General features: G+C 35.1%; 103 protein-coding genes, 1 tRNA gene and 1 riboswitch (2 of these 105 cut by a window edge). Of the genes, 32 read left to right on the top strand and 72 right to left on the bottom strand.

The features are described 5' to 3' along the window. On the bottom strand, positions 1–220 hold the start of the coding sequence (locus tag JMA43_RS03050) for a T9SS type B sorting domain-containing protein (protein ID WP_342154822.1). Its footprint begins 1,970 nt before the window's first position; the window shows 220 of its 2,190 coding nt (coding positions 1–220); the start codon lies at positions 218–220; the stop codon falls past the left edge of the window. Between the two features lie 468 nt (positions 221–688). Between JMA43_RS03050 and JMA43_RS03045 the strand changes: the two genes are divergently transcribed. From JMA43_RS03045 to JMA43_RS03030, 4 genes are all read left to right on the top strand, one after another. Beyond that, a complete protein-coding gene (locus tag JMA43_RS03045; protein WP_342154820.1) occupies positions 689–2,368 on the top strand; it encodes a glutamine--tRNA ligase/YqeY domain fusion protein in 1,680 nt (559 codons plus the stop codon). A 185-nt stretch (positions 2,369–2,553) separates the two neighbouring features. Beyond that, entirely contained in the window at positions 2,554–2,931 is a 378-nt protein-coding gene (locus tag JMA43_RS03040; protein ID WP_342154819.1) for a YtxH domain-containing protein, read from the top strand. 6 nt (positions 2,932–2,937) lie between these two features. Beyond that, a complete protein-coding gene (locus JMA43_RS03035; protein ID WP_342154817.1) occupies positions 2,938–3,291 on the top strand; it encodes a phage holin family protein in 354 nt (117 codons plus the stop codon). Positions 3,292–3,322: 31 nt separating this feature from the next. After that, entirely contained in the window at positions 3,323–3,526 is a 204-nt protein-coding gene (locus tag JMA43_RS03030) for a DUF6327 family protein (RefSeq protein WP_342154815.1), read from the top strand. 363 nt (positions 3,527–3,889) lie between these two features. On the opposite strand, the gene JMA43_RS03025 is transcribed toward JMA43_RS03030, so the two are convergent. From JMA43_RS03025 to JMA43_RS03000, 6 genes are all read right to left on the bottom strand, one after another. Then, complete coding sequence (locus JMA43_RS03025; RefSeq protein ID WP_342154813.1) at positions 3,890–4,606, bottom strand: DUF4328 domain-containing protein; 717 nt, start codon at positions 4,604–4,606, stop codon at positions 3,890–3,892. Further along, the gene (locus JMA43_RS03020) at positions 4,607–4,786 is read right to left on the bottom strand and encodes a hypothetical protein (RefSeq protein ID WP_342154811.1); all 180 of its coding nucleotides are present in this window, start codon (positions 4,784–4,786) and stop codon (positions 4,607–4,609) included. It abuts the gene before it with no gap. Between the two features lie 70 nt (positions 4,787–4,856). Next, positions 4,857–5,786 (bottom strand): SPFH domain-containing protein, encoded by a 930-nt coding sequence (locus JMA43_RS03015; RefSeq protein ID WP_342154809.1) that lies wholly within the window; start codon positions 5,784–5,786, stop codon positions 4,857–4,859. Positions 5,787–6,006: 220 nt separating this feature from the next. Then, positions 6,007–7,536 carry a glutamate--tRNA ligase gene (gltX, locus tag JMA43_RS03010; RefSeq protein WP_342154807.1) on the bottom strand — a complete coding sequence of 510 codons (1,530 nt, stop codon included), beginning with the start codon at positions 7,534–7,536 and terminating at the stop codon, positions 6,007–6,009. A gap of 186 nt (positions 7,537–7,722) precedes the next feature. Further along, complete coding sequence (locus JMA43_RS03005) at positions 7,723–8,895, bottom strand: aminopeptidase C (protein ID WP_342154805.1); 1,173 nt, start codon at positions 8,893–8,895, stop codon at positions 7,723–7,725. A 187-nt stretch (positions 8,896–9,082) separates the two neighbouring features. Continuing rightward, positions 9,083–9,958, bottom strand: coding sequence for a DUF808 domain-containing protein (locus JMA43_RS03000; protein ID WP_342154803.1), 876 nt, complete (start codon positions 9,956–9,958; stop codon positions 9,083–9,085). A gap of 276 nt (positions 9,959–10,234) precedes the next feature. Here JMA43_RS03000 and JMA43_RS02995 point away from each other — a divergent pair, with 276 nt between their 5' ends. The 6 genes from JMA43_RS02995 (at position 10,235) to JMA43_RS02970 (ending at position 19,270) form a co-directional block, all read left to right on the top strand. Beyond that, positions 10,235–13,564, top strand: a complete 3,330-nt coding sequence (locus JMA43_RS02995; RefSeq protein ID WP_342154801.1) for a hypothetical protein — start codon at positions 10,235–10,237, stop codon at positions 13,562–13,564. Further along, a complete protein-coding gene (gene ybeY / locus JMA43_RS02990; protein ID WP_342154799.1) occupies positions 13,557–13,964 on the top strand; it encodes an rRNA maturation RNase YbeY in 408 nt (135 codons plus the stop codon). The genes JMA43_RS02995 and ybeY overlap by 8 nt, the downstream gene beginning before the upstream one ends. A 145-nt stretch (positions 13,965–14,109) precedes the next feature. Continuing rightward, complete coding sequence (mnmG, locus tag JMA43_RS02985; RefSeq protein WP_342154797.1) at positions 14,110–15,981, top strand: tRNA uridine-5-carboxymethylaminomethyl(34) synthesis enzyme MnmG; 1,872 nt, start codon at positions 14,110–14,112, stop codon at positions 15,979–15,981. Positions 15,982–16,097: 116 nt separating this feature from the next. Then, the gene (locus JMA43_RS02980) at positions 16,098–16,949 is read left to right on the top strand and encodes a class I SAM-dependent methyltransferase (RefSeq protein WP_342154795.1); all 852 of its coding nucleotides are present in this window, start codon (positions 16,098–16,100) and stop codon (positions 16,947–16,949) included. A gap of 260 nt (positions 16,950–17,209) precedes the next feature. Continuing rightward, positions 17,210–17,722, top strand: coding sequence for an OmpH family outer membrane protein (locus JMA43_RS02975; RefSeq protein ID WP_342154793.1), 513 nt, complete (start codon positions 17,210–17,212; stop codon positions 17,720–17,722). A 75-nt stretch (positions 17,723–17,797) separates the two neighbouring features. Continuing rightward, a complete protein-coding gene (locus tag JMA43_RS02970) occupies positions 17,798–19,270 on the top strand; it encodes a hypothetical protein (protein ID WP_342154791.1) in 1,473 nt (490 codons plus the stop codon). A 13-nt stretch (positions 19,271–19,283) separates the two neighbouring features. On the opposite strand, the gene JMA43_RS02965 is transcribed toward JMA43_RS02970, so the two are convergent. The 4 genes from JMA43_RS02965 to rnr all read right to left on the bottom strand — a co-directional run bounded on the left by JMA43_RS02965 (position 19,284) and on the right by rnr (position 23,628). Beyond that, positions 19,284–19,679, bottom strand: coding sequence for a DoxX family protein (locus JMA43_RS02965; RefSeq protein ID WP_342154789.1), 396 nt, complete (start codon positions 19,677–19,679; stop codon positions 19,284–19,286). A gap of 2 nt (positions 19,680–19,681) precedes the next feature. Beyond that, positions 19,682–20,365 (bottom strand): LysE family translocator, encoded by a 684-nt coding sequence (locus tag JMA43_RS02960; RefSeq protein ID WP_342154787.1) that lies wholly within the window; start codon positions 20,363–20,365, stop codon positions 19,682–19,684. 203 nt (positions 20,366–20,568) lie between these two features. Next, the gene (locus JMA43_RS02955; protein WP_342154786.1) at positions 20,569–21,243 is read right to left on the bottom strand and encodes a head GIN domain-containing protein; all 675 of its coding nucleotides are present in this window, start codon (positions 21,241–21,243) and stop codon (positions 20,569–20,571) included. A 201-nt stretch (positions 21,244–21,444) separates the two neighbouring features. Then, positions 21,445–23,628 carry a ribonuclease R gene (gene rnr / locus JMA43_RS02950; protein ID WP_342154784.1) on the bottom strand — a complete coding sequence of 728 codons (2,184 nt, stop codon included), beginning with the start codon at positions 23,626–23,628 and terminating at the stop codon, positions 21,445–21,447. Between the two features lie 580 nt (positions 23,629–24,208). Between rnr and JMA43_RS02945 the strand changes: the two genes are divergently transcribed. The 3 genes from JMA43_RS02945 to JMA43_RS02935 all read left to right on the top strand — a co-directional run bounded on the left by JMA43_RS02945 (position 24,209) and on the right by JMA43_RS02935 (position 26,531). Continuing rightward, a complete protein-coding gene (locus JMA43_RS02945; protein WP_342154782.1) occupies positions 24,209–24,451 on the top strand; it encodes a DUF2007 domain-containing protein in 243 nt (80 codons plus the stop codon). 722 nt (positions 24,452–25,173) lie between these two features. Next, positions 25,174–25,608, top strand: coding sequence for a ribose 5-phosphate isomerase B (gene rpiB, locus JMA43_RS02940; RefSeq protein ID WP_342154780.1), 435 nt, complete (start codon positions 25,174–25,176; stop codon positions 25,606–25,608). A gap of 8 nt (positions 25,609–25,616) precedes the next feature. Further along, the gene (locus tag JMA43_RS02935; RefSeq protein WP_342154778.1) at positions 25,617–26,531 is read left to right on the top strand and encodes a cation diffusion facilitator family transporter; all 915 of its coding nucleotides are present in this window, start codon (positions 25,617–25,619) and stop codon (positions 26,529–26,531) included. A 438-nt stretch (positions 26,532–26,969) separates the two neighbouring features. Here the strand turns inward: JMA43_RS02935 and thiH are convergent, their stop codons facing one another. The 19 genes from thiH to JMA43_RS02840 form a co-directional block, all read right to left on the bottom strand. Further along, positions 26,970–28,082: a 2-iminoacetate synthase ThiH gene (gene thiH, locus JMA43_RS02930; RefSeq protein WP_342154776.1), complete on the bottom strand. Its 1,113-nt coding sequence runs from the start codon at positions 28,080–28,082 to the stop codon at positions 26,970–26,972. Continuing rightward, on the bottom strand, positions 28,075–28,854 hold the full coding sequence (locus JMA43_RS02925; RefSeq protein WP_342154774.1) for a thiazole synthase: 780 nt from the start codon (positions 28,852–28,854) through the stop codon (positions 28,075–28,077). Before JMA43_RS02925 ends, thiH begins: the two co-directional genes overlap by 8 nt. Continuing rightward, the gene (locus tag JMA43_RS02920; RefSeq protein ID WP_342154772.1) at positions 28,838–29,494 is read right to left on the bottom strand and encodes a thiamine phosphate synthase; all 657 of its coding nucleotides are present in this window, start codon (positions 29,492–29,494) and stop codon (positions 28,838–28,840) included. The genes JMA43_RS02925 and JMA43_RS02920 overlap by 17 nt, the downstream gene beginning before the upstream one ends. Next, on the bottom strand, positions 29,491–30,249 hold the full coding sequence (locus JMA43_RS02915) for a hydroxymethylpyrimidine/phosphomethylpyrimidine kinase (RefSeq protein WP_342154770.1): 759 nt from the start codon (positions 30,247–30,249) through the stop codon (positions 29,491–29,493). The genes JMA43_RS02920 and JMA43_RS02915 overlap by 4 nt, the downstream gene beginning before the upstream one ends. Continuing rightward, positions 30,239–30,841 (bottom strand): thiamine phosphate synthase, encoded by a 603-nt coding sequence (locus JMA43_RS02910; protein WP_342154768.1) that lies wholly within the window; start codon positions 30,839–30,841, stop codon positions 30,239–30,241. Before JMA43_RS02910 ends, JMA43_RS02915 begins: the two co-directional genes overlap by 11 nt. 486 nt (positions 30,842–31,327) lie before the next feature. After that, positions 31,328–33,184, bottom strand: a complete 1,857-nt coding sequence (gene thiC / locus JMA43_RS02905) for a phosphomethylpyrimidine synthase ThiC (protein WP_342154766.1) — start codon at positions 33,182–33,184, stop codon at positions 31,328–31,330. A gap of 122 nt (positions 33,185–33,306) precedes the next feature. Further along, entirely contained in the window at positions 33,307–33,507 is a 201-nt protein-coding gene (gene thiS, locus JMA43_RS02900) for a sulfur carrier protein ThiS (RefSeq protein WP_342154764.1), read from the bottom strand. 104 nt (positions 33,508–33,611) lie between these two features. Further along, positions 33,612–33,706, bottom strand: a riboswitch (TPP riboswitch). A gap of 52 nt (positions 33,707–33,758) precedes the next feature. Continuing rightward, positions 33,759–34,403, bottom strand: coding sequence for a 2OG-Fe(II) oxygenase (locus tag JMA43_RS02895; protein WP_342154762.1), 645 nt, complete (start codon positions 34,401–34,403; stop codon positions 33,759–33,761). 106 nt (positions 34,404–34,509) lie between these two features. Beyond that, positions 34,510–36,183, bottom strand: a complete 1,674-nt coding sequence (locus JMA43_RS02890; RefSeq protein WP_342154760.1) for an alpha/beta hydrolase fold domain-containing protein — start codon at positions 36,181–36,183, stop codon at positions 34,510–34,512. Positions 36,184–36,554: 371 nt separating this feature from the next. Further along, positions 36,555–39,191 carry a glycoside hydrolase family 3 C-terminal domain-containing protein gene (locus JMA43_RS02885; RefSeq protein WP_342154758.1) on the bottom strand — a complete coding sequence of 879 codons (2,637 nt, stop codon included), beginning with the start codon at positions 39,189–39,191 and terminating at the stop codon, positions 36,555–36,557. A 15-nt stretch (positions 39,192–39,206) separates the two neighbouring features. Further along, positions 39,207–40,901, bottom strand: a complete 1,695-nt coding sequence (locus tag JMA43_RS02880) for a glycoside hydrolase family 28 protein (protein WP_342154756.1) — start codon at positions 40,899–40,901, stop codon at positions 39,207–39,209. Between the two features lie 6 nt (positions 40,902–40,907). After that, complete coding sequence (locus JMA43_RS02875) at positions 40,908–43,364, bottom strand: glycosyl hydrolase family 95 catalytic domain-containing protein (protein WP_342154754.1); 2,457 nt, start codon at positions 43,362–43,364, stop codon at positions 40,908–40,910. 1 nt (position 43,365) lies between these two features. After that, complete coding sequence (locus tag JMA43_RS02870) at positions 43,366–44,997, bottom strand: glycoside hydrolase family 43 protein (protein WP_342154752.1); 1,632 nt, start codon at positions 44,995–44,997, stop codon at positions 43,366–43,368. A 19-nt stretch (positions 44,998–45,016) separates the two neighbouring features. Beyond that, positions 45,017–46,423: a glycoside hydrolase family 28 protein gene (locus JMA43_RS02865; protein WP_342154750.1), complete on the bottom strand. Its 1,407-nt coding sequence runs from the start codon at positions 46,421–46,423 to the stop codon at positions 45,017–45,019. A 42-nt stretch (positions 46,424–46,465) separates the two neighbouring features. Continuing rightward, positions 46,466–48,625 carry a pectinesterase family protein gene (locus tag JMA43_RS02860; RefSeq protein WP_342154748.1) on the bottom strand — a complete coding sequence of 720 codons (2,160 nt, stop codon included), beginning with the start codon at positions 48,623–48,625 and terminating at the stop codon, positions 46,466–46,468. Positions 48,626–48,674: 49 nt separating this feature from the next. Further along, the gene (locus JMA43_RS02855; RefSeq protein WP_342154746.1) at positions 48,675–50,156 is read right to left on the bottom strand and encodes a pectate lyase family protein; all 1,482 of its coding nucleotides are present in this window, start codon (positions 50,154–50,156) and stop codon (positions 48,675–48,677) included. A 129-nt stretch (positions 50,157–50,285) separates the two neighbouring features. Beyond that, positions 50,286–51,965, bottom strand: a complete 1,680-nt coding sequence (locus tag JMA43_RS02850) for a DUF5123 domain-containing protein (protein WP_342154744.1) — start codon at positions 51,963–51,965, stop codon at positions 50,286–50,288. Positions 51,966–51,986: 21 nt separating this feature from the next. Then, positions 51,987–53,813, bottom strand: a complete 1,827-nt coding sequence (locus JMA43_RS02845) for a RagB/SusD family nutrient uptake outer membrane protein (RefSeq protein WP_342154742.1) — start codon at positions 53,811–53,813, stop codon at positions 51,987–51,989. A gap of 12 nt (positions 53,814–53,825) precedes the next feature. Further along, positions 53,826–57,056, bottom strand: coding sequence for a SusC/RagA family TonB-linked outer membrane protein (locus JMA43_RS02840; protein ID WP_342154740.1), 3,231 nt, complete (start codon positions 57,054–57,056; stop codon positions 53,826–53,828). 446 nt (positions 57,057–57,502) lie between these two features. Here JMA43_RS02840 and JMA43_RS02835 point away from each other — a divergent pair, with 446 nt between their 5' ends. After that, positions 57,503–58,132, top strand: coding sequence for a Crp/Fnr family transcriptional regulator (locus JMA43_RS02835; protein ID WP_342154738.1), 630 nt, complete (start codon positions 57,503–57,505; stop codon positions 58,130–58,132). Here JMA43_RS02835 and JMA43_RS02830 read toward each other — a convergent pair. Together JMA43_RS02830 and JMA43_RS02825 are read right to left on the bottom strand one after the other, a co-directional pair. Further along, a complete protein-coding gene (locus tag JMA43_RS02830) occupies positions 58,129–59,466 on the bottom strand; it encodes an alkaline phosphatase family protein (RefSeq protein ID WP_342154736.1) in 1,338 nt (445 codons plus the stop codon). The genes JMA43_RS02835 and JMA43_RS02830 overlap by 4 nt on opposite strands. 12 nt (positions 59,467–59,478) lie before the next feature. Beyond that, the gene (locus JMA43_RS02825; protein ID WP_342154734.1) at positions 59,479–62,625 is read right to left on the bottom strand and encodes a TonB-dependent receptor; all 3,147 of its coding nucleotides are present in this window, start codon (positions 62,623–62,625) and stop codon (positions 59,479–59,481) included. Between the two features lie 173 nt (positions 62,626–62,798). On the opposite strand from JMA43_RS02825, the gene JMA43_RS02820 reads away from it, so the two are divergent. Both JMA43_RS02820 and JMA43_RS02815 read left to right on the top strand, forming a co-directional pair. Beyond that, positions 62,799–63,251, top strand: coding sequence for a 6-pyruvoyl trahydropterin synthase family protein (locus tag JMA43_RS02820; protein ID WP_342154733.1), 453 nt, complete (start codon positions 62,799–62,801; stop codon positions 63,249–63,251). Between the two features lie 115 nt (positions 63,252–63,366). Continuing rightward, positions 63,367–64,119, top strand: a complete 753-nt coding sequence (locus tag JMA43_RS02815; protein ID WP_342154731.1) for a UDP-2,3-diacylglucosamine diphosphatase — start codon at positions 63,367–63,369, stop codon at positions 64,117–64,119. Here JMA43_RS02815 and JMA43_RS02810 read toward each other — a convergent pair whose 3' ends face one another. The 25 genes from JMA43_RS02810 to JMA43_RS02690 form a co-directional block, all read right to left on the bottom strand. Then, positions 64,120–64,818 carry a hypothetical protein gene (locus JMA43_RS02810; protein ID WP_342154729.1) on the bottom strand — a complete coding sequence of 233 codons (699 nt, stop codon included), beginning with the start codon at positions 64,816–64,818 and terminating at the stop codon, positions 64,120–64,122. 19 nt (positions 64,819–64,837) lie between these two features. Further along, on the bottom strand, positions 64,838–65,800 hold the full coding sequence (locus JMA43_RS02805; RefSeq protein WP_342154727.1) for an aldo/keto reductase: 963 nt from the start codon (positions 65,798–65,800) through the stop codon (positions 64,838–64,840). Further along, positions 65,800–66,075, bottom strand: a complete 276-nt coding sequence (locus JMA43_RS02800; RefSeq protein ID WP_342154725.1) for a hypothetical protein — start codon at positions 66,073–66,075, stop codon at positions 65,800–65,802. The genes JMA43_RS02805 and JMA43_RS02800 overlap by 1 nt, the downstream gene beginning before the upstream one ends. Before the next feature lie 16 nt (positions 66,076–66,091). Beyond that, positions 66,092–67,309, bottom strand: coding sequence for a bifunctional alpha/beta hydrolase/OsmC family protein (locus tag JMA43_RS02795; RefSeq protein WP_342154723.1), 1,218 nt, complete (start codon positions 67,307–67,309; stop codon positions 66,092–66,094). Between the two features lie 15 nt (positions 67,310–67,324). After that, positions 67,325–67,822, bottom strand: a complete 498-nt coding sequence (locus JMA43_RS02790) for a peptide-methionine (S)-S-oxide reductase (protein WP_342154721.1) — start codon at positions 67,820–67,822, stop codon at positions 67,325–67,327. Beyond that, on the bottom strand, positions 67,823–68,113 hold the full coding sequence (locus tag JMA43_RS02785) for a DUF427 domain-containing protein (protein ID WP_342154719.1): 291 nt from the start codon (positions 68,111–68,113) through the stop codon (positions 67,823–67,825). It abuts the gene before it with no gap. Position 68,114: 1 nt separating this feature from the next. Next, complete coding sequence (locus JMA43_RS02780; RefSeq protein WP_342154717.1) at positions 68,115–68,570, bottom strand: peroxiredoxin family protein; 456 nt, start codon at positions 68,568–68,570, stop codon at positions 68,115–68,117. Next, positions 68,567–68,959, bottom strand: a complete 393-nt coding sequence (locus JMA43_RS02775) for a hypothetical protein (RefSeq protein WP_342154715.1) — start codon at positions 68,957–68,959, stop codon at positions 68,567–68,569. Before JMA43_RS02775 ends, JMA43_RS02780 begins: the two co-directional genes overlap by 4 nt. 2 nt (positions 68,960–68,961) lie before the next feature. Beyond that, entirely contained in the window at positions 68,962–69,426 is a 465-nt protein-coding gene (locus JMA43_RS02770; protein ID WP_342154713.1) for a carboxymuconolactone decarboxylase family protein, read from the bottom strand. A 3-nt stretch (positions 69,427–69,429) separates the two neighbouring features. After that, complete coding sequence (locus tag JMA43_RS02765; protein ID WP_342154711.1) at positions 69,430–69,678, bottom strand: peptide methionine sulfoxide reductase; 249 nt, start codon at positions 69,676–69,678, stop codon at positions 69,430–69,432. Then, positions 69,675–70,076, bottom strand: coding sequence for a DM13 domain-containing protein (locus tag JMA43_RS02760; protein WP_342154709.1), 402 nt, complete (start codon positions 70,074–70,076; stop codon positions 69,675–69,677). Before JMA43_RS02760 ends, JMA43_RS02765 begins: the two co-directional genes overlap by 4 nt. A 9-nt stretch (positions 70,077–70,085) precedes the next feature. After that, positions 70,086–71,660 carry a protein adenylyltransferase SelO gene (locus JMA43_RS02755; protein WP_446719395.1) on the bottom strand — a complete coding sequence of 525 codons (1,575 nt, stop codon included), beginning with the start codon at positions 71,658–71,660 and terminating at the stop codon, positions 70,086–70,088. Between the two features lies 1 nt (position 71,661). Then, positions 71,662–72,198, bottom strand: a complete 537-nt coding sequence (locus JMA43_RS02750) for an N-acetyltransferase (RefSeq protein WP_342154706.1) — start codon at positions 72,196–72,198, stop codon at positions 71,662–71,664. Next, positions 72,199–72,690 (bottom strand): peroxiredoxin family protein, encoded by a 492-nt coding sequence (locus tag JMA43_RS02745; RefSeq protein WP_342154704.1) that lies wholly within the window; start codon positions 72,688–72,690, stop codon positions 72,199–72,201. An 88-nt stretch (positions 72,691–72,778) separates the two neighbouring features. Then, a complete protein-coding gene (msrA, locus tag JMA43_RS02740) occupies positions 72,779–73,330 on the bottom strand; it encodes a peptide-methionine (S)-S-oxide reductase MsrA (protein WP_342154702.1) in 552 nt (183 codons plus the stop codon). Continuing rightward, on the bottom strand, positions 73,320–73,778 hold the full coding sequence (gene msrB, locus JMA43_RS02735) for a peptide-methionine (R)-S-oxide reductase MsrB (RefSeq protein WP_342154700.1): 459 nt from the start codon (positions 73,776–73,778) through the stop codon (positions 73,320–73,322). Before msrB ends, msrA begins: the two co-directional genes overlap by 11 nt. Positions 73,779–73,989: 211 nt before the next feature. Beyond that, positions 73,990–75,681 carry a single-stranded-DNA-specific exonuclease RecJ gene (recJ, locus tag JMA43_RS02730; RefSeq protein WP_342154698.1) on the bottom strand — a complete coding sequence of 564 codons (1,692 nt, stop codon included), beginning with the start codon at positions 75,679–75,681 and terminating at the stop codon, positions 73,990–73,992. 49 nt (positions 75,682–75,730) lie between these two features. Then, positions 75,731–76,156 carry an OsmC family protein gene (locus JMA43_RS02725; RefSeq protein WP_342154696.1) on the bottom strand — a complete coding sequence of 142 codons (426 nt, stop codon included), beginning with the start codon at positions 76,154–76,156 and terminating at the stop codon, positions 75,731–75,733. A gap of 148 nt (positions 76,157–76,304) precedes the next feature. After that, a complete protein-coding gene (locus JMA43_RS02720) occupies positions 76,305–76,883 on the bottom strand; it encodes a uracil-DNA glycosylase family protein (protein WP_342154694.1) in 579 nt (192 codons plus the stop codon). Positions 76,884–77,216: 333 nt separating this feature from the next. Further along, the gene (locus JMA43_RS02715; RefSeq protein WP_342154692.1) at positions 77,217–77,570 is read right to left on the bottom strand and encodes a hypothetical protein; all 354 of its coding nucleotides are present in this window, start codon (positions 77,568–77,570) and stop codon (positions 77,217–77,219) included. Next, positions 77,567–78,124, bottom strand: a complete 558-nt coding sequence (ruvC, locus tag JMA43_RS02710; RefSeq protein ID WP_342154690.1) for a crossover junction endodeoxyribonuclease RuvC — start codon at positions 78,122–78,124, stop codon at positions 77,567–77,569. The genes JMA43_RS02715 and ruvC overlap by 4 nt, the downstream gene beginning before the upstream one ends. Positions 78,125–78,200: 76 nt before the next feature. After that, on the bottom strand, positions 78,201–78,677 hold the full coding sequence (locus JMA43_RS02705; RefSeq protein WP_342154688.1) for a hypothetical protein: 477 nt from the start codon (positions 78,675–78,677) through the stop codon (positions 78,201–78,203). A gap of 73 nt (positions 78,678–78,750) precedes the next feature. Further along, entirely contained in the window at positions 78,751–79,896 is a 1,146-nt protein-coding gene (locus JMA43_RS02700) for a tetratricopeptide repeat protein (RefSeq protein WP_342154686.1), read from the bottom strand. 6 nt (positions 79,897–79,902) lie between these two features. Continuing rightward, positions 79,903–81,516, bottom strand: a complete 1,614-nt coding sequence (locus JMA43_RS02695) for a M56 family metallopeptidase (protein ID WP_342154684.1) — start codon at positions 81,514–81,516, stop codon at positions 79,903–79,905. A gap of 2 nt (positions 81,517–81,518) precedes the next feature. After that, the gene (locus tag JMA43_RS02690) at positions 81,519–81,881 is read right to left on the bottom strand and encodes a BlaI/MecI/CopY family transcriptional regulator (protein WP_342154682.1); all 363 of its coding nucleotides are present in this window, start codon (positions 81,879–81,881) and stop codon (positions 81,519–81,521) included. 215 nt (positions 81,882–82,096) lie between these two features. Here JMA43_RS02690 and JMA43_RS02685 point away from each other — a divergent pair, with 215 nt between their 5' ends. The 4 genes from JMA43_RS02685 (at position 82,097) to JMA43_RS02670 (ending at position 85,321) form a co-directional block, all read left to right on the top strand. Beyond that, entirely contained in the window at positions 82,097–82,606 is a 510-nt protein-coding gene (locus JMA43_RS02685; protein ID WP_342154680.1) for a DUF456 domain-containing protein, read from the top strand. 392 nt (positions 82,607–82,998) lie between these two features. After that, a complete protein-coding gene (locus tag JMA43_RS02680) occupies positions 82,999–84,108 on the top strand; it encodes a hemolysin family protein (protein ID WP_342154678.1) in 1,110 nt (369 codons plus the stop codon). After that, positions 84,089–84,562, top strand: a complete 474-nt coding sequence (locus tag JMA43_RS02675) for a methylated-DNA--[protein]-cysteine S-methyltransferase (RefSeq protein ID WP_342154676.1) — start codon at positions 84,089–84,091, stop codon at positions 84,560–84,562. Before JMA43_RS02680 ends, JMA43_RS02675 begins: the two co-directional genes overlap by 20 nt. A 45-nt stretch (positions 84,563–84,607) precedes the next feature. Next, the gene (locus JMA43_RS02670) at positions 84,608–85,321 is read left to right on the top strand and encodes a 3'-5' exonuclease (RefSeq protein ID WP_342154674.1); all 714 of its coding nucleotides are present in this window, start codon (positions 84,608–84,610) and stop codon (positions 85,319–85,321) included. 318 nt (positions 85,322–85,639) lie between these two features. Here JMA43_RS02670 and JMA43_RS02665 read toward each other — a convergent pair whose 3' ends face one another. The 6 genes from JMA43_RS02665 to hemW form a co-directional block, all read right to left on the bottom strand. Continuing rightward, on the bottom strand, positions 85,640–86,152 hold the full coding sequence (locus JMA43_RS02665) for a DUF6155 family protein (protein ID WP_342154672.1): 513 nt from the start codon (positions 86,150–86,152) through the stop codon (positions 85,640–85,642). A gap of 469 nt (positions 86,153–86,621) precedes the next feature. Continuing rightward, complete coding sequence (feoB, locus tag JMA43_RS02660; protein WP_342154670.1) at positions 86,622–88,721, bottom strand: ferrous iron transport protein B; 2,100 nt, start codon at positions 88,719–88,721, stop codon at positions 86,622–86,624. Next, positions 88,718–88,960, bottom strand: coding sequence for a FeoA family protein (locus JMA43_RS02655; RefSeq protein ID WP_342154668.1), 243 nt, complete (start codon positions 88,958–88,960; stop codon positions 88,718–88,720). Before JMA43_RS02655 ends, feoB begins: the two co-directional genes overlap by 4 nt. A 270-nt stretch (positions 88,961–89,230) precedes the next feature. Then, positions 89,231–89,863, bottom strand: coding sequence for a DUF4230 domain-containing protein (locus JMA43_RS02650; RefSeq protein WP_342154666.1), 633 nt, complete (start codon positions 89,861–89,863; stop codon positions 89,231–89,233). Beyond that, entirely contained in the window at positions 89,863–90,612 is a 750-nt protein-coding gene (locus JMA43_RS02645; RefSeq protein WP_342154664.1) for a cyclase family protein, read from the bottom strand. The genes JMA43_RS02650 and JMA43_RS02645 overlap by 1 nt, the downstream gene beginning before the upstream one ends. A gap of 5 nt (positions 90,613–90,617) precedes the next feature. Beyond that, positions 90,618–91,754 carry a radical SAM family heme chaperone HemW gene (gene hemW / locus JMA43_RS02640; RefSeq protein WP_342154662.1) on the bottom strand — a complete coding sequence of 379 codons (1,137 nt, stop codon included), beginning with the start codon at positions 91,752–91,754 and terminating at the stop codon, positions 90,618–90,620. A gap of 448 nt (positions 91,755–92,202) precedes the next feature. On the opposite strand from hemW, the gene JMA43_RS02635 reads away from it, so the two are divergent. The 7 genes from JMA43_RS02635 to JMA43_RS02605 all read left to right on the top strand — a co-directional run bounded on the left by JMA43_RS02635 (position 92,203) and on the right by JMA43_RS02605 (position 98,433). Next, positions 92,203–92,754: a 30S ribosomal protein S16 gene (locus tag JMA43_RS02635; RefSeq protein ID WP_342154660.1), complete on the top strand. Its 552-nt coding sequence runs from the start codon at positions 92,203–92,205 to the stop codon at positions 92,752–92,754. Between the two features lie 12 nt (positions 92,755–92,766). Continuing rightward, entirely contained in the window at positions 92,767–93,291 is a 525-nt protein-coding gene (gene rimM / locus JMA43_RS02630; RefSeq protein ID WP_342154658.1) for a ribosome maturation factor RimM, read from the top strand. 10 nt (positions 93,292–93,301) lie between these two features. Beyond that, complete coding sequence (locus tag JMA43_RS02625; RefSeq protein WP_342154656.1) at positions 93,302–94,018, top strand: tRNA1(Val) (adenine(37)-N6)-methyltransferase; 717 nt, start codon at positions 93,302–93,304, stop codon at positions 94,016–94,018. A gap of 86 nt (positions 94,019–94,104) precedes the next feature. After that, positions 94,105–95,835, top strand: a complete 1,731-nt coding sequence (locus JMA43_RS02620; protein WP_342154654.1) for a GMC family oxidoreductase — start codon at positions 94,105–94,107, stop codon at positions 95,833–95,835. 10 nt (positions 95,836–95,845) lie between these two features. Next, positions 95,846–96,562: a gluconate 2-dehydrogenase subunit 3 family protein gene (locus tag JMA43_RS02615; RefSeq protein WP_342154652.1), complete on the top strand. Its 717-nt coding sequence runs from the start codon at positions 95,846–95,848 to the stop codon at positions 96,560–96,562. A 227-nt stretch (positions 96,563–96,789) separates the two neighbouring features. Further along, positions 96,790–97,968, top strand: coding sequence for an acyl-CoA dehydrogenase family protein (locus JMA43_RS02610; RefSeq protein WP_342154651.1), 1,179 nt, complete (start codon positions 96,790–96,792; stop codon positions 97,966–97,968). 117 nt (positions 97,969–98,085) lie between these two features. Continuing rightward, the gene (locus JMA43_RS02605) at positions 98,086–98,433 is read left to right on the top strand and encodes a hypothetical protein (RefSeq protein ID WP_342154649.1); all 348 of its coding nucleotides are present in this window, start codon (positions 98,086–98,088) and stop codon (positions 98,431–98,433) included. Here the strand turns inward: JMA43_RS02605 and JMA43_RS02600 are convergent. Beyond that, positions 98,423–99,190, bottom strand: a complete 768-nt coding sequence (locus tag JMA43_RS02600; protein ID WP_342154647.1) for an enoyl-CoA hydratase/isomerase family protein — start codon at positions 99,188–99,190, stop codon at positions 98,423–98,425. The genes JMA43_RS02605 and JMA43_RS02600 overlap by 11 nt on opposite strands. Before the next feature lie 262 nt (positions 99,191–99,452). Continuing rightward, entirely contained in the window at positions 99,453–100,778 is a 1,326-nt protein-coding gene (locus JMA43_RS02595; RefSeq protein WP_342154645.1) for an MATE family efflux transporter, read from the bottom strand. 150 nt (positions 100,779–100,928) lie between these two features. Between JMA43_RS02595 and JMA43_RS02590 the strand changes: the two genes are divergently transcribed. Together JMA43_RS02590 and JMA43_RS02585 are read left to right on the top strand one after the other, a co-directional pair. Beyond that, a tRNA-Ala gene (locus JMA43_RS02590) sits at positions 100,929–101,002 on the top strand. Positions 101,003–101,118: 116 nt separating this feature from the next. Beyond that, positions 101,119–101,832: an SDR family oxidoreductase gene (locus JMA43_RS02585; RefSeq protein WP_342154643.1), complete on the top strand. Its 714-nt coding sequence runs from the start codon at positions 101,119–101,121 to the stop codon at positions 101,830–101,832. 26 nt (positions 101,833–101,858) lie between these two features. Here JMA43_RS02585 and JMA43_RS02580 read toward each other — a convergent pair whose 3' ends face one another. The 5 genes from JMA43_RS02580 to JMA43_RS02560 form a co-directional block, all read right to left on the bottom strand. Next, positions 101,859–102,695, bottom strand: coding sequence for an alpha/beta hydrolase family protein (locus tag JMA43_RS02580; protein WP_342154641.1), 837 nt, complete (start codon positions 102,693–102,695; stop codon positions 101,859–101,861). Next, positions 102,682–105,438 carry a PD-(D/E)XK nuclease family protein gene (locus tag JMA43_RS02575; RefSeq protein WP_342154639.1) on the bottom strand — a complete coding sequence of 919 codons (2,757 nt, stop codon included), beginning with the start codon at positions 105,436–105,438 and terminating at the stop codon, positions 102,682–102,684. The genes JMA43_RS02580 and JMA43_RS02575 overlap by 14 nt, the downstream gene beginning before the upstream one ends. A 202-nt stretch (positions 105,439–105,640) precedes the next feature. Next, positions 105,641–106,990 carry an OmpA family protein gene (locus JMA43_RS02570; protein WP_342154637.1) on the bottom strand — a complete coding sequence of 450 codons (1,350 nt, stop codon included), beginning with the start codon at positions 106,988–106,990 and terminating at the stop codon, positions 105,641–105,643. Between the two features lie 106 nt (positions 106,991–107,096). Continuing rightward, entirely contained in the window at positions 107,097–108,293 is a 1,197-nt protein-coding gene (kbl, locus tag JMA43_RS02565) for a glycine C-acetyltransferase (RefSeq protein WP_342154635.1), read from the bottom strand. Positions 108,294–108,331: 38 nt separating this feature from the next. Further along, positions 108,332–111,466 carry a UvrD-helicase domain-containing protein gene (locus JMA43_RS02560; protein ID WP_342154633.1) on the bottom strand — a complete coding sequence of 1,045 codons (3,135 nt, stop codon included), beginning with the start codon at positions 111,464–111,466 and terminating at the stop codon, positions 108,332–108,334. Between the two features lie 117 nt (positions 111,467–111,583). Between JMA43_RS02560 and JMA43_RS02555 the strand changes: the two genes are divergently transcribed. The 3 genes from JMA43_RS02555 to JMA43_RS02545 all read left to right on the top strand — a co-directional run bounded on the left by JMA43_RS02555 (position 111,584) and on the right by JMA43_RS02545 (position 114,146). Continuing rightward, complete coding sequence (locus tag JMA43_RS02555; protein WP_342154631.1) at positions 111,584–112,192, top strand: superoxide dismutase; 609 nt, start codon at positions 111,584–111,586, stop codon at positions 112,190–112,192. A gap of 220 nt (positions 112,193–112,412) precedes the next feature. After that, complete coding sequence (locus JMA43_RS02550) at positions 112,413–113,423, top strand: LLM class flavin-dependent oxidoreductase (protein WP_342154629.1); 1,011 nt, start codon at positions 112,413–112,415, stop codon at positions 113,421–113,423. A gap of 252 nt (positions 113,424–113,675) precedes the next feature. After that, the gene (locus JMA43_RS02545) at positions 113,676–114,146 is read left to right on the top strand and encodes an Lrp/AsnC ligand binding domain-containing protein (protein ID WP_342154627.1); all 471 of its coding nucleotides are present in this window, start codon (positions 113,676–113,678) and stop codon (positions 114,144–114,146) included. A 2-nt stretch (positions 114,147–114,148) separates the two neighbouring features. Here JMA43_RS02545 and dusB read toward each other — a convergent pair whose 3' ends face one another. Both dusB and JMA43_RS02535 read right to left on the bottom strand, forming a co-directional pair. Beyond that, on the bottom strand, positions 114,149–115,141 hold the full coding sequence (gene dusB, locus JMA43_RS02540; RefSeq protein ID WP_342154625.1) for a tRNA dihydrouridine synthase DusB: 993 nt from the start codon (positions 115,139–115,141) through the stop codon (positions 114,149–114,151). 90 nt (positions 115,142–115,231) lie between these two features. Continuing rightward, positions 115,232–115,343, bottom strand: partial view of a C40 family peptidase gene (locus JMA43_RS02535; RefSeq protein WP_342154624.1) — the final stretch only. The gene runs 1,082 nt beyond the window's last position; 112 of the gene's 1,194 nt are visible here — the last part of the coding sequence; its start codon lies beyond the right edge, outside the window; the stop codon is at positions 115,232–115,234.

Genomic DNA, 115,343 nt, shown 5'->3' with positions numbered 1-115,343 from the left:
GAGCATCAGAAAGTTCAAGAACGAACTGGTTGTCGGATGCTACGATTGGCGTAGGATCCCACTTGAATTGTACGGAAAAACTATTGAAGTCTTTTGAAGCACAAGCATCTGAAAACCCTAAGACAGGTTTTTTTAAATCTTGCGCATGCATACTGGTAGCTCCAAGTAGAAGCGACAATAGGCAAAGACGAATAGATTTTTTGGGTAAAGTTCTATTCATACGTTCATGTTTTAATTTGGGCAATCACAAAGTAACAACTTTATACAATACAAAACCAAAGTTATTAGAATTTTTAAACTATGAATAGCTTTTGTGGTGAAATGGAGATTTTTATATGTGTAGACTGAAATTAAGTAAGTTATTCACAATTTAGATTTTAAATATACCAATTGGTTTCATATAAAATACTTTATTTACAAGGAATTATAAGACATGTAGAATTCAATTTCAGTAAAAGAAAAATTGTTAATAAGTTGAATTTACGGATTACTTTCAGTAGAAAATATAGAGTGAAAAAGTAAAAAAATTCAGAAGAAAAATTGTAAGAAAATTACGTTTTGCAAATTAAAAGAGAACACAGTAAGAATTAATTAGAAATTATAAGCAGATTACAACACATTATTCGTGCTAACATTAAAAAACACTATAAAAAATACGTAATTTTGCAGGTATAAGTTAATATATAACATGGCAGAAGAAGAAAAATCATTAAATTTTATTGAGCATATCATTGAAGACGATTTAAAAGAAGGCTTTGATAAAGAAAAGCTACGTTTTCGTTTTCCACCAGAACCAAACGGTTATTTACACATAGGACACGCAAGTTCTATCTGTTTAAACTTTGGCTTGGGTGAAAAATATAATGCTCCTGTGAATCTTAGGTTTGACGATACCAACCCAGCAAAAGAAGAGCAAGAATACGTTGATGCCATTAAGCGTGATGTTGAATGGTTAGGCTATAAATGGGAAGAAGAACGTTACGCATCTGATTATTTTCAGCAGTTATACGACTGGGCAGTAGAATTTATAAAAAACGGAAAAGCCTATGTTGATAGTCAAACTTCCGAAGAAATAGCTACACAAAAAGGTACACCAACTACACCAGGAACCGATAGTCCATACAGAAACCGAAGTGTTGAAGAGAATTTAGCGCTTTTTGAACGTATGAAAAATGGTGAATTTGAAGCTGGTGCACATGTACTTCGTGCTAAAATCGATATGAGTTCATCAAATATGTTAATGCGCGACCCAATTATGTATCGTATTTTACACAAAGCACATCACCGAACAAATACCGATTGGTGTATTTATCCAATGTACGATTGGACACATGGTGAAAGCGATTATATCGAACAAGTTTCGCACTCTTTCTGTACGTTAGAGTTTGCTATGCACAGAGAGTTATACAATTGGTTTTTAGAACAAGTGTTAGACCCAAATAAAGTACAGCCTAAACAACGTGAGTTTGCGCGTAGAAATTTGAGTCATACCGTAGTGAGTAAAAGAAAATTGTTACGCCTTGTTGAAGAAGGAATTGTAAATGGTTGGGATGACCCACGTATGCCAACAATTTCTGGTTTGAGAAGAAGAGGGTATACTCCAGATTCCATAAAGAATTTTGCTAAAACTATTGGAATTGCTAAAAGAGACAACTTGATTGATGTTTCTTTATTAGAGTTTCATGTGAGAGAAGATCTTAATAAAAAAGCACCGCGCGTAATGGCGGTACTCAATCCGTTAAAGGTAGTAATTACAAACTATCCAGAAAATACCGATGAGTATGTAGATGCAGAGAATAATCCTGAAGAAGAAACACTTACATTTAGAAAAGTTCCTTTTTCAAGAGAAATATACATCGAGCAAGAAGATTTTAGAGAGGAAGCAAATCGTAAGTTTTTCCGATTAAAATTGGGTGGCGAAGTACGTTTAAAAAATGCTTACATCATTAAAGCTGAAAGCGTTGTTAAAGACGAGCAAGGAAATATTACCGAAGTACACTGTACATACGACCCATTAAGTAAAAGTGGTAGCGGTACTGAAGAAAGTAAGCGTAAAGTTAAAGGAACATTACATTGGGTTTCTATACCGCATGCTAAAGAAGTAGAAGTACGCGAATACGATCGTTTGTTTACAGAAGCTGAGCCAGACCGCCAAGAAGGAAAAGACTTTTTAGAGTTCATCAATCCAGATTCATTAAAAGTAACTACAGGATATGTAGAGCCTAGCCTCGCAGAAGCAAACGTAGGAGACCACTTTCAGTTCCAACGTATTGGATATTTTAATGTCGACCCCGACACAACTTCAGAAAAATTAGTTTTTAATAAAACTGTTGGTCTTAGAGATAGTTGGGCAAAAATTGATAAGTAAGAAAAACGAATCATAATTTTTATTTAAAAGCACTCATTTTCTATGGGTGCTTTTTTTATTTCTTTAACATACTGTGTTAATAATAGGCTAATTACACAATTTTATTCGTAAAATTCTTTCATTTTGCCTATCTTAGATACTACAAATTAACACACAATTAATTTATTCATTTAAAAAATAAAACTATGTCAAGCAACACAGGAAATACATTACTAGCATTATTAACTGGAGCTGCTATTGGAGCAGGAATCGGAATTTTATACGCACCAGAAAAAGGAGATGTAACGCGTAAAAAAATTAAAAAGAATGCTGAAAAAACTCAGAAAGAGTTAGAAAAACAATTAAAGAAAACAACTTCTCAGTTGAGTTCTAAAGCTGATAAAGCTAAAGCAGAATTTGAAACGAAACTAGAAGACACACTTTCTTCAATGAGCTATAAAGCAGATGATATTTTGGTGGCGCTAGAAGCAAAACTAGAAGAATTAAGAGAAAAGAATGCGAAGCTTCAAAAAGAAGGAATTGTAAATAAAATCGAGGCTAAAGTAGCCAAAGCAACTAAATAATAATTTATGGCTTTAAACCATATTTCTGAAAACGCCGATAACTTACAAAAAAGTACGCAAGATTTTATTGAACACAATTTTGAATACTATAAGTTAAGCGTTTTTAAAAAGTTAACAAAAGGAACTACTTCAATGATACTGTTTATAATCATTGGAGCAGTTCTATTTGGAGCAATGTTATTACTAACATTTTCCATCGCACTGTTTATTGGAGCTTGGCTCGATAATATCGCCCTCGGATTTTTAATTCTTGGTGTATCGTATATTATTTTAGCAATAATTGCCTATTACGGATTCCGTAAAACTATAGAGCGCAATGTGCTAAGAAGAGCTTCTGAAGTTTTCTTTGACGGCGATTAAATAGCAACATCTAAAACAAAAACTTAAAAACGTGAAAATTTATACTTCATTTGAAGAAATAGACAAAGACCTAAGAGTATTGCGGTTGCAAAAAGATATTTCTAAAGAAGAAATAAAACTTAACTACCACGGTATAAAAGAAGATTTAGGCTTTTTAAATGTTATAGGAAAAACTACAGGTTTTATCTTGAAAAGAGCATTTGCGCTTAAACTTGTAAAAAAATTGGTAGGATAATATATAACTGAATTCTCATCAGTTAAAAATATAAACAACCCTTAACTTTTATTAAGGGTTGTTTTTTTATTTAATGTTGTAAAAATCTAGTTATTATCAGCAATCTGTAATAATGCACTGTCACCTCGAGCGTAGTCGAGAGGTTATTTGGCTAAACAACTATATGATGGGCTTTTTTCTAAAATAATTAATTATTATTATAGTAAGTAAAATAAATAATATAATAAGTAATTATAAATCTATTTTACTTGTGGTGTAGCTCTTGTATATAGCTAAATCCATGATGAAAACCATACATCCAAAAAGCAAAATGTGTATTATTGAGAATTTGGATTTTATAATCATTTACTGTAAATATTAATCCTACTTCTTATCAAGAACGCGACCACCGCCTTTTTTTATTTCTTCGGCTAACATTGTTTCCATACGAGAAACTTTAGAAACAATTAATATCACTAATAACGCTTCTGGAATTTGTATTAAATCAGAATAAAGAATAGCCTGAGAACCATTTATTAAATCTTCGATGGTATCTTGCTTAAAAGCTGTTTTTAGCACATACTTACCAACAAAATTCGATATTAAAAATAGTGCCCACCAAGCGCCAATTATTAATTTTCCAGATGTTTTGGCATAAAAAGGATTAAACTTTTTAATTACAGCTTGGGTTTTAGACCATATCTCGTTCATTATTTGAACAGGTCTAAACAAAACGATAAACGGTATAAACCATGTCCAAACCGCCATTGACTCTTTATGATCTAATGGAACTTTTAAACGGTGTAAATTTCCATAAGCTCGACGAAACCAATTTAAAAATACAACTACAGAAACAATGTAAATAACAAATTGTAACATCCCGATTACTCCTTGAATTGCATCGCTTGTATTTACTTCGGATTCCGAAATAAAATCGCCTAATTGGGCTCTTTTCAGTAGTTGTATTTCTAAATATCCTGGTACCAATCCAATTACAGCTAGTACCATTAAACTCCAAAAAACTGTTTTTAATAGTTTGGCTCTTTTAGAATTATCAATTATTTCAAGTTCAACAGTGGAGACTATTTGTTGCTCACTCATTTACTCTTTATTTACTTTTTTGGGAAACCATTTTATCGCTATTACATACAATCCTATGGCACAAATTAAACCGCCAAAAAAGCTAAAATTTAAAGTTCCATCTGCTTTATATTGACTTAAAAACACACCAAAACCTATAATTACAACTCCTAAAATTGCATAATAATATTTCTTTTCCATGTAAAAACATTGGTTTTAAAACATTTAATTACTGAAGGGATTTCAGTAATTAAATGTTAAGCAATAATTTCTATTCCTTATCCCCTTCTTTTTCTTTACGCTGACGTTTCATAGCTTCTCCAATTTGGTTACTAGCCGTAAATGAAGCTACCATATTATTGAGCATATCGCTCCCTGCTTGTGGCGAATTTGGTAACAAAATTAAATTGCTATTGGTTTCCTCCCCGATAGACTGTAACGTATCGTAATGTTGCGTAACAACAATAAGCGCAGAAGCTTCTTGAGAGTTGATACCAACTTTGTTTAATACTTCAACCGACTCTTCCAATCCGCGCGCAATTTCTCTACGCTGGTCGGCAATACCTTGTCCTTGAAGGCGTTTACTTTCAGCTTCGGCTTTTGCTTTTTCAACAATTAAAATTCTAGCAGCATCTCCTTCAAACTGCGCAGCTATTTTCTCGCGTTCTGAGGCGTTAATTCTGTTCATAGCAGCTTTCACTTGCGCATCAGGGTCAATGTCTGTCACAAGCGTTTTAATGATGTCAAAACCGTATTCTAACATTGCTTCTTGTAATTCAGCCTTTACAGCAATCGCAATATCATCTTTTTTAACAAAAACGTCGTCTAATTTCATCTTAGGAACTTCGGCACGCACCACATCGAAAACATACGATGTAATTTGCTCATGCGGATATTCCAACTTATAAAATGCTTCGTATACTTTTTCTCTAATTACAACGTATTGCACAGAAATTTTAAGTTTTACAAAAACGTCGTCCAGAGTTTTGGTTTCTACAATTACATCTAATTGCTGAATTTTTAAACTCAAGCGCCCTGCAATTCTATCGATAAGTGGAATTTTTAATTGTAATCCTGAATTTCGAATACTATGAAATTTACCGAAACGCTCTATAGCTACGGCTGTTTGCTGTTTTACAACGAAAAAGGAACTAAAAAGAATAATAATTCCGAAGAAAATAATAGGAATCAAAAATATCATAACTCTAAATTTTTAAATTGATTGATGTTGGTAAAATACAAATTATTTAGAGTATTTGTAGAAGTTATTAGAAAATAATTTATTTGAGGACTTAGGCTGGTTTTCTGAAGTTTTATTTAATCTGAAAATGAAACGAAAACCAATAAAAAAAGCTGTATAAAAGTATCGTTGCCCAAAGGCTTATACTTTTACACAGCTTTAAAATATTTTTAATTGAAGTTTAACCTAAAACCTGAGTTGCTTTTTGGAGTCGGTTTACGGTTTCTTCTTTTCCGATAAGTGCTATAATATCAAACACATGTGGTCCTTTCATCTCACCCACCAAAGCCAAACGTAAAGGTGGCATTACTTGTCCGAAACCAAGTTCCTTACTAGCAATCCAATCTTTAACAACAGCTTCTATAGTTGTCGATTCGAACGTATCGATACTATTAATTACCTGTGCAACTTCATTCATATACTCATTGGTATTTTCTTTCCATTGCTTTTTGCTAGCCTTCGCATCGTATTCCGTAGGTGCAACAAAAAAGAAACTTCCAAGATCCCAAAAATCAGCTACAAAATTGGCGCGTTCTTTTATGAGTGTAACTACATTTTCAACGTAATCAATAGCTGTTTCAATTCCGTTTTCCTTTAAAAAAGGCAGAAAACGCGTTGCTAAATCGGTGTCTTCTTTTTGTTGTAAATACTTATGATTATACCATTTGGTTTTATCTGGATCGAAACGAGCGCCCGACTTATGTACACGGTCTAATTCGAATGCGTTTACTAATTCTTCTAAACTGAAAATTTCTTGTTCGGTTCCTGGATTCCATCCTAAAAATGCTAAGAAATTTATCACAGCATCGTTAAAATAACCATCTTCTTTGTATCCACGTGAAACATCGCCCGTAGCAGGATCTTTCCACTCCAACGGAAACACAGGAAAACCTAACTTATCGCCATCACGTTTACTCAATTTTCCTTTTCCTGTAGGTTTTAAAATAAGTGGTAAATGTGCAAATTCTGGCGCTTGCCAATCGAAGGCACGGTACAATAATACGTGTAATGCCATAGATGGTAACCACTCTTCTCCACGAATAACATGTGTGATATCCATTAAATGATCATCGACAATATTTGCCAAATGATAGGTTGGCATCCCGTCGCTTTTAAACAAAACTTTATCGTCTAAAATATTGGTGTCGATTTCAATATCCCCACGAATAATATCGTTTAACTGAAGTTTTTCATCTTGTGGCGATTTAAAACGAATTACATAAGCCTCTCCGCTATTTATTTTTTCTTGAACTTCTTCCGCAGAAAGTTTTAGCGAATTGTTCAATTTTAAGCGATTGTGCCAATTGTAAATAAACGTCTTTCCTTTTTCTTCGTGGTCTTTACGGTGCGCATCTAATTCTTCTGGAGTATCAAAAGCGTAATAAGCCCAACCAGACTCAATTAATTGGTCGGCGTATTGTTTGTACAAATCTTTTCGTTCACTTTGACGAAAAGGACCGTATTTTTGTTGAATTTCCACAGAAGAATTTGGACCTTCATCATACGGAATTTGTAACCAATTTAAAGCATCTACAATGTATTGCTCGGCTCCTTCAACATATCTAGTTTGGTCGGTGTCTTCAATACGTAACAGAAAATCACCTCCATTTTTTTTAGCAAATAAATAATTGTATAAGGCAGTTCTAACACCACCAATATGTAGCGGTCCCGTAGGACTTGGTGCAAAACGCACGCGCACTTTATTACTCATCGTTTTAATTTTTGGCAAAGATACCTTTTTTGATTTGAGTAATGAAAAAAGAAACTGCCTGAAAAGTTCATTTTTATCATATAAAGCTTCACTCCGTATCTTATTAAACCTTGTGTTAGTAAGGTAAGATTCCGAAATAAATTCAGAATGACATCCGTAGACTTTTCAGGCAGTTACAAAGAAATTCTATCCTTTATAAATATTTTTTGGAATACCAGCTTTGTTAAGTAAAAGCGCAGTAGTTTTATACATTACATAGTTTTTAGTAACGTATAAATAACCTTCGTAGTCATTTTTTGTTCCCCAAGAATTTTTAACAATGTAATATTCTTTATTGTTTTGATCTTTTGCTTTTCCAACAATTTGCATCGCATGATCGTCGGTAGTGCTATAATTATCAAAAGCTTGCTGTCTTAATTCAGCAGTAATTGTAAGTTCGTCTTTCGGACCGCTAAAAAGCGATTCTTTTTCTTCAGCAGACATTTTTGCGTATTCGGTTTCAGGTACATACGCAACGCCGTTTTTCCAACTAAAATATTTTTCACTCACATCGGCAGCCCAACCTACTGTATATCCTTTGTCTAAAGCATTATCGATTGTAGAAATCAAATCGGTTGTACTGATATTGTACGCATAATCAAAACTCCAATTGTCTGGAACCGCTAAAAATACATCTTGGTATAATGGCTCGTCTGGAATTGAAGTTAGCTCAACATAATCGTTGGCATTAATCCCAATTACTTCTTGAGCAAAACTTTGTGGCGTGTATGTTTTTCCGTTGTAAGTAAACGATTCTGGAACTTGACCAAGGTAGCTATCTAACACAGCGGTAAAAGCTGTAATCCAATTTGGAGTTAAATTTCCGTTTTTATTCTGAATAATTCCATCGAGCATCCCTTTCAATATTGCTTGCATTTCGCCAAACCTATTGATATCGGTACCGTAATTTAAACCTGTATAAACCTCTTGCGGAAGCGCCCCGTACTTTTTGTAAATATTCATCACATCGTGCAATTCTCCACCGTCACCCCAACTTACATTTCCGTGCATACGCACATAATTTTTAGCTTTTTCGATGTACACACATCTAGCTGTATAAATTTCAGAAATATCAACAGGAGTTTTGCCTTCTCTCAACATTTCAGATTCAATGAAAGAATTCCCAGAATAGCTCCAACACGTTCCGCTACTTCCTTGATTTTTTACTGAAGTTCTTTCAAGGTTAATAAGTGGTTTAAACATAAAACCTTCTTTTGCGCTTAAACTCGTATTTCCGTCGAGCGATTTAATCAATTCGTCTTGTGCCTGTGCTGTTACAGAAATAACAACGGCTGTAGCTGTTATGAATAGCTTTTTCATCTGTAAATAAATTATTTTTAGATTAGAGGGAACGCCTATAAAAGTATGTAGACCTTCTTGGGTTAATTTTTAAACGTAGCAAGTTACCGAATAATTGGCAACCAAATTCTTAATTTTATGGTAATACTGATACTTTTCAGCAACAGTTGTAAACTATCGCTTCTTTACTTATAATTTATGCTGAAAATTAATGCTTTGCTTTTTTAAATAATTTACTGAAGATTTGAAAAACAAACAGCACAATAAATCCAATAATCAAACCTAAAAGAAACTCTTTAAGCATGGTTGGCATCCACGGAAAAAGATGATGAAAAAAATCAATGTTATGATTAAAAATTCCACCAGAAACCAACAATAAAGCAAGCGTACCTATAATGCTAAGTGCCTTAATTACCTTTGGAAGCGCACTTACTAAGAGTTCGCCAATTTTGTGTAAAATGCTGTTTTTACTTTTGCTTTTATCAATTAATTTATAACCTGCTTCGTCCATTCTAACAATAAGCGCAACAATACCATACACCCCAACAGTAGCAAGTAATGCAATAGCACTTACCACCAAAATTTGTTCGAGAATTGGTTCTCCAACAACAGTCCCTAGAGCGATAATTACAATTTCAACCGATAAAATAAAATCGGTTATAATAGCGGCTTTGATACGCTCTTTTTCTACCGCCAAAATTTCTTCTTTTGTTTGCACCACTTTTAATTCTTCCGCTTTGGAGTTGTGGTGAGGCACAAAATAATGGTAAATTTTTTCGGCTCCTTCGAATGCCAAATACAAACCTCCAAGAATTAAAATAAGCGTAATGGCCCACGGCAAAAAGGCACTCAATAAAAAGGCAATTGGTAAAATTATAATTTTATTTAGCAACGAACCTTTGGTTATTGCCCACAGCACAGGAATTTCTCTTGAAGATGCAAACCCAGACGCTTTTTCGGCATTAACCGCCAAATCGTCTCCTAAAATTCCCGCCGTTTTTTTGGCTGCTATTTTACTCATTGCCGCCACATCGTCCATAAGGGTAGCGATATCGTCGAGAATTGCAAAAATTCCTGATGCCATATTTTATAAATTAAATTCAGCATAAAAATAACAGAATATTTCGAAAAATTACAGAAGCTGTTTTAACACATTAAAAAAACGCTACAAAACACTGAAATCAACCTATTTTCTAAGTCAGTTAAAATTCATAATTTACAAACGGTTTATTTCAAGTAAACTACCTTGAGTCAAGCTCACGATACGATAAAAAAATTCAAGGCTGATTTTGGCACAAACGTAGGAACATTTAAATCTCGATTATCGAGTAAACTAGCGCTATTTTTAGAAAAAATTACAATGAATTCAATTCAAAACATACAACAAAAACTCGAAAAGTTTTTAAGAAAATACTACACCAACGAACTGATTAAAGGGGTGTTACTATTTGTAGGAATTGGTTTAGTTTATTTTATTTTAACTGCTTTACTCGAATATTTTTTGTGGTTTGGCACCACTGGCCGACTCATTTTGTTTTGGCTTTTTGTACTTGTTGAAATGTTTTTGTTTGTAAAATTTATTGTGAATCCGTTGTTGTACCTCTTCAAAATTCGAAAAGGAATAGATTATAAAACAGCTTCAAGCATTATTGGAAACCATTTTCCCGAAGTAGACGATAAATTGCTTAACATTTTACAACTTTCCGATAATACACAACAATCGGAACTACTCTTGGCAAGTATTCAACAAAAAAGCGAACGTCTGTCGCCTATTCCCTTTCAATCGGCTATAAATTTTAAAAGCAACTTAAAATATTTGTGGTACGCACTAGCACCAATATTTTTTATACTGATAGTTATATTTTTAGGTAAAAGTAATTTATTTACAGATAGTTACAAACGTGTAGTAGATTATAAAACTGCATATACACCACCTGCGCCTTTTGAATTTTTTATACTGAATGATTCGCTTACAACACTAGAAGGAAAAAATTACACTTTACGCGTTCGTGTTGCAGGAAAGCTCATTCCTGATAATATTCAAATTGCAATCGACAACAATTTGTATTATCTACAAGAACAATCGTTGGGAGAATTTGAATATCAATTTGCTCCAACTTCTGAAGCTGTAGATTTCAAATTAACGGCCAATTCGGTAACATCTCAAAAATATACGCTACGTGTTATTCCGACGCCAACGTTGGTGAATTTTGAAATGAAGTTGAACTATCCATCCTACACCGAGAAAAAATCAGAAATTATAAAAAGTACGGGGAATGCAATTATTCCTGAAGGCACCGAAATTACGTGGCAACTTCAAACTGCAAAGACAAAGGAAGTTTCGCTTCAGTTAGCAGATACCACTTTATTCTTTCAGCAAAAAGAAAACAATTTTCAATTTTCAAAAAACATATACAACAATACCAATTACACCATTGCAACAAGTAATGAAAATTTAAAGAATTACGAAAAGTTAGGGTTTTCAATATCGGTTGTTAAAGACCAATTTCCAGAAATAAAAGTTGAAGAAAAAACAGACAGTTTAAACTTAGATTCTAAAGTGCTTCTGGCACAAGTTTCGGACGATTATAAGGTTGATAAAGTAGAAATAGTGTACGCTCCGCAGGGCACTGATAGCATACAAAAAGTTGAAATTCCTATTAAAAAATCCAGTTACGACCGTTTTGTCTATGCTTTTCCAAACAACTTAAATTTAAAAGAAGGAACCAATTACGAATATTATTTTGAAGTAACAGACAACGATAAAATTAACGGTGGAAAAACTACAAAAAGTAACGTTTTTAATTACCGAAAACTAACCAAAAGTGAAAAGCAAAATAACCAACTAGCACAACAAAAAGAAGGAATAAAAAAACTAGAAAATTCGCTTGAAAAAGCTGTAGAAAATGAAAAAGAATTACAAGAAATCAATAATATAAATAAGCAAAAAGAACAGCTAAATTTTAACGATCAGAAAAAAATAGAAAACTTTTTAGAGCGACAAAAGCAACAGGATGAATTGATGAAACGCTACCATAAAGACTTGGCTAAAAATTTGGAGGAATTTCGAGAAGAAAACAAAGAAAAGTCTGAAATGAATAAGCTTTTACAAGAGCGAATTGAACGGCAACAAAAAGAGTTGGAAAAGAATGAAAAGTTGATGGAAGAATTGCAAGAAGTTGCCGATAAAATTAATAAAGAAGAGCTTACCAAAAAATTGGACGAATTGGGCAAGCAACAAAAAAAGGATAGTAGAAATCTAGAGCAAATTTTAGAACTCACCAAACGATATTACACCAGTGCAAAAGCAGAAAAAATTAAAAACGATTTAAAAGATTTAGCAGAAAAGCAAAAAGCACAATCGGAAAAATCTAGTAAAGAAAATACAGCTGAAAATCAAGAAAAATTAAACGAAGAATTCAATAAAATTAAAGAAGAAATCGATGCTTTAGAAAAACAAAATGATGCTTTACAACAACCAATGGATTTAGGAACGGATGCTAAAAAAGAAGAAGATGTTAGTAAAGAGCAACAAGAAGCAACCGATAAATTAGAAGAACAAGAGCAAAACCAAAGTAAGTCTGAAGGCAACCAAGGAGAAAGTCCTGCAGGAGAGCAAGCAAAGCAAAAGCAACAAAATGCTGCTAAAAAAATGGAGGAAATGTCGGTAACAATGCAAGGAGCCATGCAAGGTGGCGAACAAGAAAACACTGCTGAAGACGCTGCGATGTTACGACAAATTTTAGACAATTTATTAGTGTTTTCTTTTGATCAAGAAGACATCATGAAGCGTTTAGAAAACTATGAAGGTGAAAATTTAAACCTATCGGTATATTTAAAGAAGCAAAAAGATTTACGTACCCTATTTGAACATGTTGATGACAGCTTGTTTACACTGTCGTTACGACAACCAATGCTGTCGGAAACTATCAACAAAAACATTACCGACATTTATTATAACATCGATAAAACACTTGAAGAGTTTGCAGAGAACAGATTTTATCAAGGTATTTCGCATCAACAATATACCCTTACTTCAACCAATGAATTAGCAGATTTTTTAAGTGAATCTTTAGACCAAATGCAACAAAACATGTCGATGTCTGCAAGTGGAAGCGGAGGTGGTTTTCAGCTTCCAGATATTATTCAGTCGCAAAAGCAGTTAAATGAGCAAATGGAAAAAGGGATGAAAAAAGGCGAAGATGGAGAAAATTCAGAAGAAAAAAATGGAAATAAACAAGGGGAACAAAATAAGCAACTGGGCAACGAAAAAATGTCTGGTGAACTCTTTGAAATTTACAAACAGCAACAGCAATTACGAAATCAATTAGAGCAACAATTAAACAATTTAAACGGTGAAGGCAGCAAGCAAAGTGCTAAAAAATTAGCACAGCAAATGGAGCAAATTGAAAACGATTTATTAGAAAAAGGATTTAATAGAACAACACAGCAAAAAATGCTTCAGTTACAGCACCAACTTTTAAAATTGGAAGATGCAACTTTAAAGCAAGGACAAGATCAGCAAAGAGAAAGTCAAACAAACACGCAAACATTTCAAAACGAGGCAAAAGATAATTTACCAGAACTACAACAATATTTTAATGAAGTTGAAATATTAAACAGACAAGCCTTACCTTTGCGGCAAAATTACAAGCAAAAAGTAAACGCATATTTTAAAGGAGATGATTAGTTTTAATTACGAGTGCGAGTTTAATATTGAAAATGAGCAAAATTTTTCGGATTGGGTGCTTAAAGTTCTTACATCTGAAAACAAGCAAGCGGGAGAAATAAACTACATATTTTGTGATGATAATTACTTACACGAAATTAATGTAACGTATTTAAACCATGATACACTAACGGATATTATCAGTTTTGATTATTCGGATGCGCATACCATTGCTGGAGATATTTTTATTTCAGTTGAAAGGGTCAAAGAAAATGCCGACGAATACAATGTTCCGTTCGATACTGAATTGAAAAGAGTAATGGCACATGGACTTCTTCATTACTGCGGATATAAAGATAAAACCGAAGAAGATACTAAAATAATGCGTGCGAAAGAAGAGGAAAAGATCGCTTTATTTTAATTTTTAAAAAGCGTACAAAATAAAATCAGCAAGGAAAAGCTGATTAGTCTTCTCGAAGAAACACAGAAATAATAAGGCTTAACAAAGCTGTTTCACGTGGAACGAAACAATTGTTAACCAAGATAACTTTAGAAATTCATTTTTTATGTTTGATAAAGAATACGATGTTATTGTAGTTGGTGGTGGACATGCAGGATCGGAAGCTGCTGCTGCTGCCGCAAATATGGGTGCTTCTACCCTACTTATAACTATGAATTTACAGAATATCGCACAGATGTCGTGTAATCCTGCCATGGGCGGAATTGCAAAAGGGCAAATTGTACGAGAGATAGATGCCATGGGTGGATATTCTGGAATTGTAAGTGATAAAACTGCCATACAATTTAAAATGCTCAACAAATCAAAAGGTCCAGCAATGTGGTCGCCACGTGTTCAAAGTGACCGTATGCGTTTTGCTGAAGAATGGCGATTAATGTTAGAGCGTACTCCAAATTTAGACTTTTATCAAGAAATGGTTTCTGGTTTAATCATAGAAAACGGAAAAATACGTGGGGTAAAAACATCGTTGGGAGTTGAAGTAAAATGTAAATCTGTTGTACTCACCAACGGAACTTTTCTAAACGGATTAATTCATATTGGAGAGAAACAATTTGGTGGTGGTCGCGCAGGTGAAAGAGCAGCAACAGGAATCACAGAAGATTTAATAAACTGTGGTTTTGAAGCAGGACGAATGAAAACAGGAACGCCTCCAAGAGTTGATGGAAGATCGTTAGATTTTAGTAAAATGACCGTACAACCAGGAGATGAAATTCCTGAAAAGTTTTCATATTCTGATGAAACAAAACCGTTGACTAAACAACGCGATTGTCATATGTCTTATACAAGTGAACAAGTACACGATTTGCTTAGAGAAGGCTTTGATAGATCACCAATGTTTAACGGTAGAATTAAAAGTATTGGTCCGAGATACTGCCCTTCAATTGAAGATAAAATCAACCGATTTGCAGACAAAGACAGACATCAACTTTTTGTAGAACCAGAAGGTTGGGATACGGTAGAATATTACATAAATGGATTCTCAACTTCACTTCCAGAAGATGTACAATTTAAAGCGTTACGATCGGTAGCTGGGTTTGAAAATGTAAAGTTTTTCCGTCCAGGATATGCTATAGAATACGACTACTTCCCTCCTACACAACTTAAGCATACTTTAGAAACTAAATTGGTAGAAGGTTTATATTTTGCAGGACAAATTAACGGTACTACAGGTTATGAAGAAGCAGCTTCGCAAGGACTCATGGCAGGTATAAATGCAAGTCTTAAAGTACAAGAAAGAGATCCTTTTATATTAAATAGAGACGAAGCATATATTGGAGTTTTAATAGATGATTTGATTACAAAAGGTACAGAAGAACCTTATCGAATGTTTACTTCTAGAGCTGAATATCGAACTTTACTCAGACAAGATAATGCCGATTTACGATTAACACCTAAGAGTTTTGAGATTGGATTAGCATCAGAAAAAAGAATGAAACGCATGGAAGAAAAGCAAAAACTTTCTGATGCGTTTGTAGATTTCTTTAAAGAGACTAGTGTAAAACCAGAAGTTATAAATCCTATTTTAGATGAAGTTTCTTCTGCTCCAATGAAGCAATCAGATAAGATGTTTAAGATTTTTGCGCGTCCAAATGTAACTTTAGATTTGATGCGAAAAGTTGAAGAAGTAGATACTTATATAACCGAAAACAATTTAGATCAAGAAGTTTTAGATCAAGCTGAAATACAAGTAAAGTATTCTGGATATATTGAAAAGGAAAAGAACAATGCTGATAAATTAAGCAGACTAGAAGAAATTAAAATTCCTGAAAATTTCGATTACAACAAACTTAAATCGTTGTCTTTTGAAGCAAGAGAAAAACTTAAAAAAATTAAACCAAGAACACTATCGCAAGCATCAAGAATTAGCGGAGTTTCTCCAAGCGACATAAGTGTAATGTTGGTTCATATGGGGAGATAATTGCTTTCAAACGAATAAAAATTAAAAGAGGGTTCCACGTGGAACTCTCTTTTTTTATATTAGAATTAATAAAAGAAAATTAAGTCATAAATACTATCTTGCAGCTTTTAAATTCAATGGAAGAAAAAGTAATTATAACTGCAAAAGATCATTTAGTAACCAACGAACAATTTAATATTGTTACTACAAATATTGATGGATTACTAAAAACTTCTCCTACTCCAACTAAAGAAAAAATTGGTAACTATTATCAAAGTGAAAACTATATTTCACATACAGATGCTAAAAAAACATTAGTGGATAATATTTATCAAATTGTGAAAAGTTATAGCCTAAATAAAAAATATAAATTACTGAAGAAATTAAATCCAGAGGCAAAAACTTTATTAGATATTGGAAGCGGAACTGGAGACTTTATATCGTATTGTAAAAAAGGTTTTGATTGCTACGGAACAGAACCAAGTGAGGTAGCAAGAGAAAAATCAATTTCTAAAGGAAACAAAGTAGTAGTATCTACAGAAGAATTAGAAATTAAAAAATTTGATATCATTACCATGTGGCATGTATTAGAACATGTACACGATTTAGAATTACAAATAAAAAAGTTAAACGAATTACTAAACAAAAATGGAGCTATAATAATAGCGGTTCCAAATTACAAATCGGAAGATGCTAAACACTACAAAGAACATTGGGCTGCTTATGATGTACCTCGACACATTTGGCATTTTGATAAACATTCCTTTAAAGAACTATTTAAAAAAGAAAATTTATTTGTAGTAAAAATCTTACCAATGATTTTTGATTCATTTTATGTGAGTTTACTTTCAGAAAAAATTAAAACTGGGAGGAACAATTTTGTAAAAGCTTTTAAAAATGGACTACAATCAAACTTAAAAGCAAAATCTACGGGAGAATACTCTTCGCTCATCTATATCATAGAAAAAAGAGATAAAGACTCATTTTAAAGCGATTTAAGCGGTATTTAAGAATAAACTGGTATGAGTGTATCAAATAAATTAAATCAGCTTATAAATTCAAAATAAAAAGGGTTATAAAAATAAATAAAAATTATATTTATAATAAAATATATAAAAAACATTTATAATTAGAAATAAAATTAGAAAAAGCTAAAAATCCATTTACTTTTCTATTTTTGTTCGAAACAAAATTTAAATCAACTAACACATTTGTTTTTTTGATTTTTTAGAATTGAAAAACTAACAACATGAAAAAAATTCTTTTAGTAGCTGCGATTTCTTTAGCAGCAATTTCTTGTCAGCAAAATAAAATTGCATTTGTAGACAACACAAAATTGATTAACGAATATCAAGAGAAAATTGATATAGAAGCAAAATACAAATCTACTATTGAGAATTTTGACAAAAGAGCCGATAGTATAGCTAAAGTATTTCAAGCTGAAGCGCAAGCTTTTGAAGCAGAAGCAAAAAGTATGTCACAGTCGAGTGCTCAACAAAAATATAACACTTTGTTACAAAAGAGACAGGCAATGGGACAGCAACTTCAAATGGAAGAACAACGTATCTCTCAAGAAAGTCAGCAAGAAATTGATAGCTTGATTAAAAAAGTAAGATCGTTTGTTAAAGACTACGGAAAAGACAACGGGTATACTTTTGTTTTAGGATCTAACGATGCAGGAAGCGTAATGTATGGAGAACCTTCTAACGATATTACAGATGCTGTTTTAAAAGCAATTAACGATGCTTACAAAGCAGAGTAAATTAAAAATTACAACAAAAAGTTAAGGCGCTCAAATTGAGCGCCTTTTTTTGTATCTTCATATAAAACAAATTTGTTGAAAAAGAAACACTTCATAATTGTTGGTGGGCTCCTTGTATGTCTATGTCTCATTGTTATTTCGGCAAATACTATTATTTCGAATATTCTTCAGAAAAAAATAACAACACTCAACAACTACAAAATTGAGGTAGAAAATATAAATACAAATGTTTTAACTCGAACTGTTACAGCAACAAATATTAAAGCTGTAAATGATAACAAAGACAGTTTACAGTTGAATGAAATAACTATCGAAGGAATTGATTTTGCAATAATATGGAATCAGAAAGAGATAAAAATTGATAAGGTAATTGCTGAAAAAGGATTGCTGAATCTTCATCAAAAAAAAGAAAAAAATAAATCAAATTCAGATGAAGATTTTAAGTTGAATGTGAAACGAATAGCTTTCAAAAACATTGATGTAAACTATTCTTCTGAAAAAAATAATAGACCACTTCAAACAAAAAATATTGAGATTGAAATTGATAGTTTTCAACTCGATTTAAATTCAGAAAAAGAAAAGATAATTTATAAAGATTTCAATATAAAAACTGAAAATACTGTAGTTCCTATCAATGATCATTTAGATTTTAAAATCGGTAAAATAGCAATCAATAAAAAATATATAAAAACTGAAAAGCTAACGATAAAAACACTCTATTCAAAAGAAGAATTACAGAAGCACATACAGGTTCAAACAGATTGGGTGGACTTAGAAATTGATAGTATTTTAATAAACAATTACACAAAGAAAATAGCAAACGATACCACTTTGTTTGATGCCAAAACAATGGCAATTTATAAAGCCGATTTAGAAATTTACAAAAATAAGCTCCTCCCCGAGCCCAACAAATACAAACCTTTGTACAGTAAAGCAATTCGAAATTTACCTTTTAAAATAAACATTGCAGAAACGGTAATTGAAAATAGTAAAATACAATACAGTGAACGTGTTAAAAATTACGATGAACCTGGCACAATTGTATTTACCCATGTAAATAGTAAAATTGAAAATCTAAGTAATCTTCAAAATGTACCAGAAACTTTTATAGACATACACTCTAAATTTATGGGTGATGCACATTTTAATTTGAAATGGAAGTTTGATGTTAATAACAAAGCAGATTTTTTTACACTTCACGGAAATATGCAAAACTTAAATGCTGAAGAAATAAATGCTTTTGTAATGCCAAATATGAATGTGAAAACATCTGGAGCGATAAGAAGCGTAATTTTTGATGTTTTTGCAAATGAAAATGAAGCCAACGGAACTTTTCGATTAAAATATGAAGATTTTAAAATTACTATTCACAAGAAAAATACAACGGTTATAAATAAATTCTTCACCAATCTTGCTAATTTGTTTTTGAAGAATACTAAAAAAGACAACAAAGATGTGAGTATAAAAGTTGAACGCGATAAACAAAAATCGTTTTTTAACTATTTATGGTTGTGTGTGCAAGAAGGAACTTTACAAACGGTGTTGTAATAAAAACGTCGAACTAAATTAAAAAATACAAACAAAGTACAACTGCGATAATGTAAATGGTAATCTTCATAGCGCCATCAAAGTCTTTTGCTATACGCTGACCAATTAAAAAGATAAAAAGTACAATTAAAGAAATTATACAACTTACAATAGCAATAAAAGCATTATTGGAAGCAAATAAATACACAATCCCAATAATGGCTAAAACGCCAGCAATAAGCTCTAAAATAGTTATTAAAAAGAGTGTAAAAGGTAATAGCGGAACTACAAAAGTATCTTTGAAATGAGTTTGTAAAAAACTGAGGTTACCATTCCAATCGGTTACTTTATCGATAAAACTAAACAGAAAAGTAATGGCTATGAACACAAGCAAACAAACAGCAGGTAGAATTTGTAAATATTGTTGCATGTTTATGGAGTTCTAATATCTTCAATTACATTTTCAAGTCGTTGTTTCTCCTCTGGAAAAAATCCTTGTAAAACTAAAACAAATCCAAAAATAGCAATGATAATGCTTATAATTCGCTTAATTTTAAAAATACGTCTCGGTGTAAGTTTACTACGTAATTGTTTAGCCAACAACATTTTAATACAATCTACAATTAAATAAGTAATTAAAATAGTACTGATAAAAACAAAAATACGCTCATCATTCATTTCGAGTTTCGGACCAAAAATAATAATGATACCTAACCAAAAACCTAAAACGCCAATATTTATAAAATTCAGTAGAAAACCTTTTAAAAACAATTTAAAATAATTACGTTTTACAACCACTTGATTGATAGCATTCCGTATATCTTTTTTATAATCGCTTTTACATTTTATAAATGAAATAACCCCGTAAACAATAAGTAAAACACCACCAAAAATAAACAACGAAGGATCGTCTTTTATTTTAAAAAGTAATTTATTGGTACTAAAATAAGCTATTAAAATAAAGGAAATATCGCCAAGTACAACGCCAAGATCAAAACTTAAAGCAGCTCTAAAACCTTTAATAGCACTGGTTTCGAGTAATACAAAAAAAACCGGACCAATGGTAAAAGCTAAGAGAATACCGAGCGGAATTGCTTTAAAAACATCTTCTATCATTCAAATAATTTTATAGCAACTTCAATTTAAAAAACTGAAGTCAATGAAAATTGCTGGTTAAGCTTAAAAAAATTGGTCGATTTATAAATTGCTTAGGTATGTCAAAAATAAAAAATCATCATAACATATTATAAATTATGATGATTTAATACGGTTTTGAGGAATTAAACCCTCAAAAAATAGGTTCTAAATATTTTAGATTTCTATAATTCGTTAATTGTACCACCTACAAAAGTTTGTTTATCTAACACACGCGGACTCCCATAAACATTGATGGTCCCTCCTACTTTAACTTTTGCACTTACATATTCGGTTGCATTTACATCGGCAACGCCACCAGCTTTTACGTCCACATCGGTTTGTTCAGATTTTAAATCGCCTCCTTCAAAACGTCCGCCAGTATTTACACTTACATCTTGATTTTTTGCAGTACCAGAAACAGTTACAACACCAGCAGTAATTGCTTTTGTGTTGAGTCTTTCTACTTTTACATCTGCTTCAATTTTAGCACCTTCTTGCGCACGTAATTCAAGATCTACTTGTTCCATAGTTTCTTTTACAGCAATCATAGCGTTTTCATTGGCATCCAAAATAGAAACCATATCAGCAGTATAAAGAACAACAAAAGTGGTATAACCGTTAAAAACTTCGTTGATATTCATTCTAATTTTTAATTTTCCTCCTTTGTTAACAAACACAACATCCGAAGGATTTTTACCAGAAACTACTGCTTTATTTTTTGGTCCTTGAACTATTTTAACTGAAAGTCCGTCGTAAGCTTTAACTTCATGAAACTCCCCTAATTCTTTGGTTACATTGTCTTGAGCAATGGTTAAAGTTGAAATAAATAAAAATGCTATTAAAAATATATTTTTCATTGGTCTTGATTTTTACTCGATTACCGAAATTTAAATATTCCGAAGCTTCCTTCGAAATAAAATTTGTTCCTTTTAAAATACCTCGAATACTTGCACCGAGATAGATTACTAAAGGTAAGTAACAAAACAACTGAAAATAAAATTTAAAATATTAAAGTTTGTTAAAGTGAATTTATGCTGAATGAAATCAGATACTAAAAACTAAATTTTCTTCCCAGTTAATTCAAAATCTAAATGACGTTTTACCAAATCGGTACTTTTTAGTTTTACAAAAACTTCATCCCCCAACTGATAAGTATTCTTGGTAGATTCTCCAACAAGGGCGTATTGCTTTTCATCAAATACGTAATAATCGTCTTTAATATCTCGTGTACGAATCATTCCTTCACACTTATTATCGATAATTTCAACATAAATTCCCCATTCGGTAACTCCAGAAATAACACCCAAAAATTCTTCGTCATAACGACCTTCCATGAATTTAATTTGCATGTATTTAATAGAATCTCTTTCTGCGGAAGTTGCTAAATGTTCCATTTGTGAAGAGTGTTTACACTTTTCTTCATACTGCTCTGCATTTGCAGAAGCACCACCGTCGAGATAATGTTGCAACAAACGATGCACCATTACATCTGGATAACGACGTATTGGAGAGGTAAAATGTGAATAATAATCGAACGCCAAACCGTAATGCCCAATATTATCGGTAGTATAAACAGCTTTACTCATAGTACGGATAGTAAGCGTATCTACTAAGTTTTGCTCTTTGGTACCTTGTACTTCTTCGAGTAAAGCATTTAAAGAGCTTGTAACCGATTTTTTGCTCTTCATATTAATGCTGTATCCAAACTTAGAGATAACACCTTGTAACAGCATTAATTTCTCGTCGTCTGGCTCGTCGTGAACACGATACACAAAAGTTTTCTTCTGCTTTCCAATATATTCAGCAACCTTTCTATTTGCCAACAACATAAATTCTTCAATTAATTTATTGGCATCTTTAGAGGTTTTGAAATAAACACCAACGGGTTCGCTTTTATCGTTTAATTCAAATTTAACTTCTACTTTATCAAAAGAAATAGCTCCTGAATTTAAACGACGATTACGCATTTTCTTAGCCATACCATCTAGCGTAGTAATAGCATCTGCAATATGCGGTTCAACTTCATAACTCTCGCCGGTTAGAGAAACATCCGCAGGAACAATATTGTTTTGATTTTCAATCATGGCTTGTGCTTCTTCATAAGCAAAACGTCTATCGGAATAGGTTACAGTTTTTCCAAACCACTGCTCTAACACTTGCGCATCTTTATTCATTTTAAAAACTGCAGAAAACGTATATTTTTCTTCATTTGGACGTAATGAACACGCGCCATTTGAAAGAATTTCTGGAAGCATTGGCACTACTCTATCTACCAAATACACTGAAGTAGCACGATTGTAAGCTTCTTCTTCTAAAACAGAATTTGGAGTAACATAATGCGAAACATCGGCAATATGAATACCAACTTCATAGTTGCCATCTTCTAAAATTTGAAACGAAAGTGCATCGTCAAAATCTTTAGCATCTTTCGGGTCGATGGTAAAAGTTGGTACCGAACGCATATCTCTACGTTTAGAAATTTCTTCTTCGGTAATTGAAGTATCTAACTGATTTGCGTAAAATTCTACTTCTGCAGGAAACTCATAAGGCAATCCATATTCTGCTAAAATTGCATGAATTTCGGTATTGTGTTCGCCTGGTTTACCAAGCACTTGAATAATTTTTCCGTTAGGAGAATCGGCATCTTTTGGCCAATCGATAATTTCAACAATTACTTTGTCGCCATCTTCGGCATCGCCAACTTTATTTTTAGCAACAAAAATATCGCTATACATTTTAAAATCGGTCGGATTTACAAAGGCAAAATTCTTTTGTAACTGAACGATTCCTACAAATGTTGTTTTTTTACGTTCTATAATTTTTGTGATTTCGCCTTCCATCTTTTTCCCTTTTCTTCTTCTAGGAAAAACATACACTTCCACCACATCACCATGCAAAGCTTTGTTGAGTAAATTAAAAGGCACAAACACATCAGAGTCTAAATCATCACAAATAACATAAGCGTTATTTCTTCCTGTCATATCCACAACTCCTTGGTAATAATTTTGCGACGGAATTGCTTTGTATTTACCACGCTCCACCTCTTCTATGCGTTTTTTTTCTTTTAATTGCCCTAAGCGTTTTATCAGTAAATTTCGACTACTTGTATCGGTAAGATTAAGTTTTGCAGCTATTTGTTTGTAGTTAAAACTTTGGTCTTTATTACTTTCTAAAACTGTAAAAATGCCTTTTGTAAGCTCATTTTTCTTTTGCTTTTGGGCTCTTTTTTTTCTTTTTGTCATAAACTTTATTTCTTTTAGAAATGTACGAATTATTATACGAGATAGCTAAAAAACTTTAAAAGTTAATTCAACATAATAATTACTAAAAGTAGTTTAGTATTTACGTAATATAAACTTAACATCTAGTAAGATAATTCATTTCTAATACTTTGTATTACAATTATTTAAATATTGGTAAGGTTGGTTTGATACATGAGTAAATAGGAGAAACTAAAAAGTTTTAAAAAAATGTTAAATTCTATGTAACAATTAGCAATTTTAATCGTCTATTACATAGAATTAGTTTTTTAAAAATTGAAAAAATTATATAAAATAATTATCTTTTTTGTCATCCTATTTATAGTAGGTATTATATCTTTTGCTAGTTATATTAACTATTCTTTGGAAAAGAAAGAACTTACCGAGACGGAAAAAATTCAGTCTAAAAATACCACTACTTACGTTTTATAAAGATATCAACTTCTTTTTAAATATTATTTTCCTTATTTTTAATCAATTACACTAATTTTTAAAATGTAGAATGCGAATAAATTTCGTTTTACAAAGTTTTAAAAAAGCATTAGTGATTTAATTTTTCTAGATGAAAAACTTCGTTTTAATTACTACATATACCTATCCGCATGAATATGTGGTACTTAAGTTTTTACTAACGGAAGAAGAAATACCTTTTTATTTTGAAAACGAAACCATGATAGGTATTTCTCCTTTTTATTCCAACGCACTCGGCGGAATTAAACTCTTTGTACACCGCGATTACGCAAATTACGTACGCGAACTCATAAAAGATTTAGAAGCTCCAGACAGCCATCTAAAAATAGTTTAACACTAACTTCTACAAACTATTTTTTTTTAAAAAAGACTAGAAATAATAAAATCTAGACAATAACTAAATTTTAAAAATTCAAAACACTTTTAAGTTATTAACTATATAAACATATATATCTTTTTTCTTTTTTAAAATTTAAAATAAAATGATGGTTATTATAGTCTGTTTATATGTGGCAAAACTTTTTTAAAGTTTGTTTGTTGTATAAAGTTATACGGACTTATAAAAAGCTATTAACAACTTATAATTTTATAAAGACTTGAAATTGAATAAATTTTAAGATTTTCTTCACAGTTGTCAACAACCAAACTAACATCTTTTTTTTAATAATTAATACTGTTGATAGCTGTTAATAACTGCTGAAAACTGGTTGATGAATTGTAAATTAAAAAACAAACTTTCTAGTTGTGTAATTGAAATATTTTTACAAATTGACATCAATACTTATAAATGCAAATTTATTTAATAGATTTCACTAAATAATTATCAACAATTCGTGTGTTTTTGTAAAATACTGATAATTAATAAATTGTAAAATTAAATTAACACGGCTGTTTATAAGCCTAAAAAATACTATTTCTTACCTTTGTTATAAACAACGTAAAACACTTTAAATTAACTTAATCTCAAGCAAACCAAATAACTATCTTAAACACTGTTTTTCGAATTGTAAAATTATAAATTGAATAGTGTAAAAAAGGTATTTTAATTAACAGCATATGAAAATAGCCATCGGAAACGACCACGCAGGAACAGCTTATAAATTTGCAGTAGCTGAATTTTTAAAAGAAAAAAATATTGAAGTTGAAAATTTTGGAACCGATGATGCTTCAAGTGTAGATTATCCAGATTTTGTACATCCCGTTGCTAAAGCTGTCGATACAAAACAAGTTGATTTTGGAATTCTTATCTGCGGAAGCGGAAATGGCGTTGCAATGACAGCAAATAAATACCAAAATGTACGTGCTGGTTTATGTTGGACCAAAGAAATTGTAGCACTTACCAGAGCACACAATAATGCAAATATACTTTGTATTCCTGCACGTTTTACAGCTATTCAACAAGTTTTAGAAATGGTAGAAACCTTTTTAAACACAGAATTTGAAGGTGGCCGTCACCAAAACCGAATCGATAAAATTACGCTTCATTGTTAAAATAACTTATGCATACGCATTCTCACAACCATTCGCACTCGCATACACCATTAAAAGGAAAAAACTTATTACTTTCCATTTTATTAAATGTGCTTATAACTGCTTCGCAGGTTGTGGGTGGTTTGGTTTCTGGTAGTTTAGCACTACTTTCGGATGCTTTGCACAATTTAACCGATGTTATTTCATTGGTAATAAGTTATATAGCCAATAGATTAAGCGGAAAAAAAGCTTCTACAAATAAAACTTTTGGCTATAAAAGAGCCGAAATAATTGCCGCTTTTGTAAATGCATCTACGCTTATTATTATTGCAATTTTGTTAATAATAGAAGCTGTAAAGCGTTTTTTAAATCCGCAAACAATCGAATCAGATTTAGTTATTTGGCTTTCACTTTTAGGAATTGTAGCCAACGGTATAAGTGTACTTCTACTTAAAAAAGACGCCAGTAGAAACATCAATATGAAATCGGCTTATCTACACTTATTAACAGATATGTTAGCAAGTGTTGCTGTGCTTATTGGAGGCCTTCTTATGAAGTATTTTCAGCTGTTTTGGGTAGACAGTGTGCTTACTTTTATCATTGCAGTGTATTTGGTTTTTGTAGGTTTTGATTTATTAAAAACATCTACCAAAATGTTGATGTTATTTACTCCAGAAAATATTGATATAAAAGATATTATCCGCGAAGTACATAAAGTTTCTAAGGTGAATAAACTACATCATATACATGTTTGGTGTTTAAATGATGATGAATTACACTTAGAAGCGCATTTAGATTTTAAAGAAGATGTTACACTCTCACAATTCAATAAAGTTTTAGCTGAAATTGAAGCAGTTTTACATGAAAAATTTGGAATAAACCATGTAAATATCCAACCAGAATTCAATAAAGAAGATCCAAAAGATTATATTGTTCAAGATTGATGTTTTTACTTTACTCTTATTTTATTTAGAATAATGTGAAACCTCGACTCCGCTCGGTTTGACGGTTAAGTTACTAAGTAACTTAAACTCAATATATGAATGATGAATATTTGATAAAATTGACCTATTTAAAAAGTATTGAAAATCAAGGAAGCAGTATTGGTAAAAGATAAAAAGCTGTTTGAGCCTAGCGAGTTCTTTTTATCTGTGGCGGTTGTTTCCGTAGATTTTTTCATGCTTTTTAAATCAGTCTTGACTTTTTTGTTTCGTTTTTGTGTCAAGACAAAAATGAAATAATTATTAAATGATTTTAAGATTGATGATTTGTGACTTGACGGTAATGTTGAAAATACTATATAAAAACAGCTAAGGTTTCTAAAACCTTAGCTGTTTCTTTTTAACTCATTAACTTTCTTCAACAATTAAACACCTCACATTTCATTCCCAATTATTTTCCCAATCTTTCCAAACAACTTCTAAGTTTTGTTTTTTAAGCATTTCTGTAATTTTTTCCGTAGAACGTTCATCGGAAATTTCAAATTGATCTAACGACTGTTTATCGACTACATAACCTCCTGGATTGGTTTTCGATTCGGCACTCATAGAAGTAATTCCAAGATGTACAATATTGTTTCTGAATACTTCTCGTTCGCGCGTAGAAATTGTCAACTCTACATCTTCTTCCAACATTCTATAAGCACAAATAAGTTGTACCAAATCGGTATCGGTCATTTCAACTTTTGGGTCTAAACCTCCAGAAAAAGGACGAAGACGAGGAAAAGAAATAGAAAACTTTGTTTGCCAATAGGTCTTCTTTAAATATTGTAAATGCAAAGCAGTAAAAAAACTATCGACTCGCCAAACTTCTAAACCAAATAGTGCTCCTAACCCTATTTTATGCACGCCAGCACGGCCAAGTCTGTCAGGAGTTTCTAGTCGGTAAAAAAAGTTTGATTTTTTTCCTTTTGGGTGATGTTTTTTATATTCTTCTTGATGATATGTTTCTTGATACACCAATACCGCATACAATCCGTTTTCTTTCAGCAAAACATATTCGTCTTCATCTAAAGGTTGTACTTCAATACTAATATTAGAAAAATGTTGCCGAATCAACTGAATTGCATTTTTTAAATAGGCTACGCCAACCGTTGTATTAGCTTCGCCTGTTACCAACAAAATATGGTCAAAGCCTTTACTTTTTATATATTCAACTTCTTTTAAAATTTCGTTATCGGTTAATGTTCTTCTGGGAATTTTATTCGTAAAACTAAATCCGCAATACGTACAGATATTTTGGCACTCGTTACTTAAATACATAGGCGCAAACATTTGCATAGTGTTTCCAAACCTCCTACGCGTTATTTGTTTACTCATTTGTGCCATTTCCTCTAAAAATGGTTTTGCCACAGGCGATATCAAAGCTTTAAAATCTTCTAAATCGCGATGTGGTTTTTCAATTGCTCGAATAACATCATTCTTCGATTTATCATGAATACTCGAAAGCACATCATCCCAAGAATATTGCAAAAAAGTATCTTTAAAACTATTCATATAAAAAACTGGTTAACGGACTACTGGCTTCGGCATTTTTCTTTATCGGTGCTAAAGATGCCAAATAAGCTTCGCGTCCTGCTTCTACACTTTTTTTAAAGGCTGCAGCCATTTTTGTTGGGTTGTTGGAAACCGCAATAGCTGTATTTACCAAAACGGCATCGGCACCAATTTCCATAGCTGCCGCAGCGTGTGAGGGTGTTCCTATCCCAGCATCTACAATAACAGGTACCGTACTTTGTTCAATAATAATTTCTAAAAAATCGAGTGTTTTTAAACCTTTATTAGTGCCAATTGGAGCTCCCAAAGGCATTACACATTGCACCCCAACATCTTCCAATCGTTTGCATAAAACAGGATCGGCATGGATGTATGGCATCACAACAAACCCCTTTTTTACTAAAGTTTCTGCTGCTGAAAGTGTTTCAATCGGGTCGGGGAGTAAGTAGTTTGGATCGGGGTGAATCTCTAATTTTATCCAATTTGTTTGCAAAGCTTCTCTAGCTAATTCCGCAGCAAAAATGGCTTCTTTCGCATTTCGAACTCCTGAAGTATTTGGCAATAAATTGATGTTTGGATGCTTTAATCCGCTTAATAAATCGTCATTTTCATTGGTTGCATCCACGCGTTTTAAAGCAACGGTTACTAACTCGCTTCCGCTTGCCAAAACTGCTTCTGACATACTTTTTGTGTTGCTGAATTTTCCCGTACCAACAAACAAGCGGGAGCTAAATACTTTGTCGGCTATTTGTAATTTATCTTGTAGGTTCATATCTTTTTTTCTTCTGATTAAAAATTGTTGAAATAGCTGTTAACTTTTCGTTTATTCGATCTTCTGAGGTTAAATACTTGGACATGGCAACTCCGTAAATTCCTACTGAATTTAACGCCTCAACATCGTTTAAAACAATCCCGCCAATAGCAATAATGGGCGTTTTTCTTTCTTGTTCATTTAATTGAGAAATGATTGTTTTATAGCCTTCAATACCTAAAATCGGACTCAAATTTGCTTTGGTTGAAGTGTGTCTAAACGGTCCCAAACCTATATAATCAACGCCTTTTTCGATTAAAGTTTTAACATCGTGAATTGTGTTGGCTGTACCTCCAATAATTTTTTCATTACCTAAAATTTTTTGCGCTTCAGTAGGACACATATCTTCTTTTCCCAAATGAACGCCATCGGCATTTACCATTTTAGCAATTTTTGGATGGTCGTTTATAATGAGTTTTGCATTGAATTGCTTACAGATTTCTTTTGCTTGAACAGCTGCTTTTAAAATTTCTTCTGATGTTTCGTTTTTTATTCTAAGCTGAATCCATTGTCCTCCATTTTCACAAACTTTTTGTATGTTTTGAAGGTGTTGCTGAGGAGTCAATCCTTGCGAAATATATTGTATTCTTGATATTTTCATGAGTGATAGGCTAATTTTGTGGTGTTTGATTGTAATGTTTTTTCAATGTACATTTTTGCATTTTCACAAGCTTCTTCCAACGTTTTTCCTTGCGCCAAATAACTTGCAATAGCAGCCGATAAAATGCATCCGCTGCCGTGTTTTTCATATATTTTTACTTCAGAAGGAGAAAAAATACAAACAGACGTATCTTTCATAAACAGGATGTCTGTTCCTTTTTTTGACGGATGATGTCCGCCTTTTAGTAATACATGCGTATGTTTTTGCAAACTTGTAATTGTTTCTGCTATAGATTTTCCGTTTGCAAACGAGTTAATTTCTTCATAATTAGGTGTAATTACAGAAATTTCAGTTAAAATATCTTCTGAAAAAATGGAGGTTTCGCCATGAAAATCAAATCCACTTGATGCTTTTAAAACAGGATCTAAAACAATAGGTAGCTTGTTATTATACTGTTTTAATACTTGTAGAATTTGTTTTAAAATGTGTTTGTTTTTAACAATTCCTATTTTCACAGCCGCTATTTGATACGATTCTAATAGTGTTTTTAATTGCAACAGCATAAGCTCGATTTCTATCCAATGGCATTCCAAAAAATTTGTGTCGGTTTGCACGGTATTTGCAGTACAAACTGCCATAGCGTAGCATCCAGTATTTTCAATGGTTTTTATATCGGCAATAAAACCAGCGCCAGCCGTAGGATCAAAACCAGCGATACTTAAAACAATGGGCTTGTTGAAATTTTTATTCGTCATAAAACACACTTTTATACTCGGTTTGTAATTCGATAAACGATATAATTGGAGTTGCTGATTTCCAAACACTTCCCAAAATAGCAACCCCATGATACCCCATTTTTTTTACTTCGGAAATTGTTGCTGAAGTAATTCCGCCAAGAGCAATTGTTTTTGTTTTTAAGTCGGTTACTATAAATTGTTTACCGTGATAATTTTCTTTTGAAACAGAAGTAAAAACAGGACTTAAAAAAACATAATCGTAAACTGATGCTTCTGCTTTTAATGCTGAAACTGAATGAAAACTTGCACTAACAATTTTTTTCATTTTTTGATAATTTTTCACGTATTCTGAGATATTTTCGACTTTTTTTCTGTGTTTTTCTGTCAAATGAACCCCTTTTACGTTAAAATCGGTTGCCAATTCATGATGTTGATGTAGCATAAGTTTATCATGGTATTTTTCGTTTAATAATTGCAACCAATTTTTAAGTTCCACTTTAGAAAAAGTAGGTTTCCGTACATGCAATGTTTGCAGTCCGTTTTGAAATAGATTTTCTATTGTTTCTATTTCATTGGCTATTTTTTCTTCGTTGGTGATTACAATTAGCATGGTTTGGTTTTTACATCCCCCTAACCCCCTTGAAAGGGGGAATTAACTTTTAATTCAAGAGTTTAATAGTATGTGATGTCTCGACTCCGCCTGTCTGCCGACTAAGGCAGGCTCGACATGACAGTCTTATTATTTTTTACATCTCTCTAATCTCCTTCAAAGGGGAATTAACTCTTTACTTGTTTACTTATTAACTCTCAATTAAACAATTAACCGATTCAACAGTTAAACAGTATGTGATGTCTCGACTCCGCTCGACATGACAGTCTTATCATTTTTACATTTCTCTATCCTCCTTCAAAGGGGAATTAACTCTTTAACTTGTTTACTTATTAACTCTCAATTAAATATTTCAACAATTAACCGATTCAACAGTTAAACAGTATGTGATGTCTCGACTCCGCTCGACATGACAGTCTTATCATTTTTACATTTCTCTAATCTCTTTCAAAGGGGAATTAACTTCTTACCTTATTAACTCAATAATTACAAATAAACTTCGCTTCCTTTGTCTTTAAACTCTGCTGCTTTTTTCTTCATTCCCTCTTCAATTGCTTTTTCGGTTTCTAGTCCGTTTTCTTTGGCGTAATTCCGTACATCTTGGGTAATTTTCATCGAACAAAAATTAGGACCGCACATTGAACAAAAATGAGCCACTTTAGCATTTTCCGAAGGAAGGGTTTCATCGTGATAAGCTTTTGCCGTATCGGGATCGAGCGCCAAATTAAATTGGTCTTCCCAACGGAATTCAAACCGTGCTTTACTCATGGCATCATCGCGATGTTGCGCTCCAGGATGTCCCTTTGCCAAATCGGCCGCATGAGCTGCAATTTTATAGGTGATAACTCCTGTTTTTACATCTTCTTTATTTGGCAATCCTAAGTGTTCTTTTGGCGTTACGTAACACAACATCGCACAACCGTACCAACCAATCATGGCTGCGCCAATTCCGCTTGTGATATGGTCGTAACCAGGAGCAATATCGGTAGTTAATGGACCTAACGTATAAAATGGAGCTTCGCCACATTCTCGTAATTGTTTGTCCATATTTTCTTTTATCATGTGCATTGGAATATGCCCTGGACCTTCGATAATGGTTTGCACGTCGTGTTTCCAAGCTATTTTAGTAAGCTCCCCAAGAGTTTCCAATTCTGCAAATTGTGCGTAATCGTTGGCATCTGCAATACTCCCAGGACGAAGTCCGTCGCCAAGAGAAAACGACACATCGTAGGCTTTCATAATTTCGCAGATTTCCTCAAAATGCGTGTATAAAAAGTTCTCTTTATGGTGTGCTAAGCACCATTTCGCCATGATGGAACCTCCTCTAGAAACAATTCCTGTAACGCGCTTTGCTGTATGCGGAACGTATTGTAAACGCACTCCTGCATGAATGGTAAAATAGTCAACTCCCTGCTCAGCTTGTTCGATTAACGTATCTCTAAAAATTTCCCAAGTGAGATTTTCGGCTTTTCCATTTACTTTCTCTAAGGCTTGATAAATAGGAACTGTCCCTATAGGTACTGGCGAATTTCTTAAAATCCACTCTCGAGTTTCATGAATGTTTTTTCCGGTGGATAAATCCATAATAGTATCGGCACCCCAACGGCAAGCCCAAACAGCTTTTTCTACCTCTTCTTCGATGGATGAAGTTACTGCCGAGTTCCCGATATTGGCGTTTATTTTTACTAAGAAATTTCGACCGATTATCATAGGTTCGCTTTCGGGATGGTTGATGTTACACGGAATGACTGCACGCCCACTGGCAACTTCTTGCCGAACAAACTCGGGTGTAATTTCCTTTGGTATGGAAGCACCAAAACTTTCGCCTGCATGTTGCTCGGCAATTTGTTTTGCTTGGTGTAATTTTTGATTCTCTCGAATGGCAATAAACTCCATTTCTGGTGTAATAATCCCTTTTTTGGCATAATGCATTTGCGTTACATTTTGTCCTTTTTTGGCACGTAATGGCTTTTTTAAATGCTGAAAACGGAGGGTATCGAGTTTTGAATTTTGTAAGCGTTCGTTTCCATAGTCGGAAGTAAGTGCGTCGAGTTCTTCTACATCACCACGAGTTTTTATCCATTGCTCACGGATGGGATTGAGTCCTTTTTTTACATCTATTTCGATGTTTGGATCGGTATATGGACCGCTGGTATCGTACACCAAAACGGGTTCGTTTTTTTCGGTAGTGCCATTAAACTTATCGACCGTATCGCTAAGGTTGATTTGTCGCATAGGGACTTTTATGTTTTTATGAATGTTTCCGTACACATATATTTTAGATGAATTTGGAAATGGCTCTCTACTGATTTGTGTTTGAGGTGTTGATTGTTGGGTTTTCATGAGTGTTTGTATTTTATTGCTTTTGATGTTGTTTTTGCGTGAAGGATAGTAGCGACATCCTTTTTGTTTTTCACAAAAAGATATAGCGAATAGCCTGACCGAAACGGAGTGGAGGGCACGCCCTAACCGCCTTGAGTGGCTTTAATAATTAAAATATTGGATTGATTTGCCAGAGGCTCGTTCCATTTGGATTGCGGTAACACGGTGTTGTTAAGTGCCACAGCAATGCCATTGGCGGTGATGTTGAGGTGTGCCAACAATTGTTTGGTGGAAATGGGTGTTGTAAATTGGTGCGCGGTGTTGTTTACGTTTACAGTGATCATATCTTAAATATTTTGCTGTAAACTTTAGGAGGGACTCCTAAAAAAGTAGATTACCCAAATTACTACATGTTTGGATGCAGTAAATGTATCGTTAAAAAACGGTATGTAGTGTACTAACTTTTCCCTTCGCACGTCCTAACGCGATCAGGTTCTAAGGGTTTTATCTCAGCCGGCTTTCACGGCACCCCTAAAGTTTACGTATTTCAAAGGTAGGAATTAAATTACAAGACAAACAAAAATTTTGAAGAAATTTATCTCGTTTTCAGCCAACCTGTAATGCTGTATCTCTCGGATGCGAGTACGGGTTTTACTTCGTGTTCGAGAAGTTGACTTTCAAAAATTACAACACGCCCAGGGAGCGGGTATAAACTTTTGGCAGTTTCGGTTCCGTTTTCGTCTTTATAAATTACGAGTTCGCCTCCGTTTTCGTTTTTCCAATCTTGGTCGTTTAAATAACACACAAAAGAAAGTTTACGGCGGTCGTCGTTTTGGAAAGTGTCTAAATGGCGTTTGTAAAAAGTTCCTTCGGGATAAACCGCGTAGTGAAACTCTTTGTGTAAAATTCCTAAAAAGCAGGTTTTATTGAGATAGTTTACTAGCTGATTTATCTTTTTAAAGAACAAAGCTTCGGCAGGATTTTGCTTTTGCTCGTCGATCCAAAGCACAAAATCGCCACGAATAGATTTGATAATTTGCTCTTCGAATTTGTTCCCGATGGCTGCTTTTTTAAATTTATCTTCTTCGTATTTTTCGAGTAAAGATGTGCGTAAAATGGTTACTTCTTCTTCAGAAAAAAAAGTATCTATTACACTGTATTGCTGTTCTAAAAGATCATCAATTATAGATTCAAATAACGGATTTTCAACAAAATCCAATTGGTCGAACAACTCTTCCATTGCGCACTATTTTTAAAAAAGTGCGCAAATATAGTTTTTAATTCAATTGATGGATTTATTTTTTTTTCTGAAATACAATACTTTTTAAATAGGTCAAATTTTCACGTTATTTTAGTGTTTTCTTTAAAAAATCTACTGTGTAAGTTACCGTTGGTTGAAACCAAGGATGCAACAACCAAAATGAATGTGGTGAATTTGGAAACGTATGAACTTCAGCATAAATATGATGGCTATTTAGTTTTGAAATCATATCGTCTCGTCCAGCGTGAAATCTCGGTTGGTCGCTATTGATAAATAAGGTAGGGGGGGTGTTAGCATCGACGTATTCTAAAGGTGATGCGGCTTTCCAGTTTGCAGGATTTTCATCTTTTAAGCCTCCGAGCCATTTTCCAGCTATTTCGCTTTCTTCAGCCTCGGGATGCACAAACGAAGTGATTCCATCTACATTTACAATAGCTTGTACTTCGTCTGTAATCGTATTGGCGGTTTTAAAAGTGGTATTGTTTGGCGTTACTCCAACCAATGTTGCCAATTGTGCTCCTGCAGATGTTCCGAGAATTGCTATTTGTTGCGGATTTATTTTGAAATTGTTTGCGTTTGTACGCATCCACTGTAATGCTTCTTTGATGTCGATTACAGCTTGCGGAAAAGGAGCTTCGGTACTTAGAGTGTAATTTATGGCAACAGCTACAAATCCGTTTTCTGCCAATTGCTGTGCCATTACTTGTTGGTTTTCTTTGCTTCCAGAAATCCATCCGCCGCCGTGAATTAGCAATACTGTTGGGTAGTTGTTTTTCTTTTTATTCGGAATAAAAACATCTGCTTTAAGGGCTTGAGAATTGGTAGTTTTATACACAACATTCTGCACACATATCACTTCCGAAGTATTGTTTAAAGAAATTGGCTGTACCTCAGGATAGTACTTTTTTAACTTCTGGTAAGTAGTTTCAATTGTATAAGGTTTTGGTTTGATGGTTTCCGTAGCAATTCTTTTCAAATCATCATAAACCAATTGCGCTACAGCTTGGGCTCCTGCTGGCTGAAAATGAGTGTTGTCGCTTTGTCCTTCTGGATATGCTTTGTACTTTCCTGCAGGTAAATTCATGAAGTAAGTTTGCGTTACAAAATCTTTTCCTTTAGTTGTAAAATATTCTCGAGACAACTTGTTTAAATCTATGAGGTGGACATCCATTTCTTGAGCTACTTCTTTTGGAGCCTTATCGTAATCGCCATGAACATCATTTAAAACACCATCTTCCCAAGGGTAATTTCTGGCAACAGGGGTGAGGATAATTGGCATTGCTCCTTTCTCTCTAGATTGGGAAACAAACAAGCGCAAAAACTCTTTGTAACCTTCGATGTCAACATAACGTTCAGGTTTATTTTCGGCCGCGTCATTATGTCCAAATTGCATGATTACAATATCGTGTGGCTTTAAATTTTTATAAACCGAACTCCAACGACCTTCTTGAAAGAAAGTTCGTGTGCTTCGTCCGCCACGCGCTCTATCGTCGACAATTACATCAGTTCCGTAAATAATATTTTCAACTTGTTTTAAACTATCTTTTACAAAAAACGGCTGAAAAACTTGTCCCCAACCAGCCACAGGATAACGTGTTTCCATATAATCCTTATCGGGGTCGTAATCTCCTGTATAATCGGCCATAGTAGAATCGCCAATTAAATAAATTGTAGTAGTGGTTTCCGTTTGCGCACATACTGCAAATTGCATTAAAAGTGCAGTTATTAGTAGGTAGGAAGTTCTGTTTTTAAAAGTCATTTTTTTATTTTTTAACCTCAGTTCGATATAAATGTCAATAGAGAGGAGTTTCAACTATCTGTGTTATATTTATTTAATTATACTTTCATTTTTAACTCACAAAAAAAACATTTTTTATTGGTGTTCGTTGATGTGCTTCGCAGTTGTCTTGACACAAAAACGAAACAAACCTGCCTGCCGGCATGCAGGAAAGTCAAGACTGATTAAAAAAGCATCAGAAAATCTACGGAAACACCCGCCACAGATAAAAAGAACTCGCTACGCTCAAACAGCTTTTTATCTATCAGCCCACACAGCTTCCTTGATTTTCAACACTTTTTTAATAGGTCCTTTTATCTTATATCTATCTTTCTTATGTCGAATTCACTTTTTTAATACGGAAGAGCAACAGTTTTTCCGTTTACTGAAATTCGTTTTGAAAGTGTTGTGGTCGATTTTGCATCTTGCAGTCCTTTAAACCCGGGTTGTTTTCCTCCAACGCTTATGTTGAACCAACCAGGCTCGATAACCAATTGGTTGTTACTATCAATCATTCCTAATTGTCTAGGCTGAATAGTTAGACTTACTTTTTTAGTTTCTCCTTTTTTTAGATGAATTCTTTTAAACCCAACCAATTGTCTGATAGGTCGAGTTGTTGAAGCCTCCTCGTCGGTAAGATATACTTGTACCACTTCATCACCATCAAAATCACCAATATTTTTAACTTCCACAGAAACAGTAATTGGTTTATTTATTTCTATTGCTGAAGGAATTTCGAGCTGAGAATATTCAAAAGAAGCATAACTTAACCCATGACCAAAAGGATAAAGAGGTTCTTTTTTGAAGTATTTATAAGTACGTCCATCCATATTATAATCTTCAAAAGCAGGCAAATCGTTAACCGATTTATAATAGGTTACAGGTAATCTTCCCGCCGGATTGTAATCGCCAAACAACACATCTGCAACCGCATTTCCACCTTCTTGCCCAGGATATCCTGCCGATAAAATTGCCGGAATATTCTCTGAAGCCCAATTAATCGACAATGCACTTCCATTAAGTAAAACCAACACAATAGGTTTTCCGGTAGTTACCACTGCTTTCATTAATTCAATTTGACTTTTTGGTAAATCTAATTTGGTTCTATCGCCATCTGCAAAGCCTTCAACTTCGACTTTCATTTCTTCGCCTTCCAAGCGTTCATTCAATCCTAAAGCTAAGACAACAACATCCGAATTTTTGGCTGCCAATACAGCATTTTTCAATTGGTTTTCCTTCGGAATACTCCACAACATTTTAGCTGTGGCATCGCCGTAATAATTGTTATATTTTATTTCGATTTTATACTTTTTCCCTTTTTCAAGATACATTTCTTTTGGGTCGATTACCGCATGATGTTCATGAACGCGTCCGCCTTTTAACGTTTCGGCAATGGTAAATTCCATAAAAGGTTTTGCCCAATCGCTAAAATAATAAGTTCCAGATTCTGGAGCTGTGAGGTAACCTGACCAACGTATACTGTAATTTCCCATTTTCAAGCGAGGGTCTGGAGTTTCAATATCCCACTGAAAATCTACTGCTTTGTCGGTTTGTGTGTAAAGGGGAGTCCCTTTCCATTCGGTACTAGCGTAGTATGAGGCTGTAAGGCCTTGCGCTCCTTCTTCCGTAGAAAAATATTTTGCAGGAATTACTTCCATCGTAGGGATTCCATTTGCAAGTGGCGCTCCCTCTTCATAAACAACGTTTGCTGTGTTGCCTACTTTATTTTTTATTCCTTCTAAAACAGTAACCGGATTTTTAGGCATCCCGTTATAATTTCCCCAAAGCGACTGTATATTTGCGGCATTCGGACCAATAACGGCAATGTTTTTAAGTTTTTTAGACAGTGGTAAAGTTGCGTTTTCGTTTTTCAATAACACGATACTTTCTTGGGCTGCTTTTAGTGCCAATGCATTGTTTTGAGAACTGTTATTTACTGAAAATGGAATTTGCGCATAAGGTACATTTTCTGGCGCGTCGAACATACCGAGTTTAAACCTTGCACGCAACAACCGTCGTAAGGCTACATCTAAATCTGCTTCAGTAATAATTCCTTGTTGCATTGCATTTGTAAGCTTTTCATACGAGCTTCCGCAATTTAAATCACAACCACTTTTTACCGCCATAGCAGATGCTTCTGCAGCGTCTTTTGCTACGTAATGCGTTTTCCACATATCGGCAATAGCACCACAATCGGAAACTACATAACCATCAAACCCCCAAGTTTTTCTTAAGATGTTATAAAGTGAATCGCTAGCGCTGGCAGCTTCTCCATACACTCGGTTATAGGCCGTCATAACGGAATACACTTTGCCTTCTTTAACCAATGTGCGGAATGCCGGTAAATAGGTTTCCCATAAGTCGCGTTGCGATGGAGCAACATCAAACTCGTGTCGAAGTGGTTCTGGCCCTGAATGCACTGCAAAGTGTTTGGCGGTAGCCACAACTTTTAAATATTTAGAATCGTTGCCTTGCAAGCCTTTTACAAATTGAGTTCCTAAAACGCCTGTTAAATAGGGGTCTTCCCCGTAAGTTTCGTGTCCTCGTCCCCATCTTGGGTCTCTAAAAATATTGATGTTGGGCGACCAAAAAGTAAGACCTTGATAAATATCTCTTTGTCCACGGCGTAAGTATTCGTGATGTTTTGCTCTGGCTTCGTCTGAAATTACATTGGCAACTGAGGCAACTAACTCGTCGTTCCATGATGCAGCAATTGTTATCGACTGCGGAAATACCGTTGCATATCCTGCACGCGCAACACCGTGTAACGACTCGTTCCACCAATTGTACGAGGGTATTCCTAAGCGCTCGATTGCTGGTGAACGATATAATAATTGTGCTATTTTTTCATCCGTAGAAAGGCGATTTAACAAATCTGTTATGCGTTCTTCTTCTGGTAATGCTGCGTTTTGAAACGGATATATTTCCGCTTGCGAAAAACAAAAATGAAGTCCTATAAAAAATGCTAAGTATGTAGTTATTTTTTTCATGGCTTGTTAGTTAGTTTATTCCTGAAAAGATACGGTTTCTTTTGCCAGCAATTTGGCTATAACTACTTGTTTTTCTGAATTTTTAAAATCGGATTTCTTAAGATTAATGTTTGCAGATTGTGTTCCTAAGACCTTAACAACCGCCTTTTCATTTTCAGAAAAAGTAAAGGCATCAACAGTAATATCTTGAGAATTATAAATTGTAAGGGCCTCGGTTTTTTTACTAATTACTTTTACATTTTTTAGTTTAAGTCCACGGGTATCGATAACTGTTATTCCTTCTTCGGCTTCTAAAATTGCATTTTCAAGACTTACATTTTCTAAACTTTTTTCTGGAAGTCCCATAAAAAATGCTGCTTTCCCAGAATTGGTAGCGATAATATTTTTCATGTAAATATTTCTAAAAGCAGGAGTTTCTTCGGTTACTGCAACTTTATTTTCGTCTCTTGCTTCGTCTTCTGCACTTTGGTTTTCTTCTAAAATTGGCGAGTTTCCGCTGTAAAACATATTAAAACGGATGGCATCAGTAGGGATATTTATCATGTTAATATTCGAGATGTAAATATTTTCCACAACGCCACCTCTTCCGCGGGTACTTTTAAACCGAAGTCCAACATCGGTTCCTATAAAATTACAGTTAGAAACATGAACATTTTTCACTCCTCCCGACATTTCACTTCCTATAACAAAACCTCCGTGTGCATGGTAAACAGTGTTGTTTTTAACGATTACATTTTCTGTGGAAATACCTCTATTGCGACCATCTTTATCTTTTCCAGATTTGAAGCAAATTGCATCGTCTCCAACATCAAACGTATTATTATAAATGAGCACATTATGGCAAGACTCTAAGTCGAGTCCGTCGCCATTTTGACTGTACCAAGGGTTTCTAATGTTGAGGTTTCTTATGATGATATTACTGCTCATTAATGGATGAATATTCCAGGCTGGAGAATTTTGAAAAGTAGGTCCGTCGAGTAAAACTTTGTCACATTTAACCAAACTCACCATTACCGGACGAAGAAAATCTTTAACCGCCTCCAAACCTTTTTTAGATGAAATATTTGGCACGTTAAAATAGTCTCGACTTTCGAAACCTTTTTTTGAGCTTTCCGAAGGAAACCAAATCTTTCCATCTTCTGAAAGCACCCCACCAGAAGCTACCAATTTACTCCATTGGCTGGCAGTCATTTTTCCTTTCTTTACAGGGCGCCATGCATCTCCGTTTCCGTCGATCACTCCTTTTCCTGTAATGGCAATATTTACGGCACTTAACGCATTAATAGGGGAGGTGCAACGTGTAGTATTTAAACCCTCAAAACTAGTATCGACCAACGGATAATCGTTAAAATCTTTACTGAAAAGCAATAAAGCTCCATCTTCGAGATGAAGGTTAATATTACTTCGTAATGTAATTGGCCCTGTTAACCAAATTCCTCTTGGGATTTTAACTGTTCCACCACCTTTTTTTGAGACTTCGTAAATGGCTTTTTCTATAGCTTTGGTATTTTTTTCAAACCCTCCTTCTACAGCGCCATAATCCTTAATACTTACCACCAAAGATGGAAACGAAACCAAAGAAACCTTTGGCATTTCAATTTCTATATTTTCATAAATAGATGCTGGAACGGGTGTTATTTCTTGAGCACTTCCTGTAAAGAAGCTCAAAAACATCAAGACATAAACGTATTTTTGAAACTTGTTTTTCATTGTAAATTATTTGTAGGTTTTAAATACATAGCTTGCTCCTTTTTCAGTTTGAATATCATACACATAAAAACTACCGTTTTCTAGGTTTTCAAATTGAGCTTTTTCTGAAACAAGCACCTCTTTAATTGGTGGATTTTGATAAAAAATATTTTTGTTTTCTCCCACTGCTTTTGGAAGCACATTTCCTGAAGAATCGTATAAAATTTCTTTTGAACGGATTCTTAAATTTCCGCCCAATTTAGACTCAACACTTACGGTTTGAAGTTTGTTTTGTTGCCAATTTAAATCAACTTCAAAACCTCCTCTTGCCATCAAACCTTCAATTTTACCCTCACTCCAATCGGTTGGTAGGGCAGGAAGGAGGAAGAGTGCTTCATCGTGTGATTGTAATAACATTTCGGCAATTCCGGCTGTACAACCAAAGTTTCCATCGATTTGAAAAGGTGGATGCGCATCGAATAAATTTGGATACGTTCCGCCAGAAGTTGTTCCATCATTAACCATAGTAAGTTGCTCTTTGATTAATTGGTAAGCCCGATTTCCGTCCAACATTCTAGCCCAAAAGTTTACTTTCCACCCCATAGACCAACCTGTGGATTTATCTCCGCGTTGATTTAAAGTGTTTTTTGCAGCTTGAAATAACTTTGGGTTTTTAAATGGCGAAATTTGAGCCGATGGGTATAAACCGTACAAATGCGATATGTGTCGGTGTTTATTATTTGGGTTGTCCCAATCTTCAATCCACTCTTGCAATTGCGAGTGTTTTCCTATTTGCATAGGAGGTAGTTTTGCTTTTTTATTTTTTACTGCTGAAATAAATTCAGTATCAATATTTAAAATTTGAGCGGCTTTTTCAACATTATTAAAAACATCAAAAACCAATTGATTGTCCATTGTAGTTCCGTAAGTCAATCCTACACCATCAACATATTTGTTTTCAGGAGAAATAGACGGACTCACCACGAGCCAACCATTTGCAGGTTCTTGCTGTAGCGCATCTACATAAAATTGCGCAGTTCCTTTTAAAACAGGATAATACTTTTTTAAAAAATCAACATCGCCCGTAAATAAAAAGTGTTGCCAAATATGCTGACTCAGCCAGGCTCCTCCCATTGGCCAAAATCCATAAAACCCTCCATCTACAATTCCAGAAATTCGCCATAAATCGGTATTATGATGAATATTCCAGCCTCGTGCATGGTACATTTTTTCGGCAGACTCTTTTCCTGTTTCAGCTAAATCTTCTAGCATTGAAAATAGAGGAGAGTGTAGCTCTGATAAGTTTGTAACTTCCGCGGGCCAATAATTCATTTCTGTATTGATATTGACGGTGTATTTGCTATCCCACGGAGGCGATAATTTATGATTCCAAATACCTTGAAGATTGGCAGGTTGTCCTCCTTCTCTGGAACTCGAAATGAGTAAATACCGACCAAACTGAAAATACAGCGACACCAAAGATAAATCGTTGTTTTTTGAAAAAGATTTTAGTCTTTCGTCAGTTGGAAGTTCTTCAAAATTGTTTGCTCCTAAGCTAAGTTCTACTCGATTAAATAGTTTTTGATAATCGTTTGTATGCGCTTCTTGTATACGCTGTAGCGGTTTGTTTTTTACTTCATTTAAATATGTTGAAGCAACGGCAACTTCATCGTTAGTTAAATCGTTGTACTTTTTAAAGTTTGTACCTATGCTGATAAATAAAATAACTTCTTGCGCATTTTCTACAACGAGTTTTCCCTTTTTGGTTGTTACATTTCCATCGCCTATTAACTTCGGAAAAACTAAGGTGTTAAACTTAACTTTACCAGGTTTATTTTCATGTGACTGACTTGTTCCTGACAGGCTTAAAACTCCGTTTTCAATACTGTTTTGATGTGTTTGCTCACTTTCAATAGCTATATCGAAGTTTAATTTCCCAGCTTGATTGGCTTTTAAATAAATAACCATTACTTGGTCTGGATACGAAACAAAATAAGACCTTTCAAACTTCGTTCCGTTGGCAAGGTAACTTAGCTTAGAAACCGCATTGTTGATGTTTAATTCCCTACGATATTCACTTATATTTTCGTGATTTTTAAACGCCAATTTTACGCTTCCCACTGTTTGATAAGGCATTCCGTAATTGGTGTTTTCGGGTGTATTTTTCGGGAATACTTCTAAGGCTTTTTGTTGGGCTTCAACATATTTCCCTTCAAAAAGCAAGGCTCTAATTGCTTGTATTTCCTCATAAAAATCTTTCGAAATATTATTACCAGGACTTCCTGCCCAAACAGTTTCTTCGTTTAATTGAATTTCGTCGGTAGCAACACCACCAAATAGCATTGCACCAATTCTGCCATTACCAACAGGCAAGGCTTCATTCCAGTTGCTTGCAGGTTTGTTGTACCACAAAATGTTATTGTTTTGCGCTTTTACAAACGAAAAAGCCAAAACAAAAAATAAAATATAAATGTGCTTGTTCATGCTACTCTACTCTAAACCAATCGAAATCTGCATATCCCCCGCGCTTAGCTTCTTGAGTGCTCACACTAAATAATCCTACTTTTGCACCAATCCATTTTCCTGGTTGTGCTTTAAAAGGCTTTCCTATGTTTTTGAACGTTTTTCCGTTTTCGCTATAACTGAATTGGCACATCGCATCTGGAGCAGAAACAGTTACTTTAAAATAAACTTCGTTACTTTTAATTCGCTCTTTAGCATTTTGCTTTTCGGCATTTCCTTTTATAGCTCCCAAAGCTTCATTTTGCGTAATAAAATACCCTTCTTTATCCGAAGAAATTGAAAGTGTAGCATAATCCATTCCCATGATGATAAGTCCTGCACTTTTACCGCTCTCGGCTTCTTCAGGAAACAATTTAACTTTTGTTGTTGCTGAAAAATTTGGAGCAGGAAACTTTTGTAATAACAAATTTGGCACCATCCATAAATTTGTACTTTCCTCAGGAACTTTAATTGAAAACAATCTTAAATAATCGGTATTTCTAAATTGCGCATGCCACAATACATTTGAGTTTGCTTGCCATTGCCATTGAAGTCCTAAAACATCGGTATCAAACTCATCTGTTTCGACAGGAGTTACCACAGGATACGATTTTCCTACATCTGGTTTTTTATGCGATGCAACAGGCTCTCCAATTCCGTTTCCGTCGAGGTCTTTCCCCATTACTGGCCAATCGTTTTTCCAACTCATTGGTTGCAAATGCACGATGCGTCCATAGGCATCTACATCTTGAAAGTGGTAAAACCAAGAAGCTCCTTTTGGCGTGTCTACCCAAGCCCCTTGGTGCGGACCATTAATTTTGGTTGTTCCTTGCTCTAAAACTACTTTTTCCTCGTAAGGTCCAAATACATCTTTAGACCTTAAAATAAGTTGCCATCCAGTAGCAACACCACCTGCTGGAGCAAAAATGTAGTAGTAACCGTTTCTTTTATAAAATTTAGAACCTTCAACTGTTGGATGATTTTCATGACCATCAAAAACATGCTTTCCTTTATCGAGCACTTTAGTGCCTTCAGCATTCATTTCGTGTACAGTTAATAAGCTTTTTACACCTGCACGACTTCCTGCCCAAGCATGTACCAAATACGCCTTGCCGTTGTCGTCCCAAAGCGGACAAGCATCGATAGCTCCTTTGGCTTCCATTACCAAAACTGGTTCGTCCCATTTTCCGTAGGGATTTTTTGTTTTTACCATGTAAATTCCGAAGTCAGGATCGCCCCAATAAATATATATTTCGTTGTTGTGGTAACGAATACTTGGCGCCCAAACTCCATTTCCGTGCTGTGGAACACTAAAATGATCTTTTGGAACTAAGGTTGGAAGCGCGTAGTTAATAAGCTTCCAATTCACCATGTCTTTAGAATGAAGAATTGGCAATGCTGGAGTGGTGTTAAAACTCGATGCCGTCATGTAATAATCGTCTCCTACGCGTACTACATCTGGATCGGAATAATCGGCATAAATAATCGGATTTTTATACGTTCCGTCTCCTTGGTCGGCAACCCAAACTTTCGACACATAGGTGTCTGGGTTTTGGGCTAGTGCTAAATTGACAATAAAAAGTGCTAATAAAATTGTGGTTTGGTGAAGGCGCATTTAAGTTGATTTTATAGGTTTAATAGGTTTGTCCGTTTATAGTTGTATTTGTAAACTGTACAGGCTCTGAATGTTCGATAAGCATTGGTGTTTCTGCCTTGTTTATCACAACATTTTTAAAAGTGATGTTTTTAACTGGCAATGCTTCTCTACCTTTAATTAAAATTCCGTATTTCCCACCGTTTTCAACTTTTACATCTTCGATATGAATGTTTTTAATAGATGGTAAATAATCGCCCTCTTGGTTAGCGTAAATTCCGTAATGCGTATTTATTTTTAAAAAGGCTTCTTTTACTTGACCAACTTCTATGTTTTTTACAAAAACGTTTTCAACAAAACCACCACGTAAAGTATTTGTTTTTATTCTGATGGCTCTATCTAAGTTAGGACTGTCCATTTTACAATTTCTAACATATACATTGCGTACACCTGCAGAAATTTCGCTTCCCATTACAACACCACCATGACCATCTTTCATTTCGCAGTTTTCAACAACAATATTTTCACTCGGAATATTAACACGACGTCCGTCATCATTTCTTCCCGATTTAATGGCAATACAATCGTCTCCTGTATCAAACAGGCAGTTTTTAATTACAATATTTTTAGAATACTCTGGGTCACAACCATCGTTATTTGGACCATGACTACGAACTGTAACACCATCTACGGTAATATTAACCGATTTTATAGGGTGCATTACCCAAAACGGAGCATTGGTAAAAGTTACATTTTGAACCAAAATATTTTCGCACTCAAAAGGCTCGAAAAACGTTGGACGTAGTTGATAACCATCTCCAAAAAGACGTTCGGCTAAAGGAGTTCCAGCTTCATTCATTTTACGAAGTCTCGGAAGGTTGATAGAATCTTTTTGTTGTGGCGCTCCTTCTACATGTCCGTATTCATCTTTACCACACCATGGCCACCAATTTTCATTGCTTGCCTGTCCATTAAAAGTTCCTTTCCCTGTAACGGCAATATTTTTTTGTTTGTAAGCATAAATTAATGGCGAGTAATTCATTAATTCTACACCTTCGTAAGAAGTATGAACTACAGGTAAATAATCTTTATGATTGGTTGAAAAAAGGATTTCAGCTCCATCTTCTAAATGAAAATTTACGTTACTCAGTAAGTGTATCGGGCCAGTAACATATTTTCCAGCAGGAACAACCACACGGCCACCACCTGCTTGGTTACAAGCTTCAATTGCAGATTTTATAGCATTTGAGTTATTTGTTTCTCCATCTGCTACAGCTCCATATTCAGTAATATTAAAATCTTTTTCAGCAAATGTTGGCACTACAATTTCACTGATAATTTTATCGGCTGGGTCTTCTGTTTTAGCTATTTCTTTTGTGTTTTTTTCTTTACACGAAAAGCATACAAACAGAAGGGCTAGTACGTAAAGTAAATTACTTTTTTTCATTTGTAATATTTGTTGTTTAATAGTTAGTAGATTTATTTTTAATTAGGGGTTCCAGTTATCGGTTCCGCTTAAAACATTTATTTTATTAAAGTTTGTTGCTTGCTCTTTGGTTAAGCTTTTTGCCCAAGGCACACGCTTTGTTGAAGCACCAGGACCTGAGGTATTATACTCGGCATAAAAAGTAGTTTGCTCGGCATGTGGCTTACTCCAATTGTGCCATCCTTCTGGTTTAATATGGTTTTCCATATAACAATCAATCCAAACGGTTTGTGCATAATCTCGCCACGGTCTACCTAAATAAAACGAATGTTTTTCGGCTTTACTCAAAAGCTTACAATTGTAGAAAACCATTCCGTATTTAGTATCTTTTTCGGTAGATGCTGCCGTAACATAACCGTGGTCTTTACTCACAATGGTACAGTTTTCAAAAAATGCTGTAGACCATCCAAAAATAAAGTCGACAGTTCCCTCAATGTAACAATCTTTATAGTATTGACGACTCTCTTTTCCGTGGAGGTACAAAGTGTCTTGATTGCCTAAAAATTTACAATTATTAAAAAACACTCGGTCTCCATCTACACGAACTGCCACTGCTTGTCCGACAGGACCTGCACTGTTTTCAAATGTAATATTTTCAGCATAAAAATCGTTTCCAAAAATAAAAAACGACGTAGAACCTGTAGTTCCCATTTCTTCTCCAAAAGCATTGTGTTTGCTGGCGTAGTCGTCGAATGTTAATATTGTTTTTTCTTTGTCTTCCCCAATAAAAGCAACATTGGTTTTAGAGGCGGGGAGTACTAACTTTTCTTTATACACCCCATTTTTTATGAAGATGCGAGTTTGCTTTTTTCTGAAGTTTGGAACTGCATCAATAGCTTGTTGTACCGAAGTGAAATTTCCTGTTCCGTCGGCACTTACCACAAAGTCAAATACTGAATTTTTTAAAAGCGAATTTGCATAAACTTCGATGTTTGAATAATTTGTTGACGCATCAATTAAATGCGCATCTTCCTTTGTAGTTTCAAGTTTGTTAAGCTGTTCCCAAGTATCTGGAATTCCGTCTTTGTCGGTGTCTTTTTCAGCAATAACTTCTTTTAAAACAGGCCAACCACCTACATCATTTTGCGAGTCTATAATTCCGTTTTTGTACGTTGTTGTTCCGTTTTTAACTTCAGAAACAATTCTTAAATCAACCGCATCTCGCACTTTACTAGCACCTGCATTTTTGAGCACTAGAGCATAGGCTTGTTCGGCCGATTGAGTTTCAATGTTATCAATTTTTATAGGTGCTGAAAGTTTTGCTTCCGAAGGATTATCAGCAATAACCCCCAACCAATTATCATTTGTGATACTTTGGTTTCCTTCGAGAAAATTCCCCGAAAGGAAAAACTTTCCATAAGGTTCATACGGATTTAAAATTCTATCTTTTTTGTCGGAAGACGTTGCAGGACCAGGTTTTAAATAGTTGTTCACTACATTGTAACTTCCTTTTTCTCCGCCGTAAATATTGTTAAGCTTCCAGTTATAAATAACATTGTTTCTAAAATCTACAAACTCATTTTCGGAGTTTTTGGTAGAAGAAGAACCGCTAAATCTCGGATTTCTGTTGCTATTACTCACAATTAAATTATGGTGAAAAGAAGCATTTACACCACCCCAAATTCCGCCGTAACCATGTGCGCCTTTTTTATGCACAGAACGGTTAAGTGCTTCGGAAATAATACACCATTGCATAGTGAAATTACGCGTGTTGTAAAATGAAACATTCTCGTCGGTAGACCAACTTATGGAACAATGGTCGATGATGACATTGCTGATGTTTCTACCACCCAAAGCATCATCTTCAACCCCAAATTCGTCGCCCATTCTGAAGCGCATGTATCGGATGATAACATTATCAGCTTTTACACTCACTGGATAACCTTTAATGGTAATGCCATCGCCAGGCGCTGTTTGTCCAAGAATGGTTAAATCGCCTTTGTTAATATCTAAATCCGACTGTAAGGTGATGTTACCAGAAACCGCAAAAACGATTGTTCGAGGGCCACTTTTTAAAATTCCTTTACGTAAACTTCCTTCGCCACTATCGTTTAAATTGGTAACCACATACACTTGTCCGCCTCTACCACCAGTGGCGTAGCGACCAAAACCTTCGGCTGTTGGAAATGCCAATTGCTGAGCACTTAAAAAAGTACTTAGCATGATAAAAAATGAAAAAAGAGGTAGTAATTTTTTCTGATAAAACATGTAATTATTCGTTTTGTTGTTCGGTAATTGATGCTACTAAACTATTAATATACACTTCTACATTGTCGTATGCAGAGCTCAAATCATTTCCGTTTGGATTATACGCTTCTGGGTCTAACTTCATGGCTGTTTTCCATGCATCTGGCATTCCGTCGTTTGAAGTATCTTGCGGAGGAGTTTCACTTTTAAGTTCTGGCCAACCTCCAACATCGCTTTGCGTATCGATAATTCCTTTTGTACTTCCGTTAGAACCAACGTAGGTATAGCTTCCTGTTTTAACTTCGTTTACAATTCGTTCATCAATAGCATCTCGAACAAATGAAGCCCCGCCATATTCAATTACTTTTTTATAAGCTTCTTCTGCGGAATGGGTGGTTACATTATTTTCAATATCCAAAGGAGTTGTAAGCTTCATCGCTTGTTTATCTGCTTCAGAAACTTCTCCATAGCTATGATGTATTTGATTGTAAACTCCGTACGTCCAATTATCTTGTGTGGCTAGTTTACTGCCTTCCATGTAATTTCCGGAGATATAAAATTTACCCCAAATATCGTACACTTCGGTTCCTTCGTTTTTATTTTTATCAATAGCGATAATTCTATCTTTCTTTACAGTTGCAGGACCTGGTTTGTAATAACAATTTACAATATTTACATTCATAGCTTCCCCGCCATAAGTACTGTTGCTTCCCCAATTGTAAATTACATTATTTCTTAAATCGACTAAATCTGTAAGCGCAAAAGCTTTTCCTGCTTGCTCTCCCAAACGCGGATTTCTACTATCGTGGTGCGCCAATAAATTATGATGAAAAGACGCTTTTTTACCACCCCAAATAGCTCCGTAACCATGTGCTCCTTTTTCGTGAACAGAGTTTCGAAGACTTTCGGTTATAAAACTCCATTGTAGCGTGGTGTTTTCATTGGCATAAAAAGTAGCAGTTTCGTCGGTACTCCAACTTATCGAGCAATGATCAATCATTAAATTTTTATGAAACCGAGATTCTAGACCATCGGCTTGTTGTGCTTTGGCATCGCCCATTCGAAAACGCATATAACGTATAATTACATTATCAGCATTAATAACTACTGGGTAATCTTTAATGGTAATTCCGTCGCCAGGAGCTGTTTGTCCAGCAATGGTAAGGTTTCCGTTTTCGATATCTAATCTCGATTTTAAACTAATGTTTCCAGAAACTTTAAAGAGAATGTATCGTGGACCTTCGGTTTCTACTGCTTCTCTAAAACTTCCTTCTCCGCTGTCGTTTAAATTGGTCACAAAAAGTACTTTTCCGCCACGTCCTCCTGTGGTATTTCTTCCAAAACCTTCAGCTCCAGGAAATGCAAAAGCTTCTTCTTTTACTTGTGTTGGTTTTTCTTCGGAAGAATCAGCTTGCGTAGTATCGTCGTCATGATCAATCCCTGTTCCGTCAGAATTAGAGCAACTAATAAAACAGCTTAATAAAAGGATGAAAATAGATTTTTTCATGAGTTTACTTTTTTTGTTTTGAATTGTTAAAAGTGCAACTGCTTGAAAAAAACCAAAGCCAGCACCCGCTATGCCTATTTGGGTGCCAGCCTTAGTTAAGGTTGCATACTAACTAAAACAAACTATTTATTATAATTGTGCTCTCCACCTTGGGTCTCCAGAATTGTATTTTCCAGAGAAGCCGGAGTCTTTAAAGTTAAAATCATTATTATCTGTGTCTACCCACAAATCGTCTTGTGTACCCGAGTAGTTTCCTACCGGGAAGCCTGGAATTTCTTTTCCTTCATTGAAAGAGAAATTGGAAGTACTGTAAAGATTTAGTAAATCGAAATTGGTATTTTCTAAACCTTCTCCAACACCTTGGATTCCGTAAACTCCTTCTCCAGATTGATCCCATGAATGTCCGAAAATCGAATTTTTAATTTGAATTCCGTTAGCAACGTCGCTGTTTCCATCACCACCACGGTAGCGTAAAAAGCGTGCACCAGTATTGATAAAGTTTGCAAACGTACAGCTCTCAATTACGATAGATTGCGAGTTGTTTCTAGACTGAATTCCGGTATCAATTTTATTAAACGTACTGTTGCTAAACGTGATATTGTTGAAACGTGCCGTTGGTGTATCTCCAGCATCTGCAGGGTTGGTATCGGCAGTGATAATTCCGTAGTTACCAATACTATCTACCACACTGTTATTAATGATAAAGTTATCGATCTCCACAGTTCCTCTAATTCTCATCACACCTCTTAAAGTACCAATTTCGCAATTTTCGAAACTTACTTCTCTAACGTAGATATTATCGGTGTTTGGGTTGAAGATATAATCTCCTGAATAATCTTCACCTCTCAACTCGATATCTACAAAACGGATGTGATCTATATTTGAATTTTCTGCGATATTCCAGTTACCAGTAGTGTAAAGTTTTGCTTTTTGCTTGCCAAAACCATAGGCCGCTTGAATGGTAATCGATTTGTTTAAATCGTCTTCTGGAAGATCGTAAGTAACTCCATGTTTTACTAAAATGATTGCTCCGTCTGGTGCTGTTGCAACGGCATCGGCAACTGCACTTGCGCTTTCATTCTCTCTAACGTCAATTACATTTGGATCTGAAGCATCGATATCGGCAACTCTAGTGGTATAATTTACCCATCCACGAATATCTTCACCACTGTAAATTGCAATTTGATATTCGGTTTCTGGACTTAATCCTTCAACAAAACCTTCTCCGTTTTCGTTTTCTTCACTTGAAACAGGAGTTTCGTCAAATAGAGGAGTTTCCAGTTTTAAATCGGATGCAGCAAATACTTGAATTCCGGTAACGGCCGCACCTGCTGGTGTCCATGTTACTCTTGCAGCTACATCGGTAACGTCATACGCTTCTGGTACATTTAAAATAGTTGGGAAACGTTGTGTTCTTACATTTCCTAAATCAGACGATTTACTATCGTATTGAGGGTCGGAAGCGTGTGCAGTAGCACGAACTTGATAAAGTGTGTTCCAAAATAAATCTTCACCTACAAGTTCTTTGTTTATAGCCACGTAGTTGGTATCAGTTTCGATGGTATATTCTACGGTTGTAAAAGTATCTCTACTCACTTCGAGTGTGTACGATTGCGCTTCTTTTAGTTTTCCCATGTTTACAATAATGGTATTTCCTTCAGAAAAAAGCTCTTCATTTAGTACAGGTCTAAAAAGTCTTGTTTGCTCAAAACTTCCGTCGTCGTCTTTATCGCAGGCATTAAAAAGCGTAATGCAGAGCAATAAACCTAGAAACGATTTTATATTAAATATGCTATTATTAGTTTTCATTTGTTCCTTTTTTAAGTTGATTTAAAATCCGTAGCCATCGTTTTGTAAGGTTCCTTGGCTATTTTCTATCGCGATTGTTGGTATCGGGAAAATATAGCGAGCTACTCCAGGGTTTGGCCCGTTAATGTAGTTTTCCCAGTCGCGTAAAATCCACTCGTCGTACGTTGTTGTATCGTCGTGTAAGTCAAGTAAAAAAGGAACTTGATTCCATGTATCATCTGGCGGAGCAACTACTCTAGAATTCGGATTTAAAATGGTAAAGTTTCCTTCTTCATCCAGTTTCCAATACATATAGTCTGGTAAATCGGTAGTTCCGTTATAGGCTTCGTCTGCTAATTGTTTTAATCCTTCTACGGTTTCTTCCATTTTTTCAGAATAAATTCCCCATCTAATCAACTCGTATTTACGAATCATTTCACCTCCAAACTCCCATGCACGTTCGTTTACAATTGCTTCAAAAAACGAATCTTTACTTGCAGAGATATTGTTGATGTATTGGTCTACTTTTTCAGCCCAATCAGTATCCTCAAAAGCTCTTTGACGAACTCTTCTTAGTGCGTTTTGTGCTTCGGAAGTTGGACCGTTTAATTCATTTTCAGCTTCAGCATACATTAATAAAACATCTGCATAACGAAGCATTGGCCAGTTAATTCCAGTACTTTTTGCAGTGGATGCTCCTGGAGGTGTTTCTAATAAATGACGACCCCATTTTCCTTGAGAAATATTCATTGGTCCGTCTATAAATTCTGGTTCAAAATCGGCATTAATTCTGTACAATCCGCAGGTAACATCACGACGAACATCTAAAGTGTCGAACGAGAAATAGTAGGTTACAGGCATTGCCATATAGTTGTTTCCAGAACCGTAATTGTGTGACGATGTTGGTCCTCCTTCTACTTCGATTCCGATATTCCAACCCACATCTCCACTGTTTAATGAAAACGGAACTTCGAATAAAATTTCGCTGTTTACAGGCGTTTGAAAAGTTACATTGTTTAAGAAAATCTGACGAAAATCGGTTGGTAATGGTCTGTCTTTTAAGTCCATTAATTTTTTAGCGTAGTCGCGTGCAATAGTGTAATACTCTTTATAGTCTGATGCGCGCGCTTGCGATAAGTCTGGTTTTAAATAATAACCTCCTCTTTGAAGCGATAAACGAGCAATCATTCCTAAAGTATATTCGCGGTTTACTTGCTCTACACCAAAACGAGTTTCATCTGCCCAAAGCATGTTTTCTTCAACTTCAATAAGCTTTTGTATTTCGCCACTTAAAATTGTGTTTCTATCGGTTTTAGGTAAGTTAAAATCATCACCGGCTACAGGCGCATTTACTACGTAAGGCACATCGCCAAAATAGTAAATAAGCATGCTGTACCAATAGGCTCTAAGTGTATAAGCTTCTCCTAAAAGTTGATGCATTGTTTTACGAACTGTTTCATCTTCGTTTTCAAGATTTCCGCTGTTCGTAATTCCTTCAATAGAAATATTTGCATCTCTAATTGCTTGGTATGCGTATGTCCAAACAATATCTAAATCTCTGTTACTTGGAAGTGCGTCCAAATTCCAAATTTGATACCTGTCTCCATTACTCGACCAACCCGATTGATGTTCGATATCGGTATTTCCTGCCATGTTGTTTGACAAACGCGAACGGAAAGCATCTTGGTTAAAGTACGAGTAAATTGCATTTACCCCGTTTCTAGCATCGTCTACGTTTGAATAAATGTAATTATTATCGAAAGTAGAGAGCGAATCTGGCTCCATAAAATCGTCATCGCAAGCACTTAAGCAGAGTGTCAATGACAATGAAGTAAGAATTATTTTTGCTGAATTATATATATTTTTCATTTTATTGACCTTTTAGAAAGTTAAGTTAAGACCTAAAGTATACGAACGGCTTCTAGGGAATGAAGAATAATCTACCCCTGGTGTTAAACCTCCATTAGTTGAATCCACCTCTGGATCGTAACCAGAGTAATTTGTCCAGATATGCAAGTTTCTTCCAGTAGCAAAAAGTCTAAACTGACTTAATCCTACTTTAGAAATCCATTGTTTTGGGAAGTTATACCCCAATGTTAAGTTGTTTAACCTTAAAAAAGAACCGTCTTCGATTGCCCAAGAGTGTACTACTGCACCTGCAATTCCATGACTCGCATGCGACCAAATAGCTTTATCGCCATTCATTTGTTGTAATTGGTTAAGGTCGGTTACTACTTCTCCTGGAGTTCCTGTGTATTGCCCATCAACATCGATGTACGTAAAACGGTTGTCCGAATTCATCGTGTTCAGCATATTTCCGTAGGTAACCCTTCTAAATTGGTTATACTGAATTTTCCCTGTGTTATACACATCGTTTCCGTATTGATAGTTGAAGAAAATTCCTAAATCAAAACCTTTGTAACGCGCATTAAATCCGAAACCTCCTTGAAAATCTGGCATTGCATTTCCGATTACTTGACGGTCGTCTGCATTGATTTCTCCATTACCATCAAGGTCTTTCAGTTTTAAAAACCCTGGACGGATATTTGTATTTCCTACAACTCCACCTGAAGAAGCTATTCCGTCTTTTAAAATATAATTTCCAGAAGCTTCGTCGTAACTTTCAAAGTCATCAACAGTGTACATTCCGTCGGTAACATATCCGTAAATATCTCCAACTTTTCCACCTACTTTTAAGTAGTAATCGTTGATGTTATTTAAATCGGTACTCGCCCAATTCGATCTAAAGAAACGCTCATTGGTACCATCTAAAGATTCAATTTTAAAAGTATTGGCACCGATGTTAAAACTAGCCGATAAACTAAAATCGGCACTTTCTACGATATAAGAATTTAACCCTAGCTCAATCCCTTCGTTTGAAGTTGAACCTACGTTATCCCATTGTGTGTCAAAACCTGTATTGTTTGGAATAGCCGACTCTAATAATAAGTCTCTTGTTTCATTTTTATAGTAATCGAAACTACCATTTAATCGGTTGTTGAACAATGCAAAATCGATACCGATGTTGTTGGTTACTGTAGTTTCCCATTTTAAGTCTGGGTTGTAAAGTACATCGCTACTTGGCGCATAGTACACATTGTCTACGTTTCCAAAACCAGGACCACGATTGGTTGTAGCACTAAATAAAAACTGAGTTGCTGTAGGATCGATACGGTCGTTACCAGTTTCTCCATATGTAATTCTCAGTTTAAGCTCGTCTACAAAATCTACATTTTTCATGAAGTCTTCGTTTTCAAGTTTCCATGCAAATGCCAATGCTGGGAAAATTCCTAGACGATTGTCCTTTGAAAAACGGCTAGACTCATCACCTCTAAAAGTAAGTGTCCAGATATATTTGTTTTGAAGTTGAAAATCTAATCTTCCAAATAAAGAACGACGGTTAACATCCGTATCTTCCGAAGTTAACAATCTATCTACACGACCAAAAGCCATGTTTGCAAAAAGCTCTTCTGGAGTAATAGATAATCTAAAATCTTCCGAACGAATAAAACTTCTTTTACCTCCTGCTGAAGACATTTCGAAACCAACTAAAAAGTCTAATTTATAATCGTCTCCCCAATATTTTTTATAGTTTAATGTGTTTAACCAACGGTATGAATCGTTGTCTCTGTTGTCTTTTTGTCCAAGAGGCATGCTTCCTCCGTTGTTAAAAGACTCACCGGTTAAAGGCCCGTAAAATCGAAGGTCTTCTCTAAATTTCTTTTCCGTAGTAAAAGTGGTTTTAAAATCTAAATCAGAAAAAATAGACCATGTTAAACCAGCATTCAATACATAGCTGTTTTCGGTTCTTTTACGCCAATCTTGCTTTACAAGTTCGGTAGGATCAACCAAGCTTAATAAGAATTGTTGGTAATCGTCGTCGCTATTTGGCTGATTTAAATCGATTTCCAATTCATCTGCAATACCATTTACAGGACGCGCTTGAACCGCATCTTTAATTTTTAACTGTGCATTGCTAGAAGTACCTGCTCCATCGATAACAGAGTTTGTAATTCTGGCAGAAACATCTAAACGCAACGGATCGGCTAATTTTTGATTCAATTTAAAGTTTACCGCTGTTCTTTCGTATGCAGATCCTGTTAATAACCCTTCGTCATCATTTCTAGAAACACTCAAACGCATTTTCGTCATGTCTGTACCACCACTAATTGCAATGTTGTGGTATTGCGACAAACGAGAACCTCCAAAGAGTTCCTCTTGCCAATCGGTTCCTTGTTTAGATCTGTACAACTCTATATCGTCGTACTTACCAAAATACTTTTCAAAATTATCTACTTGAGATTGCCCTTGTAATTTAGCGTACTCGTAGTTTGCAAATACATATTCGTATGGCGATAGCACATCGTAACGTCTGTCTTCTGGAAGTGTATTAAACTGAAAGAAATTGTTATACGAAATAGAAACTTTTCCAGCCACAGGAGATTTTGTAGTAATTACAATTACCCCGTTTGATGCCTGTGCACCGTAAACTGCTGTTGCAGCAGCATCTTTTAATACATCTATACTAGCGATATCGTTTGGTGGAATATCATTAATGCTACTTACAATAAATCCATCCACAACGTATAGTGGCGAGTTATCTTGGGTGATAGAACCACCACCACGAACACGAATTTTAATTTCTGCTCCTGGCTCACCATCGGCTGTAGTAACATTTACCCCTGGAAGTCGACCTGCAAGTGCTTCCGCAGCATTCGAAACAGGAATTTTAGAAATCTCTTTTGCCGACATTGTCGCAACCGACCCTGTCATATCCTCACGCTTTACCTTTCCGTAACCGTAATCAATCAATACAACTTCGTCTAATTGGTTTACATCTGGATCTAAACTTACATTAATTTCAGGTTGATCGTTTACCGCTACCTCTTTGGTTACAAAACCTATGTACGAATAAACTAATGTTGCATTCGGACTCGAAACGGTAATGCTGTAGTTTCCATCAAAATCGGATGCCACACCATTGCTTGTTCCTTTCTCGATAATGGTAACCCCTGGTAATGGACCAGATAAATCGTCTCCACTTACTTGTCCTATTACTTGAAGTTCCTGAGACGCAATCGTTGTAGTAAAAAGCAGAAAAAAAAGCAGCATTGAAAAACACCACCAATTTTTTGTAGGACTTTGGAGAGTGCTTAAGCCCTGCGAAGAACCCAAGCAACTTGAAAAGTGTTGGTTTGTCATAAAAGTTATTTTTGGTTAGCTAGTTAAGTATCGACTTCAATTAATTTACAAATGCAAAAACATAGTCTTTTTGACTATAAGATTATTTACAAAACAGTGTAAAAATCATGTAATCGATTGCACAAATATATCCATAAATTAAATATATCCAAATTTTATACATAAAAATTTAGCATATATGTAAATTTTAACCCCTAATAATACGAAAATAGAGCTCTGTTAGCTAATTTATAACGGTGAAAAGAAGGTGAAAACTCAATAATTGTAATCGATAACATTGTTCAATCTTATCTTTTATTAGAATGTTAATATTGCCATAACTAAATCTTAATATAGTTCTACATACTTTTACTTTTATGGTAAACCCCAACTCGGCAAACAGTAATAATTTTAGAAACTTCGATTTTTATAATTATGTAAAAAACAATTATAAAAATCATAGTGCTTTTATACATGAGGCTATTGAACCTAAAAACAACTTTATTTATGAAGCTTGTACAAAATCCAAATATATCTATGAAGTTGTTCAAGGAGCTGTAAAACTTGGGAGTTATACACAGGATGGAAGTCCATATATTTATGATGTTATTGGGCAGGGGAATTTTTTTGGAAACTACGAATTTTTAAACGATGGACAATTTTATGAGTATTCAAAAACCCTGTTAGATTGTAGATTACGGAGATATAACCTTAATTTCTTCAAATCTACAGTTTTAACCAATCCTATTGTTTCAGAATGGTTTATAAGCTATCTTGTTAGTAGGTGGGTTAATGCTGAAAAAAAAATTAGAATGGCTAATGAAAAAGGAGCCTTAGAAAAGCTAAAATATCTAAAATACTATTTTAATTATCAAGTAAATGATTGTTTTGGTGAAGAGTATTTATTATTTGAACTCCTTACTCAAAAAGATTTGGGTGACCTTGTAGGGGCCACCCGTCAAACAATTGCAAACACTTTACAAAAAATTGAAATTAATTGTTTTTAATCTTTTAAAATGCCAGGATATAACACCCCGTCTTTTGGTGTAAAGTTAACTTCTAATATTTCAGCAACAATAGGTGCAATATCTTCAATATTCATTGTTTCAATGGTTTTGCTTTTTTGAATACCAGCTCCCCATGCCACAAATCCAGTTTCAATAGCTTTAAAGTTAGGAAAATATCCATGTGTTCCTCCCTTCCTAGGTTGAATAATGTCTCCTTTTGTAGATCCAGACATTGCTACCCCTGGAATAGGAGCAAGGGCCAAAACAGCTTCTTTTGAAGAACCTTCAGTCTGCAACTCTTCCTTAGAAACAACTCTAAATAACTTCTGTATATTTTTTGGTAAACTATTTAATTTATCTTTAACCATATTGAGTGTTTTAGTATCATCTGGATTTTTCAAAATTAAAAATGCAGAAGCTCCACTTGTATGAAAAATAGCTTTCCAATTTCCACTATTCTTAGAATCGTCTAACAACCCTAGATCTTTCAACCAAATATTAGGACTTATTGAACTATGAATATCGACAAAGCCATGATCTCCAGTGACAATAATTGTAAGTTTATCATCGATATTAGCTCTTTGAGCCGCCTCTCTAATTTTACCAATTGCTCTATCGGTTGCTGCTAGAGCTTTATATACTGTAGCTCCTTTTTTTCCTTCAGAATGTTGGAAGTGATCTGTTGCTATTAAATGTATTGACATGAAATTTGGCTTGTATGTTTCTAAAGTATATGCAGCCATTTCTCCGGTGCGGTCTTCTCTGTTTAGATAATCTCCGTTAAAATTATGCTCTGTTAAGACTCCAGTTGCAGCTTTTTCCAATTCTGCTAAAAATCCTTTTGGATTTTCATTTTTTCTGTTTTCAGCCATAAATTTGGAGTTTTTATCTAAGCTCCATACTTCAGGAATATTATAATCAATAGGAGCTCCAACACTAACAGGCCAAAAAAATGAAGCGCTTGTTAAATTAGCATCTCTAACCGCCTGCCATAATGTTTGAGATTTAATTAAATCTGCTTCCCAATACCATTTCCCGGTTTGCACTTCAGGCTCAAATGGTGCATTATAATATATCCCATGATTATAGGGTTTATCGCCTGTTATTAAAGTTGTATGGGAAGGATAGGTAACAGAGGGGAAAACCCCTCTGACACCTAATGCTTTTGTTCCTTGTTCAGCCATTTCTTTTAAGTTGGGTGCAGGCCATTCTTCTTCGAGATAAAAGTCAGGCCTAAATCCATCAATTGAAATCAATACAACATATTTATCTGATTGTGCATAAATTAAACATGTTACTAAAAAACTTAAAATTGTAAGAATATTTTTTTTCATAATAAAGTAAAATTAAAAAGAGTATCTAGCTCCTAGTTGTAAACGCCATGGAGTACCACCTATTGGAGTGGTTCCAGCTCCTGTTTGAACGTCGTAGTTATATCGTTGTGTATCTTGATTAAAACCGGTAATTTTCATAAAATCTCGGTTCCCAAATTCATGATTAGCTCCCCATTCTTTGCTTAATAAATTTGAAAGATTAAAAATATCAGCCGATAGTTGTAGTTTTTGATTTTTATAGAAGTTAAAATCTTTAGTTAAGCGCATATCTATAGTATAATAAAATGGATTTTCACCTCCATTTCTTTCAGCAAAACCACCAAAACTATTTTTTAAATAGTCTTTAAAACTTTGTGCTGTTGAGGGATCATTTAAAATTTGTTGATATGCGTCACTGATGTTTTGAGGTGTAGTTGGATCGTTTGGATCATAGATATATGCAATATCATTTCGGAGATTAAAATCTCCATTAGCACTTGTATTATCGTCTACCATAAGGCTATATCTAGAACCACCTGAACCTATTGCAGTAACTCCTAGCTTGAATCCTTTCCAAGATGGAGTAGCACCATTTAAGATAAACTTTGTTCCAAAATGATTATCTGAATAACCATAATTTAAATCTCTTGGATCGCCTTCAACAGGTAAAAAAGTTGAAGTATTTGCTACACAACAATTATAAGATGAATTATCTTTAGATTTATTAAAAGTTATACTTGTGTTAATATAACCATCTTTACCAATTGGAGCTCCAGCTTCAATTATTAAAGCAGCTTGATCTACGATACCATCTGATGTTAACAATAATGCTCTTCCAACTTTATCGGATTGTCTTGAATATTTCCAATCGATTACTCCATTCTCTGGAATTGTGTTTGCAGGAACAAAAACTTCTCTTCCTTCAGGAGTTACAAAATATGGTTCTGCAACAAGATTAGCTTCTTGATATACATAATTATTTTTTGTGTGGCTAATTAAAGCATTTACCCCAATGTTTATCCCATTCTCAAAAAAATGTGTATAACTTAGGTTTGCTTTATAAATAGTAGGAACTTCAAAGTCCTTACTCACAGCATTAATTGTTGAAAAAGGAACTTCTCCTTCTGGAATTCCAGGTGCAGTAGAAGGGTCATTTCTATAATCATTAAAATTTGGTGTTGGTACAGCCGTACCAGTAACGTCTATAGCTCCCAATAAAGTACCACTATTTTGTATATTATTTACCTGCGCATAATAATGAGGTTGAGATGTAAACATCCCTCCTCCAAGTCTTATAATATCTGAATCTTTTCCATTTACATTCCAAGTTAATTGTAATCTTGGCTGAATATTGTTCCAATCATTAGGTTTAACATCTGTACGAATTCCTAATTCTTCATCTACAACAGGATTATACTCTGCTCCATCTTGAAATGAAGTTGCATCCCACCTTAAACCCGCAACCACATTTAAATCTTTGTGTAAATAAAAATCAATTTCAGCAAATAACGATAAGTCTAATACAGTTTGTTTAACCAAAGGGGTTCCTTTAAGTGGAACTTCTCGTGCATATCTGCTAGGGTTTAGATTTTCAAAATCGTCTAATGAATCAAAGAAAAATCTTCCGTTCTGTTCGTTAGATAATAATGTTTCTAAATAAGTAATTGTATTGTCAGTTCCGAAGGTAAAATTAACATTATCTAAATTCCAATATGCAGTATTAGCAATATGCCATTGTTTTTCGAGGTTAGTTTCTGGAGAATATCTTTGCCCTCCTAATTGTACATCTCGTGCGCTTGTATTACCATTTGGTAGTACAGATTCTACTTCAACTATTGCTCTTGGAATGTTTGCATGAGGTAATTGTGGACTTGGATTGAAAGAGCGTTCTGCATATTGATATTGAATTTTGAATTCATTTGTCAATGAAGACGAAAAGTTAGACCTTAATGATAAAAGCGTACTATTCTCCTTTGATTTATAATCCGACCATGATTCTACTATTTCAATGTCGGAATTGTCACTCGAATTTAATGGACTATCCCAATCATTATATAAGTTTCTAATTGTAAGACGATGTTTATCATTTATTTGCCAATCTAAACGTGAAAAAAAGTTATTTGCAGTCGTTTTTCTATCAAACTGCCCTACTTGCTGTGAGTCACTTACTCCATATAGGTTTCTCGCGATACTTAAAAAACGATTTAAATTTTCTTCTGAAATACCCAATCTATTAGCGTCTGCATCACTTTGTATATCTGCTATACTTACAGGATCCCCAGCATCTTGGCGTTCATATGTAGTAAAAAAATGTAACTTATTTTTAATGATAGGTCCTCCAAGACTAAAACCATATTGAGAAGTATAAAAATCAGCATTCCGATCTTGTCCTGCAATATTATACTTGCTTTGTAATGCATCTGCTCTATGATAGAAAAAAGCACTACCATGAAGTTCATTTGTACCAGATTTGGTAACAATGTTTAACGCACCTCCCCCTTGACGACCTTGGGTTACACTATAATCATTTGTCGACACTTCAAACTCTCTTACAGCTTCTTGAGATAAAGTATATGGTCCACCACCAATTTCTCCAGCAGTAAGTGTATTTCTAGCATTTGCACCATCAATAGTTAAATTAGTTGAAGACCTACGTTGACCTCCAAGATTCAAAGATCCTCCTCCTTGTAGAGGAGACAAACTAGTTAGTCTCGTGAAATTTCTTCCTTCTGAAGGTAGATTTTCTATTTGAGCACTACTAATTTTTGTAGAAGAACCTATTTGATTAATCCTTTGAGTTAAGCTTTCTCCAGTTAATGTTATTTCTTCTAAATTGTTAATATTCTCTTGCATCACGATATTAAACTCAACAACATCACTTTGATTAAGTATAATATCATTTTTTACAACGGTAGAAAACCCTATATATGATGCAGAGAAATGATAGGGACCTCCTAAAGGTAATTGTTGAAAAATAAAATCTCCTTCTTCATTCGAAATTGCTCCAGTTTTAAAACCAGTAGAGGTGTTTTCAAGCATTATAGTAACCCCCATTAATGGTATTTCATTTGAATCTGTGAACTTCCCTCTTATGGAAGCATTTGTTGATTGAGCATTTAAGAAGTTGATTCCGCAAAGCATAATAATCAACAATAAATGTCTAATGTTAATTGTATTCATGTTTTTAGTGTTAGTTTTTATTTTGCAAAACTATTTTGAGTGAAAAAAAACATGATGTTAATTTTTAACATGTCGATAGACTTAACGTTATATTAATAAACCTCTTCAATCGTTAGAAATAAAATTCAAAATTGTTCTTTCAAAAACTCCCTATCTTTGCAAAAAAATAAGTGATGAGCAATATTCGTATTACCAAACAATTTAATTTCGAAACAGGTCATGCCCTATACGGTTACGACGGGAAATGCAAAAACGTTCACGGCCATAGTTACAAACTATCGGTTACTGTTATCGGGAAGCCAATTACCGATACTTCGCACGTAAAACTTGGTATGGTAATCGATTTTGGCGATTTAAAAAAAATCGTAAAGGAAGACATCGTCGATGTGTTTGACCACGCAACGGTTTTTAATAAAAACACACCGCACGTAGAGCTCGCACACGAACTCGAGCAAAGAGGGCACAATGTTATTTTGGTTAACTATCAACCAACTAGCGAAAACATGGTCATCGATTTTGCCGAAAAAATAAAAAACCGACTTCCAAATCACATTCAATTACATTCTTTAAAACTACAAGAAACCGAAACTTCTTTTGCCGAGTGGTATGCCTCCGATAATAATTAGAGCGTTCCCTTCGGGCGGGCTTCTTGCCTCCCGGCAGGCAGGTACGCGCTACACGGTAGCTTGCTCCAATCCCTAACGCAAAAAAAATTATCTTTACCATCAAAACAACAACTACATGATTATTCCTGAAGGAAAAAAAATATATTTCGCATCCGATAATCATTTGGGAGCTCCCACAAGAGCCGAAAGTGCCGAACGCGAAAAAAAATTTGTGGCATGGCTCGATATTGTTAAAAAAGACGCTGCCGCCATTTTTCTTTTAGGAGATTTATTCGATTTTTGGTTTGAATACAAAACAGTAATTCCAAAAGGTTTTACCCGTACTTTAGGAAAACTTGCCGAGATAACCGATTCGGGAATTCCTATCTACTATTTTGTTGGAAACCACGACTTATGGATGAATGGCTATTTTGAAGAAGAACTCAATATCCCTGTATACCATTCACCTAAAGAATTTACTTTTAACAACAAATCATTTTTTATTGGTCATGGCGACGGCTTAGGTCCTGGAGACAAAGGCTATAAGCGCATGAAAAAAGTGTTTACCAACCCCGTAGCCAAATGGTTTTTCAAATGGTTACATCCAGACTTTGGTGTAAAATTGGCACAATACCTCTCTGTAAAAAACAAATTGATTTCTGGAGATGAGGATATAAAATTCCTTGGCGAAGATAATGAATGGCTTGTGCAATATTGCCACCGAAAACTACAAGACAAACACCGAGATTATTTTGTGTTTGGCCACAGACATCTTCCGTTAGAAATTAAATTGCAAGACAACAGTACTTACATCAACCTTGGTGATTGGATACATTATTATACCTATGCCGAATTTGATGGCGATAAAATGCACTTAAAAAAGTATTAGTTAGCCATTATGCTGATGCGTTTTAAAACTCTCTTTTGCATTGGCTATAACATTCGCTACTTTCGCTTCATCGATTGCATAAACTTTTGCTATTTCTTTTGCGCTGAGCTTTCCAAATACACTTAAATCTACAATGCTAGAAACACACTCGGGTAATAAGTTGTAAAATCTTCCTACAGTTTCGCTGTCGGAATGATATATTTCGTTGTGTAAATTAAAATGATTAATCACCGCAGTATTGGCGCTCTCGTCAGTAAAAACCTCATCGAAATTACTTTGCTGATTTTTGTTGTATGAAATATCATCCAAATCTTTGTAAAGAATCGTTTCCTTATCGGCATCTACAAAAAATTCGATTTCCAACGATTGTAATTCGCCTTTTAAAAAATCGTCTGAGTTTTCGGTACTCGAATTTTCAAGCTCTTTGGCTAGGGTGCTTTTTAAAATTTCATCCACAGTCTTGAAGAGTAAAATTTTAATATCCGTATCGGTTTTCTGAAGGTTTTCTTCGTAAATTTTTAAAATAGCATCGTCTATAATTCCTGTAGAATTGTATAAGTTTTTAGGTAAAATTCCTTTGTTTTCAGCAACATGCAAACGATGTTTTACATACGGATGTAAATTCTCCATGTATGACAAAATACTTTTATCAAACTCATTCAAATTGCTTTTTCCTTCTAATTCATTTAAAGATTTCATGGTTGTTTTGTTTTAGTGTTTAATGCCATGCAAGTTGAGATCGTTCGTCCCAATATTTAGCACTTTTAATTTGATACGTTTTTAATGATTGCAATTCTTCTTCTGAAAGAGAAAAAGTATTGGCTTTTAAATTTTCTTCTAAATGAAAGATTGTCGACGCACCGCTAAGTACAATATTTGGCTGTAAGTTGTCCATACAAAACCGTAGTGCAACAGCATCAATCCCAACGTTATATTTAGTTGCCAATTGCTCTAAAGTTGTGTAAAGAGGCTGATATTCAGGATAGTTTTTATTTCTGAAAACACGTCCATTTGCCAAGGCTTCTTTTACGATGATGGTTTTATTGGCAGTTTTTACGTCTTCTAAAACAGCGTGAGTACTTTGCTCTAAAATATTATACGTTACCTGAAAACTATCAAACAATTCGGTGTTATTTATCTTAATTTTTAGAGCCTCTTCAATTACGGTTTGTTGTTGAGTTCCACTCGTTGTTAACCCAATTTTTACGCCGTAATTTTGCTTAATCTCGGCGAGCTTTTCCAACACTTCAATATTAGATAACACACCACTTTCTAGCGTAGCCGAATGTATTTGGTAATACGTAAGCTTGGGCAATAGCACTTTTGATATTTCCCACTGTTCTTCGAGTTTTGCCAGCGAATGTTCTTTTATCTCATGTTTTCCTTCGTATCCAAGTATCCAATTTGCAACATAAGTGTAGCCCCATTTTGTTCCGAAGAAAACATCTTTATTGTTTCTAGAATTGTTCCATTCGGTTAAAAATGCTTCTCCTTTTCCGTATGAGGGTGCTGTATCAAAATATAAAATCCCCCGCCGATACGCTTCGTCTAAAACTTTAAATGCGTTTTGTTTAAAGGTTTCTTCCGATTTATTTTCAGTAGCAGCACTGTTTACATTAATATATTCTGGACGCCCCAAAGCGGCCATTCCTAAGCCTATAATGGTGTTTTTCGCACTCATTAATCGTATTTAATTTGGCAAGTAGTACAGGTGTACGTGTTCTCGTCGATGATAATTCCGTTAATGTGTTTGGTAACAATTTCTTTTATAAAGCTATTGTATGTATCGTCTAACGGACTAATATTTTTGGCACGCATGAGCTCGTAAAAATGTCCGTCCCATTCCTGGCTTCCCCAACAATTTGGGCAAACTCCTTCTGGTGCTTTTCCTACGGTTTCGTTGTTTTCTTTCTTCTTAAAATAGGCTTTTACGCTTTCTACAATGTTAACTTTCATATCTATTTCAATTAAATTATACTTCTTCAGTTTCAATAATAACATCGCTTTGTAGGGTTCGATGCACGGGACATTTTGAGGCTATTTCTTTTAATTTGCTTTTTTGACTTTCATCTAAATTTCCAACAAACTTTAACTTCTTTGAAATATGGTCTATTCGTCCAGGTTTTTCCACATCCAACATCAAATCGTCGGTATGTTTTTTAGAGTGCGTTACATAAACAAACACTTCTTGTAAGTCCCAATTTTTACGTTCAGCATAAAGTTTCAAGGTCATGGTAGTACAAGCAGCGAGGCCAGCACTTAGATAGTCGTACGGACTCGGACCAAAATCGTCTCCTCCAAAACTTTCGGGTTCGTCGGCAATTAAACTGTGCTTTTTAGTTTGGATATTGGTTGTAAAATTATCTTCGGTAAGGTTGAGGTGAGCAACCAACTGCTCGCCTTCAGTTTTTAACATCTCGTGTGGTTTAAACTCAAAGTAACGAGCAACCCAAGTTCCAATCATATTCCCTGCATACACACTGTCTTTTGCGTTTGAAAGTAAATGATCGGCATCGTCTAAACTCACAAAACTTTTTGGGTGCATGGCTTTGTGGTAAAGGTCTTGGGCATTTTCAATACCAACAATTTTATCAAAAGGAGCGTGCATAATCAACAACGGGCGTCTCAACGATTTTACAATTTCAGGAAGATTGGTTTTATCAAAATCTTGCACAAATTCATTGTCAATATTAAAAGGACGACCACCAATGTTAACTTCTATATTCCCTTTGTTTTCGATATCTGAAATTTGGTGAGAAAACAAATGTTTAACGTGCGATACTGTTGCTGGCGCGCCAATGGTAGCTATGGCTTTGATATTATCCAACTTTGAAGCAGCTGCCAAAACAGCCGCACCGCCCAGCGAATGACCTATTAACAGCGAAGGCGCTTCGTAGTTTTCATCTAAAAAATTATTAACCGCCAATAAATCGTCTACATTGGCAGAAAAATGACTTTCGGCAAAACTCCCTTCACTTCTGCCTAAACCAGTGAAATCAAAACGCACTACACCAAATCCAAAATTGGTTAGCGACCTACTTATATTTTTTACAGCATCAAAAGTGCTGTTGCAGGTAAAACAGTGTGCAAAAATGGCGTAATAACTCGGTTTTTGATTTGCTGGAAGCTCCAAATAAGCCTGGAGTGTATGTCCTTTTTTATTGACGATTTGTAGTTTGGTGCTTTTCATTTTGGTTGGTATTGGTTATACATTTTTTAATTTTTCGCTGTCGGCATATTCAGAAAAATCGGTTAAAATCTTTTTTAACTTCGGATGGATATAACGCTCACAAAAAGGCTTTTCGGGGTTGTTGTAATAGTAGTTGTGAAACATTTCTTCGGAAGGTTTAAACTGCTTATACATCAAAACTTTGGTGATTATTGTTTCTGAAAAATCACCTTGCAAGGCTTCCAAAATTTTTTCTGCAACAATTTTTTGTGCTTCTGAAAACACATAAACTGCCGACTTATATTTGTCTCTCCAGCTATGGTTAACGGTGCATTTATGCGTATGAAGATGTATTTCAATGAGTGTTTTTAAGTCAATTACTTCTGGCTGAAAATGCACAATAATTGCTTCAGAAAACTCATCATCATCCGAGGATACAAAACCTTGCTCCACCAAATCTACTCCAATTAACGATTGATAAATGGCTTCCATACACCAATAACAGCTTCCACTCAATGCAACTTTCATCATCATTTACGCTTCTACAACTTCAACACCTTTCCAAAAGGCAACATAATCTTTTATCTCTCTTGCCAATTCCGATGGTGCTGGATAAAACCAAGCTGCATCTTCATTTACTTTTCCATCTACTTCAATCGAAAAATAAGATGCTTTTCCTTTCCACGGGCAAGTTGTATGTGTTCCGGTAGTTTTAAAAAACTGTTTCTTTATACTTTCTGGCGGAAAATATTTATTCCCTTCAACCTCTTTTGTTTCGCTACTTTCTGCGATTACTTGATTATTCCAAATAGCTTTGTATTTCATCTTAAATCGTTTTAGTTAACTCTTTTATTTTAAGGTCTAATCGTAATAAAGCGTTGTTGGGATCGGAGCCAAAAATAGATTGTAAAACAACACCATTTACATCAATTAAAATCCAATGTGGTGTTCCTCCCGCTTGATACGCTTTAAAAGTTGTTGCCTCGGGTTGGTCTCGATATACTGGAAACCGAATATGGAATTCTTCTTTTGCTTTTTCCAATTCGTCGTCGGAGTATACGCGTCCTTCAAACCGTGTATGAATTCCAACAACAGCAACTCCAACATCTTCATAAACAATTCTGTTTGCAAACGGAATTGCTCTGCCTTTGCATCCTGGGCAACCCATATAGAAAAATAAAATCAAAAGTGGTTTCTCCTGAAAATCATTTACGTTTGGTACTTCTTGATTTTCCGAGATTGGAAGCAACGTCCAATCTTGTAATTTTTCTCCTATATTCATTCCATTAAATGATTATTATCGAACTGTAGTTTTCGAATAATAACAGTTCGAAATGCGTAAATAATTAAAAATGTAATCCCAATAAACATTAAAATTGTACCCACATACAGCGTTATACTTGGTACACTCCACACCGAATCGTTCTCGTAAATTGCACCGATAATTCCAGAAAGCACATAACAACCTGTAGCGGTATACAAAAGGGTACTTGCCCTTGTTAAAAGTCCGAGTTGTTTAATCTTTTTTTGGGCTATGGTGTGTTGAAATGGCGAACATTTCTTTGAAACTAAAGCACCTATTTCACTACTTAATCCCATCATTTGCGTGGCCGTAGACAAAATTAACATGCCCAAACCTGGAAGTATCGTTATCGGGATATACCAATTCATTTTTATGATTTAAAAACAGGGGTTTCTCCTTGTGCTAATTTCAACCGTGTCCACACATTCATATTAATAACAATAGCTGCAATTTCCGCTATTTCTTCAGTTGAAAAATAGGGTGTTAATGCATCGTGATATTGCTGAAAATTCTTGTGAGTTCCTTCGGTTAAAATATCGGTGTATGCGAGTGCTACTTTTTCTTTTTCAGTAAATAAATCGCTATTCCACCAAGAAGAAATATTATCGGTTTTAGCTTCAGAAATTCCAACCTCTCTAGAAGTTTTAGCATGAAGAATTACGCAATAGGCGCATTCATTTTTTTGCGCCACACGCAACCTAAGTAATTGCGCCAAATGTTTGTCAACTTTAAGATTTGCAGTATATCCAAAAGCCGTTGCCATTTGTTTTGCCAGTTCTAAAAATGGGGTGATCGATGGGTCGAACCGTTTGTTTTCAAAAATAATATCATCCATAATTTATATTTTTTTATAGTTCATTAAAAAATGTATCACTTTGGCTTCTGGCATTTCACAGGGCTTCAAACTTTCTGCAGTTTGAGTGCTATAAAAATTCAGACTGATAAAGTCATTTCCGCCCAACTCTTCAGCATAAACTTTAATACTTTTTCCATTGTTAAAATCTGTTCTGGTAACGCCGTATTTTTTTTGCTGATACATCACTTCGGAATATCCAACGGGTAAATTTTGTATGCGTTCTAAAATCATTCGTTTGACAATGCTATTCCGCCCCAAACCACTGAAAACTTTCTACAATGAATTACTAACGATTGATAATCGGAAAGTTCTATATCCTTTGGGAGTTTGTATTTCTGCGCCCCTTTATTCGATTTCAATTCGGCTATAAATACGCCTCCTTCTTCATCAACAGCATCTCTATTGGCGATTTCATCTATAGCTTTTGGAGAGAGGTACAGTTTTAAATCGGGACCAGCAAGTGTGTAAAAGTTACTCCCGAGTACAAAATACATCTCGTCGTTTTCCAACTGTATTGCCCAATCTCCTTTAATGCTATACACCTTGTCTACCCACTCATTGCCCTTTTGCGCATTGGTATTAAAATATGTCATAACTAAAAGTACTAGTGTTACTACGGTTGTTTTCATAATTTTTGATTAAGAACTACACGACAGCATCGAACAGCCTACTTTATGGCGTGCCCATTCGGGGCGTTTTGCAAACCATTTTTCATTTGCTGGTTGCTCATCGTATGGTTGTTTTAACAACTTATATAACTCATCTACAAGCGAATAATTGCCTTTTTCCGCTTCATCAATAGCCAATTGTGCCATATAATTTCTCAAGACATACTTTGGGTTTACCTTATTCATCTGTTGCGCTCTTTCTTCATCTGTTGCCGTTTCTCTTTGCAATCTCAATTTATACGCATCAAACCAAGTGTTCCATTTTTCAAGTATTGCTCCTTGAATTTCTTCTTCAGCATAAAAAGCATCTTTTACAAAATCTATTCCTGCTTCGGAAGTTGCCTTCGGAAATTTACTTAATTTACGGAAAAAAATCGTCATATCAGTTTCAGATAGTTCTAAATTTTCTTCTAATTGCTGAATTAATTTTTCATCTTCTTCAGTTTCAGATTGTAATCCTAACTTTTGACGCATCATTTTTAAAGATTCTTTTTCAAATGAAGTTTTATAGTCATTTAAAATAGCTTCCAAAGGTTCAGCTTCATCAACAAGCGGATACAAGGCATTTGCCAACTGATATAAATTCCACAAACCAATATTCGGTTGATTTCCGAAGCGATATCTTTTATGAACAGCATCGGTGGTATTTGGTGTCCAACCAAAATCGAAACCTTCCAGCCAACCGTATGGGCCATAATCAATTGTTAACCCCAAAATGGACATGTTGTCGGTGTTTAAAACCCCGTGCACAAATCCCACGCGTTGCCAATGCACAACGGTAGTTAAAGTTCGCTGAGCAACTTCTTTAAAAAACTGGATATAGGTTTCTTTTGAAGGCGTTCCCAAATGCGGATAAAAGTGCTTGATGGTATAATCGGTTAGCTCTTTTAGTGTTTTGTGGTCGCCTCGAGCAGCAAAAATTTCGAAGTTTCCAAAACGGATAAAACTCGGTGCAACGCGACAAACAATTGCGCCTTGCTCAAAATCGGCATTTCCGTTATACAACATATCTCGAAGCACTTGATCTCCTGAAAGTGCAAGCGACAACGCTCTAGTTGTTGGCACTCCCAAATGGTGCATTGCTTCGCTACATAAATACTCCCGAATAGACGATCTCAGCACCGCCAAACCATCGGCAGAGCGAGAATAAGGAGTTTCTCCTGCGCCTTTAAGCTGAATTGCCCAACGCTGATTGTTATGCACTACTTCAGCTAAATTAATAGCACGACCGTCGCCCAATTGTCCAGCCCAATTCCCAAACTGATGTCCGCCATAACACATAGCGTAAGGCTTGGTATTTGGCAACACTTCGTTTCCTGTAAAAACGTTTAAAAAAGTCTCTGTTGACTTTACTTCTTCAGGAATTCCAAGAGTTTCCAACATTTCATCAGAAACATGTATAAGTTTTGGTGCCGATGTTTTTTTAGGCGAAACAAACGAAAAACAAGCTTCCTTTACTTGTCGGCGTGCCTTCCCTAAAACAGCATCTGCTGGGAGTTCTTCAGAAAAAGTATTGTCTATATTTAGGTTTAAATTCTTCAAAATATTAATGTTCTATTATTGATTTCCATTTATCACTTCGGCTAGCTACAGCTCGCACGTACGAGCAAACAGCAACAGCTTTGTAACCTTCTTCAGTAAGTTTTTCAAAAGTTTTTTCAACCAAAACTTTACCAATTCCTCTACCTCTTAATTGTACAGGCACTTCGGAATGTACTAAATACATTTTATCATTTTTAAGCTGATATTCAACTTTTGCTTTTTCACCGTTTATATCGAGTACAAACTGATGATTTTCTTTGTCGTGTTGTATTTCCAAAATAGAAGGTATTAGTTTGTTAATCCATTTATTAAGCTCATCGGTTCTGGGGTTTCGGAGCTTTTTTGTTCCGATGGTAATCGTTGGAAAATTTAATTTCCCAGATTCGTATAAACTCCGAAGTTCTTCTGCATAATTTTCATTTTCAATTACATCTAAAAAAGAAAAAGGAAGCCCTCGCGCTTCTAAAAATTCTTTGTAGAAGCGCGTTTTGTGGCAACCTTTTGCTCCGTATAATTTAATTATCGGATTTTTATCTTGCATTTACACAGTTTTTAAAAACGCAATAGCATTGTCAACATTTAAATGAAAATCTGCAAAAACTACATTGTCGTGTTTGTCAATAAAAATAAACCACGGTGTTCCGCCTGTTTGGTAATTGGTTAAAATTTTAGAACGATTGCCTGTAGAAGCATCTCCAGGGTCGTGCCCAAACGGAATCTTTAAATTGTATTTAGACTGTGTTTCTAACATTTTTTCATAGGTGTTGGCATCGTGCCCTTCAAAAACAGTTTGCACGGCTAAAAAAGCTACATCGTTTTTGTCTTTTAATGCGTCTACCATTTTTTGTAAAGCAGGCAACCCTTGACTATGACAGCCTGGACACCAACTCTGAAAACAGTAAACTACTTTAAATTTACCATTATAATCTGATAATTTTATAGGCGATGTTTCTTTTCCGTTGGCATCTACCCATTTTTCAACTTCAAATTCTGGAGCTTTAAAAACTTGTTTTTCTGTATGTTGCGTATTCATCAAATTTCCTTTCTGCTTAAAAAAAAGCATCTAAGATTATGTTCTTAGATGCTCATTGTGTTAACTAAGTAAATAATCTGGTACACAGTTATGAAACTGTTTTTTTCAATTTATCAGCGTGCATTTTTCTAAGTTTCGCCAATTTTGGGGTAATTACAGCACTGCAATACCCTTGTGCTTGATTGTTGTTGTAATAATCTTGATGGTAATCTTCCGCTTCGTAAAAAGTTTCGATCGGACTAATTTCTGTTACCACTGGATTTTCGTAATACGGATCGATTTGTTTGGTTACTTCTTCCGCTATTTTCTTTTGTTCTTCTGAATGGTAATAAATTACCGAGCGGTATTGCGAACCTACATCGGCACCTTGACGGTTTAATGTTGTAGGATCGTGACTCGTCATGAAAATAACAAGTAAATCTTCATACGAAATAACCGAAGGATCGAAGGTAACCTGTACTACTTCAGCATGTCCCGTAAGTCCCGAACACACTTCTCTATATGTTGGTTTTCCAGGAGCATTTCCGCCAGTATAACCCGATACCACTTTTTCAACTCCTGCAACTTCTTGAAAAATGGCTTCGATACACCAAAAGCATCCGCCACCTAAAGTTGCTAATTCAAAATTATTAGTTGTCATTTTCTACCCTTTCTAATTTAATTGATTCAGAATTTATACAATATCGTAACCCGCTTGGTGCTGGTCCATCTGGAAAAACATGTCCCAAATGCGCATCGCAAGTGTTACACATTACCTCTACACGCACCATCCCAAAAGCAGTATCTTTTTCATACTTAATTGCATTTTCTTTGATGGGTTGCGTAAAGCTTGGCCACCCCGAACTCGAGTCGTATTTAATAGTAGAATCGAACAGAGGCGTATCGCAACAAACACAACCGTATTTTCCGGCATCGTAAATAGAGCACAATGCCCCCGAATGCGCCATTTCGGTTCCTTTTAAACGTGTAATTCTATATTGTTCTGGGGTAAGCAGTTCTTTCCATTCTGCTTCTGTTTTTTCAACACGTCGGTCGGGAGTTGGGTTTCCTTTTACAGAAAAATTGATAACATCTTTCCAAGTTAACATAATGAATGTCCTTTCTGTTTTAGTTTATAATGAATTTTTAGATTTTCGTATCCAGAAATTGTGTGATACATTACAATAGTCGTAATTAATATCAATTCCTTACATTGATAAAAAAAATCTATTTCGGGAGGGAAGTACAAATGAAATATAAAAACTTTTACTGAAAGCAAAAAGAAAAACAGATTATTTTCGACAAAGTGTTTTTGTTGAACTACTGCTTAATATCTTTAAGTTTTAGCTGAAGATTAACCGAACCATTCCACTCATTTTCATCGATTGAATAAACTGCCGAGAACTGCTGTTGCTTTATCGTAGAAAGCCTATCTCCTAGATTAAATCCAATTCCATCTATAGTTTCATTTCCGCTTTGCGTTACACTTATTTTTAAGTGCGCATCTTCTTGCCCAACACATCGGCTTCTACCAGTATCTTTTAAATTTTGCGTTAAAAATACAGGCGACATGTTACTCGGGCCAAAAGGTGCAAATTGCTTTAATATTCTGTAGAATTTCGGAGTAATATCTTTTAAATCGATTTCTGCATCGACAACTATTTCTGGAGTCAACAATTTTTTATCGATGGTTGTTGCTACGGTATTTTCAAATTTCTTTTTAAACGCTTCGTACTGCGAAGGTTTTAACGTAAGTCCTGCTGCATATTTATGACCGCCAAATTGCTCCAAACAATCTTCGCAAGCTTCAATAGCATTGTACACATCAAAACCTTTAACCGAGCGTGCTGAAGCCGCCAATTTTTCGCCACTTTTGGTAAACACCAAAGTAGGCCTGTAATAGTTTTCAATCAATCGAGAAGCAACAATACCGATAACGCCTTTGTGCCAGTTTTCGTTGTAAACTACCGAAGTGTATTTTTCTTCTTCGTTATTATCTTTTATCTGCTGAAGAGCTTCTTCGGTAATTTCTTGATCTAAAGCTTTTCTATCAGTATTAAAATCATCTATTTCCGAAGCATAATCCTGTGCTGTTTTAAAATCTTTCTCGGTAAGCAATTGCACGGCATGGAGTCCGTGTTTCATCCTTCCAGCAGCATTAATTCGCGGAGCAATCACAAAAACAACATCGGTAATGGTGAGTTTCTTTTTGATGTGTTTTTTAATAATGGCTTTCATTCCCGCTCTTGGATGCTCGTTAATCACCTTGAGTCCATAGTATGCCAACACTCTATTCTCTCCAGTAATTGGGACGATATCTGCCCCGATGGCTGTTGCCACCAAATCGAGATACGGCAGAAAATCGGAAATTGTTTTTCCTTGCTTCGTTCCTAGCGCTTGTATGAGTTTAAAGCCAACGCCACAACCACAAAGCTCATCGTAAGGATAGTTACAATCGGTTTGTTTTGGATCTAAAATAGCCACTGCATCTGGAATTGTTTCTCCAGGGCGGTGATGATCGCAAATGATAAAATCGATTCCTTTTTCCTTAGCATACGCAATTTTATCAACTGCTTTGATTCCGCAATCGAGCGCAATAATGAGTGAAAATCCGTTGTCATCAGCAAAATCAATTCCTTGATACGAAACACCGTAACCTTCCTCATAGCGGTCTGGAATATATGTAGCAATACTTGGATATTGCTCCAACAAATAAGATGACATTAAAGATACCGCAGTTGTTCCATCAACGTCATAATCGCCATATACCAATATATTTTCATTATTAGCAAAAGCAGTTTCGATACGCGCTACCGCTTTTGCCATGTCTTTCATCAAAAAAGGATCGTGCAAATCGTCTAGCGATGGTCGGAAAAACTTTTTAGCTTCTTCAAAATTGGTAATTCCCCGTTGCAAAAGCAATACAGCAATGGTTGGATGCACTCCTAAAGAATTAGCAAGCGCATCGATATCTTCTTTTTTGGGCAAAGCTTTTACAGTCCAACGTGTCATGAACGAAATTCTATATTTGTATTCTTCTAAATAATTTTTATTGCTGAATTTACGCCGAATGGTAAATTGTTTCGATTTCAACCTCTGCAAATCGACGGAACATTTCCATTACTCCGCAATATTTTTCTACGGAAAGATCTACGGCACGATCTAATTTTTTTTCATCCAACTGCGCACCATAAAAATGATATGACACTTTTACTGAATGGTAATATTTTGGATGCTCATCGGTAAGCTCGGCAGTGATATCAATTTTAAAATCGTCAACCTCTAATTTCATTTTTTTAATTAACGAAGCAACGTCTAAACCAGAACATCCAGCCAAAGCCGAAAGCATTAACGCCTTAGGACGAAGTCCGTCGCCATCGCCACCATCTTCTGGACTTGCATCGATTAACAATTCGCCTGCAGGATTGGTAGAATGAAATTGCATATTTTTTTTCCAAGTGGTAATAACTGTATTTGTAGCTCCCATATTTTTTGAGTTTTAGTTTAAAATGAAGTCAAACGAACAGGGGTAAAATATACCGCAATTCGTAGTTTTCAAAAATAAGCATTCTGTTTTATAAAAAATCGATTTTAGCAAAGCTGTTTTCTAGTTCCTCTTTCGATTTAATTATGTGTTATGACAATTCTAATATTTCTTTCACCTGCTGTTGCAACACTGGAATTACATCCATTTCAAACCATTTGTTTTTAGCCATCCAAAACCTGTTGGTTGGTGAAGGATGCGGAATAGGAAGGTATTTTGGCAAGTATTCATAGTAGTTTTTTACCGTTTCGGTTAAATTTTTCTTAGCAGAATTTTCTAAATAACTCTTTTGCGCATACTGCCCAATTAAAATAGTAAGTTGCACATTGGGCATTTTTGACAATAATTGCTGATGCCATTGCGGTTTGCATTCGGATCGTGGTGGTAAATCGCCCGTTTTTGCTTTTCCTGGATAACAAAACCCCATCGGGATAACACCAAAATTATCGGAATTATAAAACACCTCATCTGTAACGCCCAACCAAGTTCTTAACTTTTTACCACTTTGATCGTCCCAATCAACACCAGTTGTATGCACTTTTAATCCTGGCGCCTGTCCGATAATTAATATTTTAGAGTGTTTAGAGGCTCGTAAAACAGGTCTTGGTCCTAACGGAAGGAACTCTGCACACACTTGACATTGACTTATTTCGTGTAATAATTTTTGCATTGACAGGAAGATTGTTTGCGTAAATTTACTACATAAAGATAAGGAAGTTTTTTGGTTACTTAACAAAGAAACAAATTCGAGTTTTGACGGTAATGTTGAAAAATACTAAAGAAAAACAGCTAAGGTTTTTAAAACCACGGATTTGTGACTTGACTTTTATTTAGAATTCTGTCAAACCGAGCGGAGTCGAGGTTTCACAGTAATTTATATAGTCGTAAAGAAAAGATAGGTGATAGGCAATGTCTTTAACAACATTCACTCATTTTCTTTTTATCTCATAAACTACCTTCAACAATTAAACACTTCATATTTAACTCATTGACATCAATTACATCAACTATACTTATTCTTAAACCAAACCTTTTTCCACTCGCGTTTAAGTACCAAAAAGGTAACAGCCTCAGATAGTTTTACTACATCGCTTCCGTCGAGCGACTTTATTTGTTCTTCTGAAACATCAATGATGTACAGAAAGTTTAAATAATCGGCAAAACGTTCATTTATCAGTAAAAAAATAGCTTCGTGAAGATCTCTTTTTAGCTTTTCAGGAGTAATAGAAACATTAAATTCGTGTTCTAAATTGGCCAATTTTAAATCTTTATTTAGCTGAAGAATAAGCTTTTTGTATAACTTTTCTTCGGAAGCTACTTGCAAAAGCTCTTGACTGTTGGTAAAATTGAAGGTCATTTTTTTATACGTGCTTCATTTTGTTTTACAAATGCTGCCCATCCAGAATAACTTTTTCCACTAACCACTTTTCCGCTGTTGTAAAAATGGCAAACTGCGGCCGCCAAACCATCGGTAGCATCTAAATTATCGGGTAATGTTTTAAGTTTTAAGAGGCTTTGTAACATTTTTGCCACTTGTTCTTTACTTGCATTTCCGCTTCCTGTAATGGCCATTTTTATTTTTTTGGGAGAATATTCGGTAATTGATATTTCTCTTGATAAACCTGCGGCCATTGCCACTCCTTGCGCTCTTCCGAGTTTCAACATGGACTGTACATTTTTTCCAAAGAAAGGCGCTTCAATGGCTATTTCATCTGGATGATAGGCATCGATAATCCCAATAGTATGCTCAAAAATTTTCTGTAATTTTAGGTAATGATCGGTGTATTTTTTCAGAATCAATTCATCCAATTGAATAAGTTCCATTTGTTGACCTACACATTTTATCAATCCAAAACCCATAATGGTAGTTCCGGGATCTATTCCTAATATGATGCGTTCTTTTTTAGACAATTTTTATTTTATTGAAGTGTGGTATTCAGTCTTACAAAGCTAACGAATTCTATTTGCTAAACACCTACATTGTATGTTATTCTACCTTTAAAATAATGGGGAGTTGTATTTTTATATTTACCGGAATATCACGTTTTAAAGCAGGGTATACACGGGGTAGGGTTTCAACACTATTTGCAATGAGGGTGTCGATTTCGGGGATTTCGTTGGCAATGTTTTTATTTTTTTTAATCTGAAGAATGGTCACATTTCCTTCTTTACCAATGAGCAGTTGCACATTAATAGTATCGTTTAAATTTTTATGCGTCACTAACTGATTTTTACTTAGTGTTGCTAAAAAATGTTGTGTGAATGTTTCCTGAAAACAACTGCGTTGTAGATCTCTAGAAGCGGTTTCATCGCAATTTTCAAATAAAGGGTATTGATCGACATCGTTCCAATTGATACTTTGTCGTTCTTTTTCTAGAATTTCTTGTTTCGCTTTTTCATCCGAAGTAAAAAGCTCACAAGAAACTAAAAACAAGCAAAAAATAATAACCCCAAACTTTTGCATGAAAATACTTTAAAGCCGAAAATTACAATTTTTTTAGGGTAATATGTAATAAATACATCGAAGTGAAAAATTTTTATTCGCTTGCCAGCAAATGAATTTCTTGTTTTAAAGCTGAAATTCGTTTTTTGGCATGTTCTGTAAAGACAGATTTATCAGGGAATTTAGTTACAAAATCTTCGTATAAATTAAGTTTGTATTTTGGGTCTTTGTAATATTCGTCGCTGTAAAAACAGATTTTATAAAGCGCAAAGTAGTTTTCTGGATTTTGCTCGTACGCCTTTTTAAAATAACCAATAGCAGTTTTTACATCTTTTTCTTCCAACGCAATATTTGCCAACGCATGGTACTCTGGAGTTAAATCTATTTTTTGAATTTCAATTGCAATGTTGTAGTTAATTTTTGCGCTGTCATATTGCTTTTCTTTGAAGTATATTTTTCCTAAACCTCTGTATCCTTCTGGGTCGCCATTGTCAATTTCTACGATTCGTTTATAGCACTCAAAAGCTTTTTCGTTTTCGTACATGAATTCATAACACTGTGCTAAACTTTTGTAGATATAGGTTTTTTCTTGATGTAATTCGATTAACTTTTCAAAGTACGGGATGGCTTCTTTTTTTTCGCCATAATTAAAATATGCCAAAGCCTTTAAATTGTTTAAATCGATTGAATTTGGAGCCATTTTTAAGCCAATTTCAGCATATTTATGAACCGAATCGTATTGCTTTTGTTGTAAATGATGCTTCCCTATTTGGTAGATGTTTTTAATATTGGTACTGTCAATTTTATAACTCATTTTAAACAAACCAATAGCTTGGTAAGGTTTCTTGGCAATGTTTTCTAACAGTCCGAGTTGGTAGTAGTAAAACGGATTTGGTTTGTTGTCGAAATTTGTAATGAGTTTGTAATAAACTTTTTTAGACTTTTCGAATTCAGAAATTTTAAAATACAATTTCCCTAATTCGTTTTGAGCAACGTATAAAGTAGGGTCTTGCTGAATCGTTTCGAGATACTGTTTTTCTGCTTTGTCGTAATTTCCCAAAGCCTGATAGGCGCGTGCTATTTGCAAATTTGCTTTTGGAGTTGGGTTTTGGGCATACAAATTTATTGCATCCACATAGTTGCCATTTTCATAGGCAGTAGTAGCATCAGAAAAAGTTGGAGCTTGCGCCCCAACCTTCATCATTGCTAATAACAAAATGGATGTAAAAAAAATTTTCATTGTTTTTTATTGCGAATTATTTGTATCGTCTGCGTTTAATTTAAACACTATAGGATATGCAAAAGTTACTGGTTTTGGTGTTCCCGATGCATCTTTACCTGGAATAAGCGTAGGTAAAGATTCTATAATTCGTCTTCCTTCAGCATCTAAAATAGGCGATGGAGCTCTAGTGTTTAAAATAGTAACCGAGCCGTCTGTGTTAATTCTGAAATTAATGTAAACCCTTCCTTGGATACCTGCGTCTTGTGCTTCTTCTGGGTATTTAAATGTAGCTCGAACATGCGCATCTAACTTTTCTTTAAAGCAGTTAAATTGTTCTTTTTCAGGCACGTTGTCACAGGCAGTAAATCTTGGTTTTTTGTTTATTACAGTAAAAGGAATGAACTCTTGTTTATCCAAGCGTTCCCCATCTTTTCCGTAACTATATTTTGGTAACGAACTCAAATATCTTTGTTCTTTTCCTTCTGGGCTGTTAGCAAAGTCTAAATATTCTTGATACGTTTTATTCTTAATTCTTTCAGCAGTTTCCTTTAAATTTTCTTGATCTTCTTTTTTAAAAGATTGGAAAACATGATACATCACGGCACTGCTTTTATAATATTCTTCTTTACTCTTGATGTCAATATTTTTTTGTTCATCTATTATTTCAGAAGAAATAGAATAGATACTTTCACCTTTATCTAACCTTTCCTGGATGAGGTCGTAATATTTATCGAAAAGGATGGTGTGTTCTTTACCTTCAATTGTATCATTTTCTGAATGTGATTCGCTTTCACACGAAGTGTAAAACAACATTCCTACAACAAGTGGTACGAGTAGTAAATACTTAAGTTGCCATACTTTTTTTGATTTTGATTTTTGTAACATAACGATTCGTTTTTTGAGTAATGAATGATTAAAAAATTGATTGACAAAAGAGATGTTTTCGGTTTGAAAGGCTTCTTGTAGCATTAACTGAAAATGCTCTTTTTTATGGTTTTTAACAGTCTTGGCATCGGCGATGAACTCGTGCAATTCTGTTACTCTTTTTTGATAGATATACACTAGCGGGTTGAACCAAAATACAATGCGTAGGATTTCGAAAAATATCAAATCCCATGAGTGTTTTTCTTTAATGTGTACCAATTCGTGCGCTATAATGTGGCGATGTTCTTTTTGTAATAAACTACTGCCTATAAAGATATTTTTAAAGAAGGAAAACGCTGTACTTTCTGTTGGTACTTCAATTTGAGTGTATTCTTTAAATCGGTTAATTTTTCCTTTACTTTTCAGTATAAATAACATGGATAATTTATACACAAACCAAGCAAAACTTAAGATGCATCCAAGGGTAAAAATCCATTGCCAAACATTCAAACTTGGTATGATTGTTTCCGATGCGGTTACAACTTGTTGTGTAGCATTTGCACTTACAGTTACTTCGGGTAATAAAAACACGTAATCTTGAGGGATGGTTGTTTTAAAGCGCTCTAATTTTATAAATGGTAATACTAACGAAAGTAGTGGTGTAGCCAATAAATAAGCGCGATTCCAATTAAAAAAGGTTTCTTTTTTTAAGAAGAAATCATAAATTACTAAAAACAGTAATTGGAAAGCGATGGTTTGGATAATGTACGACATGATTACTCTTTTTCGTGTTCTATTTCTTTTAAAATGGCTTCCATTTCTTGTAAACTGATGTCGTTTTTCTTCATAAAAAACGATACCATACTTTTAAAGGAACCCTGAAAATAACCGTCTACCAATTTGTTGATGGATTGATTACTGTACTCCGATTTTTTAAGAATAGGGAAGTATATGTAGCCTTTTCCTTCTTGCTCGTGGTCTACAAAACCTTTACTCTCTAAAATTCTAATAATGGTCGATATCGTATTGTAAGCAGGTTTCGGTTCGGGCAATTCTTTAATTACAGTTGCCACATTTGCACGTTCTAACTGCCATAAAATTTGCATAATTTCTTCTTCTGCTTTTGTAAGTTGTTTCATTTGATTTTTTATTGAACTAATTTGTTAGTTGAATTACTGATTGTAAATATAACTAAAATTTTAGTTTAAACTAATTTTTTAGTTAAAAAATATAATTTGTTGTTTGTTAAGAGGTTATTTCTTCGGAAGTAAAAAACTAAATAATTATAGGAATAGTACTGCTTTAAATATGTAACAAATAGTCCGTATCTTAGTCTGATAATTAAAAAAGGAAGATGGATATTGTATTGGTAATACTCGGTTTTGTATGTGTGCTTGTTGGAATTTTAGGAAGTTTTTTACCTGTTTTACCTGGTGCGCCTATTAGTTGGTTAGGACTTTTACTGCTTTATCTCACCAAAGCCATCCCGAATAATTGGTGGTTATTAGGAATTACACTGGTGGTTGCCATTGGCGTAGTTGTAGCCGATTATATTATCCCCGTTGCTGGGACCAAACGTTTTGGGGGCAGTAAATACGGTATGATAGGTACTACTGTTGGGTTAGTGGTGTCGATTGTTTTTCCTATTCTTGGTTTACTGGGGATTGTAATTTGGCCTTTTGTAGGTGCTTTTGTGGGAGAATTGTTTAACAAAGCCGATAATAAAACGGCCTTAAAAGCAGCTTTTGGTTCGTTTTTGGGCTTCTTAACAGGTACATTTTTAAAATTTGTAGTAGCAATTATTTTTCTAGGAATTTACCTTGCCAAGGTTTGGGAGTTTAGAAGTGTGTTGTTTTTAACGTAAGTTCGACATCAGAATGATGAATATTTGATAAAATTGACCTATTTAAAAAGTATTAAAAATCAAGGAAGCAGTGTTGGACGAAAGATAAAAAGCTGTTTGAGCGTAGCGAGTTCTTTTCATCTGTGGAGGGTGTTTCCGTAGATTTTCTCATGCTTTTTAAATCAGTCTTGACTTTCCTGCCTTCCGCAGGCAGGTTTGTTTCGTTTTTGTGTCAAGACAAAAATGAAAGTATAACTAAATTATTGAAAAACAGTTATTTAAAACTTTTCTGTATTGACATTTATATCGAACTGAGATTAAACAAGTTACAATCAATTAACAACTTTACATTGATAAAATAGCACTTTTGCTTCTTAACAGATATATGCTTAAATTCGCTACAAATCAATTGTATGGGATTATTAATTTTATTCGCCCTCGTGTCGATATTTTTTTCGTTTTTATGTTCGGTTTTAGAGGCTGTTTTTTTAAGTGTTACACCAACATTTATCAACGTTAAAAAACAAGAAGGCAAAGCATATGCTTTTACTTTAGAAAGCTTAAAGCAAAATGTAGATGCGCCACTTATTGCCATCCTTACCATCAATACCATAGCGCATACAGTAGGTGCTATTTTGGTAGGTGTTCAAGCAGAAAAACTCCCATACAAAATAGATATTTTAGGCTTTAATATCGTTGGGGTTGTATCGGCAATTATGACCATTTTAATTTTGGTTGTTTCAGAAATTATCCCAAAAACCATTGGAGCCACTTACTGGCGAAGACTTGCCAATTTTACAGCGAAAACTTTAACTATTATTATTTTTCCGCTGAAGTGGACAGGAATCATTTGGTTGCTTCAACTTACAACAAAACTCATTGGAGGGAAAAGTGCTCATGGCTCGGTTTTCAGTAGAGAAGACTTTACCGCTATGGCAGATATTGCACAAGAAGAAGGTGTTTTCCAAGAGTCGGAATCGACTATGCTTAAAAACCTACTGCGTTTTGACCAAGTACTCGCCAAAGATATTATGACGCCAAGAACGGTTATGAAAACTGCTTCTGAAGATACTACCATTGAGACTTTCTTTCAGCAGAATCCAAAATTGCGATTTTCTAGAATTCCAGTGTATAAAAACAGTGCCGACAATATTACGGGCTTCGTTTTAAAAGACCAAGTACTCGAAGCCATGATTAATGGCGAAGGAAAGGAAAAATTGAGTACGTTACGCAGAGATATTTTAATTGCTAAACGTAACATTCCGCTCCCAGAGTTGTTTGAAAAGTTTATAGGTAACCAAGACCATATTTCGTTGGTTGTAGATGAATACGGTTCGGTAAGCGGACTTGTAACTATGGAAGATATTATCGAAACCATTCTCGGACTAGAGATTGTTGATGAGAGTGATAATGTGGAAGATTTACAACTTTTAGCTCGAAGAAATTGGCAAATGCGCGCCGAAAGAATGGGCATTTTTGAAAAGCCTCAAACCGACGAGCCAGATGAAACAAGCAATCATTAAAACTCCACTAGGCAACACTAAAATAGTTGGCGATGAAAACGGCGTTAGCGCCATTACTGTTTTAGACGAAGAAACTCCAATTTCAGAACATATCCCTTTAGAACTGCAAGAAGCCACCGAGCAACTTAATGCGTATTTTAATGGTGATTTAAAAAAGTTTCAGTTTAAAATCAACCCACAAGGAACCGATTTTCAACAAAGAGTTTGGAAAGCATTATTAGAAATTCCCTTCGGAAAAACAACATCCTATTTAGAACTCTCTAAAACTTTAGGCGATGTAAAAGCCATTCGTGCAGTGGCATCTGCCAATAGTAAAAATCCGCTTTGGATTGTTGTTCCCTGCCATCGTGTAATTGGTAGCGACGGTTCACTCACAGGTTATGCAGGAGGTTTATGGCGAAAAAAATGGCTTTTAGAACACGAAAGTCCGTCGCCACAACAAAAGCTTTTTTAAATAGAAAATTCACTATATTTAATAGAATTCTTAAACTGATAAAAGATGCTTTACAAAGTAACTTTAGAGAATATCCTTTTTTTAGATATTGAAACCGTTCCAGAATTTTCTCAATTTGAAGAATTATCGGAAGAGAAAAAAGAACTTTGGGCACATAAAACGCAATACCAACGCAAAGAAGATTTTACTCCAGAAGAGTTTTATGACCGTGCAGGCATCTGGGCAGAATTCGGAATTATTGTTTGTATTTCGGTTGGCTATTTTACATTTAAAGGAGACCAACGTACGTTTAGAGTTACCTCAATTCACGGAGACGAAAAAGCTATTTTAACTGAATTTAAAACACTATTAGAAACTCATTACTACGAGTCGTACAAATTGCTATGCGGACATAACGCAAAAGAATTTGACTTTCCATTTATTGCAAGAAGAATGATTATTCATGGGATAAAATTACCTTCAAAACTAAATTTATTCGGAAAAAAACCATGGGAAATTCCTCATTTAGACACCATGGAACTATGGAAGTTTGGCGACTACAAACACTTTACTTCGCTCAAACTTTTAACCAATATCTTGAATATCCCATCGCCAAAAGACGATATAGACGGAAGCATGGTTTATCAGACGTTTTATATTGAAAAAGATATTGATAAAATTATTACCTACTGCGAAAAAGATGTTGTTGCTGTAGCCCAAATATTTTTACGTTTACGTGGTGAAGAACTACTAGAAGATTCCGAAATTAAGCATGTTTGATTTTTTAATAGAAAGAGTTAGAACTTTATCTGAAATGAGTAAAGAAGATAAAAAGCTAAAGTGTAAATCTAAATGGTCATAACTAGCGAAGTCGAGACATAGCATACTGTTTAACTGTTGAATCGGTTAACTGTTGAAGAAACTAAATGAGTTCAAATCGTGGGTTTACGATTTATTTCTTATTGTATTTAGAATATTGTGAAACCTCGACTCCGCTCGGTTTGACGGTATTTCCTGCAAAGTATCAAGGAAAAAAGAGGTAATGCTTACAACAAACCTTTTTCCTTACCTTTTTTACTCATTAACTTTCACCAGTAATCAATCAACCATATCTAAAGCAGTTTCCATAATTGGCAAAGACGACCATTTTTGAGCTTTTGCTTCTTGATAAATCGCAACAATTCGCGTTTTATAATCGGTTAATAACTGGTGCTGAATAGAAAACTTAACAGCTTCTTCAAACGACTTTGCCATGCTTTTATAAAATGCTTCGCTTTTAACGGCTTTTTCTTGATTGAATGTTTGCGCAATTTCAATAGTAAACCACATGACATCGGCTGTTAAAACAGGGTTCACTCCTAATTCAATAAAATGTTTAATGTGCTTTTGCGCTATAGACCTTCGCGCTTTTGGTTTGCGTCTGTTTATTGGGAAATATTCGTTGGCAATTTTAGTTTTTGCTACTTCAACAAGTTTGTCTTCTTTTGGATTGAAAACAAAATCGTAGAACTCCTTTACATTTTTAAACCGTGTGTATAAATCTAGAATTTGAGCTTCTAATTCTTCTTTTTCTAAGGATGTTAGATATTTTTTTAAATCGCGTTTAGACATTTAATTCATCTAAAAAATTGAAAGTTTACACACTAAAATTATAAATATTAGAATTACATCTAAATGATAAAACTAACTACATCCACAATTTCCATCGCCACAGTCTTTGCTATTTTTATTTCCGAAAAGAGCTTGGAGTTTTTTAGGGAACATAAATTTAAGCACTAGATAGACTACTGCCAAAATTAATATGATATAAACAAGAATACTTTGAAAGTCCATAGTATTAATTTATTTTTTTTAGTGTCTTGTTGAGACAATTATTTCTCGACTTCGCCTGAAACGACAAAGGTTCAAAATTGCTAAGACTCAAAGCAACAGAGTTAAAACTATATAAATTTCAACGATTAACCACTTTAACATTTAAACAATTTAAAATCATGAGATTTCTCACTGCACCTGTCTACCGACAGAGGCAGATTCGAAATGACAGCACGATCATATTCACTAATAAATATACTCTTTTAAATTATTTTATCAATTGATACGCAATAAGTGCAACCACATACGCAAAACCACTCATAAAAACTAGCTGTGCGGTAGGCCACATCCAACTATTTGTTTCTCGTTTAACAATCGCCAACGTACTCATACACTGCATTGCAAATGCATAAAATAATAAAAGCGAAATCCCAGATGCTAAATTAAACAATGGCGCTCCCGTTTCTGGGTTTCTTTCTGCTGCCATTCTGTTTTTTATAGTTTCTTCTTCATCACTTCCAACGCTATAAATAGTTGCCAAGGTTCCCACAAAAACTTCACGAGCAGCAAACGAACTTATCACCGCAATTCCGATTTTCCAATCGTATCCTAAAGGAGAAATTATTGGTTCGATAGCTTTTCCTGCGATTCCGATGTACGAATGTTGCAGTCTATACGAAGCTATTTTAGTTGATAATTCTTCTTCTGAAAGATTTTGAGATGATGGTTGTGCCATTACTGCTTCTTCAGCTAAATGAAAATTATCTGACGGTCCGTTTGAAGCCAAAAACCACAATACAATTGATATCGCTAATATGATTTTTCCTGCTCCAAAAACAAAACTCTTGGTCTTTTCAACAACGGTAATAAAAACATTTTTTAAAAGCGGAAGTTTATAGCTTGGCATTTCAACTACAAAAAACGTTTTACTTTTAATTTTCAATATTTTATTCAATATCCATGCTGAAAAAACAGCCATTCCGAAACCGAGTAAATACAGAAGCATTAGGGTAATTCCTTGTAAATTCATCCCAAAAAAACGTTCGTTTGGAATGACTAATGCAATAATGATAAGGTACACTGGTAGTCGTGCCGAACAAGTGGTAAAAGGAGTTACCAAAATGGTAATGAGGCGTTCTTTCCAGTTTTCGATATTTCGAGTTGCCATAACAGCTGGAATTGCACATGCAGTACCAGAAATTAGCGGTACAACACTTTTTCCGCTCAAGCCAAATTTTCGCATAATTCTGTCCATTAAAAACACTACGCGACTCATATAACCCGATTCTTCAAGAATAGAAATAAAGAGAAATAAAAAGGCAATTTGCGGAATGAAAATTACAATTCCGCCAAGTCCAGGCACAATTCCTTCAGCAATTAAATTGGTCAGCATTCCGTCTGGTAAAACCTCTTTTGTCCATTCACTTAAAAAAGCAAAAGTTTCGTCGATTAAATCCATTGGGTAGCTACTCCAATCGTAAATAGCCTGAAAAATGATTAATAAAATGAAGAAGAAAATAACATATCCCCACACTTTATGCGTTAAAATTCGGTCTAAAGAAGCTCTAAAACCTTTAGCAGCATTCACGTCAACTTTGTAGGCTTCTTTTAAAACTCCGTTAATAAATTGATAACGCAACACCGTTTCTTTGTGTTGCATTTTTTTTAATTCTGATAACGATTTGGTTGAAAATTGAGAAGTATCTTCAACTAACTTTCTATCTAAATTTACAAAATTAGCGTCTTGTGTAATCACCAACCACAACTTGTAAATATCTTGTGCAGGAAAAGCCGATTTTAATTTATCGAAATATTCTGGGTCGATAACCGTAGCGTCTACACAAGGTTTTGTAGAAATGGTTTTATAGTTAGCAATTAAATCTTTCAAGGTATCAATACCAAGTTTTTTACGAGTACTCACCACCGCCACTTTGGTATGAAGTCTTTTTTCAAGCGCTTCTACATCTAGCGAAATCCCTCTGCGTTCCATTCTATCAGCCATGTTGACTACTAAAATGGTTGGAATTTTTAAATCTTTTATCTGTGTAAAAAGAAGTAAGTTTCGCTTTAAATTCTCCACATCGGTAACAACTACCGCCACATCTGGAAAATCTTTGTCGTTTTTATTCAGCAATAATTCAATAACCACATTCTCGTCGAGCGAGTTGGCATTTAAACTATAGGTTCCTGGCAAATCTATGATATGCGCTTTTACGCCACGCGGAAGTTTACAAACTCCTTCTTTCTTTTCTACGGTAATCCCTGGGTAATTCCCTACTTTTTGGTTTAATCCTGTAAGCTGATTAAAAACCGATGTTTTCCCTGTGTTTGGGTTCCCTATGAGGGCAACATTTATTTGCTTACTCATATAGCAGTATTTTCTAGGATATCTATTTCTATTTGAAGCGCAGTTTCTCTACGAATTGCTAAATACGAACCATTAATATTTAAATACAATGGATCTCTAAAAGGTGCAATTTGCAACAACTCTACTTGGTTTCCAGGCAAACACCCCATTTCTAAAAGTTTTATAGGAATGATGTCTGTGGAAAATTCTTTGATGATGGCTCGCTGGCCTCTTTTTAAATCTGCAATCGTCAACTTCAAAATCTTATTTAGATTGATTTTAAGTAAGCAAAAATAAGATAAATATTAGGTTTGATGAAATATTAACAGCTATTTATGATATGTTTTAATTGGAGGAAATGTTAAATTAAAGAGGCTAACTTTTATCTCATTAACTCATTTTATTTAGAGCAATGTGAAACCGAGCGAAGTCAAAAAGAATAAACCGCTAAGGTTTCTAAAACCTTAGCGGTTATATTTTTAATTCATTAACTTTCTTCAACAATTAACCGATTCAACAGTTTATCAGTTTTAACTCTTCTCTAGCTTTGGTTTTTCTTTTGGGATTAAATCGATTTCCAATGCTTTGTAGTCGAGTTTCCAACCAATTGCTTGTACCATATTTTCAATCATCAATACAGCATCGAGGGCTTCTTTTTTAGCAGATTCTAAAAGTCCGCTTTCTGGAATCTTCTTTAAAATATGCTCTTTCGCTTCGTTGTGAAGCGTCGATAGGTCGTCGGTTTTAAACCAATTAAAAAGTCCTTCTTTAATATCGTAATACTTTACATCTGGCTCAACACTTAACACTTCGGGCTCTGGAAATGCAGTGAGAATTATTTTTTTAGCATCGGCATCGGCGTGCATTTCAATTTTCTTTAAATCGAAGCCAACATTCACTTTTGCGTTAATAACAAGTAGAGCTTTCTTTTTACTGCTGATGAGTTTCATAAAGTGCTCACGAACATTTTCATACTGATAAATCTCGGCAAATTCTCCTTCAACAGTAATTAGTTTATATACATTTCTGATTTTCTCCAATAAAATTATCGATTGCTCCTGAGTGTTTTCAGTAGAACGTTTTTTCCAAAAAATAGAAACCAGCCAATAAGTCCCTAAAATTCCTAATAATAAACCTAAAAGTATTTGAACAATGTCACTCATCAATTTAAAATTTTATATAAAATAGGTTTGCTGGGGGAGGCATCGTTTACAAACGAAGCAATTTGGAGGTTTAAAAAATACAGTCCGTCTGTAACCAAATTGGGTACAAAAATAAACTCTGTAATGGTAGCATCCAACCGCATTTGCGTGTTAAAATTCCAAAACGCTTTGTGTGCCAACAATTTCCCGTCGTCTTTTTCTTTATCAACCGATGGTAAATCAATCAGCAAATGTTTAATACCACTAGCTTGTATAAATATAGCAGTTTCTTCGGAAAGATACGGCGGATTGGTATGCGAGTATTGTTTGGTTAGTTTTTCTTCGGAATTTGGAAGTGTACGAATAACAAGTGCTTCTGCCGTTGTATTTTTTAAAACCAACTCCAACTGATGCTTTTGAATTATAAAATCGTCTCCCACTTTTTCGGGAGTTATAGAAACAACTTCAGCTAAAAAGAAAAACTGTTTTAAAACATCATTTATACTGTAAAACTCTTTGGTAATATGCCCCACACATTCGGTATGGGTTCCGTGGGCGTGTGGGTTAAAATTTATGTTGTTAAAGTTGGTAGAAGCGCCAGCTTTAACGCTTCCAACAAAGTTTTCGGCAGTAACAGGTTTAATTTCTGGTGATGGAACATACCACGCATTTGGATTAGTCTTATCGCCTTTTAACGGAATTGAAATATCGATAGGTTTTGATAAATCTATCAAATACGTATTGCCTTTATGCTCAATGTTTGTTTTCATTATTTTTATTCAATCACAAACAAATCGGAAGCTATTCCGTCTGCTAAAAATTTTCCTTTTTGAGTAGTTTTCAATGTCTGTTTTGTGCCGTTTTCTACAAGCGTTAAAAGTTCTTTTTCTAAGTATTTTTCTGCTTGTTTTAAGAGGTAAGCTACGTATTTTTCGCCAAATTCAAACTTTATTTTTTCAAGAGAAACCCCCCATACAGTTCGAAGTCCGGTCATGACACTCTCATTATAACGGTCGTTTATTGAGAGTTCTTCCACTTCATTTGGGATGTTATCTTCAGAAATTGCTTTTATGTATTTGGAGTTGTTATTGATGTTCCAACTTCTGTTTTTTCCGTCAAAACTATGTGCCGATGGACCAATACCTAGATATTTTCTACCGAGCCAATATGCGGTGTTATTTCTGCTAAAAAAACCTTCTTTTCCAAAGTTTGACAATTCGTAATGTATAAAATTATGTTGCTGAAGTGTTTCTGTTAAGATATCAAAATGTTGCTGTGCAAGCGCATCGTCTACATCGTCTAAAGTTCCTTTTTCGATAAATTTTGCTAAAGCTGTTTTGGGTTCTACCGTAAGTGCGTAGCTCGAGATATGCGGAATGTTAAACGACAGTGCCGTAGCTATATTTTCTTGCCATTTTTCAACAGACATATGTTGTATTCCGTAAATTAAATCGATCGAAATATTACTGAAATATTGCGTAGCCGTTTCTAAACACTGTATTGCTTCTTTTGCGTTGTGCGCACGGTTCATCAGTTTTAAATCATCTTCAAAAAAAGATTGTATCCCGATGCTTAAACGGTTTATTGGTGTTTGCGCTAAGGCGATAATCTTCTCCTTACTCAAATCGTCGGGATTGGCTTCGAGTGTAATTTCGGGGTTTTCAGCAACCGTAAAATGATGATACACCGCATCGATCATAGTGTTAATTTCTTCCGTAGAAAGAACACTTGGCGTACCGCCTCCAAAGTAAATAGTTTCGACAGGTGTTTGTAATTCATCCTTCCGCAGAAACAATTCTTTAGTAATGGCATTTATCATTTCGGATTTCTTTTTCATGGAGGTAGAAAAATGAAAATCGCAATAATGACATGCTTGTTTACAAAACGGGATATGGATATAAATTCCTGCCATAGTGCAAAGGTATTATTTAGCGTGTTAGATTTGCTTGTTGTTGTGAGATATAATTAATTTTATGCGATAAAAAAAGCCCAGAAAACTCTGGGCTTATACTAAACTAAATTTAGTTCGACATTAATTCACAAATAAATTGTAGCCGGGGGGAGTGAGTATAGCTCACCAAAAATCTTAGTTAGTTTTTATTTTTTCAATTTTTAAGTTATAAAAATGTAAGAATATTTACGATAAATTTATATAAAATATTTTACAAATATAGCGTTTATTCTATTAAAGTTTGAATTCTAGCCATAGAATTATTCAAAATCAGTAGTTTATACAAAAAAATATAATCAATATAGCTCGTTAGAAATTGAAATAGTGTATATTTGCACCCGCTTTAGCCACATGGCGAGCGATTTTATTATTAATAATTGGGGTCGAGAACCTCGCTAATTAATGGATTATGCCAGTAAAAATTAGATTACAAAGACACGGTAAAAAAGGAAAACCTTTTTATTGGGTAGTAGCGGCAGATGCTCGCGCAAAAAGAGATGGTAAATTTCTTGAGAAATTAGGAACTTACAATCCAAACACAAATCCAGCTCAAATCGACTTAAACGTTGATAGTTCTGTAAAGTGGCTTCAAAATGGTGCACAACCAACTGATACTGCTAAAAGAATTTTATCTTACAAAGGAGTGTTATTAAAACACCACTTATTAGGAGGAGTTGCAAAAGGTGCTTTAACTGAAGACGAAGCTCAAAAGAAATTTGATGCTTGGGTTGAAGAAAAATCAGGAAAAGTAGAAGCTAAAAAAGGTGAATTAAGCAAAGCTAAAGAAGAAGCTAAAGCTAAAGCACTTGAGGCTGAAAAAGAAATTAATGAAAAACGTATGGCAGCAGCTGCAGAAGCAGAAGCTCCAGCGGAAGAAGAAACTGCTCCTGAGGCAGAAGCAGAAGCAACAGCTGAAGAGCCTGCTGCTGAAGCACAGGAAGAAGATAAAGCAGACGCTTAATAAAAACTTTTTATGAGAAAAGAAGATTGCTTCTATCTCGGAAAAATAGTTAAAAAGTACGGCTTTAAGGGAGAGTTGCTAGCAAAGCTAGATACCGACGAACCTGAACTCTACAAAAATTTGGAATCAGTATTTATTGCTCATGGCAGTAATCTGGTTCCTTTTTTTATAGAAAAATCTTCACTCCATAAATCGCAATTATTGCGTATGAAATTGGAAGATGTAGATACCGAAGCCGAGGCCGATTCTATTTTAAAGAGTGAATTGTACTTACCCCTATCTTTTTTGCCAAAACTTACTGGGAATCAATTTTATTTCCACGAAATTATTGGCTTTAAGATGAAAGATAAAACATATGGAGAAGTAGGAATTATAACTTCTGTGAACGATAATACTGCGCAAGCTTTATTTGAAGTTGAAAACAACGGAAAGCAAATTTTAATTCCGATGAATGATGAGTTTATTGTAAAAGTAGACCGTCAGCAAAAAGAAATTATTGTGAGTACTCCAGAAGGACTCATCGATTTGTATTTGTAATAAAACAGCAATGGCTCAAAAACCTTTTCAGTTTAAACAGTTTACAGTTCAACAAGATCGCTGTGCCATGAAAATTGGTACAGATGGGGTTTTATTGGGAGCGTGGACACCTACGGAAAGTAATCCGTTTTCGGTACTAGATATTGGCGCAGGTACAGGAGTGCTGTCGTTAATGATGGCGCAACGCACCAATGCCGAACTCATAGATGCTATTGAAGTAGACGACGAGGCTTATGAGCAATGTGTCGAAAATTTTGAGGCTTCTCCATGGGGAGATCGGCTGTTTTGTTATCATGCAGGTTTTGATGAGTTTGTAGATGAAATAGACGATCAATACGAATTGATACTTTCCAATCCGCCTTTTTATGCTGAAGATTATACCACCAATAACAAACAGCGAGATTTGGCGCGTTTTAATTTTTCACTTCCTTTTGAAGAATTAGTTGCGGGCGTTGGTAAATTACTAACTCCAAACGGAATCTTCAGTGTGATACTTCCGTCTAAAGAAGAAGAAAATTTTATTGCGCTCGCCAAAGAAGCAAAACTCTTCCCTTTTAAAATAACACATGTTAAAGGAAATCCTACTTCAGAAGTAAAAAGAGTTTTGATAGCCTTTTCTTTTCAGGAAAAAACAGCATCTATTTCTGAATTAATTATCGAAAAAGAAAGGCATCAATACACAGATGCGTATAAAGAAATTACCAAAGATTTCTACTTAAATTTTTAGAATTGTTTACGGGTGTTTAGTTTTTTTTGAATATTTTTAGAGAATCGATAAAAAATACCGATTACTAACTAAACTTAACTCAAACAATGTCCTTTCAAATTAAAGAAGCCTCCAAGGTTTACGATGTTATTGTTGTAGGCTCTGGAGCAGGTGGCGGAATGGCCACAAAAGTACTTTCCGAAGCAGGTTTTAAAATTGCTTTGCTTGAAGCAGGACCAAATTTTGACCCTGCAAACCCCGAACAACAAACACAGTTTAAATGGCCATACGAGTCGCCACGAAGAGGCGCTGGAACAACCCGCGCTTTTGGAGATTTTGACATGGCTTATGGAGGTTGGGAGCTCGACGGAGAACCTTACACTCATAAAAACGGCACCAAATTCGATTGGTTTAGATCTCGAATGGTTGGTGGACGAACAAACCACTGGGGGCGAATTTCGTTACGTTTTGGTCCGTTAGATTTTAAACGAAAAGACTTTGATGGAAAAGGAGACAATTGGCCTATTGGCTATGAAGATGTAAAACCATATTACGATAAAGTTGATAAACTTATTGGTGTTTTTGGTAGTAAAGAAAACATTCCAAACGAGCCAGACGGTTACTTTTTACCACCTCCAAAACCGCGTTTACACGAATTGTATCTTAAAAAAGCGGGACAAAAATTAAATATGCCTGTAATTCCAGCACGTTTATCAATCTTAACAAAACGAGTTGACAACCGTCGTGGTGCTTGTTTTTATTGTAGTCAATGTTCACGCTCGTGTAGTATTTACGGAGATTTTTCTTCTTCGTCTGTACTTGTAAAGCCTGCGTTAGAATACGATAATGTGGACTTGTATGTAAATGCAATGGTTCGAGAAGTTCTCACTGATAGCGAAGGAAAAGCGACTGGAGTTTCATATGTTAATAAATACGACAATCAAGAATATACGGTAAAAGCCAAAGTGGTTATTTTGGCAGCGAGTGCTTGTGGATCTGCTCGAATTCTTCTTAATTCTAAATCTGAAAAATTCCCGAACGGTTTAGCAAATTCAAGTGGTGTAGTGGGTAAATATCTTCACGATTCTACAGGAGCTGGCCGATCTGCAATTATCCCAGAATTAATGGATAGAAAACGTTACAATGAAGATGGTGTTGGAGGAATGCACTTGTATGTTCCGTGGTGGTTAAACGATAAAAAAGACCTTGGTTTTAGCCGAGGATATCATATAGAATTTTGGGGCGGAATGGGAATGCCTTCCTATGGTGCTGGTATGGGAATCCAAAACCTCAACGCACAATTTGGCGGTAGAAAACGCGCAGGTGGTTATGGTGTTGGATTGAAAGAAGACGTTCATAAATTTTACGGTGCCATGGTAGGAATGGCTGGACGTGGTGAAAGTATTCCGCAGGAAGATAACTACTGTGAAATAGACCCTAATGTAGTCGATAAATACGGAATTCCTGTACTTCGATTTAATTATAATTGGACCGACGATGAAGTAAAACAAGCCAAACATATGCAAGATACTTTTGAAGAATTGTATCATAATATGGGAGCAATTCCGCTAGGTGAAAAACCAGGAAAAGAAAGTAATTACGGACTTGAAGCTCCTGGTAGAATTATACACGAAGTAGGAACAACGCGTATGGGGAACGACCCTAAAAAATCGGTTTTAAACAAATATAGCCAAGCGCACGATGTACCAAACTTGTTTGTTGTTGATGGAGGTGGATTTGTTTCGCAAGCGGATAAAAACCCAACATGGACAATTTTAGCATTGGCGTGGAGAGCATCCGATTACCTGACGCAAGAAATGAAAAAAATGAACATTTAAAACATATATCATGGATAGAAGAAAAAGTTTAAAGGCAATGGTAGCCGGAACCGTAACTTCCGGATTTATGTTTTCGTCTTGCCTTACCGATACCGAAGAAACTTCGGTAGCAAATGTTGAAACTCCAACAGAAGGCGATAATAATTACGATACTACACGTACAAAAGAAGAGTTGGCATACGAAAAAGAATTACGTGCCAAAGATGCTTTTTTTACAGAGCACGAATTGGCTACACTAACTATTTTGGCCGATATTATTATTCCTGCGGAAGGCGAGTACAGCGCTGCAAGTCAAGTTGGAGTGATTGAGTTTATTTCGTTTATTGTGCTCGATATGCCACATCATCAATTGCCGTTACGAGGCGGACTCATGTGGCTTGACCATGAAAGTAACAGACGTTTTAATAAGGTGTTCAAGGATGTTTCTTCGGAACAACAAATCGAAATTATCGAAGATATTGCGTATCCTGAAGAAGTAAAACCTGAACACACACAAGGCGAACGATTCTTTTCACGTTTGAGAGATTTGGTTTCAACAGGTTATTTTACCAGTGAAGAAGGAATTAAATATTTAGGATATGTTGGTAACACTCCAAACGTTTGGGACGGCGTTCCAGCCGATGTTTTAGCACAATACAATATGGAATACGACCAACGTACTTTAGACATTTGCATCAAACCCGAAGAAAGAAATGAAATTGCCAATTGGGATAATTACGAAGTGTAGTTACACTTAAAGTGTATATAAAGCAATTTTAAAAGGCTGTTTAAAAAGTAAATTTTGTCGAGCTGATATTTTTCAAAAAGACGATTTTACCACTTTTTTAAACAGCTTTTTTTATTTTTCTGCTGAAAAACAGAATAAACAAATTGTTGATTTTGAAACAATAGTACGTTGCAATGTTATATTTCTTTAATTATATTTGAGAGAATCAATTCTTATAAAAGAAGCATATGAAACCAGACCTTTTTGAAGCACCCGATTATTATAATATAGACGACCTTCTTTCCGAAGAACATAAACTTGTAAGAGATGCTGCCCGAGCATGGGTAAAAAAAGAAGTCTCGCCCATTATTGAGACTTATGCCCAAAAATCAGAATTTCCGAAGCAAATTATAAAGGGATTGGCCGATATCGGAGCTTTCGGCCCTTACATTCCTGAAATGTATGGGGGTGCAGGTCTCGACCAAATAAGTTATGGGTTGATTATGCAAGAAATTGAACGTGGCGACAGTGGTGTTCGCTCTACTGCATCTGTACAGTCGTCTTTGGTAATGTTTCCTATTTGGAAATACGGCACAGAAGCGCAACGCAAAAAATACCTTCCGAAGTTAGCTTCAGGAGAAATGATGGGTTGCTTCGGACTTACAGAACCAAACCATGGGTCGAATCCTGGCGGAATGGAAACAAAATTTAAAGATGCAGGAGATTATTTTATTCTGAATGGCGCAAAACTTTGGATATCAAATGCTCCTTTTGCAGACATTGCCGTGGTTTGGGCAAAAAATGAAGAAGGTCGCATTCACGGACTAATCGTTGAGCGTGGCATGGAAGGTTTTTCAACTCCCGAAACACATAATAAATGGTCGCTACGTGCCTCGGCTACTGGAGAGCTCATTTTTGATAATGTAAAAGTTCCGAAAGAAAATTTATTGCCTGAAAAAAATGGTTTGGGAGCCCCGCTTGGGTGTTTAGATTCTGCTAGATACGGAATTGCTTGGGGAGCTATTGGCGCTGCAATGGACTGCTACGATACTGCACTGCGATATGCAAAAGAGCGAATTCAGTTTGGAAAACCAATTGCAGCAACACAACTTCAGCAGAAAAAATTAGCAGAAATGCTAACAGAAATCACTAAAGCACAATTACTGGCACTTCGTTTAGGACAATTAAAAAATGAAGAAAAAGCTACAACTGCACAAATCTCGATGGCAAAACGCAACAATGTAGCAATGGCGTTGGATATTGCTCGAGAAGCACGACAAATTCTTGGAGCGATGGGAATAACTGGCGAGTACAGTATCATGCGCCATATGATGAATTTAGAAAGTGTTATTACATACGAAGGAACTCACGACATACACTTGTTAATTACGGGTGCTGACATCACTGGAGAACAAGCATTTAAATAATTTTTTTGAGTATAAATATTTAGTAAATATTTAAGAATTTAAAGTTAATAGTATTACTATTAATATAGTATATTTGTCAATATATGAGATAAATATTAACAATTAAATTATTTGAAGATGAAAAAAGGATTATTTTTTGCGGCATTCTCATTTTTAGCATTTACAGTAAGTGCTCAAGATAAAGAAGTAAAAGTAGGTGATGTTTTAAAAATTAACAGCACTTCAGAAAGTACATATCAACATATTGATTTGCCTAGAAAAAACATTATTATTAAACGTGGTGGTGTTCCAAATTACAAATCGGTTGCCAACAATGAAGTAGTGGTTACTCGATTAGAAACCAACAAAAATGGCGAGCAAATTGCCGTACTAAAGCGCACAGACGGAAGGAAGTTTTTTAATAGTTTTCCAGTCGTTAAAGCAAATGTTTCAGATGCGTTGGCAAGTAACGAGCTTACTTTTTAAATTTTTCTAAAGCCTTTTTGGTAAATTCAGAAAGCACCAATTTTCCTGAGGTTTCAGCTCTTTCGGTTAGGAGAGTTTCCCAATGATTGGTGTTTTCCCAAAGGGCTTTTTTCATAGCATTTAATGCTTCAGGGTTGTATGCGGCTAATTTGTTCGTTAGCAAATCGATTTCAACATCCACTTCGGTAATTGTTTCAAAAACTTTAGCATACAACCCTTTTTCTTTTGCCCAATAGGCATTTTTCCATTCGGTTGCTGCAATGGTAAGTTCTGCCAAAGCGCCAACGCCCATTTTTCGTTCTACAGCGGGAGCAATAACAAATGGCCCAATCCCGATAGTAAATTCCGATAATTTTATAGCAGCAGCTTCAGTGGCAATAGCATAATCACAAGCAGCAATTAATCCTACACCGCCACCAACGGCTTTTCCTTGAATTCTTCCGATGATAAGTTTTGAGCATTTCCGCATGGCGTTTAGCACCTTTCCGAAACCACTAAAAAAAGCTTTTCCTTCTTCTAAACTTGAAACAGCTATCAATTCGTCAAATGAAGCACCTGCACAAAAGGCTTTTTTGCCTTCGCTTTTTAATACAATTATATGCACTTCGTTATTTGAAGACAGTTTATCAAATTCAGCAGATAAGCGCTCTAACAACACAGATGGAAATGAGTTACTTGCTGGATGTCCAAATTCTACCGTTGCAATGTGGTTTTCAATTTTAGTATAAAGGCTTCCGTCAACTCTATCTGTTCCCATTTATATGCTGTTTAATTACTGAAATTTTAATTTTTCTTCTGAAAAAAAGATACTCAAAAATACATAATATAGACGACTTTAGAATGTTAGGTTATTTTTGAATTGAAGTAAAACTAATTTGAATATCCGACATGTATTATATCAATTGTAAAATGTCAGGTCGAGCCTGCCTTTGCCGGCAGACAGGCGTAGTCGAGACCCTATTTAAAAAACCTCTCGACTACGCTCGAGGTGACAGTGCATTATAAAAGATTGCGGACAATCATAAAGCTAAATACTTCCTCCTGAATTTAATCACTAAAGCAGCAGCTCTGATAAACATCCAAACGAAAAAAGCAATCCAAATAGCTTTCAATTTAAACCCTATAAAATCGAAAAACAACAATGTTGGTGCAAAGCCTAAAAACGTAGCTGCAAGCAATACATTCCGAAGATATTTTGCCTCACCTAATCCCTTAAAAATTCCGTCGTACATAAAAGCAATCGCATTGATAGGTTGCATTAATAATACCATCCAAAATACGGAAGCGAACAGTGTTAAAACGGTTTCTTCTTTATTAAATAACAGTCCGATATCAGTATAAAAAACACCACAAACAACTATTAAAATACACGAAATAATGATGGCGTATTTAGAAATATCAATAGTGAGTAGCCATAATCGTTTATAATCTTTTGCTCCTAATAATTTACCAGAAATTGCATTTCCAGCATTGGCATAACCATCAATAAAAAATGAGAAAAACAGCCAAATATTCATCAAAATTGTTTGCGCTGCGATATAGTTTTTACCATAATCTGTAGCATACGAATTGGCGAGATAAATAGCATAATTTAATGCGGCAGTCCGTACAAATAGGTTTGCGCTCATAATTAAGAGCTTTTTCATCTGCGGATTTATATGCAAGCTTAGTTTAAAATTAAAAGGCGTTTTACGAACAAAAAAGTAAACTGCCATTAACAACATTACCAATTGTGCAATAACGCTTGCATAACCTGCGCCTTTCAAATGCATTGGTGGGATAACGCCTTCAATACCGTACACCAAAACATAATCTAAAACTATGTTTACTACGGCGCCTGTTAAACTACACATCATCGCCCAAAGTGTATTTTGCATTCCTCTAAAAACACCAAAAATTCCGAACGTCACTAAAGTGAGCGGGTAACCAATCGCTCTAATTTGGTAATAAGAAGTAGTGTATTCCAGAATGAGTCCGTCGGCATTGTATAAATTAAAAATTTGAGTAGCAAAAAAAGCTGTAGAAAAATATATAAACAGACTAAAAAGAAAGTTAAAAGCCAAAGCTTGTGGCACCAATGTTTTAACCGCGTGCAACCTATTGGCTCCCAAATGCTGTGAGATTATCGAGGAAATTGCAGTTTTGGTTTGCGCTACAATCCAAATAATTGCAGAAAGAAACGAACCTACAAGTCCCGCTGCAGCAAGTGCTTCTACAGGGTTTTTATCGACATTACCGATAATAGCAATATCGGTTAGCGAAATAAGAGGTTCTGCAATACCAGCTATAATAGCAGGAATTGCAAGTTTATTTATTTCTTTGAATGTTATTTTTGTAGTACTCAAACCATGTAAGTTCTCGCAAAAATGCACGATTTTATACTTTTTATCAAAAGAATTTTCTTTTTTTATTTTAATGAAAAAAATAGCATATTTTTGAGCTGCGTATAAGACTATGAATTGTTAATTTATAATCGCGAATAAAATATGTGACGCGGGGCATTAGCTCAGCTGGCTAGAGCGCTACACTGGCAGTGTAGAGGTCATCGGTTCGACTCCGATATGCTCCACAAAAAGCAACGTTTTAGAACGTTGCTTTTTTATTTCCCTTCATTTTAAGAAAACAATAACGAGCAGGTTTTTTTATAGCGCGATTTTGATTTTATCTTTATAAAAAAATATCAAAATGGACTTAAAAGGAAAAGTAGCCTATATTACAGGTGGAACAAAAGGAATTGGCTATGGTGTAGCCGAAGCGTTGCTGAAAGCTGGAATGAAAGTAGCTATAAGCGGACGTAAATTGGAAGATGCGCAAAAAGCCGCTGCTAGTTTAAGTAACGACAGTAGTTTAGTTTTAGGTATATCTTCAGATGTTACAAAACTGAAAGACGAAGAACAAGCCATCAAAAGCATTGAAGAAAAATGGGGACAGGTAGATGTAGTTTTGGCAAATGCGGGTGTTGGACATTTTGCTCCAATTGATGAATTGGAAGACGAGCAGTGGCACCAAATGATAAATACCAATCTAAATGGAGTTTACCATACACTTAAAGCTTCTGTTGACGCATTAAAACAATCTAAAGGATACTACATTACCTTAGCGAGTTTGGCGGGAACTAACTTTTTCCCAACGGCCGCGGGTTATAATGCGACTAAGTTTGGAGTAGTTGGTTTTACGCAAGCTGCGATGCTAGATTTACGCCAATATGATATTAAAGTTTCTACGATTATGCCAGGTTCGGTGGCTTCTCATTTTAACGACCACACGCCTTCGGAAAATGATGCTTGGAAAATTCAACCAGAAGACATTGGGCAGTTAGTACTCGATTTACTTAAAATGCACCCACGTACGTTGCCAAGTAAAATAGAGGTACGCCCTACGCGACCAGACAAGAAATAAACAAAATACTTCCTGAAGAGGATTTATTAAAAACTAATAGAAGCTTCTACAACTTGTTGCATATGTTGTGGAAGCTTTTTTTCTTCCCACGGGTGCTGACCTCCAAAAACATGGTCGGCTTCTTCTATAACGAGTAAATTACTCTCAGGATTCCATTGATGTAATGCTTGTGCTTCTTCCAAAATAACCGTTGGGTCGTTTGTTCCATGAATAATTAGCCAAGGAATATTAATTTTTTCTGCTGAATTTTTAATGGTAAACCTCGTTTCGTTTGCAATAAAATCTTCGTAAAACTGATAAAAATGAGGTAATTGCTGTTTGGTTCGACTGTTTTCAATATAAATTACACCCTGTTGTTTCCAATAGGCTCTTGCTTTTTCATCGGCAAAGCGTGCTTTAAAATCGCTTACACTTGCCCAAGTTATCAGCTTTGTAATGCGTGTGTCTTCTGCAGCTTTAATAATTGAAATACCTCCGCCACGCGAATGACCTATCAATGTTATAGATGAAGTATTTAATTCAGCAGAAAAAGAATTTTCAGCACTATAAATCCAATTTAGAACTTCATCGATGTCATCCAATTCAATTGAAAAATTATTGTTTCCAAAACCATCCAAGTCGGTAAAATCGGTTGGCTTTTCAATATCGATTCCGTTATGCGATAAATTAAATTTCACAAACACATATCCTTTTGCTACAAACGTTTCGGCAACAATTTCCCAAAAACCCCAATCTTTAAAACCTTTGTATCCGTGGCAAAAAAGCGCCACTGGCTTTGCTGTTTGCGTTTCGTTAAAATAGATGTCGGTATAAATTGGTTTTACGTGCTTACCCTTAATGGCAATGTTTTTATGAATTTGCATGTGTTGGAATTTCTTTTTCTGTGAACGGAATTTTTTTGTTTGTAATTTCGAGGATTAATTGGTCCAATTGAGTTTTAAATTCATCTAAAACAGCAAGATTTATAACCTGATTTGAGATTTTACCATTTTTAAATCCAAATTTTAATAGCCCACTTTTTAGGTTTTTAAAAGATATTATTCCGCCTTCAAACTCGTTATATATTGTAGTATTTTGCATCATGTAGGCGTAGCACAATATTTGAAAAGCTTTACTGTATTTATAATCGTCTCCCAATGTTTCCCATTCCGTTATTTCAACATTATTCTTTTCGACTTTTCCTGTTTTATAATCAATAATTCGTATCACACCGTCCTCTTCCTCCATGCGGTCTACTTTTCCTTTTAAAAACACAGGAAATTCTATTCCCGGAATAGTGAGCGGGATTTTAGTATTACTTTCAATTTGAAGTATTTTTATCTGTTTCCCTTCTCTTAGTCGGTTTTCTTCAAAGGTTAAAAAGTTCTCTATGTAGCGCTTTGCTACATGGTACGATATGAGGTTTTTCCCTTTAAGATTTTTAATATCTGTATAGGTTTTGGTATAATGAAACTGCACTTGCTTATCGAGATTTTTACGCATTTCCTTGATATGTTCCAAAGAAAGGTAACTGCCTTCAAGGGGCTTGTAAAATGTTTCGAGCGTGTCGTGTACAATAGTTCCCAATGTGTTTGCCGCAATGGTTTCTTCCACTTCTTCTACCTCTTTAATTCCCAACACAGATTGGGTGTAAAAGTTAAGCGGATTTCGAATGTAGTTTGTTAAGGACGAAGGCGAAAATCCGTTGGCAGCAATTTCTTTTAATCGATTTAAAACAGCCTCGTCTTTTTTGATAACCGAAAGGCTTACCGAATTATTCTTGATAATCGGACTCGCAATCATCTCTTTTATTTGATGATTCGGTTCTTTCAGCATCGTTAATTGATGCAACAATCTACTTTTTTCACCGCCTTCTAAACTATCAGGCTCTGTATTATAAAGCAAATACACATTTTTAGCACGCTGTATAAGTCTGTAAAAGTGATACGAATAGATGGAATCTTTTTCTTTATATGTTGGAAGTCCAAATACGCGTTTTAAATCAAAAGGAATAAATGAATTGTTGGACTTTCCAGAAGGTAAAATTCCCTCATTCACAGAAGTTAGAATTACGGTTTCGAAATCTAAATTTCTACTTTCAAGCATCCCCATTATCTGAAGTCCCTCTAAAGGTTCTCCTCTAAAATCGATGGTTTCTGAAACGAGCAATTCAATATAAATCTTTTTTAAAATTTGAATACTTGTAATGGTGTTGTATTCGGTATTAAATGTTTTTAACTGATTAAAAATTTCGTAAAAACGGTATAGGTATTCTAAAAAAAGGGGATTGTTAAACTGCTTGCTACTATACGCTTTTTTTAGTGCTAATGTTAGTTGAATACAATTTTCAATAACATCAGAATTTGTGTGCGATTTTGTGTTTAAAAATAATTTAGCTGATGCTGGATTGACGTGTTCAGCATCGCTTTGCGTTACATAAATTAAATTTTCCTCATTAATTTTATCTAATAAGGCTTCGATATTTTTATCTGAAGAAAATGTAAGCGCATGTGTAATGGGGTTCGAAAGTACTGCAATTACATCTTGGTAATACCACAATTGCTCTTTGCTTTTCTCCCAAACATCAAACAAAGTTTCGAAAAACGATGCAAACGGCGATAGATTCAGCGGAAATCCACTTGTAATATTGGCTTTTGTAATTTGGCTAGGAACCGAATTTAAAACCGCAGGAAGTAAGTCTTCATTTCCTAAAACAACCGCAGTATTTTCAATAGTTCCCTCTATACTATCTAGCAGGTTTCCTACGTATTTTGCTTGCCCAATACTTTTTGGAACTCCAATAATATTTATATTTTTTTCTTCTGAAAAATGATGACTGATTACATTAAAATCATTCGTTTTAAAGTATGGCCATTCCTTTATATAATTCCGAAGAAACAAACCAGCGTCGTGCTCTTTATTTTCAAGAAATGTTTTATCTACATCCCAATATATTTCTGCATTGGTACTACTTAAAAACTCTTGAATAATGTTTTTTTCAGCATTATTAAGTGCGTTAAAACCAATAAAAATATGCTTACTCGCTGTGCTGTTTTGGATGTAATATTCAACATTATCATTAGCTTCTCGATAAATCATTCCTTGATAGCCAATTCCTTTTTTACTTAGGTGCTCATTGAAGCTTTGATAATATAATGCTAAGCGCTTCCAAAAGTTTAAATAGTTTTCTTGTAGACTAGTTTTCTCCTCAAGATTAGTCCAATGAAACTGATCGATTTCTTTGATATTAAACAAGTGTGAAAAGAAAGATTCTGGATCAACCAGATATCTATCTATTTCATTAAAATCTTGTAAAATGGTTTGTGCCCAGGAAGTAAAAGCATAAAAATCTTCTTGTTCGTTTTCTGGGGTGAGCTTACGATACACTTCATAAAACTCAAAAGTAAGTTGAATATTTGTAGCAACTTTTAGGTTTGCTAACTGCTGAACAAAATCTTCAATACTTAAAATTTGCGGAGCGATTGTAGCTTGATCGGCAATTTTTAAAAGTTCGTTTTTTAGAAAAACTACTGCACGTTTACTCGGAAGAATGATAGTAAGCGTAGCTAAATTACTTTTATGAGCTTGGTATATTTTGGTGGCAATTTGTGCCAAGAATGATTCCATGAAGCGTGTTTTACTCGATAATCGAGAATTAATACCCCGAGACTTCCCTCGAAATAAATCTCTTGTTACTTATAAAATGTCTCGTAATTATACCGAAACAATATGCTTCACTAAAGTACCAAAATATAAAGTATTATAAATAAAAAAACGCTCCGAATTTCGGAGCGTTTCTCTTATATGATTTGAATTAATTCAGTTAAAATTATTTAACTAAGTTAATCTCAACTCTTCTGTTTTGAGCTCTACCATCTCTAGTAGCGTTCGAAGCGATTGGTCTTGTTTCACCGTAACCAGCAGAAGATAATCTGAATCCGTCAATTCCGTGAGATACTAAGTATTCTTTTACAGAAAGTGCTCTAGACTCAGAAAGTCTTTGGTTAAGTGAATCACTACCAGTACTATCAGTGTGACCGTCTACAGTAAATTTAGCATTAGGGTATTTGTTTAAGATACCGATAATGTCAGCTAATACTTGTTGAGACTGAGGCTTGATAGTTGATTTTCCTGTATCGAATAAGATAGTTTTAGCATAGTTGTTTAATGCTGTTTGAACTTCTTTAGATAATTCAGGACAACCGTTGTTTGCTACAGTTCCAGGAGTTTCAGGACACTTGTCATCTTTGTCAAGTACACCGTCACCATCTTTATCTGGACATCCGTTAGTAGCTGCAGGACCTGCAACATCTGGACACTGATCATCTTTGTCAGCAACACCGTCACCGTCAGAATCAGGACAACCGTTTAATTCTTTAAGACCTGGAGTGTTAGGACAAGCATCTACATTGTCAGCAACACCATCTCCGTCAGAATCAGGACATCCGTTCATGTCAGCAGTACCAGCTTGGTTTGGACAAGCATCTTTAGAATCTTCGATACCATCTCCATCAGAATCAGGACAACCGTTGAAAGCTTTTAAACCAGGTACTTCTGGACAAGCGTCATCTTTGTCATAAACACCATCACCATCTGAATCGTTACCACCAAATTTGATAGCAAGACCAGCTAAGTGTTGGAAATGTGGAGTGTTGTAATCTTCGAATACGTGCTTGTATCCAGTTTGTACAGTAAGACCAAGGTTTTCAGTAAACCATACGTTGAAACCTACACCTCCGTTAAGAGTTCCAGCTCCAATCTCGTCTAACCAAGTATAACCCCCACCGATTTCGATGAAAGGATCGAATACGTGACCTTGAGTGAAGTTGTACTTAACAGTACCGTCAACTCCGTAGTATGATAAATCATCTACACTTGTGTCACCAAGGTTTTCAATTTTGTTAAGAGATCCACGAACTCCTAAAGAGATTCCGCTACCTACGTACTTAGAAACAGATACGTAAGAAATAGAAGGAAGGATGTTCCAGTGATCACTTGCGTTGAAATACTCGTCGAACCATGCTTCTGAAGCATATGGCCTATCTGAGTTTGTTGGGTAAGCATCAACTGCGTTTACCCCAAAAGCGATTTGCCATGGATTGTTCTGGTCTTGAGCATTCATGTTGCTAATTCCTACAAAAAGGAACGCAGCAACTAGTAATTTGCTAAGATGTTTCATGTTCAATTATTTAATTTTAAGTGTTAATTTAAAGACAAATGTAAGTCGTTACAACTTATTAACAAAAACAAATATATAATTTTTTAGTTAAAAAGTAAAGTAGCCTCTACGAAACTACCCCTAAATTCTTACCTACTTCGGTAAATGCTCTAATAGCTCGATCTAAGTGTTCACGGGTGTGCGCAGCCGATAACTGTACTCTAATTCTTGCTTTTTCCTTAGGTACAACTGGGTAGAAAAATCCTATAACATATATTCCTTTTTTTAACAGCTCATCGGCCATAGTCTGCGATAATTTGGCGTCATAAAGCATCACTGGTACGATTGCAGAGTCTCCATCAATGATGTCAAAACCTGCTTTTTTCATACCTTCCTTGAAATATTTTGTGTTTTCTTCTAACTTATCGCGAAGCTCTGTACTTTTCGAAATCATATCGAAAACTTTAATAGAAGCACCAACTATATTCGGCGCAAGAGAATTAGAGAATAAATACGGTCTCGAACGCTGACGTAATATTTCTATAATTTCTTTTTTTCCAGTTGTATATCCACCCATGGCTCCACCAAGTGCTTTTCCTAAAGTACCTGTAATGATGTCTATTCTTCCTAAAACACCTTTTTCTTCGAGTGTTCCTATTCCTGTTTCTCCAATAAATCCTGCTGCATGACATTCGTCTATCATTACTAGTGCATCGTATTTATCGGCTAAATCACAAATTTTATCAAGTGGTGCAACTAAACCATCCATAGAAAAAACTCCGTCTGTAACAATAATTTTAAAACGCGCACCATCTTTATTAGCTTGTTGCAATTGCAATTCTAAATCGGCCATATCATTGTTTTGATAACGGTAGCGTTTTGCTTTACAAAGACGAACTCCATCAATTATCGATGCGTGATTTAACGAGTCTGAAATAATAGCATCTTCCGCTGTTAGTAAGGGCTCAAATACACCTCCGTTTGCATCAAAGGCTGCTGCGTAAAGAATAGTGTCTTCCGTGCCGTAAAAATCGGCTATTTTCTCTTCTAACTCTTTATGAATGTCTTGTGTTCCGCAAATAAAACGTACCGACGACATTCCGAAGCCATGTGTATCTAAAGCGTCTTTGGCAGCTTGAATTACTTCTGGATGCGATGATAATCCTAAATAGTTATTTGCACAAAAGTTAATTACCGTTTCCCCAGTGCTAATGGTAATTTCGGCTCCTTGAGGTGAAGTAATTATTCGCTCTTTTTTGTACAGTCCAGCCTCCTTAATATCGGCTAATTCTTGCTGTAAGTGTTCTTTTATTTTTCCGTACATGTTGTTCTGTTTTTTACAAAGTTATAGGATTATTAAAATTAAGCCTTTATAATTTGGATATTCTCATTTATAAACACCAAAAGTTTTTCTTCAATGGTATAACCTATTGTGGCCAAATTTTCTGCATAGTTATTTATTTGATGAATATAATCTTCTGAAGGTGACCCTGTTTTGTAATCAATAATTGTTAATTGATTGTTCTTTACCACAAATCTATCAGGACGAATAAATGCCCCATCAGCAGTAATAATTTCTCTTTCATTATAAATAGTGTATTCCGTAGAAAAATATTTTTTTAGCGCATCGTGTTGCGTTAGGTTTTCGAGATATTGTGTGTAGGTTGCTGTAGCTTCCTTCGGAATTACACCATTTGAAACAGCTTCTTCAATAACAGGAAGCACATCATCAGCATAGAAAATTTTTGAGAGTAAATAGTGGTACACATTTCCTTTATCGATAGCTTCTTTTTGTTTGGTATCCCAAAGCGAACCACTTTTGGTTACGAGCTCAAAGGTGTTGCCAAAAGAACTGTTGGAGATAAATGGAATGTTTGTTGTAATGATTTTTTGCTCTTTCTTTTTAGTCGGTTTTTTTTCTGGATTTCCAATTGTATAATGATGCTGACTATCGCTCCACAGCTGGCGTGCCTTGAGGTAATTAATAAACATCCCAGCAAAAGTTTTGGTGTTTTCAACTCCTTTTGCGGTAATATCTTTTTTACAGATAATGAACAGTTGCTCCACCGCACGCGTCAATGTAACATATAACAAATTGATGTTGTCTAGCTCCTGCTGTTCCTTGTGCTCGTCAATAAACTGCTTCCCTGTTTGATTAATGTTTTCCAATACACTTTTACTGCTGAAAAGCGCATAATCAATCCCGAAAAGTTCTTTGGCTACCGGGAACCACATATTAAATTCTCTTTCGTAATAAATATCGGTGTCGGCATAAGGGTAAATAACCACAGGGAACTCGAGCCCCTTAGATTTGTGAATGGTCATAATCTGCACAGCATCCGACGATGAAGGCGCAACAATACTCAGTTTGTCTTTTTTCTGCTCCCAATAACTTATAAAACTGCTTATACTGTTGTTGTTATTTTGGCTGAATGCCATAATTTCATCCAAGAAAAATTGTAAATACGCTTCGTCTTCATCCACCAAATTAAAAGCGTTTATTGCATATTCAATGGCGTTGTAGAGTGGGAGTTGTAAAAAGTAATTTGCGTTAAAGTTTTCTGCTGAAAAAACATCGTTTAGATGATGTATTCCTTCTGAAAAATAGGCGTGTCTGTTTTCAATTTTGTTTCTTTCGGCTAAGAATTCTAAAATTTTCAGATGAATTTCTGCATCTGCTGGCTGATTAAAATGCGCTAGCAAATCGCATAGAAATGCTACTTTTTTGTCATTTTTCAGCAATAAGGTCTCCGAAGAAATTATAGGAATCTCTCTTTCTACCAAATAATTAGCAATGCTTACACCATTTTTTCGACTGCGAGTAATAATACAAATATCACCGTATTTAAAGCCTCTTCCGACTGACTTTACGATGTTTTGGTAAGTCTCGTAGCAATACAAATCTTCTTCGCTTTGCTTGTTGTCTTTCGGGTCGATAAACGTAAGGTCAATATATCCGCCAGGCTTGTTGTTGAGTTCTTGTTTGCTGTATTTTGCAAAGAGTTCTTGGTAGGTTGGATTGTTTAAAAACTGAGCAATGTGGTTAAAAAAACTATTGTTGAAACCGACAATCTCGTTAAAACTACGATAGTTTTTCGGGAGGTTTTCAACATTTAGAAGCGCTTGAAACGGATTCTTCTCATTATATAAATCGATAAATTGCTCGGCTTTACCACCGCGCCAACGGTAAATGGCCTGCTTGGCATCACCAACAATCATTAAGCTTCCGGTTTTTCCACTTGGTAATTCGGCTTCAAGTGCATTCGAAATAAGCGGATGCATATTATTCCATTGCATAGTAGAAGTATCTTGAAACTCATCGATAAAATAGTATTTGTATTTTTCGCCAATTCGCTCGTAAATAAAAGGAGCTGGTTGGTTTGCAATAGCCGACGAAATAAGTCTGTTAAACTCCGAAATCAATAATAAATTTCGGTCTTTTTTAAGTTTGTTGAGTTCAATATTTATAGTGCTTAAAAGCGATAAGGGAACTAAGTTTTTATAAAAGTTATTAAGGAAATTTAACTGAAATATGGATTCTTTTATCTTTATAAAATCAAAAGAAATTCTTGATTGTAACTCGTCAATAATAGACGCCTGCGCAGGTTTCTTTTTTAATAGACTATCAGTATATAATGGGTCTGATTCAATCTTCAAGAACCAACCTGATTCCCAACTGTGAGTGTATTTTTTATTTGAAATACTAACTAATCTATCATATAACCACCCACTTTTAAAATCTAATCGCTCTAAGCCTTTTTTTACGAATAAGTCAAGTAGGTCTTCAGCAGATTTTTGAATCTCAGCATCAAGCTCGGTAATCATTGTTTTCAACTGCTTTCCAAGCGCCTTAAAATCGTCTAAAGATTTATTTTCGAGTTGTTGAATGTGCAGTGCATACTCTTCTTTCGGAAGAAGTTTTGCAATTTTATTTAGGTCTCTAGCAATGTCCCAACTTCGATCGTCGTCAGTTTTTTCAAGCGCAAAATCAATAAGAGTTTTGGTGAGCAGTTTGTTTTCTCCAGCTTGATAAATAACGTTGTTTACCGCTTCACTCAACAGCGCATCTTCATCTAAAGAAACTTCAAAATTGGTTGGTAATTTTAAATCAAAAGAAAAGGTTCGGATAAGCCGATGGTTAAATTTATCAATCGTAACGATATCAAAAAAAGCATAATTGTGTAAAATTCGAGTAAGCACTTTTTTTGCTCGTTGGTGTAAAACCTCAGGAGAAATATTAAGTTCTTCAGCTAAAACAGAAAAAATATCGGAAGGTTCTTCTAAAATTCTTTCTTCTGAAAATTCATGCAAATTACTCAGAACGCGCCCCTTCATTTCGTTTACAGCTTTATTGGTAAAAGTAATCGCCAAAATTTGCTTAAACGTATCCTGTTGATTGTTTGAAAGTAAAATACTTAAGTAGTTTTTTACTAGCGTAAACGTTTTTCCAGAGCCCGCAGAAGCATTGTAAATTTGAAAAGGTGCCGAGTTTAACATAAAAAGTTTATTGCAAAATAAGGAAACTCTATGAGGTATTAACAAATTATTACCAACATTTAGGAAGCTTTTTTATAAATTTGAAGAACTAATATTATTAACTAAAAATAGATACAAATGGCTTTTGAATTACCAAAATTACCGTACGCATACGACGCACTAGAACCACATATTGATGCAAGAACAATGGAAATCCACCATACAAAGCATCATCAAGGATATACAAGTAAGTTAAACGACGCTATTAAAGGAACTGAGTTAGAAGGAAAATCTATCGAAGAAATTCTTACAAACTTAGACATGAATAATGGCGCTGTTAGAAACAACGGAGGAGGATTTTTTAACCACAGTCTTTTTTGGGAAGTAATGTCGCCAAACGGTGGTGGAGCTCCTTCTGGAGAATTAGCAGAAGCTATTGATAGCGCTTTTGGTTCTTTCGAAAAATTTAAAGAAGCATTTACAGCTGCTGCAGGAACTCGTTTTGGTTCTGGATGGGCTTGGCTATGTGTGCACAAAGGAGGAAAAGTTGAGGTATGCTCTACACCAAACCAAGACAACTCGTTAATGCCAGGAGTTGGTTGTGGTGGATATCCAATTTTAGGATTAGATGTTTGGGAGCACGCTTACTACTTAAACTACCAAAACAAGCGTCCAGACTATATCTCTGCATTTTTTAATGTTATCAACTGGGATAAAGTAGCTGAATTATACGCTGCTAACAAATAAAATTTTTGGCATTTATTGCCTTTAAAATATATCGCTTTTATTGCGATTTTAGACAAAGCTATCCGTTTGGGTAGCTTTTGTTTTTTACAAAGTTAAAGTCCTATTTTTTGCTGAAGATTATTCATTTTCTCCAACACTTTTTTAAAGTGAATTTTATGACTTTTATTGTAAGGAAGAAGACTGTTTACAGACGAAAATAACTTCAGAAGAAAAAGAAAAAATGACAAAAAATATATTGCAAAACATCGATTTTTCGGTGCTCGATTTAGTGCCTGTTCCACAAGGAAAACAACATATAGAAGCTATACAGAATAGTTTAGATTTGGCGCAACACACCGAAAAGTACGGATACAAACGCTTTTGGGTTTCTGAACATCACAATATGGAGAGTATTGTAAGCTCGGCAACGGTGGTGCTTTTGGGGTATTTAGCACAGGGGACTTCAAGCATCCGCATAGGATCTGGCGGGGTTATGTTGCCCAACCACGCGCCTTTAATTGTTGCTGAACAGTTTGGCACACTTGCAACTTTATACCCTAACAGAATAGATTTGGGCTTGGGAAGAGCTCCAGGTACCGATCAACTTACAGCACAGGCATTACGTAGAGGAAAACAAGAAAGTGTACAAGATTTTCCAAATGATATTGATGAGCTACAAACGTATTTTTCAGTAGAAAATCAGGATGCGCAAGTACGTGCAATTCCTGGTGAAGGACTCAACATCCCGATGTATTTGTTGGGTTCTAGTACATTTAGTGCTCAACTGGCGGCGTCAAAAGGACTTCCATACGCTTTTGCGAGTCATTTTGCACCAGCGCAACTTTTTAATGCTCTCGATATTTACACTGAAAATTATAAACCTTCGGCAGCGTATCCAACACCATATCCCATGGCGTGTGTAAATGTCATTGCTGCAGAAACTGATGAAGAAGCACAACGACTGGCTACAAGTTTATATCAGTTTGCAATGGGAATAATTACCAACACACGAAGACCTTTACCACCACCTATTGACACGATGGAGGGCGTTTGGACAATGGAACAAGAAGCAATGATCAAAAACATGATGTATTTTACATTTATCGGGAGCAAAGAAACTATTACAAACGAACTTTCAAAGTTTGTAGAAAGTACGGGGATAAAGGAACTTATTGTAGTTTCTCATATTTACGACCATCAAGCTAGATTGAAGTCGTATGAAATATTGAGTGATATTTTTTCTGCTGAATAGATTTTGAAAAATAGAGAGTGGAAGTAAATGAGTTAAAGCTATATTGTGATGTCTCGACTCCGCTCGGTATGACGGCTTCGATTGACTCCTAACTTCTTCACTCATTAACTATCAATTTTTACAATTAACCAATCCAACAATTAAACAGCATAAAAACCTTAACTCATTTTCTAATTAACTCTTTAACTTCTACCTCAACTTACAATTTGTAATTCATATTAAATATATTTGTTTGTATTTAAAACATTTAAGATGAAGTTTACTAATGAAACCATAGAGATAGACGGAATTGACAAAGAAATTCTAAGATTTTTAATGGAAGATGCCAGGAAGCCTATTTTAGAAATTGCTCGTAAAATTGGAATTTCGGGAGCGGCAATTCATCAACGGTTACGAAAGTTGGAAAACTCCGGACTTATTTCGGGCTCTAAATTTGTTATCAATCCGCGATTATTGGGCTACCATACCATGGCATTTATCGGTATTTATTTGGACAAAGCCATGCGAAATCCAGAAGCCGTAAAACAGTTAAAAGAAATCCCCGAAGTTTTAGAATGTCATTACACCACAGGAAACTGGTCTATTTTAATCAAAATACTGTGTAAAGACAACGAGCATTTAATGAATGTTTTAAATCATAAAATCCAGTCGATTGAGGGTGTTTCGCGTACTGAAACCTTTATTTCTTTAAATCAACAAATCGATAGGCAGATAAGTATTTAAGTTTACACAAACTGAAAATCGGCAAACTTTTGCTCTACTTCATTAAAAGTGGCAAAAACATCGGCAGCATCATCGCTGGTAACCATTTTCATTCGGTATTCTTTAAAATGAGGAATGCCTTTAAAATAGTTGGTATAATGCCTACGTGTTTCAAAAACACCTAGCTTTTCACCTTTCCAATCGATAGACATTTCTAAATGCCTACGAGCAGCATCTACACGCTCTTGAATAGTTGGAGGCGCTAAATGTTCACCTGTTTTAAAAAAGTGTTTTACTTCTTTAAAAAACCATGGATATCCAATACTTGCTCTCCCAATCATGGCACCATCCAGTCCAAATTCATCACGCATTTTAACCGCCATTTCTGGTGTGTCTACATCGCCATTTCCAAAAACAGGAATGTGCATGCGTTGGTTGTTTTTCACTTCAGCAATTGGTCTCCAATCGGCTTGTCCTTTGTACATCTGCACACGAGTACGTCCGTGAATAGAAATAGCCTTTATTCCAACGTCTTGTAGACGCTCTGCTACTTCAACAATTTTAATAGAATCGGCATCCCAACCCAAACGAGTTTTTACGGTGATAGGCAAATTGGTGCGTTTTACCATTTCTTCGGTAAGTTTTACCATAAGCGGAATGTTTTTCAAAATTCCCGCTCCCGCATTTTTGCTCACTACTTTTTTTACAGGACAACCAAAATTGATATCGATAATATCTGGATTTGATTTTTCTACAATGTCTATGGCTTGAAGCATCGAATCGAGTTCGGCTCCAAAAATTTGAATCCCAACAGGACGCTCTTTTTCGTAGATATCTAACTTCTGTACACTCTTAGCCGCATCGCGAATAAGTCCTTCCGAAGAAATAAATTCTGTATACACCACATCGGCTCCCTGTTCTTTACATAACGTTCTAAATGGAGGATCGCTAACGTCTTCCATTGGTGCTAATAAAAGTGGAAATTCTCCTACATCTATAGATCCTATCTTTGCCACAACATTTTGTTTTTTACCCTAATCGAGAGGGTGATTTTAATTTGCAAAGATAAGGATTTTAAGCAAGTTCCGTAAGGGCTTTATTACGACTTAAAAAATGTCTTTTTTGTTTAAATATTGGAGTCCGTTTGTATGCTGATTTAAAATGCGTTTGGTACGCAAATAGCGGTTGTAATTATACGCATCGTAATTTGGTGCGTTT

The sequence above is a fragment of the Joostella sp. CR20 genome (assembly GCF_038433465.1).
In the GTDB taxonomy this organism is placed as follows: domain Bacteria; phylum Bacteroidota; class Bacteroidia; order Flavobacteriales; family Flavobacteriaceae; genus Galbibacter.
The sequence above is the reverse complement of the archived record's forward strand: the minus strand, read 5'-3'. Positions and strand labels throughout refer to the sequence as shown.

Bases quoted from the DNA above. Each gene is read 5' to 3' on its own strand.
- JMA43_RS02835 (WP_342154738.1), top strand. From the start codon at position 57,503: ATGGTAAACCCCAACTCGGCAAACAGTAATAATTTTAGAAACTTCGAT.
- JMA43_RS02570 (WP_342154637.1), bottom strand. From the start codon at position 106,990: ATGAAACATCTTAGCAAATTACTAGTTGCTGCGTTCCTTTTTGTAGGA.
- JMA43_RS02545 (WP_342154627.1), top strand. From the start codon at position 113,676: ATGAAGTTTACTAATGAAACCATAGAGATAGACGGAATTGACAAAGAA.
- kbl (WP_342154635.1), bottom strand. From the start codon at position 108,293: ATGTACGGAAAAATAAAAGAACACTTACAGCAAGAATTAGCCGATATT.
- JMA43_RS02745 (WP_342154704.1), bottom strand. From the start codon at position 72,690: ATGAATACGCAACATACAGAAAAACAAGTTTTTAAAGCTCCAGAATTT.
- JMA43_RS02965 (WP_342154789.1), bottom strand. From the start codon at position 19,679: ATGCAACAATATTTACAAATTCTACCTGCTGTTTGTTTGCTTGTGTTC.
- JMA43_RS02875 (WP_342154754.1), bottom strand. From the start codon at position 43,364: ATGAACAAGCACATTTATATTTTATTTTTTGTTTTGGCTTTTTCGTTT.
- JMA43_RS02585 (WP_342154643.1), top strand. From the start codon at position 101,119: ATGGACTTAAAAGGAAAAGTAGCCTATATTACAGGTGGAACAAAAGGA.
- feoB (WP_342154670.1), bottom strand. From the start codon at position 88,721: ATGAGTAAGCAAATAAATGTTGCCCTCATAGGGAACCCAAACACAGGG.
- JMA43_RS02610 (WP_342154651.1), top strand. From the start codon at position 96,790: ATGAAACCAGACCTTTTTGAAGCACCCGATTATTATAATATAGACGAC.
- JMA43_RS02615 (WP_342154652.1), top strand. From the start codon at position 95,846: ATGGATAGAAGAAAAAGTTTAAAGGCAATGGTAGCCGGAACCGTAACT.
- JMA43_RS02885 (WP_342154758.1), bottom strand. From the start codon at position 39,191: ATGAAAAAAATAACTACATACTTAGCATTTTTTATAGGACTTCATTTT.
- JMA43_RS02955 (WP_342154786.1), bottom strand. From the start codon at position 21,243: ATGAAAAATATATTTTTAATAGCATTTTTATTTATTTCAACTTTAACC.
- JMA43_RS02895 (WP_342154762.1), bottom strand. From the start codon at position 34,403: ATGGAAGAGTTGTTCGACCAATTGGATTTTGTTGAAAATCCGTTATTT.
- JMA43_RS02855 (WP_342154746.1), bottom strand. From the start codon at position 50,156: ATGAAAAAATCTATTTTCATCCTTTTATTAAGCTGTTTTATTAGTTGC.
- JMA43_RS02830 (WP_342154736.1), bottom strand. From the start codon at position 59,466: ATGAAAAAAAATATTCTTACAATTTTAAGTTTTTTAGTAACATGTTTA.
- JMA43_RS02675 (WP_342154676.1), top strand. From the start codon at position 84,089: ATGAAACAAGCAATCATTAAAACTCCACTAGGCAACACTAAAATAGTT.
- JMA43_RS02770 (WP_342154713.1), bottom strand. From the start codon at position 69,426: ATGGATGATATTATTTTTGAAAACAAACGGTTCGACCCATCGATCACC.
- thiH (WP_342154776.1), bottom strand. From the start codon at position 28,082: ATGAATAGTTTTAAAGATACTTTTTTGCAATATTCTTGGGATGATGTG.
- JMA43_RS02720 (WP_342154694.1), bottom strand. From the start codon at position 76,883: ATGCAAAAATTATTACACGAAATAAGTCAATGTCAAGTGTGTGCAGAG.
- JMA43_RS02700 (WP_342154686.1), bottom strand. From the start codon at position 79,896: ATGAAAATTTTTTTTACATCCATTTTGTTATTAGCAATGATGAAGGTT.
- JMA43_RS02680 (WP_342154678.1), top strand. From the start codon at position 82,999: ATGGGATTATTAATTTTATTCGCCCTCGTGTCGATATTTTTTTCGTTT.
- JMA43_RS02995 (WP_342154801.1), top strand. From the start codon at position 10,235: ATGAATTCAATTCAAAACATACAACAAAAACTCGAAAAGTTTTTAAGA.
- JMA43_RS02805 (WP_342154727.1), bottom strand. From the start codon at position 65,800: ATGAGTGCGAAAAACACCATTATAGGCTTAGGAATGGCCGCTTTGGGG.
- recJ (WP_342154698.1), bottom strand. From the start codon at position 75,681: ATGACACGTTGGACTGTAAAAGCTTTGCCCAAAAAAGAAGATATCGAT.
- JMA43_RS02625 (WP_342154656.1), top strand. From the start codon at position 93,302: ATGGCTCAAAAACCTTTTCAGTTTAAACAGTTTACAGTTCAACAAGAT.
- mnmG (WP_342154797.1), top strand. From the start codon at position 14,110: ATGTTTGATAAAGAATACGATGTTATTGTAGTTGGTGGTGGACATGCA.
- JMA43_RS02845 (WP_342154742.1), bottom strand. From the start codon at position 53,813: ATGAAAAATATATATAATTCAGCAAAAATAATTCTTACTTCATTGTCA.
- JMA43_RS02820 (WP_342154733.1), top strand. From the start codon at position 62,799: ATGAGCAATATTCGTATTACCAAACAATTTAATTTCGAAACAGGTCAT.
- JMA43_RS02600 (WP_342154647.1), bottom strand. From the start codon at position 99,190: ATGGGAACAGATAGAGTTGACGGAAGCCTTTATACTAAAATTGAAAAC.
- JMA43_RS03015 (WP_342154809.1), bottom strand. From the start codon at position 5,786: ATGATATTTTTGATTCCTATTATTTTCTTCGGAATTATTATTCTTTTT.
- JMA43_RS02765 (WP_342154711.1), bottom strand. From the start codon at position 69,678: ATGATTTTAGAACGCATACAAAATTTACCCGTTGGATATTCCGAAGTG.
- JMA43_RS02725 (WP_342154696.1), bottom strand. From the start codon at position 76,156: ATGGGAGCTACAAATACAGTTATTACCACTTGGAAAAAAAATATGCAA.
- JMA43_RS02670 (WP_342154674.1), top strand. From the start codon at position 84,608: ATGCTTTACAAAGTAACTTTAGAGAATATCCTTTTTTTAGATATTGAA.
- JMA43_RS02555 (WP_342154631.1), top strand. From the start codon at position 111,584: ATGGCTTTTGAATTACCAAAATTACCGTACGCATACGACGCACTAGAA.
- JMA43_RS02975 (WP_342154793.1), top strand. From the start codon at position 17,210: ATGAAAAAAATTCTTTTAGTAGCTGCGATTTCTTTAGCAGCAATTTCT.
- thiS (WP_342154764.1), bottom strand. From the start codon at position 33,507: ATGATCACTGTAAACGTAAACAACACCGCGCACCAATTTACAACACCC.
- JMA43_RS03000 (WP_342154803.1), bottom strand. From the start codon at position 9,958: ATGGCATCAGGAATTTTTGCAATTCTCGACGATATCGCTACCCTTATG.
- JMA43_RS02580 (WP_342154641.1), bottom strand. From the start codon at position 102,695: ATGCAAATTCATAAAAACATTGCCATTAAGGGTAAGCACGTAAAACCA.
- rnr (WP_342154784.1), bottom strand. From the start codon at position 23,628: ATGACAAAAAGAAAAAAAAGAGCCCAAAAGCAAAAGAAAAATGAGCTT.
- JMA43_RS02800 (WP_342154725.1), bottom strand. From the start codon at position 66,075: ATGAAAGTTAACATTGTAGAAAGCGTAAAAGCCTATTTTAAGAAGAAA.
- JMA43_RS02790 (WP_342154721.1), bottom strand. From the start codon at position 67,822: ATGATGATGAAAGTTGCATTGAGTGGAAGCTGTTATTGGTGTATGGAA.
- JMA43_RS02810 (WP_342154729.1), bottom strand. From the start codon at position 64,818: ATGAAATCTTTAAATGAATTAGAAGGAAAAAGCAATTTGAATGAGTTT.
- JMA43_RS02780 (WP_342154717.1), bottom strand. From the start codon at position 68,570: ATGAATATAGGAGAAAAATTACAAGATTGGACGTTGCTTCCAATCTCG.
- msrA (WP_342154702.1), bottom strand. From the start codon at position 73,330: ATGACAACTAATAATTTTGAATTAGCAACTTTAGGTGGCGGATGCTTT.
- JMA43_RS02650 (WP_342154666.1), bottom strand. From the start codon at position 89,863: ATGAGTGACATTGTTCAAATACTTTTAGGTTTATTATTAGGAATTTTA.
- JMA43_RS03035 (WP_342154817.1), top strand. From the start codon at position 2,938: ATGGCTTTAAACCATATTTCTGAAAACGCCGATAACTTACAAAAAAGT.
- JMA43_RS02925 (WP_342154774.1), bottom strand. From the start codon at position 28,854: ATGAACCTACAAGATAAATTACAAATAGCCGACAAAGTATTTAGCTCC.
- JMA43_RS02690 (WP_342154682.1), bottom strand. From the start codon at position 81,881: ATGAAACAACTTACAAAAGCAGAAGAAGAAATTATGCAAATTTTATGG.
- rimM (WP_342154658.1), top strand. From the start codon at position 92,767: ATGAGAAAAGAAGATTGCTTCTATCTCGGAAAAATAGTTAAAAAGTAC.
- ybeY (WP_342154799.1), top strand. From the start codon at position 13,557: ATGATTAGTTTTAATTACGAGTGCGAGTTTAATATTGAAAATGAGCAA.
- JMA43_RS02840 (WP_342154740.1), bottom strand. From the start codon at position 57,056: ATGCTGCTTTTTTTTCTGCTTTTTACTACAACGATTGCGTCTCAGGAA.
- JMA43_RS03040 (WP_342154819.1), top strand. From the start codon at position 2,554: ATGTCAAGCAACACAGGAAATACATTACTAGCATTATTAACTGGAGCT.
- JMA43_RS02665 (WP_342154672.1), bottom strand. From the start codon at position 86,152: ATGTCTAAACGCGATTTAAAAAAATATCTAACATCCTTAGAAAAAGAA.
- JMA43_RS02980 (WP_342154795.1), top strand. From the start codon at position 16,098: ATGGAAGAAAAAGTAATTATAACTGCAAAAGATCATTTAGTAACCAAC.
- JMA43_RS02920 (WP_342154772.1), bottom strand. From the start codon at position 29,494: ATGAAAATATCAAGAATACAATATATTTCGCAAGGATTGACTCCTCAG.
- JMA43_RS02775 (WP_342154715.1), bottom strand. From the start codon at position 68,959: ATGAATTGGTATATCCCGATAACGATACTTCCAGGTTTGGGCATGTTA.
- JMA43_RS02935 (WP_342154778.1), top strand. From the start codon at position 25,617: ATGCATACGCATTCTCACAACCATTCGCACTCGCATACACCATTAAAA.
- JMA43_RS03020 (WP_342154811.1), bottom strand. From the start codon at position 4,786: ATGGAAAAGAAATATTATTATGCAATTTTAGGAGTTGTAATTATAGGT.
- JMA43_RS02815 (WP_342154731.1), top strand. From the start codon at position 63,367: ATGATTATTCCTGAAGGAAAAAAAATATATTTCGCATCCGATAATCAT.
- thiC (WP_342154766.1), bottom strand. From the start codon at position 33,184: ATGAAAACCCAACAATCAACACCTCAAACACAAATCAGTAGAGAGCCA.
- JMA43_RS02960 (WP_342154787.1), bottom strand. From the start codon at position 20,365: ATGATAGAAGATGTTTTTAAAGCAATTCCGCTCGGTATTCTCTTAGCT.
- JMA43_RS02795 (WP_342154723.1), bottom strand. From the start codon at position 67,309: ATGAAAAGCACCAAACTACAAATCGTCAATAAAAAAGGACATACACTC.
- JMA43_RS02910 (WP_342154768.1), bottom strand. From the start codon at position 30,841: ATGCTAATTGTAATCACCAACGAAGAAAAAATAGCCAATGAAATAGAA.
- JMA43_RS02785 (WP_342154719.1), bottom strand. From the start codon at position 68,113: ATGAAATACAAAGCTATTTGGAATAATCAAGTAATCGCAGAAAGTAGC.
- JMA43_RS02560 (WP_342154633.1), bottom strand. From the start codon at position 111,466: ATGTTAAACTCGGCACCTTTTCAAATTTACAATGCTTCTGCGGGCTCT.
- JMA43_RS02945 (WP_342154782.1), top strand. From the start codon at position 24,209: ATGAAAAACTTCGTTTTAATTACTACATATACCTATCCGCATGAATAT.
- JMA43_RS02880 (WP_342154756.1), bottom strand. From the start codon at position 40,901: ATGAAAAACAAGTTTCAAAAATACGTTTATGTCTTGATGTTTTTGAGC.
- JMA43_RS02645 (WP_342154664.1), bottom strand. From the start codon at position 90,612: ATGAAAACAAACATTGAGCATAAAGGCAATACGTATTTGATAGATTTA.
- JMA43_RS02915 (WP_342154770.1), bottom strand. From the start codon at position 30,249: ATGACGAATAAAAATTTCAACAAGCCCATTGTTTTAAGTATCGCTGGT.
- JMA43_RS02870 (WP_342154752.1), bottom strand. From the start codon at position 44,997: ATGCGCCTTCACCAAACCACAATTTTATTAGCACTTTTTATTGTCAAT.
- JMA43_RS02850 (WP_342154744.1), bottom strand. From the start codon at position 51,965: ATGAAAACTAATAATAGCATATTTAATATAAAATCGTTTCTAGGTTTA.
- JMA43_RS02750 (WP_342154706.1), bottom strand. From the start codon at position 72,198: ATGCAAGATAAAAATCCGATAATTAAATTATACGGAGCAAAAGGTTGC.
- JMA43_RS02685 (WP_342154680.1), top strand. From the start codon at position 82,097: ATGGATATTGTATTGGTAATACTCGGTTTTGTATGTGTGCTTGTTGGA.
- JMA43_RS03005 (WP_342154805.1), bottom strand. From the start codon at position 8,895: ATGAAAAAGCTATTCATAACAGCTACAGCCGTTGTTATTTCTGTAACA.
- msrB (WP_342154700.1), bottom strand. From the start codon at position 73,778: ATGTTAACTTGGAAAGATGTTATCAATTTTTCTGTAAAAGGAAACCCA.
- JMA43_RS02890 (WP_342154760.1), bottom strand. From the start codon at position 36,183: ATGACTTTTAAAAACAGAACTTCCTACCTACTAATAACTGCACTTTTA.
- JMA43_RS02715 (WP_342154692.1), bottom strand. From the start codon at position 77,570: ATGACCTTCAATTTTACCAACAGTCAAGAGCTTTTGCAAGTAGCTTCC.
- JMA43_RS02705 (WP_342154688.1), bottom strand. From the start codon at position 78,677: ATGCAAAAGTTTGGGGTTATTATTTTTTGCTTGTTTTTAGTTTCTTGT.
- JMA43_RS02760 (WP_342154709.1), bottom strand. From the start codon at position 70,076: ATGAAAACAACCGTAGTAACACTAGTACTTTTAGTTATGACATATTTT.
- gltX (WP_342154807.1), bottom strand. From the start codon at position 7,536: ATGAGTAATAAAGTGCGCGTGCGTTTTGCACCAAGTCCTACGGGACCG.
- JMA43_RS02620 (WP_342154654.1), top strand. From the start codon at position 94,105: ATGTCCTTTCAAATTAAAGAAGCCTCCAAGGTTTACGATGTTATTGTT.
- JMA43_RS02695 (WP_342154684.1), bottom strand. From the start codon at position 81,516: ATGTCGTACATTATCCAAACCATCGCTTTCCAATTACTGTTTTTAGTA.
- hemW (WP_342154662.1), bottom strand. From the start codon at position 91,754: ATGGCAGGAATTTATATCCATATCCCGTTTTGTAAACAAGCATGTCAT.
- JMA43_RS02605 (WP_342154649.1), top strand. From the start codon at position 98,086: ATGAAAAAAGGATTATTTTTTGCGGCATTCTCATTTTTAGCATTTACA.
- JMA43_RS02825 (WP_342154734.1), bottom strand. From the start codon at position 62,625: ATGAATACAATTAACATTAGACATTTATTGTTGATTATTATGCTTTGC.
- JMA43_RS02865 (WP_342154750.1), bottom strand. From the start codon at position 46,423: ATGAAAAAAAGTAATTTACTTTACGTACTAGCCCTTCTGTTTGTATGC.
- JMA43_RS03025 (WP_342154813.1), bottom strand. From the start codon at position 4,606: ATGAGTGAGCAACAAATAGTCTCCACTGTTGAACTTGAAATAATTGAT.
- JMA43_RS02635 (WP_342154660.1), top strand. From the start codon at position 92,203: ATGCCAGTAAAAATTAGATTACAAAGACACGGTAAAAAAGGAAAACCT.
- rpiB (WP_342154780.1), top strand. From the start codon at position 25,174: ATGAAAATAGCCATCGGAAACGACCACGCAGGAACAGCTTATAAATTT.
- JMA43_RS02575 (WP_342154639.1), bottom strand. From the start codon at position 105,438: ATGGAATCATTCTTGGCACAAATTGCCACCAAAATATACCAAGCTCAT.
- JMA43_RS03045 (WP_342154820.1), top strand. From the start codon at position 689: ATGGCAGAAGAAGAAAAATCATTAAATTTTATTGAGCATATCATTGAA.
- JMA43_RS02550 (WP_342154629.1), top strand. From the start codon at position 112,413: ATGACAAAAAATATATTGCAAAACATCGATTTTTCGGTGCTCGATTTA.
- JMA43_RS02860 (WP_342154748.1), bottom strand. From the start codon at position 48,625: ATGCTAAGTACTTTTTTAAGTGCTCAGCAATTGGCATTTCCAACAGCC.